The sequence below is a fragment of the Bradyrhizobium sp. BLXBL-03 genome, from assembly GCF_051853015.1.
Taxonomy (GTDB): domain Bacteria; phylum Pseudomonadota; class Alphaproteobacteria; order Rhizobiales; family Xanthobacteraceae; genus Bradyrhizobium; species Bradyrhizobium manausense.
Genome location: NZ_CP182470.1, coordinates 224494 through 335656, shown reverse-complemented (window position 1 = coordinate 335656; position 111163 = coordinate 224494). Strand labels below are relative to the sequence as shown.

Annotated in this window: 109 protein-coding genes, 2 tRNA genes, 2 pseudogenes and 1 riboswitch (2 of these 114 running past the window's edge); of the genes and pseudogenes, 62 read left to right on the top strand and 51 right to left on the bottom strand. The window is 64.7% G+C overall.

Annotation, left to right across the window (positions count from 1 at the left end; all coding sequences use genetic code 11):
* Nucleotides 1–505, top strand: partial view of an MFS transporter gene (locus tag ACNJX9_RS01615; RefSeq protein ID WP_439407616.1) — the end only. Its footprint begins 884 nt before the window's first position; only the last 505 of its 1389 coding nucleotides appear in the window; its start codon lies off the left edge, out of view; the stop codon is at nt 503–505.
* A gap of 111 nt (nt 506–616) precedes the next feature.
* Here ACNJX9_RS01615 and purH read toward each other — a convergent pair whose 3' ends face one another.
* From purH to ACNJX9_RS01600, 3 genes are all read right to left on the bottom strand, one after another.
* Entirely contained in the window at nt 617–2209 is a 1593-nt protein-coding gene (gene purH, locus ACNJX9_RS01610) for a bifunctional phosphoribosylaminoimidazolecarboxamide formyltransferase/IMP cyclohydrolase (RefSeq protein ID WP_439407615.1), read from the bottom strand.
* A 24-nt stretch (nt 2210–2233) separates the two neighbouring features.
* A riboswitch (ZMP/ZTP riboswitch) is annotated at nt 2234–2315 on the bottom strand.
* 59 nt (nt 2316–2374) lie between these two features.
* Entirely contained in the window at nt 2375–4093 is a 1719-nt protein-coding gene (locus tag ACNJX9_RS01605) for a heparinase II/III family protein (protein ID WP_439407614.1), read from the bottom strand.
* 156 nt (nt 4094–4249) lie between these two features.
* Nucleotides 4250–5596, bottom strand: coding sequence for an RsmB/NOP family class I SAM-dependent RNA methyltransferase (locus tag ACNJX9_RS01600; protein ID WP_057740640.1), 1347 nt, complete (start codon nt 5594–5596; stop codon nt 4250–4252).
* Between the two features lie 188 nt (nt 5597–5784).
* On the opposite strand from ACNJX9_RS01600, the gene ACNJX9_RS01595 reads away from it, so the two are divergent.
* Together ACNJX9_RS01595 and ACNJX9_RS01590 are read left to right on the top strand one after the other, a co-directional pair.
* Nucleotides 5785–5982, top strand: a complete 198-nt coding sequence (locus tag ACNJX9_RS01595; protein ID WP_057740638.1) for a DUF1674 domain-containing protein — start codon at nt 5785–5787, stop codon at nt 5980–5982.
* 58 nt (nt 5983–6040) lie between these two features.
* Nucleotides 6041–6631, top strand: a complete 591-nt coding sequence (locus ACNJX9_RS01590) for a thermonuclease family protein (RefSeq protein ID WP_271599558.1) — start codon at nt 6041–6043, stop codon at nt 6629–6631.
* Between the two features lie 55 nt (nt 6632–6686).
* On the opposite strand, the gene ACNJX9_RS01585 is transcribed toward ACNJX9_RS01590, so the two are convergent.
* Both ACNJX9_RS01585 and acs read right to left on the bottom strand, forming a co-directional pair.
* The gene (locus ACNJX9_RS01585; protein ID WP_439407613.1) at nt 6687–7202 is read right to left on the bottom strand and encodes a L,D-transpeptidase; all 516 of its coding nucleotides are present in this window, start codon (nt 7200–7202) and stop codon (nt 6687–6689) included.
* A 356-nt stretch (nt 7203–7558) separates the two neighbouring features.
* Nucleotides 7559–9505 (bottom strand): acetate--CoA ligase, encoded by a 1947-nt coding sequence (gene acs / locus ACNJX9_RS01580; protein ID WP_057740635.1) that lies wholly within the window; start codon nt 9503–9505, stop codon nt 7559–7561.
* A 413-nt stretch (nt 9506–9918) separates the two neighbouring features.
* Here acs and ACNJX9_RS01575 point away from each other — a divergent pair, with 413 nt between their 5' ends.
* Nucleotides 9919–11088, top strand: a complete 1170-nt coding sequence (locus tag ACNJX9_RS01575; RefSeq protein WP_439407612.1) for a DNA topoisomerase IB — start codon at nt 9919–9921, stop codon at nt 11086–11088.
* Between the two features lie 104 nt (nt 11089–11192).
* Here the strand turns inward: ACNJX9_RS01575 and ACNJX9_RS01570 are convergent, their stop codons facing one another.
* The gene (locus ACNJX9_RS01570) at nt 11193–11648 is read right to left on the bottom strand and encodes an SRPBCC family protein (RefSeq protein WP_271599556.1); all 456 of its coding nucleotides are present in this window, start codon (nt 11646–11648) and stop codon (nt 11193–11195) included.
* Between the two features lie 101 nt (nt 11649–11749).
* Between ACNJX9_RS01570 and ACNJX9_RS01565 the strand changes: the two genes are divergently transcribed.
* Nucleotides 11750–12850, top strand: coding sequence for an adenylate/guanylate cyclase domain-containing protein (locus ACNJX9_RS01565; protein ID WP_439410233.1), 1101 nt, complete (start codon nt 11750–11752; stop codon nt 12848–12850).
* A gap of 91 nt (nt 12851–12941) precedes the next feature.
* On the opposite strand, the gene ACNJX9_RS01560 is transcribed toward ACNJX9_RS01565, so the two are convergent.
* The 6 genes from ACNJX9_RS01560 to tsaD all read right to left on the bottom strand — a co-directional run bounded on the left by ACNJX9_RS01560 (nt 12942) and on the right by tsaD (nt 18241).
* Nucleotides 12942–13892, bottom strand: a complete 951-nt coding sequence (locus ACNJX9_RS01560; RefSeq protein ID WP_057740632.1) for a tetratricopeptide repeat protein — start codon at nt 13890–13892, stop codon at nt 12942–12944.
* Nucleotides 13893–13894: 2 nt separating this feature from the next.
* Entirely contained in the window at nt 13895–15019 is a 1125-nt protein-coding gene (locus tag ACNJX9_RS01555) for an AAA family ATPase (RefSeq protein WP_245316595.1), read from the bottom strand.
* Nucleotides 15020–15070: 51 nt separating this feature from the next.
* The gene (locus ACNJX9_RS01550) at nt 15071–15637 is read right to left on the bottom strand and encodes a hypothetical protein (protein ID WP_057740630.1); all 567 of its coding nucleotides are present in this window, start codon (nt 15635–15637) and stop codon (nt 15071–15073) included.
* A 131-nt stretch (nt 15638–15768) separates the two neighbouring features.
* Nucleotides 15769–16182, bottom strand: coding sequence for an EVE domain-containing protein (locus ACNJX9_RS01545; RefSeq protein ID WP_057740629.1), 414 nt, complete (start codon nt 16180–16182; stop codon nt 15769–15771).
* Between the two features lie 2 nt (nt 16183–16184).
* Nucleotides 16185–17165: an NAD(P)H-dependent glycerol-3-phosphate dehydrogenase gene (locus ACNJX9_RS01540; RefSeq protein WP_057740628.1), complete on the bottom strand. Its 981-nt coding sequence runs from the start codon at nt 17163–17165 to the stop codon at nt 16185–16187.
* Nucleotides 17166–17167: 2 nt separating this feature from the next.
* Nucleotides 17168–18241, bottom strand: a complete 1074-nt coding sequence (gene tsaD, locus ACNJX9_RS01535; RefSeq protein ID WP_439407611.1) for a tRNA (adenosine(37)-N6)-threonylcarbamoyltransferase complex transferase subunit TsaD — start codon at nt 18239–18241, stop codon at nt 17168–17170.
* 150 nt (nt 18242–18391) lie between these two features.
* Between tsaD and ACNJX9_RS01530 the strand changes: the two genes are divergently transcribed.
* The 5 genes from ACNJX9_RS01530 to ACNJX9_RS01510 all read left to right on the top strand — a co-directional run bounded on the left by ACNJX9_RS01530 (nt 18392) and on the right by ACNJX9_RS01510 (nt 22972).
* Nucleotides 18392–19153 carry a uroporphyrinogen-III synthase gene (locus ACNJX9_RS01530; RefSeq protein WP_439407610.1) on the top strand — a complete coding sequence of 254 codons (762 nt, stop codon included), beginning with the start codon at nt 18392–18394 and terminating at the stop codon, nt 19151–19153.
* 66 nt (nt 19154–19219) lie between these two features.
* The gene (locus tag ACNJX9_RS01525; protein WP_439407609.1) at nt 19220–20488 is read left to right on the top strand and encodes a COG4223 family protein; all 1269 of its coding nucleotides are present in this window, start codon (nt 19220–19222) and stop codon (nt 20486–20488) included.
* A gap of 35 nt (nt 20489–20523) precedes the next feature.
* A complete protein-coding gene (locus ACNJX9_RS01520; RefSeq protein WP_439407608.1) occupies nt 20524–22293 on the top strand; it encodes a heme biosynthesis protein HemY in 1770 nt (589 codons plus the stop codon).
* Between the two features lie 101 nt (nt 22294–22394).
* Nucleotides 22395–22470 (top strand) — tRNA-Thr (locus tag ACNJX9_RS01515).
* Between the two features lie 124 nt (nt 22471–22594).
* Entirely contained in the window at nt 22595–22972 is a 378-nt protein-coding gene (locus tag ACNJX9_RS01510; RefSeq protein WP_439407607.1) for a hypothetical protein, read from the top strand.
* A gap of 72 nt (nt 22973–23044) precedes the next feature.
* On the opposite strand, the gene ACNJX9_RS01505 is transcribed toward ACNJX9_RS01510, so the two are convergent.
* On the bottom strand, nt 23045–24109 hold the full coding sequence (locus ACNJX9_RS01505) for a polysaccharide deacetylase family protein (RefSeq protein WP_439407606.1): 1065 nt from the start codon (nt 24107–24109) through the stop codon (nt 23045–23047).
* A 485-nt stretch (nt 24110–24594) separates the two neighbouring features.
* Between ACNJX9_RS01505 and ACNJX9_RS01500 the strand changes: the two genes are divergently transcribed.
* Nucleotides 24595–24810 carry a hypothetical protein gene (locus tag ACNJX9_RS01500; protein WP_439407605.1) on the top strand — a complete coding sequence of 72 codons (216 nt, stop codon included), beginning with the start codon at nt 24595–24597 and terminating at the stop codon, nt 24808–24810.
* Nucleotides 24811–24824: 14 nt separating this feature from the next.
* Here the strand turns inward: ACNJX9_RS01500 and ACNJX9_RS01495 are convergent, their stop codons facing one another.
* The gene (locus tag ACNJX9_RS01495) at nt 24825–26519 is read right to left on the bottom strand and encodes an MFS transporter (RefSeq protein ID WP_057740611.1); all 1695 of its coding nucleotides are present in this window, start codon (nt 26517–26519) and stop codon (nt 24825–24827) included.
* Between the two features lie 155 nt (nt 26520–26674).
* Between ACNJX9_RS01495 and ACNJX9_RS01490 the strand changes: the two genes are divergently transcribed.
* The 7 genes from ACNJX9_RS01490 (at nt 26675) to ACNJX9_RS01460 (ending at nt 34505) form a co-directional block, all read left to right on the top strand.
* Nucleotides 26675–28045, top strand: coding sequence for a hydrolase (locus tag ACNJX9_RS01490; RefSeq protein ID WP_439407604.1), 1371 nt, complete (start codon nt 26675–26677; stop codon nt 28043–28045).
* A gap of 34 nt (nt 28046–28079) precedes the next feature.
* Nucleotides 28080–29447, top strand: a complete 1368-nt coding sequence (locus ACNJX9_RS01485; protein WP_057740607.1) for a cytochrome P450 — start codon at nt 28080–28082, stop codon at nt 29445–29447.
* 50 nt (nt 29448–29497) lie between these two features.
* Complete coding sequence (locus tag ACNJX9_RS01480; RefSeq protein ID WP_057740605.1) at nt 29498–30907, top strand: adenylate/guanylate cyclase domain-containing protein; 1410 nt, start codon at nt 29498–29500, stop codon at nt 30905–30907.
* A 233-nt stretch (nt 30908–31140) separates the two neighbouring features.
* On the top strand, nt 31141–31629 hold the full coding sequence (locus tag ACNJX9_RS01475) for a TerB family tellurite resistance protein (RefSeq protein ID WP_057740602.1): 489 nt from the start codon (nt 31141–31143) through the stop codon (nt 31627–31629).
* 231 nt (nt 31630–31860) lie between these two features.
* Entirely contained in the window at nt 31861–32640 is a 780-nt protein-coding gene (locus tag ACNJX9_RS01470) for an SDR family NAD(P)-dependent oxidoreductase (protein WP_057740600.1), read from the top strand.
* Nucleotides 32641–32798: 158 nt separating this feature from the next.
* Nucleotides 32799–33593, top strand: a complete 795-nt coding sequence (locus ACNJX9_RS01465) for a glutamine amidotransferase (RefSeq protein ID WP_439407603.1) — start codon at nt 32799–32801, stop codon at nt 33591–33593.
* Between the two features lie 99 nt (nt 33594–33692).
* Nucleotides 33693–34505 carry an enoyl-CoA hydratase gene (locus tag ACNJX9_RS01460; protein WP_057740596.1) on the top strand — a complete coding sequence of 271 codons (813 nt, stop codon included), beginning with the start codon at nt 33693–33695 and terminating at the stop codon, nt 34503–34505.
* A gap of 85 nt (nt 34506–34590) precedes the next feature.
* Here the strand turns inward: ACNJX9_RS01460 and ACNJX9_RS01455 are convergent.
* A tRNA-Ala gene (locus ACNJX9_RS01455) sits at nt 34591–34666 on the bottom strand.
* Between the two features lie 184 nt (nt 34667–34850).
* Here ACNJX9_RS01455 and ACNJX9_RS01450 point away from each other — a divergent pair.
* Genes ACNJX9_RS01450 through folD form a run of 3 tightly spaced genes read left to right on the top strand, consistent with a single transcriptional unit; the run spans nt 34851 to nt 36394 of the window.
* Nucleotides 34851–35141, top strand: coding sequence for a YggT family protein (locus ACNJX9_RS01450; RefSeq protein ID WP_057740594.1), 291 nt, complete (start codon nt 34851–34853; stop codon nt 35139–35141).
* A gap of 22 nt (nt 35142–35163) precedes the next feature.
* Nucleotides 35164–35508 (top strand): DUF167 domain-containing protein, encoded by a 345-nt coding sequence (locus tag ACNJX9_RS01445; RefSeq protein ID WP_057740591.1) that lies wholly within the window; start codon nt 35164–35166, stop codon nt 35506–35508.
* 1 nt (nt 35509) lies between these two features.
* Entirely contained in the window at nt 35510–36394 is an 885-nt protein-coding gene (folD, locus tag ACNJX9_RS01440; protein ID WP_439407602.1) for a bifunctional methylenetetrahydrofolate dehydrogenase/methenyltetrahydrofolate cyclohydrolase FolD, read from the top strand.
* 109 nt (nt 36395–36503) lie between these two features.
* Here folD and ppa read toward each other — a convergent pair whose 3' ends face one another.
* Both ppa and ACNJX9_RS01430 read right to left on the bottom strand, forming a co-directional pair.
* Complete coding sequence (ppa, locus tag ACNJX9_RS01435) at nt 36504–37040, bottom strand: inorganic diphosphatase (RefSeq protein ID WP_220003554.1); 537 nt, start codon at nt 37038–37040, stop codon at nt 36504–36506.
* Between the two features lie 211 nt (nt 37041–37251).
* Entirely contained in the window at nt 37252–37761 is a 510-nt protein-coding gene (locus ACNJX9_RS01430; protein ID WP_027555342.1) for a GNAT family N-acetyltransferase, read from the bottom strand.
* Nucleotides 37762–38033: 272 nt separating this feature from the next.
* On the opposite strand from ACNJX9_RS01430, the gene ACNJX9_RS01425 reads away from it, so the two are divergent.
* From ACNJX9_RS01425 to ACNJX9_RS01410, 4 genes are read left to right on the top strand one after another with little or no spacing between them, the layout of a single operon-like run.
* Complete coding sequence (locus ACNJX9_RS01425; RefSeq protein WP_439407601.1) at nt 38034–38921, top strand: dienelactone hydrolase family protein; 888 nt, start codon at nt 38034–38036, stop codon at nt 38919–38921.
* The gene (locus tag ACNJX9_RS01420) at nt 38918–39385 is read left to right on the top strand and encodes a DUF2269 family protein (protein WP_439407600.1); all 468 of its coding nucleotides are present in this window, start codon (nt 38918–38920) and stop codon (nt 39383–39385) included. The genes ACNJX9_RS01425 and ACNJX9_RS01420 overlap by 4 nt, the downstream gene beginning before the upstream one ends.
* Nucleotides 39386–39393: 8 nt before the next feature.
* Nucleotides 39394–40713 carry an SDR family oxidoreductase gene (locus ACNJX9_RS01415; protein ID WP_439407599.1) on the top strand — a complete coding sequence of 440 codons (1320 nt, stop codon included), beginning with the start codon at nt 39394–39396 and terminating at the stop codon, nt 40711–40713.
* Nucleotides 40713–41120 (top strand): thiol-disulfide oxidoreductase DCC family protein, encoded by a 408-nt coding sequence (locus ACNJX9_RS01410; RefSeq protein ID WP_439407598.1) that lies wholly within the window; start codon nt 40713–40715, stop codon nt 41118–41120. The genes ACNJX9_RS01415 and ACNJX9_RS01410 overlap by 1 nt, the downstream gene beginning before the upstream one ends.
* 92 nt (nt 41121–41212) lie before the next feature.
* Here the strand turns inward: ACNJX9_RS01410 and ACNJX9_RS01405 are convergent, their stop codons facing one another.
* From ACNJX9_RS01405 to ACNJX9_RS01375, 7 genes are all read right to left on the bottom strand, one after another.
* A complete protein-coding gene (locus ACNJX9_RS01405) occupies nt 41213–42457 on the bottom strand; it encodes a flavin monoamine oxidase family protein (RefSeq protein WP_439407597.1) in 1245 nt (414 codons plus the stop codon).
* A gap of 156 nt (nt 42458–42613) precedes the next feature.
* The gene (gene typA / locus ACNJX9_RS01400; protein ID WP_057740577.1) at nt 42614–44440 is read right to left on the bottom strand and encodes a translational GTPase TypA; all 1827 of its coding nucleotides are present in this window, start codon (nt 44438–44440) and stop codon (nt 42614–42616) included.
* Nucleotides 44441–44682: 242 nt separating this feature from the next.
* Entirely contained in the window at nt 44683–44964 is a 282-nt protein-coding gene (locus ACNJX9_RS01395; protein ID WP_057740575.1) for a hypothetical protein, read from the bottom strand.
* Between the two features lie 9 nt (nt 44965–44973).
* On the bottom strand, nt 44974–45225 hold the full coding sequence (locus ACNJX9_RS01390; RefSeq protein ID WP_439407596.1) for a hypothetical protein: 252 nt from the start codon (nt 45223–45225) through the stop codon (nt 44974–44976).
* On the bottom strand, nt 45222–46667 hold the full coding sequence (locus ACNJX9_RS01385; protein WP_439407595.1) for a radical SAM protein: 1446 nt from the start codon (nt 46665–46667) through the stop codon (nt 45222–45224). The genes ACNJX9_RS01390 and ACNJX9_RS01385 overlap by 4 nt, the downstream gene beginning before the upstream one ends.
* Nucleotides 46648–47364 carry a prolipoprotein diacylglyceryl transferase family protein gene (locus tag ACNJX9_RS01380; protein WP_057740568.1) on the bottom strand — a complete coding sequence of 239 codons (717 nt, stop codon included), beginning with the start codon at nt 47362–47364 and terminating at the stop codon, nt 46648–46650. Before ACNJX9_RS01380 ends, ACNJX9_RS01385 begins: the two co-directional genes overlap by 20 nt.
* Before the next feature lie 82 nt (nt 47365–47446).
* Entirely contained in the window at nt 47447–48214 is a 768-nt protein-coding gene (locus ACNJX9_RS01375) for a Crp/Fnr family transcriptional regulator (RefSeq protein ID WP_057740567.1), read from the bottom strand.
* 185 nt (nt 48215–48399) lie between these two features.
* On the opposite strand from ACNJX9_RS01375, the gene ACNJX9_RS01370 reads away from it, so the two are divergent.
* On the top strand, nt 48400–48774 hold the full coding sequence (locus ACNJX9_RS01370; protein WP_439407594.1) for a response regulator: 375 nt from the start codon (nt 48400–48402) through the stop codon (nt 48772–48774).
* A gap of 7 nt (nt 48775–48781) precedes the next feature.
* On the opposite strand, the gene ACNJX9_RS01365 is transcribed toward ACNJX9_RS01370, so the two are convergent.
* Together ACNJX9_RS01365 and ACNJX9_RS01360 are read right to left on the bottom strand one after the other, a co-directional pair.
* Nucleotides 48782–50329 carry an alkaline phosphatase D family protein gene (locus ACNJX9_RS01365; protein WP_439407593.1) on the bottom strand — a complete coding sequence of 516 codons (1548 nt, stop codon included), beginning with the start codon at nt 50327–50329 and terminating at the stop codon, nt 48782–48784.
* Nucleotides 50330–50504: 175 nt separating this feature from the next.
* Nucleotides 50505–51950, bottom strand: a complete 1446-nt coding sequence (locus ACNJX9_RS01360; RefSeq protein WP_439407592.1) for a TAXI family TRAP transporter solute-binding subunit — start codon at nt 51948–51950, stop codon at nt 50505–50507.
* A 163-nt stretch (nt 51951–52113) separates the two neighbouring features.
* On the opposite strand from ACNJX9_RS01360, the gene ACNJX9_RS01355 reads away from it, so the two are divergent.
* Together ACNJX9_RS01355 and ACNJX9_RS01350 are read left to right on the top strand one after the other, a co-directional pair.
* On the top strand, nt 52114–52416 hold the full coding sequence (locus tag ACNJX9_RS01355) for a 4a-hydroxytetrahydrobiopterin dehydratase (RefSeq protein ID WP_057740564.1): 303 nt from the start codon (nt 52114–52116) through the stop codon (nt 52414–52416).
* Between the two features lie 91 nt (nt 52417–52507).
* Nucleotides 52508–52888, top strand: a complete 381-nt coding sequence (locus ACNJX9_RS01350) for a YkvA family protein (protein ID WP_220003569.1) — start codon at nt 52508–52510, stop codon at nt 52886–52888.
* A gap of 62 nt (nt 52889–52950) precedes the next feature.
* On the opposite strand, the gene ACNJX9_RS01345 is transcribed toward ACNJX9_RS01350, so the two are convergent.
* The 3 genes from ACNJX9_RS01345 to ACNJX9_RS01335 form a co-directional block, all read right to left on the bottom strand.
* Complete coding sequence (locus tag ACNJX9_RS01345) at nt 52951–54105, bottom strand: TAXI family TRAP transporter solute-binding subunit (RefSeq protein WP_271599525.1); 1155 nt, start codon at nt 54103–54105, stop codon at nt 52951–52953.
* An 18-nt stretch (nt 54106–54123) separates the two neighbouring features.
* Entirely contained in the window at nt 54124–54948 is an 825-nt protein-coding gene (locus ACNJX9_RS01340) for a hypothetical protein (protein WP_057740851.1), read from the bottom strand.
* Between the two features lie 345 nt (nt 54949–55293).
* A complete protein-coding gene (locus ACNJX9_RS01335; RefSeq protein WP_057740561.1) occupies nt 55294–56268 on the bottom strand; it encodes an NADPH:quinone oxidoreductase family protein in 975 nt (324 codons plus the stop codon).
* A 238-nt stretch (nt 56269–56506) separates the two neighbouring features.
* Between ACNJX9_RS01335 and ACNJX9_RS01330 the strand changes: the two genes are divergently transcribed.
* The 7 genes from ACNJX9_RS01330 (at nt 56507) to ACNJX9_RS01300 (ending at nt 63746) form a co-directional block, all read left to right on the top strand.
* Nucleotides 56507–57346 carry an SDR family oxidoreductase gene (locus ACNJX9_RS01330; RefSeq protein WP_439407591.1) on the top strand — a complete coding sequence of 280 codons (840 nt, stop codon included), beginning with the start codon at nt 56507–56509 and terminating at the stop codon, nt 57344–57346.
* 114 nt (nt 57347–57460) lie between these two features.
* Nucleotides 57461–58144, top strand: coding sequence for an invasion associated locus B family protein (locus tag ACNJX9_RS01325; protein ID WP_439407590.1), 684 nt, complete (start codon nt 57461–57463; stop codon nt 58142–58144).
* Nucleotides 58145–58313: 169 nt separating this feature from the next.
* Nucleotides 58314–59516, top strand: coding sequence for a 23S rRNA (adenine(2503)-C(2))-methyltransferase RlmN (gene rlmN / locus ACNJX9_RS01320; protein ID WP_057740555.1), 1203 nt, complete (start codon nt 58314–58316; stop codon nt 59514–59516).
* Between the two features lie 166 nt (nt 59517–59682).
* Nucleotides 59683–60177, top strand: a complete 495-nt coding sequence (locus tag ACNJX9_RS01315) for a hypothetical protein (protein WP_057740554.1) — start codon at nt 59683–59685, stop codon at nt 60175–60177.
* A 135-nt stretch (nt 60178–60312) separates the two neighbouring features.
* Complete coding sequence (locus ACNJX9_RS01310; protein WP_439407589.1) at nt 60313–61089, top strand: phosphatase PAP2 family protein; 777 nt, start codon at nt 60313–60315, stop codon at nt 61087–61089.
* Nucleotides 61090–61185: 96 nt separating this feature from the next.
* Nucleotides 61186–62523, top strand: coding sequence for an argininosuccinate synthase (gene argG, locus ACNJX9_RS01305; protein WP_057740551.1), 1338 nt, complete (start codon nt 61186–61188; stop codon nt 62521–62523).
* A gap of 182 nt (nt 62524–62705) precedes the next feature.
* Nucleotides 62706–63746, top strand: a complete 1041-nt coding sequence (locus ACNJX9_RS01300) for an IS110 family transposase (protein WP_439405246.1) — start codon at nt 62706–62708, stop codon at nt 63744–63746.
* A 445-nt stretch (nt 63747–64191) separates the two neighbouring features.
* Here the strand turns inward: ACNJX9_RS01300 and ACNJX9_RS01295 are convergent, their stop codons facing one another.
* The 11 genes and pseudogenes from ACNJX9_RS01295 to ACNJX9_RS01245 form a co-directional block, all read right to left on the bottom strand.
* A complete protein-coding gene (locus ACNJX9_RS01295) occupies nt 64192–66384 on the bottom strand; it encodes an OmpA family protein (protein WP_439407588.1) in 2193 nt (730 codons plus the stop codon).
* 218 nt (nt 66385–66602) lie between these two features.
* A pseudogene (locus ACNJX9_RS01290) lies at nt 66603–66821 on the bottom strand (hypothetical protein); the annotation flags it as partial.
* Between the two features lie 72 nt (nt 66822–66893).
* Nucleotides 66894–67280 carry a VOC family protein gene (locus tag ACNJX9_RS01285; protein ID WP_439407587.1) on the bottom strand — a complete coding sequence of 129 codons (387 nt, stop codon included), beginning with the start codon at nt 67278–67280 and terminating at the stop codon, nt 66894–66896.
* A 22-nt stretch (nt 67281–67302) separates the two neighbouring features.
* Nucleotides 67303–68160 (bottom strand): FkbM family methyltransferase, encoded by an 858-nt coding sequence (locus ACNJX9_RS01280; RefSeq protein ID WP_439407586.1) that lies wholly within the window; start codon nt 68158–68160, stop codon nt 67303–67305.
* A gap of 126 nt (nt 68161–68286) precedes the next feature.
* The gene (locus ACNJX9_RS01275; protein ID WP_439407585.1) at nt 68287–70242 is read right to left on the bottom strand and encodes an ABC transporter ATP-binding protein/permease; all 1956 of its coding nucleotides are present in this window, start codon (nt 70240–70242) and stop codon (nt 68287–68289) included.
* A gap of 39 nt (nt 70243–70281) precedes the next feature.
* Nucleotides 70282–72435, bottom strand: a complete 2154-nt coding sequence (locus ACNJX9_RS01270) for an ATP-binding protein (protein ID WP_439407584.1) — start codon at nt 72433–72435, stop codon at nt 70282–70284.
* Nucleotides 72436–72629: 194 nt separating this feature from the next.
* A complete protein-coding gene (locus ACNJX9_RS01265; protein ID WP_057752396.1) occupies nt 72630–73412 on the bottom strand; it encodes a succinate dehydrogenase iron-sulfur subunit in 783 nt (260 codons plus the stop codon).
* Nucleotides 73413–73479: 67 nt separating this feature from the next.
* Nucleotides 73480–75315, bottom strand: coding sequence for a succinate dehydrogenase flavoprotein subunit (gene sdhA / locus ACNJX9_RS01260; RefSeq protein ID WP_271597322.1), 1836 nt, complete (start codon nt 75313–75315; stop codon nt 73480–73482).
* A 3-nt stretch (nt 75316–75318) separates the two neighbouring features.
* Nucleotides 75319–75723: a succinate dehydrogenase, hydrophobic membrane anchor protein gene (gene sdhD, locus ACNJX9_RS01255; protein ID WP_057752399.1), complete on the bottom strand. Its 405-nt coding sequence runs from the start codon at nt 75721–75723 to the stop codon at nt 75319–75321.
* The gene (gene sdhC / locus ACNJX9_RS01250) at nt 75720–76121 is read right to left on the bottom strand and encodes a succinate dehydrogenase, cytochrome b556 subunit (protein WP_057752402.1); all 402 of its coding nucleotides are present in this window, start codon (nt 76119–76121) and stop codon (nt 75720–75722) included. The genes sdhD and sdhC overlap by 4 nt, the downstream gene beginning before the upstream one ends.
* Before the next feature lie 507 nt (nt 76122–76628).
* Nucleotides 76629–78158 carry a malonate--CoA ligase gene (locus ACNJX9_RS01245; RefSeq protein ID WP_439407583.1) on the bottom strand — a complete coding sequence of 510 codons (1530 nt, stop codon included), beginning with the start codon at nt 78156–78158 and terminating at the stop codon, nt 76629–76631.
* Between the two features lie 95 nt (nt 78159–78253).
* Here ACNJX9_RS01245 and ACNJX9_RS01240 point away from each other — a divergent pair, with 95 nt between their 5' ends.
* From ACNJX9_RS01240 to ACNJX9_RS01225, 4 genes are all read left to right on the top strand, one after another.
* A complete protein-coding gene (locus ACNJX9_RS01240; RefSeq protein ID WP_439407582.1) occupies nt 78254–79015 on the top strand; it encodes an SDR family oxidoreductase in 762 nt (253 codons plus the stop codon).
* 343 nt (nt 79016–79358) lie between these two features.
* Entirely contained in the window at nt 79359–79913 is a 555-nt protein-coding gene (locus ACNJX9_RS01235; RefSeq protein ID WP_439407581.1) for a fasciclin domain-containing protein, read from the top strand.
* A 181-nt stretch (nt 79914–80094) separates the two neighbouring features.
* Nucleotides 80095–80724 (top strand): cytochrome b/b6 domain-containing protein, encoded by a 630-nt coding sequence (locus ACNJX9_RS01230; protein WP_057752413.1) that lies wholly within the window; start codon nt 80095–80097, stop codon nt 80722–80724.
* A 10-nt stretch (nt 80725–80734) separates the two neighbouring features.
* The gene (locus tag ACNJX9_RS01225; RefSeq protein WP_439407580.1) at nt 80735–81517 is read left to right on the top strand and encodes a molybdopterin-binding protein; all 783 of its coding nucleotides are present in this window, start codon (nt 80735–80737) and stop codon (nt 81515–81517) included.
* A 104-nt stretch (nt 81518–81621) separates the two neighbouring features.
* Here the strand turns inward: ACNJX9_RS01225 and ACNJX9_RS01220 are convergent, their stop codons facing one another.
* Nucleotides 81622–82821 carry a YbfB/YjiJ family MFS transporter gene (locus tag ACNJX9_RS01220; RefSeq protein ID WP_439407579.1) on the bottom strand — a complete coding sequence of 400 codons (1200 nt, stop codon included), beginning with the start codon at nt 82819–82821 and terminating at the stop codon, nt 81622–81624.
* A gap of 43 nt (nt 82822–82864) precedes the next feature.
* Here ACNJX9_RS01220 and ACNJX9_RS01215 point away from each other — a divergent pair, with 43 nt between their 5' ends.
* The 3 genes from ACNJX9_RS01215 (at nt 82865) to ACNJX9_RS01205 (ending at nt 84963) form a co-directional block, all read left to right on the top strand.
* A complete protein-coding gene (locus ACNJX9_RS01215) occupies nt 82865–83029 on the top strand; it encodes a hypothetical protein (protein WP_439407578.1) in 165 nt (54 codons plus the stop codon).
* A 12-nt stretch (nt 83030–83041) separates the two neighbouring features.
* Nucleotides 83042–84154: a 3-isopropylmalate dehydrogenase gene (gene leuB, locus ACNJX9_RS01210; protein WP_439407577.1), complete on the top strand. Its 1113-nt coding sequence runs from the start codon at nt 83042–83044 to the stop codon at nt 84152–84154.
* A gap of 167 nt (nt 84155–84321) precedes the next feature.
* Entirely contained in the window at nt 84322–84963 is a 642-nt protein-coding gene (locus tag ACNJX9_RS01205; protein ID WP_439407576.1) for a DapH/DapD/GlmU-related protein, read from the top strand.
* A 208-nt stretch (nt 84964–85171) separates the two neighbouring features.
* On the opposite strand, the gene ACNJX9_RS01200 is transcribed toward ACNJX9_RS01205, so the two are convergent.
* Both ACNJX9_RS01200 and ACNJX9_RS01195 read right to left on the bottom strand, forming a co-directional pair.
* The gene (locus ACNJX9_RS01200) at nt 85172–85552 is read right to left on the bottom strand and encodes a hypothetical protein (protein WP_057752426.1); all 381 of its coding nucleotides are present in this window, start codon (nt 85550–85552) and stop codon (nt 85172–85174) included.
* Nucleotides 85553–85708: 156 nt separating this feature from the next.
* The gene (locus tag ACNJX9_RS01195; protein WP_439407575.1) at nt 85709–86509 is read right to left on the bottom strand and encodes a hypothetical protein; all 801 of its coding nucleotides are present in this window, start codon (nt 86507–86509) and stop codon (nt 85709–85711) included.
* Between the two features lie 116 nt (nt 86510–86625).
* On the opposite strand from ACNJX9_RS01195, the gene ACNJX9_RS01190 reads away from it, so the two are divergent.
* Complete coding sequence (locus ACNJX9_RS01190; protein WP_057752433.1) at nt 86626–87660, top strand: aspartate-semialdehyde dehydrogenase; 1035 nt, start codon at nt 86626–86628, stop codon at nt 87658–87660.
* A gap of 179 nt (nt 87661–87839) precedes the next feature.
* Nucleotides 87840–88880, top strand: coding sequence for an IS110 family transposase (locus ACNJX9_RS01185; RefSeq protein ID WP_439405246.1), 1041 nt, complete (start codon nt 87840–87842; stop codon nt 88878–88880).
* A gap of 394 nt (nt 88881–89274) precedes the next feature.
* Here the strand turns inward: ACNJX9_RS01185 and ACNJX9_RS01180 are convergent, their stop codons facing one another.
* On the bottom strand, nt 89275–89919 hold the full coding sequence (locus ACNJX9_RS01180; RefSeq protein WP_439407574.1) for a carbonic anhydrase: 645 nt from the start codon (nt 89917–89919) through the stop codon (nt 89275–89277).
* A gap of 111 nt (nt 89920–90030) precedes the next feature.
* On the opposite strand from ACNJX9_RS01180, the gene ACNJX9_RS01175 reads away from it, so the two are divergent.
* Complete coding sequence (locus ACNJX9_RS01175) at nt 90031–90912, top strand: HpcH/HpaI aldolase/citrate lyase family protein (RefSeq protein WP_439407573.1); 882 nt, start codon at nt 90031–90033, stop codon at nt 90910–90912.
* Nucleotides 90913–91133: 221 nt separating this feature from the next.
* A complete protein-coding gene (locus tag ACNJX9_RS01170; RefSeq protein WP_057752442.1) occupies nt 91134–91886 on the top strand; it encodes a hypothetical protein in 753 nt (250 codons plus the stop codon).
* Nucleotides 91887–91944: 58 nt separating this feature from the next.
* Here the strand turns inward: ACNJX9_RS01170 and ACNJX9_RS01165 are convergent, their stop codons facing one another.
* Nucleotides 91945–92700 (bottom strand): SDR family NAD(P)-dependent oxidoreductase, encoded by a 756-nt coding sequence (locus tag ACNJX9_RS01165; protein ID WP_439407572.1) that lies wholly within the window; start codon nt 92698–92700, stop codon nt 91945–91947.
* Nucleotides 92701–92890: 190 nt separating this feature from the next.
* On the opposite strand from ACNJX9_RS01165, the gene ACNJX9_RS01160 reads away from it, so the two are divergent.
* Both ACNJX9_RS01160 and ACNJX9_RS01155 read left to right on the top strand, forming a co-directional pair.
* Nucleotides 92891–93784, top strand: coding sequence for an AraC family transcriptional regulator N-terminal domain-containing protein (locus ACNJX9_RS01160; RefSeq protein WP_439407571.1), 894 nt, complete (start codon nt 92891–92893; stop codon nt 93782–93784).
* Between the two features lie 10 nt (nt 93785–93794).
* Nucleotides 93795–94568: an N-acyl homoserine lactonase family protein gene (locus ACNJX9_RS01155; protein ID WP_439407570.1), complete on the top strand. Its 774-nt coding sequence runs from the start codon at nt 93795–93797 to the stop codon at nt 94566–94568.
* A gap of 11 nt (nt 94569–94579) precedes the next feature.
* Here the strand turns inward: ACNJX9_RS01155 and ACNJX9_RS01150 are convergent, their stop codons facing one another.
* From ACNJX9_RS01150 to ACNJX9_RS01135, 4 genes are all read right to left on the bottom strand, one after another.
* Entirely contained in the window at nt 94580–94999 is a 420-nt protein-coding gene (locus ACNJX9_RS01150; RefSeq protein ID WP_439407569.1) for a hypothetical protein, read from the bottom strand.
* A gap of 178 nt (nt 95000–95177) precedes the next feature.
* On the bottom strand, nt 95178–95792 hold the full coding sequence (locus ACNJX9_RS01145) for a cytochrome b/b6 domain-containing protein (RefSeq protein WP_439407568.1): 615 nt from the start codon (nt 95790–95792) through the stop codon (nt 95178–95180).
* Between the two features lie 66 nt (nt 95793–95858).
* The gene (locus ACNJX9_RS01140; RefSeq protein WP_057752522.1) at nt 95859–96137 is read right to left on the bottom strand and encodes a PepSY domain-containing protein; all 279 of its coding nucleotides are present in this window, start codon (nt 96135–96137) and stop codon (nt 95859–95861) included.
* Nucleotides 96138–96288: 151 nt separating this feature from the next.
* A complete protein-coding gene (locus ACNJX9_RS01135) occupies nt 96289–96639 on the bottom strand; it encodes a hypothetical protein (RefSeq protein WP_271600196.1) in 351 nt (116 codons plus the stop codon).
* Nucleotides 96640–96729: 90 nt separating this feature from the next.
* On the opposite strand from ACNJX9_RS01135, the gene ACNJX9_RS01130 reads away from it, so the two are divergent.
* Nucleotides 96730–97260 carry a TetR/AcrR family transcriptional regulator gene (locus tag ACNJX9_RS01130; RefSeq protein WP_439407567.1) on the top strand — a complete coding sequence of 177 codons (531 nt, stop codon included), beginning with the start codon at nt 96730–96732 and terminating at the stop codon, nt 97258–97260.
* A 115-nt stretch (nt 97261–97375) separates the two neighbouring features.
* Nucleotides 97376–97573 (top strand): Trm112 family protein, encoded by a 198-nt coding sequence (locus ACNJX9_RS01125; protein WP_057752463.1) that lies wholly within the window; start codon nt 97376–97378, stop codon nt 97571–97573.
* A 65-nt stretch (nt 97574–97638) separates the two neighbouring features.
* Here ACNJX9_RS01125 and ACNJX9_RS01120 read toward each other — a convergent pair whose 3' ends face one another.
* On the bottom strand, nt 97639–98859 hold the full coding sequence (locus ACNJX9_RS01120; RefSeq protein WP_439407566.1) for a ubiquinone biosynthesis hydroxylase: 1221 nt from the start codon (nt 98857–98859) through the stop codon (nt 97639–97641).
* A gap of 217 nt (nt 98860–99076) precedes the next feature.
* Here ACNJX9_RS01120 and tesB point away from each other — a divergent pair, with 217 nt between their 5' ends.
* On the top strand, nt 99077–99940 hold the full coding sequence (gene tesB, locus ACNJX9_RS01115) for an acyl-CoA thioesterase II (RefSeq protein WP_439407565.1): 864 nt from the start codon (nt 99077–99079) through the stop codon (nt 99938–99940).
* 46 nt (nt 99941–99986) lie between these two features.
* Here tesB and ACNJX9_RS01110 read toward each other — a convergent pair whose 3' ends face one another.
* Entirely contained in the window at nt 99987–100877 is an 891-nt protein-coding gene (locus tag ACNJX9_RS01110; RefSeq protein ID WP_057752472.1) for a DUF4339 domain-containing protein, read from the bottom strand.
* Between the two features lie 244 nt (nt 100878–101121).
* Between ACNJX9_RS01110 and ACNJX9_RS01105 the strand changes: the two genes are divergently transcribed.
* The 11 genes and pseudogenes from ACNJX9_RS01105 to ACNJX9_RS01055 all read left to right on the top strand — a co-directional run.
* The gene (locus ACNJX9_RS01105; protein ID WP_057752475.1) at nt 101122–101460 is read left to right on the top strand and encodes a P-II family nitrogen regulator; all 339 of its coding nucleotides are present in this window, start codon (nt 101122–101124) and stop codon (nt 101458–101460) included.
* Nucleotides 101461–101538: 78 nt separating this feature from the next.
* On the top strand, nt 101539–102840 hold the full coding sequence (locus ACNJX9_RS01100) for an ammonium transporter (protein ID WP_057752478.1): 1302 nt from the start codon (nt 101539–101541) through the stop codon (nt 102838–102840).
* Between the two features lie 40 nt (nt 102841–102880).
* A complete protein-coding gene (locus tag ACNJX9_RS01095) occupies nt 102881–103195 on the top strand; it encodes an ArsR/SmtB family transcription factor (RefSeq protein WP_439407564.1) in 315 nt (104 codons plus the stop codon).
* Complete coding sequence (locus tag ACNJX9_RS01090) at nt 103192–103551, top strand: SRPBCC family protein (protein ID WP_057752484.1); 360 nt, start codon at nt 103192–103194, stop codon at nt 103549–103551. The genes ACNJX9_RS01095 and ACNJX9_RS01090 overlap by 4 nt, the downstream gene beginning before the upstream one ends.
* A 41-nt stretch (nt 103552–103592) precedes the next feature.
* Nucleotides 103593–104192, top strand: a pseudogene (locus ACNJX9_RS01085) (ATP-dependent Clp protease proteolytic subunit); the annotation flags it as partial.
* A gap of 397 nt (nt 104193–104589) precedes the next feature.
* Nucleotides 104590–104928 carry a P-II family nitrogen regulator gene (locus tag ACNJX9_RS01080; protein WP_027535364.1) on the top strand — a complete coding sequence of 113 codons (339 nt, stop codon included), beginning with the start codon at nt 104590–104592 and terminating at the stop codon, nt 104926–104928.
* A 38-nt stretch (nt 104929–104966) separates the two neighbouring features.
* Nucleotides 104967–106415 carry an ammonium transporter gene (locus ACNJX9_RS01075; protein WP_057752493.1) on the top strand — a complete coding sequence of 483 codons (1449 nt, stop codon included), beginning with the start codon at nt 104967–104969 and terminating at the stop codon, nt 106413–106415.
* A gap of 219 nt (nt 106416–106634) precedes the next feature.
* Nucleotides 106635–107039, top strand: a complete 405-nt coding sequence (locus ACNJX9_RS01070; RefSeq protein ID WP_439407563.1) for a GFA family protein — start codon at nt 106635–106637, stop codon at nt 107037–107039.
* A gap of 217 nt (nt 107040–107256) precedes the next feature.
* Nucleotides 107257–108471 carry an aminotransferase class I/II-fold pyridoxal phosphate-dependent enzyme gene (locus tag ACNJX9_RS01065; protein WP_439407562.1) on the top strand — a complete coding sequence of 405 codons (1215 nt, stop codon included), beginning with the start codon at nt 107257–107259 and terminating at the stop codon, nt 108469–108471.
* Between the two features lie 9 nt (nt 108472–108480).
* The gene (locus ACNJX9_RS01060; RefSeq protein WP_439407561.1) at nt 108481–110964 is read left to right on the top strand and encodes a DNA translocase FtsK; all 2484 of its coding nucleotides are present in this window, start codon (nt 108481–108483) and stop codon (nt 110962–110964) included.
* A gap of 164 nt (nt 110965–111128) precedes the next feature.
* A protein-coding gene (locus tag ACNJX9_RS01055) for an outer membrane lipoprotein carrier protein LolA (protein ID WP_057752503.1) crosses the window boundary here: on the top strand, nt 111129–111163 show its beginning. The gene runs 724 nt beyond the window's last position; 35 of the gene's 759 nt are visible here — the first part of the coding sequence; it begins with the start codon at nt 111129–111131; its stop codon lies beyond the right edge, outside the window.

Genomic DNA, 111163 nt, shown 5'->3' with positions numbered 1-111163 from the left:
GCACACGATCCAGATCGGCACGTTCGGCATCATCCTCGCCATCGCCGGCACCTTTGGTGCCTGGCTCGGCGGCAAGCTCGATGACTACCTTGGTCCGAAGCGCGTCATCGCCGGCAGCATGTTGATCCTGCTGCTTTCGGTCGCGGCGATCCTGCTGGTGGACAAGGACAGCGTGTTGTTCGTCAGGGTCGCGCCGCCGGTGCCCGGCGGGCCATTGTTCGGCGCCGCCGCCGAGCGTGCCTATATCGTGCTCGGCTGCCTGATCGGCGCGGCCGGCGGTCCGCTTCAGGCGGCCTCGCGCACGCTGCTGATCCGTCTCGCGCCGAAGGATCGCATCGCCCAGTATTTTGGCCTGTTCGCGCTGACCGGGAAGGTAACGTCCTTCATCGGCCCGCTGCTGATCGGCGTGATCACCGCGGCCACCGCCAGCCAGAAGGCCGGCATGGCCGTGCTGGTCGTGTTTTTCGTGACGGGATTCGCGTTGTTGATGCGGGTGCGGGAGTAGCCTCTCCATCGTCATTCCGGGGCATCGCGGAGCGATGAACCCGGAATTAAGAGGTTGTTGCGTGAGATTCCGGGTTCGCGCTGCGCGCGCCCCGGAATGACGGCGGTGAGATCAGTGCCGGAAGTGCCTTGTCCCCGTGAACACCATGGCGATGCCATGCTCGTCGGCGGCCTTGATCACCTCGTCATCGCGCATGGAGCCGCCGGGCTGCACCACCGCGGTGGCGCCGGCCTCGATACAGGCGAGCATGCCGTCGGCAAACGGGAAGAACGCGTCCGACGCCACCACCGAGCCCTTGGTCAGCGGCTCCGCCAGCTTCAGCTCGTTGGCCGCATCCAGCGCCTTGCGTGCCGCGATCCGGGCTGAATCGACACGGCTCATCTGGCCCGCGCCGATGCCGACGGTGGCGAGATCCTTGGCGTAGATGATGGTGTTGGACTTGACGTGCTTTGCCACCCGGAACGCGAACTTCAGGTCGCGCATTTCGGTTTCGGTCGGCGCGCGCTTGGTGACGACCTTGAACGTCATGTCGTCGACCACGGCGTTGTCGCGGCTCTGCACCAGAAGCCCGCCGGCCACCGTCTTCGCCGTGAGGCCCGGCGCGCGGGGATCGGGCAGGCTGCCTGCGAGCAGCAGGCGCAGGTTTTTCTTGCCGCCGATGATGGCGATCGCCTCTTCGCTGGCGTCAGGCGCGATGATGACCTCGGTGAAGATCTTCGTGATCTCGCGCGCGGTGTCGGCATCGAGCGGCCGGTTCATCGCGATGATGCCGCCGAAGGCGGAGGTGGAATCGCAGGCCAGCGCCTTGCGATAGGCCTCGACGAGGTTCGCGCCTTCAGCGACGCCGCAAGGGTTGGCGTGCTTGACGATGACGCAGGCGGCAGTGCGCTTGGTGTCGAACTCGCCGATGCACTCATAGGCCGCGTCGGTGTCGTTGATGTTGTTGTAGGAGAGCTCCTTGCCCTGGAGCTGCCGCGCGGTCGAAACGCCCGGGCGCTTGTCGGGCGTCGCGTAAAACGCCGCGGTCTGGTGCGGGTTCTCGCCGTAGCGCAGCGACTGGATCAGTCTGCCGCCAAAGGCGCGGAAGTCGGGTGCGTCAATCCCGAGCTGCCGGTTGAACCAGTTGGAAATGGCGGCGTCATAGGCCGCGGTGCGGGCATAGGCCTTTGCCGCAAGCCGCCGGCGCAGCTTCAGCGTGGTCGCGCCGTTGTTGGCAGCGAGCTCGTCGAGCACGGCCTTGTAGTCGTCCGCCTCGACCACGACCGCGACGTCGTCATGGTTCTTCGCGGCGGCGCGGATCATCGCGGGACCGCCGATGTCGATATTCTCGATGCAATCCTCGAAGCCGGCGCCTTTGTCGACGGTGGCCTCGAACGGATAGAGGTTGACGACGAGGAGATCGATCGGCGCGATGCCGTGCGCCTTCATCGCCTCGGCATGTTCCTTGTTGTCGCGAATTGCGAGCAGGCCGCCATGCACCTTCGGATGCAGCGTCTTGACGCGGCCATCCATCATCTCGGGGAAGCCGGTGAGGTCCGAGACATCCTTCACCTTGAGGCCGGCCGCGGCGATCGCCTTTGCGGTGCCGCCAGTCGAGACCAGCTCGACGTCATGCGCGGCAAGCGCCTTGGCGAACTCGGTCAGGCCCGATTTGTCGGAGACGGAGAGCAGGGCGCGGGTGACGCGGCGGGGATGGTCAGTCATGAGCAAGATCCTCTGTTCAGGGAGTGTCTATGCCCAGGCGCGCGGCGGATACGTGTCGCGCTTCCCGATGGTGCTCCATCCAAGGTCGCCAGTCGCGCGAACGAGCGCTCGATAGCAGCTTTTGACCGTTTTCACAACGACGAGATGGGACCGAATCGAGTGCGTCTACAGCGGAAGTTCCGGCTCCCGCCGCGCGTTGCGGCGGGCATTGGTGACCGCGGGCGAGGCGGTGGAGCGCACAAAGCTCCAGCGGATCGTAGGCGCCTGGCGGGCATCCTGGCGGATCACGATCTGGGCGGTGCGACGCGGGCCGTCATTGCCGGCCAGGAACACGCTGTCCTCGAGCTCGACCTTGTCGTCCATGGCCTCGAAGGTCCAGACGTCGCGGTTCGGCAGCACCAGCATGACGCCGCGCGCATCCGACAGCCGGCTCGCTTTCACCGCGGGATGCAGATGAAAGCGCAGCGCGAAATCGGCGTCAGCGCCCTTGAGCCGCGCGCCTTGCGGCGGCGACAGCGTGTCCTCGCCGTCGATCCGCGTGCCGTCATTGGCGACCATCAGCACGCGCCGATGGATCACGCCGAACTTGGCGAGATAGCCATTGTGCGAGGTCGTCAGCAGCGTGCCGCCCTCGACGACCTCGCGATAGCTCTCGACCTCATGAGGGCCGCTGATGACAGGCGCGCCGTGCAGCAGCCGCTTCATCGCCGACATCTCGACGAATTGGCAGGACGAGGTGTCGTGATAAGTCAGCGTCGAATGCGCCGCGGTGCCGCGCGCAAACGGCCGCCAATTGTCGCGGCCTGTGGTCGGCATGCCGCAATTGGTGACGATGCGGCTGATGCCGGAGGACAGTTCGAACGACAGGCAACCGGCATGCGCGTCGTGGCTGACGCCGGGCGGCGGCGGCGCGCCGGTGTCGACGATGACAGTGGTGGGGCCGGCATCGAGGCGCTGGAAGCCGGTGTGCGGCATGTTCGCCATCGGCGCGCCATGGGTATCATCATAGGCGAGCAACGTCGCGAGCAGATCCGATGGCGTCGCGCTCATGCCGTTGAACAAAGCGAAATTGCCGTCGCCGTGCCGGAAGAAGCGCAGCATCGGCATCATGCGGTCGATCGCATTGAGCAGCGCCGGCGGCGGCGCGATGTTGCGCGCGGCAAAGGTCTGCCGCAGCGGCAACAGATCGATCAGGAGCTCGATCAGCGCACCCGGATTGCGCGAGATGTGGCCGCCGTCGGGGAGGATCTGCCGCTGCAACTCGTCGGAGAGCTTTTTCGATGCGCTGCGGATATGGCGGGCCTGATTGGCGAGACAAAGCGTGGTGTAGCACAGCGCGATCTGCACCTGGAGTTTCGGCACCCCGTCGGGGATGTTGACCATGGTGTAACGCAGGAAGCGGATCTCGCGCGCCAGTGCGCGCAAGTAACGGCGGTAGAATTTGTTGTCGGTGTCGTTGAGCACCAGCGGCGCCTGCGACAGCAGCGAGATCACGCGCCGCGCCAGCACGTCGGCGCGGCGCGCTAAGGGCCGGCGCTTGTTGGCGGGGTTGCTGATCCAGTCCTCGACCAGCGCGCGAGCATTGGCGCGGGTCAGCGCGGTATCGGCGGCGCGCAGATGCCGCAGCCAGCCGAAACCGAGCAGCGCGACCTCCCAATCCTCCGACGGCGGATCGAGGTCGAAGATCGAGCGGCCATGGCAATTGACGATCTTGCCGGCGAAGACGAAGCGGCCGGCATAGATCTCGGCCGCGCGCGTCGCATCCGCAGTGCGCAAATCATGCGGCGCGATGATCAGCCGATCGGTCCGGCCCGGCCAGACCCGCGACAGCGCAACGGAACCGCCGCTCGCGCGCGCGAGCATGTGCCGCGCGAAGCGGTTCATGACCAGCGTCGAGATACGTCTGCGTTGAGCGACCGACACGCCTTGCCTTGAAGGGGGAGAGGATTCCGACGAATCCTTATTAATCCCAAAATCGAACGGCCGACACCACCTTGAAGGCCCCGAATCAGGGTGGTGGTAGCAAAATCCGGTGCAAAATCAGGATTTAACCAGCCGGGCCGCGAAAAATCCGTCGAGCCCGCCGAGCTTCGGGTCGGCATGCGGCAGGTGGCTCGGCAAGGTCCGGAGATCGCCCTCGGCCGTGATGGTCTCGCTGAGGCCGGAGACCTCGCTGGCTTCGATCGGCACACGGCGCAGCGCAGGCTCCGCAGCCAGCAGCGTGGCGATGGCCTGCTCGCCTTCCTCGGGTTCCAGCGAACAGGTGCAATAGACCAGCGTCCCGCCTGATTTGAGCAACGAGACCGATTTCCTCAGCAGCCGCTGCTGGAGAACGGTCATTGCGGCGACGTCGGACTCCTGCCGCAGCCACGCAACGTCGGGATGCCGGCGGATCGTTCCGGTCGAGGTGCAGGGCGCATCGATCAGGATTCCATCGAAGCCGTCCGCTGGCCCCGTCCATTCTACGGCGTCAGCAACGACAGTCTCGGCCTGAAGCGACAGGCGGTTCAGATTTTCGCGCAGGCGCGCCACCCGGGCGGGCGAACGGTCGAGCGCGGTGACTTTCGCGCCTGCCAAAACCAGCTGCGCGGTCTTGCCGCCGGGCGCGGCGCACAGGTCGGCGATGGATTTGCCCTTGATGTCGCCGAACAGCCGGACCGGCAGCGCGGCAGCGGCGTCCTGCACCCACCATTGTCCTTCGGCGAAGCCGGGCAGCATGGTCACCGAGCCGTGCAGCAGCGTGCGCACCGAGCCGGTCGGCAGCACTTCGCCATGCAGCCGGCTCGCCCATTGCGCGGCATCGGACTTCACCGTCAGGTCGAGCGACGGTTCGTGGCCGAGCGCCAGCGCCATGTCCCGCGCGGTCGCCTCGCCGTAATGCGCGCTCCAGCGGGCCAGCAACCAGGGCGGCAGGTCGAGCGATTGCGATGCGACCTCGTCGACCAGCGCCTGACCCTCACGCGCGCAGCGGCGCAGCACGGCGTTGACGAGACCGGCATAGCGCGCGGCGCGCCGATCGGATTGCACCAGGCGAACCGAGAGATCGACCGCGGCGTGGTCGGGCACGTCCATCCAGAGAATCTGGGCGGCGCCGATCAAGAGCGCGCTCTGCGCGCGCGGCGCGTCGGACGGAATGCCTTTGTCGAGCAGGCGCGACAGCACATGGCCGAGCGTGCCGAGACGGCGCAGAATAGTTGCGACCAGGCGCCGCATCAGCGCGCGGTCGCGGTCGGCGAGCGTCTTCAGTCCGGGATGGGCACCGGAGCCATCGAGCTGGTCATCAAGCGTGCGGTGCTTGTGCAGGACGCCGTCGACGATATCGGCAGCGATCCGTCGCGCCGCAAGACCGGGCACTTCGGACGGAGGGGCAAAACGTTGAGATGGCATGCGGACGTAAGGTTCTGAACGAGGCGGCAGTTCCGCCTTATGGCGCATGCCTTGAGAACACCTTGTGTGGCATGCGAATATGCCAAATGTAAGAATGGTCTCTGGCGATTTCAGCCCGCCGGAGCCATTTCAGCAATGCGTTATTGGACGTCGCGCAGGTCGAGATCCTGCGCTAGGACCCATGGATCATGAACGACCAACCTCCCGCTCCTGATCGCAAGCCCTTGTCCCCCGCCGCGCAGCGCGCGCTGGCCGAAGCCGAGGAACGTCGGCGGGCCGCGGCGGCGCGTGCCAAGACCGTGCCGAAGGAGTTGCAGGGTCCGAAGGGACCTGAGCCCACGCGCTACGGCGATTGGGAGCGCAAGGGCATCGCCTCGGATTTTTGAGACGCAGCTCTTTTGCGGTCGCTTGTCTGTGCAGCCGACTCAGCCTTAGCGTGCGCGGATGTCGCGCTTCGATCCGGATCGTTCCTATCGACCTTCTTACGGCGGCTCACCGTTCGGCCGCCGCTTCTCCGGACTTGTGCCGTGGATGTTCGTGGTCGGCGTCGTGGTGGCGGTCGTGCTGGCTTTTCGGCATGGCACCGAGTGGCGACTTCCGCTTCCGGCCGATGAACGCGCGCAGGATGCCGGGATCATTCTTCAGCAGTCCGGCAATCCCGACAGCCGTTTGCCGATCGATGTCATCCGCACGATCGACGGCGACACGTTTCTCGCGCGCGTGCATCAAGGCGACGGACGCGATCTCGTGGCGCGGGTTCGCCTGCGCGGCATCGATGCGCCCGAGATGAAGGCGTCCTGCCGGGACGAGTTGGACAAGGCGGAAGCGGCCACCGATGCTTTGCGCAACCTGCTCGCCCAGGGCGGCGTCACCATCTACAATCTCGGCTCGGAAAAATACGGACGCGTGCTCGCCGATGTTGCGACCAGACGAACCGCAAACGTTTCGGCGGCGATGCTCGCGGGCGGGTACGCACGCAGCTACAATGGCGGTCATCGCGACGGCTGGTGCAGACGCGGCTGGCGCTTCTGGTAGTGAAAAAGCCGCGTCGGACGACGCGGCTTTTCAAATCCTGGCTTGATCGCAATGATCAGCGCGTCACGACCACCGTCGTTCCGACCGAGACGCGGCTGTAGAGATCGGTGATGTCGTCGTTGAGCATGCGGATGCAGCCATAAGAGACGAAGCCGCCGACCGAGCCCGGCACATTGGTGCCGTGGATGGCATATTCGCCGCCGGCCAGCGTCATCGCCGCGACGCCCATCGGGTTGCGCGGCGAGCCGCCGGGGATCACGTCGGGAAGCTGCGGCTTGTCGCGCTTGACTTCGGCGGGCGGCGCCCAGGCCGGGTTGCGATACTTGCCGTCGATGCGGGTGGTGCCGGCCCATTGCTTGCCTGATTTACCGACGCCGACGGGATATCGCACGGCGTGGCCGTCATCGAGGATCAGATAGAGCCGGCGTTCGTTGGTTTTGACCACGATGGTGCCGGGCGAATAGTTTTCCAGGTGGGTTCCAACGATCTCCGGCCGCGCCTCGGCCGCCGTCGACATCAAGGCCGCTGCCCCGATGGTGGCAGCCAGCGCCAATACAATCTTCATCGACATCGATTTTCCCCTCAGCCCGAAAAGGATCGTCCAAATTCACGCAAAACCGGCAATTGCCCGCCTGCCCAGACATTCTTAACCGCGCTTGTTAACCGGACGGTTTCCACGCGCGGCCGCCAGGGGCGAGCCAGGACGGGAAAGAAAGGAAATGTTCGAAATAAAGTAAATGACCTGAAAACAACACTCGGCCGGAAAGATGCGGGTGAGGGCGCCCGCGCGCTGACAAGCGCGTGAGGGTGCGACAGGCAGTCATTCCGGGGCGATGCGAAGCATCGAACTATGGTGCGCAATTGCGCACCTGAGAATCTCGAGATTCCGGGTCGCGCTGTCGCGCGCCCGGAATGACGGTGCCTGGCCTACGCCGACTTCTTGTTCTGCCGGTTCTTGACGAGATCATCGACCACGGCGGGATCGGCCAAGGTCGAGGTGTCCCCCAGGCTGCCTGGCTCGTCCTCGGCGATCTTGCGCAGGATGCGGCGCATGATCTTGCCGGAGCGGGTTTTTGGCAGGCTAGGGGCGAACTGGATCTGGTCGGGCGATGCAATCGGTCCGATCTCCTTGCGCACCCAGGTGACGAGTTCCTTGCGCAGATCCTCGGTCGGCTCGATGCCGGCCATCAGCGTCACATAGGCGTAGATGCCCTGGCCCTTGATGTCGTGAGGGAAGCCGACGACGGCGGCTTCCGACACCTTCTCATGCGCCACCAGCGCGCTTTCGACCTCGGCGGTGCCCATGCGGTGGCCGGAGACGTTGATGACGTCGTCGACGCGACCGGTGATCCAGTAGTAGCCGTCGGCATCGCGCCGGCAGCCGTCGCCGGTGAAGTACTTGCCCTTGTAGGTCGAGAAATAAGTCTGCTCGAAGCGGGCATGATCGCCATAGACGGTGCGCATCTGGCCCGGCCAGGAGCGCGTCAGGCAGAGATTGCCTGTTGTCTCACCCTCCAGCACCTTGCCGTCGGCGTCGACGATTTCGGGCGCGACGCCGAAGAACGGTTGCGTGGCTGACCCCGGCTTCAGCTTGGTCGCGCCCGGCAACGGTGTGATCAGGATGCCGCCGGTCTCGGTCTGCCACCAGGTGTCGACGATCGGGCAGCGGTCCTCGCCGACGACGCGGTGATACCATTCCCAGGCTTCCGGATTGATGGGCTCGCCGACCGAGCCGAGCAGGCGCAGCGAGGCGCGTGATGTCTTCTTCACCGGCTCGTCGCCCGACTGCATCAAGGCGCGGATCGCGGTCGGCGCGGTGTAGAAGATGTTGACCTTGTGCTTGTCGATGACGTTCCAGAAACGGGAATTGTCCGGGTAATTCGGCACGCCTTCGAACATCAGCGTGGTCGCGCCATTGGCGAGCGGTCCGTAGAGAATGTAGCTGTGGCCGGTGACCCAGCCGACGTCGGCGGTGCACCAGTAGATGTCGCCGTCGTGATAGTCGAACACGTATTGATGCGTCATCGAGGCGAACACGAGATAGCCGCCCGAGGTGTGCAGCACGCCCTTGGGCTGGCCGGTCGAGCCCGACGTGTAGAGGATGAACAGCGGATCCTCGGCATGCATATGCTCGACCGGGCATTCCGTCGTCACCATCTTGGCGGCGTCGTGATACCAGAGATCGCGCGACGGATTCATCTCGACCTGACCGCCGGTGCGCTTGACCACGACGACCCAGTCGACGCCATCGGCCTTGGCGAGCGCCGCGTCGACATTGGCCTTCAGCGGCACCTTCTTGCCGCCGCGCAGGCCTTCATCCGCGGTGATGATGACCTTGGACTGGCAGTCGTTGATGCGTTGCGCGAGGCTGTCAGGCGAGAAGCCGGCGAACACCACCGAATGGATCGCGCCGATCCGCGCGCAGGCCAGCATCGCGTAGGCCGCTTCCGGAATCATCGGCAGATAGATGGTGACGCGATCGCCCTTCTTGACGTTGCGGGTGCGCAGGATGTTGGCCATCCGGCACACCTCGTCGTGCAGTTGCCTGTAGGTGATATGCTTCGATTGCGAGGGATCGTCGCCTTCCCAGATGATCGCGGTCTGGTTGCCGCGCTTGGCGAGATGGCGGTCGATGCAATTATAGGCGACGTTGAGGATGCCGTCCTCGAACCATTTGATCGAGATGTTGCCGGGCGCGAAGGAGACGTTCTCGATTCTGGTCGGCGCGTGCATCCAGTCGATGCGCTTGGCCTGCTCGGCCCAGAAGCCGTTCGGGTCCGCGATCGAGCGGGCGTACATGTCCTTGTACTTGGCCTGGTCGACCCAGGCGCGCTTGGCCCATTCCGCGGGGACGTCGTAGATCTTCTCGGACATGCTTCCCTCCACATACGGCAAGCCGAGCACAGCTGACTGGCGAGCCGACTTCATCATCGTTTAGCGATTATGCGTCGGGCTAACCGCCCCCGACAAGGATCACAAGCTGGACCTTCGGTGAGCGGCGGGCCATGCGGAAGATCAAGCGGGACAGGCCTGATGTCGCAAATCTGAAACAGGCTGGAGCGCGGCTTTCGGGCTCTTTACCCAAATCGCCGAAAAAGGGGCCGCGCAGGGCGCCCATGCGCGCAGGAGGTATTTAGAAACCTCTTTCACTGATTCGGGACTCGCAATGCCGTTCGGAACACCCTAAGTGGCTAACCCGGGTCCCAAGAGACCCTCCGGCTCAGGCTTGGAACAAAAATCAGAACAGCGGCATTGAACGGCAGCACACAGGGCCAAGGCGTAACACTATGATGGATCAGCAGAATCTCGGGACGATGCGGCCTGCCTCGGCCGATCCTGCTGCCATTGCGCTGGCCAAAGCCCTGGGACAGTGGCCGAAACCATCGGGTTCCACCCGTCCCAGCCCCAAGAAAGTGTTCGATTCGGCCTCCCCGGCGACGGTTGAGGCCCTTGCCAAGGAGCTGGGCCTGCGGCTCGGCGACCAGAACGAGCTGACCATCCGCCGCATCAAGCGCGGCAAAGGCTATGCCTTCGTTCGCCCCAATGGCGCCCATATCCGCGACGCCCGCACCATTCGCCGGCTGCACGCCATGGCGGTACCGCCGGCCTATCGCGAGGTGCGCTACTCCGCCGATCCGAGCTCGCATCTTCAGGCGGTGGGTCGCGATGCCGCCGGCCGGCTGCAATATCGCTATCACGCCGACTGGGAGAAGGTCCGCGAGCACCGCAAGGCGCATCGCCTGGAAAAGCTGGTCGGTGCCCTGCCCAAGATCCGGCGCAAGGTGTCGGCGTTCCTGTCGGGCGACGAGCCGACGCGCGAGTTTGCACTTTCCGCGGTGATCGAGCTGATCGCGCGCACCGCGATCCGTCCTGGCAATGAATCCTATGCCCGTCTCAACGGCACTCGCGGCGCCACCACGCTGCTGAAGTCCAACGTGACGCTGGAGGACGATTGCTTCGTGCTGACCTTCAAGGCGAAGGGCGGCAAGGCGGTGCGCAAGGAGTGCGATGCGGCCAAGCTGGTGCGCGCCATCTGCATTTTGCAGGGCGTCCCCGGCAAGCGCATGTTCCAGTATCGCGATGCCCAAGGCATCGTGCGCGCGGTCAGCACCACGCAGGTGAACGCGTTCCTGCGCGAGATCGCCGGCATCAAGATTTCGCTGAAGGATTTCCGCACGCTGATGGCCTCCGCCGTCGTCGTGGAATCGCTGTCGCGGATCACGCCGGCGACCAGCCAGCGCGGCCGCAAGAAGCAGGTGCTGGACGCGATCCGCGCCGCCGCCGACAAGCTCTCCAACACCCCGGCGATCTGCCGCAAGAGCTACGTCCACGACACCATCGTCACCGCGTTTGAAGAGGGCATCCTCGAGCGCTTCGCTGCGACCATGAAGGGCCAGCGCTCGCAAGCAAGGCGCGAGCAGCTCTTGGCGCAGGTGGTGGCGACCGCAGCCGTCTAATGCCGTGCTGCAGGGTGGGCAAAGCGAAGCGTGCCCACGAATTGCTGGTGGTGAAAGGTGGCGGGCGCGGCGCGAAGAGCGCGCCTTTGCCCACCCTACAAGAGCTACATATTGTCTGAGACGCCTTTGTCCGGACCGGGATCGCGGCCGGCGGCGACGCTGGTGAGCCGCTCCAGATAATGCGCCCAGCCCTTGGCGTGCGCGGCCACCTGCTCCTCGGTCGGCAGCCCGCTATGCGTCATGCGCAGCAACGTGCCGCCATCGCGCTCGATCAGGTCGATCTCGATCAGGCTCGAACCGGGCGGCACTTCCTGACCGCCCTCCCAGCCGAACGTGTAGGCGAGACGATGCACCGGCACCACCTCGCGGAAGGCGCCGCGGGCGACGCTGGCACGCGGGCCAATGCCCTTGAGCAGGTAAAGCCCGCCGGGATGCGGCTCGGTGGTCGCATCGGAGCCCATCCAGCTCAGGATTTTCTCGGGATCGGTCAAATAGGCGAAGACGGTGGCGCGCGGGGCGGCGATCTGGGTCTCGCGTCGCAAGACGAACGGCTCGGTCATCGGCGATCATCCCTGAGGTGATACTGGCACATGGCGGCGCCAAAGCAGCCCGTCAAGGATTGCCCGTGACAAAGGCGGTCCTCCTTCGCCATCATCGGGTCATGCAGCTCTCCCCGACCCTCGCATGGCTTGTCGATTTCGCTTCCGAGTGTCCCGGCGCCGATCGCCTGCTTGCGGAACTCGGCGCGCATCTGCTCGCCGATGGCGTGCCGCTTGCGGCAGGCGCCCTGACGCTGGAGGTGCCGCATCCTCTGATCGCGAAGCGGACATGGCTGTGGCGGGCGGACAATGGCCGGGTGATCGAGGCCCTCGGCTTTGCGCCGGGCGGGCTCGCGCCCGATTTGCCTGACGATGCCGGCCGCCGCTGGCTGCGCGGCATCGCTGATGGCGACGTGCACGAAGATGTTGTCGGGCGTGACGGGCCGTTGCTCGGCTGGATCGGGCCGCGTCCGTTCACATCAGACGACACCGAGCAGCTGCGCCAGGCCGCACGCTTTGCCGCAACGCCGCTCGCGGCGCTCGCAGCGCGCGCCACGTTGCGGGCGACGCTGGAAGCCTATCTCGGCAAGCGCAGCGCCGAGCGGGTGCTGGCGGCACCCCTGCGGCGCGACCTCGGCGAGACCATCCAGGCCGCGCTGCTCTATGCCGATCTGCGCGGCTTCACCACCTTGTCGGAAACCACTCCGCCCGTTGAAATCGTCGCCGCGCTTGATGCCTGGTTCGATCGCATTGCCGGTGCCGTCCATGCCTTCGGCGGCGAGGTGCTGAAATTCATCGGTGACGGCGTGCTGGCGATCTTTCCGGTGGTCGAGGCGTCGCCACGCAGAGCCTGCGAGGCCGCTCTGCGCGCCGCAGGCGCCGCCGAGGCCGGGATGGCGTATCTCAACGCCGAGCGCGGCGCGCAAGGTCTGCCGCCGCTTGCGTTCGGCGCTGCCCTTCATCTCGGCGAGATGCTCTGGGGCAATATCGGTGCCGCCAATCGGCTGGACTTCACGGCGATCGGCCCCGCCGTGAATCTCGCCAGTCGACTCGAGGGCCTGTGCAAGCCGCTCGGCCGGACCGTGCTGGTGTCGGGCGCGCTCGCGGCCGAGACGGACATGCCCCTGATTGCGCTCGGCCTGCACAAGCTGCGCGGCATTGCCTCGCCCTGCGAGGTCCTCGCGCTGCCGGAAGAGCAGTCTTCGACGTCGCGGCCTGCATGAGCGCAGCCAACCGCCGCCCATCCTGCAAACCAGCCTTCCATGTCTCGGCTTGCGCGAACTGCGTCTGGCGCAGGTGCGGCGACCACGGTGGTCAGGTCGGGGGCGGTTCGGCAGGACGGCTCTTCGCAGGAGCATCATCCTTTACTTGTTCGCGAAGACGGTCGCGTTCCGACCTGGCGAAATCGCTGTCGGGCGCCAGCGTGACCGCGGCGTCCAGTGCCGTCAGGGCCTCGCGCGGCCGTCCCGTGGTTTCGAAGATCGCGGCACGCGCCAGCAGACCGCGCGGATCCTTCGGCGCGCGCTTGCTGAACTCGTCGAAGTCGCCCAAGGCGGCGTCATAGCTTTCCTGACCCTGCAGGGCCTCGCCGCGCGCCAGGTAATAGTCGGCATTGTTGGGCAGCCGCCTGATCGCTTCGTTCAGATCGGCGACCGCCTTCGCGTAGTCTTTCAGCCGCAAATAGGCGAAACCGCGGTAATAGTAAGCGACGGCTGCAATTGCCCAGGGCGTGCTCTGGCTGGCCGTCTTGTTGAGGTCCTGGAGCGCGGTGTCGTAATCTCCGCGCGTCATGTAGATCCAGGCGCGGTCGTTGAGGGCTGCCGGATAGTCGGGCTGTATCTTCAGCGCGGCGTTGAAATCTGCCATCGCGCTATCGGGGTCCCTGTCGCGTCGCATAAATCCTCGTTGCGTATAGACAGATGCCAGCCTCGAGCCGGATATCTTGCCGCCCTCGATCAGCTTGGTGCAAACCGCCTCCGAGCCGACGGTGCTGTTGGCAAAGCAGCTGAGGACCTCGAGGTCCAGCGCATTGGCCGTGGTCGTCTTGATGGGGGTTGCGGTCGATGTAGCCGCCTTCTGCACGATCGGCTTGGCCCAGCTCCCGGTGTTGCCCCAAGCGTCGCCGTTGACCGGCTTGCTGAGGAGAATCCAGCCCGCGATCAGCACGGCCATCGCGGCGGGCCATGCGTACCACGACCACCGATACCAGGGATCGATGTTCCACAATGCTCCGTGGAAGGCGACGATACGCACTGCGGGCGTCATGATCAGCTGTCCCGGATGGCCGATTGAATATCACTGAGCTCGAACTCGGCGACGCTCGCATTGGGATCTCGCGACGTGCGCAGGGCATGCGCCTCGCGGGTCTTTTCCAGCAAGGTCCGCATCGAGCGCGCATTGCCCCATTGCGGATCATCGCGTTGCGATTCGATCCATGGCGCCAGCGCGGCCTCGAAGCCGATCGGCAGCAGATATTGCTGCTCGGAAGCCATGGCACGGAAGATTTCGCAAAGCTCAACTGCGTCGTAGGCCGGGAAGTCGATCGTCTTTGTGAAGCGGCTGGCAAGCCCTGGATTGCTGGCGATGAAGCGGTGCATCTCGGCGGGATAGCCGGCGACGATCACGACCAGGCGATCGCGATGGTCTTCCATGTATTTCAGCAGTGCCTCGATGGCCTCGCGACCGAAATCGCCCTTCCACTCCGCAGCGCTCAGGCTGTAGGCCTCGTCGATGAACAGGACGCCGTCGAGCGCGGTGCGGCAGACGTCGAGCGTCTTCGGCGCGGTCTGACCGACATAGCTCGCGACGAGCTGGCTGCGGTCGGCTTCGATCAAATGGCCTTTCCGCAGCACGCCGAGGGAGCGATAGATGTCGCCGATAGCACGTGCCACCACGGTCTTGCCGACTCCCGGAGGTCCGGTGAACACCATGTGCCGGCTCGTTGCGAACACCGGCAAGCCCTGCTCGCGCCGCCGATGCTCGACCTCCAGGCTCGCGAGCAGCTTGTTGATCTCTGTTTTGACCGAGGCGAGCCCGACCATCATGTCGAGGTCGTCGAGTGCATCGTCCGCGGTGCGCGTCACCATCCGGGTCTCGCCGGTCCCGGGATCGGTGGTCAGCCTGCGGCCATAGGTATAGCCGCTTCCGATCGGGACGAAGCCCGATGCCGTGGGGTCGGCCCCGAGACGAGAGGCGATGTAGCCGACGCTGGTCGCAGCGACGGTCGTCAGCGCGATGCCGACGAATCGCAGCGCCGTCATCTCCGAGAACAGCGACCCGATCCAGCCGAAAAAGCCGATCTGCGGATTGAACAGCAAGGCGCTAACCCCTGCCGTCACCACGCCGATCAGGATAAAGGCGAGGATGAAGCGCGCGTTCAGAAAATTCTGCATTCAAGTCTCACTTGGAAAAGGTCACTTGCAACACTCACTTGCGCGCAAATCTCACTTGCAGGGAGGACGCGCAGGCCATCGCACCGTGACGGTGGTGGAGCCGGTGGCCGGCTCCATCCGTGCCGTTGGATAAAGCGATACGAGCAAGCCCTTGGCGTTGCCCTCTGCGGTCAGCGGGTCCAGCCCGCCGCTGTCAGGCAGCGGGTTTGGCAGAGCAATTCTCTGCGGCTGGTCGGTGACGTGGAACGAAGGCGATCGATATTTGCTGGTGCGAAACGTGACGGTCCCTCCGGCAGGATTGCCGGGAGTCGACACCGTGATGAACGCGACGGGATAGCGGCACTGCCGGCTGTCGGATTGCGCGATCCGCTGGTTATCCGGCGTCAGGGTCGGGATGGCATCGGCAATTTGCTCCTGGGGCACCAGCGCGATGATCGGCGCGTCGGGCTCCGCGCGCATTGTCAGAAACCATCCGATGAAGGCTCCCAGGATGGCGACGCCGGCCAGCAGCATCGCCGAAATCGATGAGGCATCTTTTCCAGGACGGAATGGAAAGGCCCCCAGGCCATCGGTGGACCCTGGCGATTGCTCGCCGCCGTCCCTTTCCTGCATCGCCATGACGCGAGAAGACCCGTTGAACGTCCATTCCTGTGCCGAATCTAGGAATTCTGTCGGCAGATATCAATGGTTGTAACGGCGCCCTCCCACTATCACAAACTTGTCACAGGTCGGCCTTCAATTGGGGCGAATTATACCCCGCCCATCTTGCAGACGAGCTTCCACTCCTCCGCGGTCACCGGCTGCACCGAGAGGCGCGAATATTTCACCAGCGCCATGTCTGCGAGTTTCTTCTCGGCCTTGATCGCGGCCATCGTCACCGGCGTCTTCAGCGGCTTGTCGGCCTTGATGTCGACGCAGACGAATTTTTCGGTCTTGTCGGTCGGATCGGGGTAGGCCTCCTTGATGACCTCAGCGATGCCGACGATCTCCTTGCCTTCGTTGGAATGATAGAAGAACGCCTTGTCGCCCTTCTTCATGTTCACGAGGTTCTGGCGCGCAGTAAAGTTGCGCACGCCGGTCCAGGCTTCGCCCTTGGCGCCTTTCGCGACCTGCTGGTCCCAGGACCACACCGACGGTTCGGATTTCACCAGCCAGTACGCCATGCTTATTCCTCTGCCTTGAAGGGTCGGGTCAAGAGCCCTGATATCGCTGCGTCGATCGTGCTTCGGCCGCCCAGGATCGACGCGACCGCTTCCGATACCGGCATCTCGATGCCCTGCGAAGCTGCAAGTTCGATCAGGACCGGTGCGGTGAACTCGCCCTCGGCCAGCTTGCCGGCGGGTGGCTGCTCACCTCGGCCCAGCGCGAGCCCGAGCGCGAAATTGCGTGATTGCGGGCTCGCGCAGGTCAGGATCAAATCGCCAAGACCGGACAGGCCGGTGAGCGTTTCGCTGCGCGCGCCGAGAGCGCGGCCGAGGCGCGTCAGCTCGGCGAAGCCGCGGGTCGTGAGCGCAGCCTGCGCGGACGCGCCGAGCTTGCGCCCGACCGCAATCCCGACCGCAATCGCCAGCACGTTCTTGGCCGCGCCGCCGATCTCGACGCCGCGGATGTCGGTGGAATGATAGGGACGGAATGTCGGTGAGCCCAGCGCCTGCACCAGGCTGCTTGCGAGCGCATCGTCCCTGGCCGCGAGCGTCACGGCCGTCGGCAAGCCGCGCGCGACGTCGTCGGCAAAGCTCGGGCCCGACAGGATCGCAGGCTGCGCATGGGGCGCGGCTTCCGCGATCACGTCGGTCATGAATTTATGGGTGCCGTGCTCGATGCCCTTGGCGCAGGCGATGATCGGGACAGGTTTTGTGAGATACGAGGCCAGCATGTTGACCGCGCCGCGCAGATGCTGCGCCGGCGTCGCGATCAGCAGCATCTCCGCGCGCGATGCCGCCGCAAGATCGCTTGTCACCACGATGTCTGGTGCCAGCCGCACGCCCGGCAGCCGCGGATTGTCGCGGCTCGATTGGATGCGCGCGGCATGCTCGGCGTTGCGCGCCCACAGCGTCACGTTCCGTCCGGCCCGCGCGGCCATTGTCGCCAGCGCCGTGCCCCAGGCCCCGGCACCGATCACCGCGACGGAGCGGAATGCGGTCATGGCTAGTATCCCGCCCGCGTCTTGCCGTAGCCATCAGGCGCCGTGGCGTTGGCGTCGAGCAGCCAGCGCGCGCGCGGCTGGGCTTCCATCGTGTCGGTGATGCCGAGGGCAAGGCGCTCGGCGCCGGCCCAGGCGATCATCGCGCCATTGTCGGTGCAGAGCGCCGGCGGCGGCATGATCAGCTGCGTCCCCGCTTGCCGTGCGACATCATCAAGCGCGCCGCGGATCGCCTGATTGGCGGCGACACCGCCGGCGGCGACCAGGGCGCGCGGCGCGCCGAACCGCTCGCGGAACAGTTTCAGGCCAACGCTCAAGCGGTCGGCCGTTGAGTCCAGCACTGCAGCCTGGAAACTGGCGCAGAGATCGCTGATGTCCTGCGGCGTGATTTCAGTGAGCCGGCTCGCTTCGGTACGCACCGCCGTCTTCAATCCCGACAGCGAGAAATTGGCATCGGGACGATGCTGCATCGGCCTTGGAAACGCAAAGCGCGTGGCATCGCCATTCGCGGCCGCGCGCTCGACCTCGGGGCCGCCGGGATAGGGCAGGCCCAGCATCTTTGCGACCTTGTCGAAAGCCTCGCCGATGGCGTCATCCACGGTGGTGCCGAGCCGCACATATTGACCGACGCCGGTGACCGCGACGATCTGGGTGTGGCCGCCGGAGGCGAGGAACAGGCAATACGGAAATTCGATGCCGTCGGTGAGACGCGGCGTCAGCGCGTGCGCCTCGAGATGATTGACTGCGACCAGCGGCGTGTCATGCACCATCGCGATTGCCTTCGCGGTGGTGAGTCCGACGATGACGCCGCCGATCAGGCCCGGCCCTGCAGCGGCCGCGACACCGTCGAGCTGGGCGAAGCCGATCCCGGCATCGCTCATGGCGCGATCGATGATGCCGTCGAGCAGGTCGACATGGGCGCGCGCAGCGATCTCCGGCACGACGCCGCCGAAGCGGGCATGCTCCTCGACTTGCGATCGCACGACATTGGACAGAATCCTGCCGCTACCGTCGGGCGCGCGCTCGATCACGGCCGCCGCGGTCTCATCGCAGGTGGTCTCGATGCCCAGTACCAGCATTGGCGAATTGTTATCCAATTTGCGCCCTTGCGCTCATCCGTAAAGCAGAGTTCTGCTAACGCGGTAGCATTCCGGGGTTGGCTTAGGCAATCGTCACGCGCCGCCATCCCGCGCGAATGCTCCACCGCCACGTCTTTCGGGAACAGCGCGATGTCCATTCTTGTCACACGGCCGCATCCCGACAACGCGGCAACGGCGGAAAATCTGCGCGCGCGGGGACATGTGGTGCTGCTCGCGCCGGTGCTCAAGTTCGAGCCGGTCGCTTTCCATGACGAGAGCGAGGCCGGTTACGGCGCCATCATCGTCACATCGGCCAATGCAATCCGCGCCGTCGCGCCGCAATTGCAAGATCGTGGCCTAAAGAACCTTGGCCTCATGGGGTTGCCGCTGTTCGCGGTCGGCGAGCACACGGCTTCCGTGGCGCGCGAATTCGGCTTTACGGACGTGGTCGTCGCCGGCGGCGATGCCGCATCCTTGCGCGACAGGGTGATGCAGGCTGTGCGTGACAAGCGCGTCAGCAAGAAAAGCACGCTGCTCTATCTTGCGGGGGCGGATCTGTCGCGGGATCTCGGCGGCGAGCTCGGCGCCGAGGGGTTTAGCGTGATCACGCAGACGACCTATCGCATGGCCCCGGTCAAGATTCTGCCGCGCGAGGTCTGCAAAGGCTTCGCCGCCCATGGCATCGAGGCGGTGCTGCATTACTCCAGGCGCAGCGCGCGGGCCTTCCTGGACGCGGCCCGGGACGAGGGTGTCGAAATCTCGGCACTGGCAGTCCCGCAATGCTGCCTGTCCGAGACGGTCGCAAGCGTGCTGCGCGATGCCGGTGCATCGCAGGTCCTGGTCGCCGCGACCCCGGACGAAAATGCCCTGTTCGACGCCTTGGAGCGTGCTTTGCGGACCCGTTTGGCGTAAGAGGACGGGCCGAATCCGACGCAATCGGGCTCGTCTCTGGTAATGCAAGTGTGAGGAACCGTCACGATGGCCGACGACAAGCCTGAAGACGCAGGCAAGCCTGAAGACGCCGGAATGCCCCCTGAGTCCGGCCGTGCCAAGCGCACCCCACCGACCATCGACCTCGAGGCGACCGAAGTCACCACCCGGCCCCACGACGTGGTGGTCGAGCCGGAGGCCGGGCCCTCGGCCGAGCAGGCCAATGCCGGGCAGGCCAGTGCCGAGGACGCCGAGGTCGAAACCGCCAAGGTCGAAACCGCCAAGGCCGAAACCGCCAAGGCGGAGCCGGAGCGCGATGAGGCTCAGGCCGCCGCTGCGCCTACAGCCATTTCACCCTGGGTCATCGCGCCATTTTCAGGCGCCGTTGCAGCTGCGGTTGTGATTGCGGTCGGCTGGATGCTGGGCTGGCCCGCGGTGCAGGCGCCGCCGGCCGCGCCACAGGTGACGAGTGCAGCCGTCGATGCGCTGAGCGGGCGTGTCGCCGCAGTCGAAGCCAAAGCGGGCAAGCCCGCCGCCGATCCGGCTGTTGTCGCACGGCTCGATGCGCTGGAGAAATCCGTCGGCACCTTGCGCGGCGATATCGCCAATCTGCGCGCGCAGTCCGACAAGACGGCGAGCGCATTGAACGATGCCAGATCCACGCCGCCCGACACCGTGGCTTCGTCCAGCCTCGCCGCCCTCGACGCGCGTATCTCCCAGCTCGAGCGCGCCAGCACGACCGCCCGCGCCGAGCTCGCGCAGCAGGGCGAAAAGATCGCCGACGCGAAAGCGATGGATGACAGGCCGTTGCGCCATGTGGTTGCCGCCACGCTACTCGACGTCGCCGTTCGCCATAACGATCCCTATGAGGCACAGCTCGCCGCCGCCCGTTCGTTTGCAGCGAAGCCCGAGGTCTTGAAACCGCTCGATGCGTTCGCCGCATCAGGCATTCCGACGCCGGTTGCCCTGACCCGCGAGCTCCTCAACATCGTTCCGAAACTGTCGCCGCCGCCGGAAGCGCCGAGCAGCAATGCCGGCATCGTCGAGCGGCTTCAGGCCGGGGCATCGAAGCTTGTCCGCATCGAGCGCACCGACGGGGCGGGCAACGACCGCGGCGCCGTCGTCGCGCGGGTCACGGCGGCGGCGCTGCGCAATGATTTCGCCGAGGCGCGCCGCGAACTGAAGGCGCTGCCCGAAGCTGATCGCGCGCCGGCGCAGGCCTGGCTCGACAAGGCCGATGCCCGCGACGCCGCGCTCGCGGCCTCCCGCAAATTCGCCGACGACGCTCTGGCTGGTCTCACCAAGCCTGCTCAATAAGACTCGCGCAACACTCCGCGCGTATGGGGATCACCATGCTTCGCATCGTCCTCTTCCTCGTTCTGATTGCGCTTGCAGGCGCCGGCGCGGCCTGGGTCGCCGATCAGCCCGGCAATGTGGTGCTGACCTGGGGCGGCTGGCGCGCTTCGCCGAGCATCCCGGTGTTCGTGCTCTGCCTCGGTATCTTCGCGGTGCTGGTGGTGTTGCTGTGGAGCATCCTGACCGTCATCTGGAGAATGCCGGGACGGGTGCGCCGACGCCGACGCGAGAAGCGTCATGCGCGGGGACGCCACGCCATCACCCATGGTCTGCTCGCGATCGGTCATGGCGATACCGCGCTCGCCCGCCGTCATGCTGACGCGGCGCGGCGGCACACGCCGGACGATCCGCTCGCGCTGCTCCTGCACGCGCAATCGGCCCAGCTCGACGGCAATCGCGACGAGGCCCAGCACGCCTTCCGCGCCATGGCCGAGCGTGAGGATACGCGGCTGCTCGGCCTGCGCGGCCTGTTCATCGAGGCGCAGCGCGCCGACGATGCGGTCGGTGCCGTGATGATCGCGGAGGAAGCGCTCAAGCTGTCACCATCATCGACCTGGGCCTCGCATGCCGTGCTCGGCTTCCGCTGCGCGCGCGGCGACTGGGGCGGCGCGCTCGCGATCCTCGATTCGAATTTGTCCGCCGGGCTGATCGACAAGCAAGCCTACCGCCGCCAGCGCGGCGTGCTGCTCACGGCGCGCGCGCTGGAACTGGAGACCATGGACCGCGACGTCGCGCGCGAGAGCGTGATGGAGGCGGTCAAGCTCGCGCCGACGCTGGTGCCGGCCGCGGTGCTCGCCGCGAAATTCGAGAGCGAGGCGCATCAGGTGCGCCGCGCCATGAAGCTGGTCGAGGCCGCCTGGCTTGCCAATCCGCATCCCGATCTCGCCGATGCCTACGCGCATGTGAAGCTCGGCGATTCCGCGCGGCAGCGCCTGCAGCGGGTCGAGACGCTCGCGGCCAAGACGCCCGCCGACAAGCCCGGCCATGTCGAGGGCCAGCTCGCGATCGCGCGCGCCGCGATCGACGCCTCCGAATTCGCCCGTGCGCGCGAGGTGTTGTCGCCTTATGTCAACAATCCGACCCAGCGCGTGGCGCTGCTGATGGCTGAGCTCGAGCGCGCCGAACACGGCGACAGCGGCCGTGCCCGCGTCTGGACCTTGCGCGCGGTCCGCGCCCGTCACGACCCGGCCTGGACTGCGGACGGCTATGTCAGCGACCGCTGGCGTCCGGTCTCCCCCGTCACCGGCCGCCTCGACGCCTTCCAGTGGCAGACGCCGGTGGCGAGCCTGCCCTCGGACAAGGGGACGACGATCGAATCCTCGGCCTTCGAGGAAGCCATGCTTGCCGCCCCGCCACCGAAGCGGGTAACGATGGCCAATGAGGCGCCTACGGAACCGGTCGTGATCGCGTCGGCGTCGGCTGCAGCCCCCGAGCCGGCCGCACAGGACAACGCGCCGCCGGTGGCCAAGGAAACCGCCAAGGAAGAGCCGGCGGAGGTGCCTCCCGAGCCGGTCAAGCCGGCCCCTGAAGCCGCCGAATCATCGCCGGTGGCGGAGACCCCGGTGTTCCGCACCCGCGCCGACCTCGGCAAGCCGGCACAGACGCCGATCCAGACGGTGATTCCGATCGTCCGTGCGCCTGACGATCCCGGCATCGATGACGATGGTCCGAGCGATGAATTTACGGAACAAATCGGCACGCCCAGGGACCATGCGAAGGCCCAGGCCGGCGGCTGGCGCGGATTCTGGTCCCGCTGGGGCGCTTGATCCCGCATTTCGCCTACCGCTTGTCCTTGCCAATTCGGGCCATGCCCGATATCAGGAGCGCGCGTATCGGGGCCGGCTTTGTTCAGGCTCCGGCAGGGTTCGCCGCAATAGCTCAGTCGGTAGAGCACGTCATTCGTAATGACGGGGTCGGGGGTTCGAATCCCTCTTGCGGCACCAGCCTTCGCAGGCTGCGCCTGCTTCGGCTCGGCAAGCCGCTGCCTGCGCTTGCGTGATTTATTTCACATAAGCTCCCGCGTCTCTTCCCTAGTGTCCGCCTCACGCAAACACGGGGAGATTTCACATGCGCAAGATCATTCTGGTTGCCGCCATGGTTCTGGTCTCTGCATCGGCCCAGGCCGGCGGCTCACGCAGCCTCTCGCTGGCCGCGGCCAACGACCAGGCTCCGGCACCGCAAGCCACAGTGCCGCCGACCGCCACCGCCACGCAGGTGAGCGAAGCCGCTCCGGCGGCTGCGGCTCCTGCTTATGTCGATCGTCCGCCAGCGGTTACGACCACCGCGCCAGCCGCGACCCCATCAGCGACCGCACCGGTGTCAGCGCCTGCTGCGGCTCAGCCTGCGCCCAAGACGACGGCGAAGGCGGACAAGCCCAGGCATCACAGGACCTGGACCGAAGGCCGGATCATCAGCGAACTGCATCGCCACGGCATCTACTGGTGAGGCCGCTCTTCTTCCAAAACAAAATGGCCGGGCTGAGCCCGGCCATCGCATTCTTGTCGAACCTCAAAACGCCTAGCGCTGCGAGACCGTCTGCACCACGCTCGAGACTGGACGCCCGTTCGTCGCACTCGACGCCGGCACCTTCAACTCCCTGAGCACCGCTTCATCATACTCGGGCAGCGAGTCGAATGTCGTCTTCGCCTTGATCTGCACGACCTTGTAGCCGCCGGCCTTGAGGCGCGCGAGCAGCGTCGGCAGCGCTTCGCCGGTACGTTTCTGGAAGTCGTGCATCAGGATGATGCCCTTGCCGAGCTTGTCGAGCTTGGTCATCACGTTGCTGACGATCTTGTCCGGCGTGCTCTCTTTGCGGAAGTCGAAGGAGTCGAGGTCGGTCGAGAAGATCCCGAGGTTGCGGCTGCCGAGATAGCTCACGAGCGCCGGGCTCTGCGACAGTTGCGGGAAGCGGAAGAACGGCGACGGATTGGTGCCGAGCGCCCATTTCACGGCACTGAAGCCCTTCTCGATCTCGTCCTTGGCCTGCTGCTCCGTCATCTTCTTGCCGGCGAGGTTGACATGCGACCAGGTGTGCGCGCCGACCGTATGGCCCTGCGCGAGCACCTGGCGCAGGATTTCCGGATGGTAGGTCGCATGCTTGCCGACCGAGAAGAACAGGCCCTTGGTGCACTCATCCGCGAGTGCCTTGAGCACCGCCGGGGTGTTGACCGGCCACGGACCGTCGTCGAAGGTCAGCACGACCTCCTTGTCGGTGAGGAAATCGAACTGCTTGTACTGCTCGAAGCCGAAGCCCGGACCGCCGGTCGTGTCGATCTCGACCACACGCGAGACGCCAAGGGCATTCGGATTGCTGCAGTTCGCCGGCTGAACCGGTGCCACTGCGGGCGCGGGTGCGGAGCTGGCTCCCGCAGCGGGAGCGGCCGGCTTGCCCGCGATCGCCGCGGTGGTCTCGACGTCATCCTTGGCGGCGAGCTTGGCCTGCGCCGGCAGAGCATCGGCGGCACGGGCGGCTGTTGTCTTGGGGGCGCCCTGGTCGGCGCGGGCGGAATAAAAATACCAACCTCCGGCGATCACGATCGCCGCAACCACACTGGCCAGCATCAGGCCCAACGCATTACGCATCGCTACTCTTTCCAATCACGCAACCAAACCAGCGGAATTTCCCGCGTCGCAAGCCATTAATGCGAAGGAACAGTTAACGTGACACCAACGCGGCAGCGGTTCTGGAGGAATTTCAGGTGGGTGCGCCAAAGTGACCGAAGTCACAGAGGCGCGCTCGCCCGTGACCGTCATCACAGTGGAAACTGTTTTGCTGGAGCATCGTAGTTCCCATCAACAACGGGCCCCGCTGCGGCGGTGCCAATGGGAGCTGCAAATGACCAAGTCGTTCACTTCGCCAAGGGCGCGTCACGCAAGGTTGCTGACGCTCAGGACGGCCAGTAAGGGCCCGAGCCGTTCGGTCGCTTCGAGCTCCCCTCGCGATGCGCTTCGGCTCAACGCCGGAGCCATCCCGCCGCGCCAGCCTGTCTGGCAACAAAGCCGTTGCGGGTGCGGCATCACCGCTCTAGCTTCGCCCGCATAGCTTTCCGGGTACGAGGCATTATGCGATGAGCCGAGTTTTTTTCATTGTCCCTTTGATCCTGTGCGCCTCAGGCGCCCTCGCGCAGCAGCAGCCCGGCCATGATGCCTGCGCGCGCGACGTCACACGTCATTGCCGCGCCGTGATGAGCAACGGCGATAGCGCCGTGCTCGCCTGCCTGAAGGAGCATCGCGCGCGCCTCAGCAAGGCCTGCGACAAGGTGCTGACCGAACACGGGCAGTGATCATTTTACCGTAGCTAGCGACTGATGCTGCTCCCCGCCGCAGTCGCCACCACCGGCAGCACCTCGGCGCTCGCGCGATCCGGCGTCTCTTCCTTCCAGCGTACCGAGCCGAACGGCCGCTCCAGCATGCGGCGGATCCGCACCGGATCGGGGCCGATGTGGAAATCGATCGCCTGCTGATGCAGCGCACGTTCGGACTGGGTCGAACGGTTGCGCTGGCGCAAGTAGTCGAACCAGGTCGGGCAGTGATAGCGCTCGGTCCACAATTCCGGATCGGCAATGTCGCGCGCGATCGACCAGCCATAGGCGCCGTTGCGCTGCCGGGAGAGCTGCACGTCCTGCATTACATTGTGGAAGGCGCGCGCATTCTCCTGGGCGACGCGATATTCGATCTCGACCACCAGCGGTCCGCTGCGCCCCGTCAGCGGCAGCTTGACTTCAGGATCGGCCAGCACCTCGGCATCCTCGTTGCGGGCGCCGACGCGCGGCATTGCAAGCCAGATCCCCAGCAGCGGTGAGATCAGCATCAGGCCGGCGGCCGTGAGCAGCGCGACCTCGACGCCGGCGTAGTCGGTGAGATGGCCCCAGCCCCAGGCGCCGATCGCAATCCCGCCGGAAATCGAGGCCTGGAACGCGGCGAGCGATCGACCGGCGACCCAGCGCGGCGCGGAGAGCTGCACGCCGATGTTGAACAGCGCCACCGCCGCCATCCAGACCGCGCCGGCCAGCACCAGCGCGGCCGCGGTCAGCACCGGCTCGGTGCTGAGGGCGATCGCGGCCATCGCAAACGCCATTGAGATGGTGCAGGCGCGGATCGCAGCTTCGCCGCTCATGCGCTTGCGCAGCTCGTGGATGTTCAGTGCGCCGACCACCGCGCCCATGCCGAACGCACCCAGCATGATGCCGTAGGTCTGCGCACCACCATGCAGCAAGTCGCGGGCGACCAGCGGCATCAGCGCCATGATCGCGCCGCCGATCAGGCCCATCACCAGCGTGCGCAACAGCACGATCTTGATCGGCGGCGAGTTGGTGATGTAGCGGAAGCCCGAGACCATGGCGCGGTTGAGCTTCTCCCGCGGCAGGCGCGAGGGCTCGACCACGCGCCGCCAAAGCAGCAGCACCACCAGCAACGGCAGATAGAGGATCGCGTTGCAGGCGAATGCCGCGACCGCGCCGGCGGCGGCAACGATGACGCCGCCGACCGCGGGGCCGAAGCTGCGCGCGATGTTGTAGCTGATGCCGTTCAGCGCCACTGCCGACGGCAGTGCGTCCGGCGGCACCTGCTCGCTGACTGAGGACTGCCAGGCCGGACCGAACAGCGCATTGCCGCTGCCGACCACGAAGCAGAAGGCGAGCAGCGATTCCGGGGCGATGAGCTTGAGCCCGGCCAGGATCGTGAGGGCCGACGCGCCGGTCAGGGCGATCATGAGGGCCACCAGCGTCACGATGCGGCGGTCGTACATGTCGGCGATGGCGCCGGCCGGCATCGAGATCAGCATGATCGGCAGCATCAGGGCGGTCTGCACCAGCGCCACCTTGTCGGCGGAGGCCGCCATCTGCGTCATTGCCCAGGCCGCACCCACGCCCTGGATCAGGAGGCCGAGATTGGAGAGCAGGCTGGCGAGCCAGATGCGCCGGAACACGGTGTACCGCAGCGGCGCGGTGATGCCGTCGGCGGAACGTCTCTGACGGTTCGTCTGCTCGGTCATATACCCTTCCAAGAGGTATGGCAGGAATGGCCTGAATAATTCCGGCAGACCCAGTGATGCCCGCGAAAGTCCTTCGCTGTCCAGTGGTTGGGCCGCTATAAGCAGTGCAAAGATATAAGCGGTGCAAAGATATCGGTTTTACCGGGGAGGATGGAATGAAGCTGTCACGACGGACAATCCTGCAAGGCGCAGCCAGCCTGCCTTTCGCGGTTGCGAGCTTGCAGATGGAGGCGCTGGCGCAGACATCGTTGACGGCCAGCAGTTCCGAGGTGCCGCCGATCCTGTTCGTCCATGGCAATGGCGATTACGACGCCCTCTGGATCACGACGCTGTGGCGGATGGAATCCAACGGCATCGCGCGCGACCGTATGATGGCCATCAATTTCACCAATCCCAGGGCGCGTGACGACGATGCGGTCGAGCAGCCCAACCGGTCCTCGACCGAAGAGCAGCGCCGCGAGCTTGCCGCGGCCATCGCTGAACTGAAACGTCTTACCGGCGCGGCGCGCGTGGCGCTGGTCGGCAATTCGCGCGGCGGCAACTCGATCCGCAACGTCATCAAGAATGGCGGCGCCGGCGATGTCAGCCACGCGGTGCTGTGCGGCACGCCCAATCATGGCGTGTTTGCGCTCGACGCTTTGCTCGGCAGCGAGTTCAACGGGCGCGGGGCCTTCCTGCGCGGTCTGAACGAAGGCGAGAGCGAGGTGACGCCTGATGTCGCCTTCCTTACCCTGCGCAGCGACGGCATGGACAAATATGCGCAGCCCGACGGCCGCTTCATGGGCAAGCCGGGCGTGCCGACCAATGTCACCGCAGAAGGGCCGGAGCTGAAGGGCGCGACCAATCTCGTGCTCGGCGCGATCGATCATCGCGAGACGGCGTATCATCCGCGGGCGTTCCGCGAGATCTACAAATTCATCGCCGGTCGCGAGCCCGCGCGCATCGCGATCACGCCGGAGCGGACGGTCCATATCGGTGGACTGGTCACTGGCGCCGCGGATGGCGCGCCGACCAATCGCCCCGTGGCCGGCGCAACCGTCGAGATCTACCATGTCGACCGCGAGAGCGGGGAGCGCAAAGGCGAATTGGTTTACCGCTTGACCACGGGCGCCGATGGACGCTGGGGGCCGGCCGAGGTCGATCCCGCCTCGCCGCTCGAGATCGTCCTGACCTCGCCGGACGCCCCGATCACGCACTTCTACCGCTCGCCTTTCCCGCGTTCCTCCGATGTCGTGCATCTGCGCGCCGCGCGGCCCTTCCTTCCGCAAGAGAAGGATGCCGGCGCGGTCGTGATCATGTCGCGCCCGCGCGGTTATTTCGGGCTGCCGCGCGATACCGTTCTGCTCGATGGCCGCGAGCCCGCGGACGTCACGCCGGGCGTGCCTACGGATGCGACAGCAACCCTGCGCCTTCCGGCCAGCGAGGTCGGGCGTAACATCGTGGCCCAGTTCAACGAAGAACGAATTGTGGCGCGCGCCTGGCCGGCCTCCGAGAACAGGATTGCGGTTGCGGAGCTGACTTACTAGCTATTTGCTTGCGTCAGGTCTGCGGGAGGGAGCCATGAACATCGCCAGCATGCGCCGGCCTATCATCCCGCCGACGCCGCCGCGTGCGCCCGACAACATGTCGTTCTTCGGCCGTATCGCGGTGATCAAGCGGAACATGATCGCGACCTGGGGGCAGCGCGCCTATGAGGAAGAGGTCATCCAGGGCCGCTTCTTCCTGCACAAGAGCTTCATCCTGAACCAGCCGGATGCGATCCGGCACGTCCTGCTCAGCAACTACCAGAATTACACGCGGACGCCGGCGGGCATCCGCATGCTGCGTCCGGTGCTCGGCGAGGGTCTCCTGCTCGCCGAGGGCCACGCCTGGACATTTCAACGGCGCACCCTGTCGCCGGCGTTTACGCCGCGCGCTACCGCCAATCTCGTCCCGCACATGACGGCGGTGCTCGACGAGACCATTGCCAAGCTCGAGACCCGAACCAACGAGCCGGTCGATCTGCGCGAGATCATGCAGCGCATGACGCTCGAGATTGCCGGACGCACGATGTTCTCGTTCGGGATGGACCAGCACGGTCCGACCCTGCGCAACTTCGTCATGGAATATGGCGAGCGGCTCGGGCGGGCCCATTTCCTCGACATGGCGCTACCGGTGTCGTGGCCGACCCCGATGGACCGGGCCCGCGCCCGCTTCCGCAAGCGCTGGACCCAATTTGTCGCGATGCTGATCGCCGAACGGCGTGCGGTGGGAAAGAAGCACGGCGCGCCTCCGCGCGATCTGTTCGATCTCATGGACGAGGCGCGCGACCCCGAGACGGGCAAGGGCTTTTCCGACGAGCAGCTCGTTGACGAGGTCGCGACCATGATCCTGGCAGGCCATGAGACCACCGCGACCGCACTGTTCTGGGCGCTCTATCTGCTGGCGCTCGACCCCGACACGCAGGAAGAGGTCGCTTCCGAGACGCGCGGCGAGCATCTCGACAGCATGGTCGATATCGACCGGCAGAAATTCACCCGCGCGGTGATCGACGAGACCATGCGGCTCTATCCGCCGGCGTTCCTTGTTGCGCGCGCCGCGCGCGGCAAGGACATCGTGGCCGGAGCCGAGGTCAACAAGGGCGACATCATCATGATCGCCCCCTGGCTGCTGCACCGGCACGAGAAGCTCTGGGATCAGCCCAATGCTTTCATCCCGAAACGCTTCATGTCGAAGGAGCCGCCCGATCGCTTCGCCTATCTGCCGTTCGGTGCCGGCCCGCGCGTCTGCATCGGTGCGCCGTTCGCGCAAGCCGAATCCGTGCTGGCGCTGGCACGACTGATCGGCGCGTTCCGCGTCGAGCTGGTGGATGCAGCGCCGGTCATTCCGTTTGGCGTCGTCACGACCCAGCCGGACCACTCACCCATGTTCCGCATCACGCGGCGGTGATAGACCGTCGTCTGGCCGCCGGCGTGATCCACCCCAGATAGAGTTGCACCATGACCGACATCCAGGCCCAGATTTCCGTTCTGAAGCAGACCGCGGATCGTGCCGTCGTCGAGGCCATCGCGCAGCTGATCGCCAATGGTCACGACCGCGAGCTCAACCGCATCAACGCATTGGATTTTGCCGATCGGACCGGGCTCGATCAGGAGAAGGTCATTTCCGGATTCCTGCATGCCTCGCGTCTCGGCCTGTTCGACATCGGCTGGAACGTGCTGTGTCCCGGTTGCGGAGGGGTTCTGGGCGCGCACACGACGTTGAAATCACTGAAGCACGATGATTACAATTGTGCGCTCTGCGCGGCCGGATACGAGGCGTCGGTCGACGAGATGGTCGAGGTGGCCTTCACCGTCAGCCCGCAGGTCCGCCGCATCGCCGCTCACGATCCCGATACGCTGCCGATCTGGGAATATGTGCGGCAGATGTTCTGGAGCTCGGGCGTCGACATCAACGAAGAATCCTTTTCGCGCCTGATCAACGAAGTGACACTGGAAGCGTTGGAATTGCCTGCCGGCGAAAAGGCGATCCTCTCGCTGAATCTGCCGAGCCAGTTCATCATCGTGTTCGAGCCGGTCACCCATTCCGCGCATTTCCTGGACGTCCAGGGCGAGCCGACCAGCGAACGCCAGCAGCTTTCGATCATGTTCAACAAGCTGGAGGCGCCGACGGGGACTACCGTGATGCGTCCCGGGCCGCTGCGCCTCACGCTCGAAAATCAATCGGGCGGTCGCGTTCTGCCCTCGGTCTGGATTGCCGCCGACGCGATGCACGAGATGATCGGCAAGCGCAAGCCGATCCTGACCGCCAAGAGGATGCTGTCGAACCAGACGTTCCGCGACGTCTTCAAGGCCGACAATCTCAATGTCGATCAGCGATTGAAGATCACCTCGCTGACATTCCTGTTCACCGACCTGAAGGGCTCGACGGCGCTGTACGAGCGCGTCGGCGACCTCAGCGCCTTCGATCTCGTGCGCGCGCATTTCCGGGCGCTGCTGGAGATCATCGCCGCCGAGAAGGGCGCCGTCGTGAAGACGATCGGCGATGCCGTCATGGCGACCTTCGTCAGGCCCGAGCACGCGATCACGGCGGGGCTGCGCATGCGCGCGGCGATGGATGATCTGAACAAGCAGCGCGGCGCCAACGATCTGATTCTCAAGATCGGCATCCATGAAGGCCCGTGCCTTGCGGTGATGCTCAACGAGCGGCAGGATTATTTCGGCCAGACCGTCAACATCGCCGCGCGCGTGCAGAGCCTGTCGACAGCGCAGGAGATCCACATCACCGGTCCGGTGCTCGACGCGCCGGCGGTGGCCGAGATCCTGCAGCGGCGCGAGATCAAGCCGATCCAGAAGCAGGCGGCCCTGCGCGGCATCGCCGACAAGATGGTGGTGTACGAGATACCGTGAGGGACGGGGGTCATCGCCACATTCTCCGTCGTCATGCCCGGGCTTGACCCGGGCATCCACGTCTTTCGTTGCGGACATGGCCGGGACAAGCCCGGCCATGACGGAGAGAACAGATTGCCGAAACGTAATGCAGCGCGCGGAACTGACGCACGTTGCGCCGGTTGAGTTTCCCGCTCATATAAGGCTTGTAGCGGCCGCGCTTGCTGCGGCGTCATCGATTTCGGTAGGACCTTATGCTCGACGGCTTGCGCCAATTCATCGCCGACATTGTTGCCCCCCATGGTCAGGACCGCGCCTTTGGCGACAGCGACTACCGCCTGGCGGCAACCGCGCTGCTGGTCCACGTGGTTTCCCTGGACGGCCAGCCGACGCCGGCCGAGCAGCGCAAGCTGCACAATCTGATCGAAAGCCATTTCAAGCTGGACCGCGGCACCGCCGACCGGCTGATCGCGGATGCGACAGAGGTCGAGGGCGAGGCGGTCGATCTCTATCACTTCACCAGCGTCATCATGCGCTCGCTCGATGAAGAGGGGCGCAAGCGCATCGTCCAGATGATGTGGGAGCTGGTCTATGCCGACGGCCAGGTCACCGAGTTCGAGGACAACGTCGTCTGGCGCGCCTCGGACCTGCTCGGGGTTTCCCAGCGCGACCGGATCGATCTCAAGCACGCCGTCGCCGGGCGTGCCGGCGGGCAGGTCACGGACCGCGCTCTCGGAAGCTGAGCGACCGCAAGCCCGGCGTGATTGCTAGTTGTATCGATCACATGACGAAACTTTAATGTAGCCGCCGGAACGTCCCGGTTCCGTATGTCCCTGTAAATTCGGGCTTTTTCTCGCATTCCCGACGGTCGCTCAGACCGCCATGCCGCCAGCACCGCTTGCCTGTCGCGCGTGGCCTATGCTCCAGTTCCCGCTGTTTCGGGGCCCAAAAAATTACATCAAGAGACTGCGATCGTGACTGAGCGGGTAACGTTGATCACCGGTGCGTCGGCGGGCATCGGCGCGGAGCTGGCGCGCGTGTTTGCCGCGAATGGACATCGTCTCGCGCTGACGGCGCGGCGCGCGGACCGGCTCGAAGCGCTCGCGAACGAGCTCGCTGCGACATGCGGCAAGAGGCCGATCGTGATCGCCTGCGATCTCCAGCAAGCCGACGCCGGCGAGCGGATCGCCGCTGCGCTCGCTGCCGAAGAGGTCGAGCTCGACAATCTCGTCAACAATGCCGGTTTCGGCGTGTTCGGTGATGCGATCGAGCGCGACCGCGACGAGCAGGTCGGCATCGTCGATGTCAACGTCCGGGCGCTGACCGATCTGTCGCTGCGCTTTGCCGATCAGCTCGTCAGGAACAAGGGCGGCCTTCTCAATGTCGGCTCGGTCGCGGGCTTCCTGCCCGGTCCCGGCATGGCCGTGTATTACGCCTCGAAGGCCTATGTGATTTCGCTGACCGAGGCGTTGCGAGCGGAGCTCGCGCCGCGCGGCGTGCGCGTCACCGTGCTGTGTCCGGGACCGGTGCAAACCGAATTCCAGGGGCGTGCCGGGGTCGGGTCCGGGCATGATACGGCGATTCTCAACGTTCCCGCCGCGGACGTTGCGCGGCAGGCCTATCGTGGCTTGATGGCGAACAAACGGGCCGTGCTGCCGGGTCTCGGCATCAAGATTGTGCCGTTCGCGCTGCGCTTCTTCCCGCGCGGCTTCATCCTGTCCGCCACCAGCCGGTTTCAACGGCAGCGGAGCTGAAGCAGCCCGAAGCACCCGTGGTGGCCCGGAGCTTGCTTCTACATCAAGCAGGACTGCATCGAGCAGGAGTATGGGCTGCGTGTGTGCGCAAACTCACGCGATGTTAACCTTCGCTTAGCTATGCTGACGACTTGAACCGATAGCACTCGCAAAAGGCCATGTCGTTTCGGACGGACAGGTTTGGTGGCGCAGAAGTGGTGTCCTTCCGAGGGAGGACGCCGAGCGCGGCCGCCGCCGATCCCTGCCTGCCGGTCCTGATCGTTCTCCATCAGGAATCCTCCACGCCTGGCCGCGTCGGCAATGTGCTGCGCGCGCTCGGCCATCGCCTCGACATCCGCCGTCCGCGATTCGGCGATCCCCTCCCCGATACGCTCGATCAGCATGCCGGAGCGGTGGTGTTCGGCGGGCCGATGAGCGCGAATGATTCGGATGATTACATCCGCCGCGAGATCGACTGGATCGAGATTCCGCTCCGCGAACAGCGGCCGTTCCTCGGCATCTGCCTGGGCGCGCAGATGCTGGCGATGCAGCTTGGCGCGCGCGTCGCACCGCATGCAGAGGCGCTGACCCAGATCGGCTATTACCCGATCCGCCCGACCGCGGCAGGTCGCGCGCTCTGTCCGGATTGGCCGGCGCAGGTCTATCATTGGCATCGCGAAGGCTTCGAGCTGCCTGATGGCACCGAGCTGCTTGCGGAGGGTGATGACTTTCCCAACCAGGCATTCCGTGCCGGCAACGCCTTCGGCGTGCAGTTTCATCCTGACGTGACCTACGCCATGATGCATTGCTGGACCACCCGTGGCTATGACGGTCTCGGCGCGCCCGGCGCCCGCGAGCGGCATCATCATTTCGCGGACCGCGCGGTCTACGATGCCGCGGAACGCGCCTGGCTCGATCATTTCATCGATGGCTGGCTGGCGCGCCGGCCGGTGCTGGCGCAAGCCGCCGAGTGATCGCGCCTTCACGCAAGCCCTCGCCTCATTCCTGACTATGCTAGGCTCGCTGCCGTTGAGCGCGCGCGAACGCGCGCCGGCCGACAAAGGGAGAGCGCCATGGCCTATGAGCACATTCTCTACGAGGTGAGCGATCGAATCGCGACCATCACGCTCAATCGCCCTGATCGCATGAATGCGTGGACTCCGACCATGGAGCGCGACGTCCGCCATGCGATGGAGGCATCGAGCGCCGATGACAATATCCGCGTCATCGTGCTGACCGGCGCTGGCCGCGCCTTCTGCGCCGGCGCCGACATGGATGCGCTGAAAGGGCTCGACCCCAACGATGTCAGGCGCGCTTCGAGCCTGCCGCCGTTCGACATGAACCGCCGGCCGGATTGGCAGACGCGCTACGGCTTCTATCCCTCGATCGGCAAGCCTGTCATCGCGATGCTCAATGGCGCGACCGCCGGAATCGGCCTCGTCCATGCGCTCTATTGCGACCTGCGCTTTGCCGCGGACAATACGGTGTTCACGACGGCCTTTGCGCGGCGCGGCCTGATTGCCGAGCACGGCATCAGCTGGATGCTGCCGCGCATCGTCGGCCACGCCAATGCGATGGATCTCTTGCTCTCGGCGCGCCGCGTCTCGAGCGACGAGGCGCTGCGAATCGGTTTGGTCAACCGGCTCTGCGCGCCTGACAGGCTGCGCGAAGAAACCTACGCCTATGCCCGCGATCTCGCCGATTTCGTCTCGCCGAGCGCGATGGCCGTGATCAAGCGGCAGCTCTACGAGGTGCCGTTCCAGACGCTGGCCGAGGCCACGATCGAGGCCAACAGGGAGATGATGGTGGCGCTGAACGGCAGCGATTTCCGGGAGGGGGTGGCGAGCTTCATGGAGAAGCGGCCGCCAAGGTTTACGGGGAAGTAGGGGGTGCCGAACTCGGAGGATCAAGTCCGTCTTCGTCCTTCGGGCTCCGCGCGGCTGCGCCACGCGGAGCCCGAAGGGCGAAGCGTGGTGGAGCCAGGCGGGATCGAACCGCCGACCTCGTCATTGCGAACGACGCGCTCTCCCAGCTGAGCTATGGCCCCTTTGCTGGCCGCTCTGGTGAACGCGGCCGACAACCGGGCGCCATTTAAGTCCCCGCCAAGGTCAAGTCAAGGACAGGTGTAAGGGGGTTTTAGCCATCCGGATGCCGACTTCCCTTGTTTGGGTCGGGGGGAACCGATATTTAGCCAAGATCACCCCGCGGCAGGCCCAGAGAGTGTTTCGCTGATGCGTCCGATAGTCTTCATTCTGATCCAGATCATCAATCTCTACATCTATCTACTGATCGCATCGGCAATCCTGTCCTGGTTGATCGCGTTCAACGTCGTGAATACTCGCAACCAGTTCGTTGGCGCGATCGCGGAATTTCTCTATCGGATTACCGAACCGGTCCTGGGGCCTATCAGGCGCCGGCTGCCCAGCATGGGCGGGCTCGATATCTCTCCGATCGTCGCCTTCTTCATCCTCTGGTTGATCCAGCTCTATCTCGCCGAATACGTTTATCCGAACGTACCCTAGGCGGTGGAACCGTGATGGAGCCCTGAGCGCCTTGACGGAACCCTGGCGCATCTCCACCACGGGCGTCAGCATCGCGCTGCGGGTGACGCCGCGCGGCGGACGTGATGGCGTCGACGGGATCGAGCAGCTTACCGACGGCCGCAGCGTGCTGAAGGTGCGCGTGCGGGCCGTCGCCGATGGCGGCGAGGCCAATCGCGCCGTTCTGGCGCTGCTGGCGAAATCGCTTCGTGTGCCCAAGGCCAGCGTCAGTCTCGTGTCGGGAGCGACGGCGCGGCTGAAGCAAGTCGCCATCGAAGGCGATCCGGCAAGGCTTGTCCAAGCGTTGCGCGAGCTCGCGCCAGTCAAATCGACAGACAAGGGGAACTGACATGACCGCCAAGATCATCGATGGAAAGATCATCGCTGCGGACCTTCGCGCCCGCGTCGCCAACGAGGTCGCCCGCGTCAGGCGCGAGCACAATCTGGTGCCTGGCCTTGCCGTGGTCCTGGTCGGCAACGATCCCGCCAGCGAAGTCTATGTCCGCTCCAAGCATACGCAGACTCAAGCCGCGGGCATGGCCTCATTCGAGCACAAGCTGCCGGCAGATGTTTCGCAGGCGGACCTGCTGACCGTCGTCGCAAAGCTCAATCGCGATCCCGCCGTGCATGGCATCCTCGTGCAATTGCCGCTGCCCAAGGGCCTCGACACCGAGGCCGTGATCAATGCCATCGATCCCGCCAAGGATGTCGACGGCCTGCATCCGAACAATGCGGGTCGGCTCGCCGGCGGATTCCAGGCCCTGTCGCCCTGCACGCCGCTCGGCTGCATCATCCTGACCAAGAGCGTGCACGCCTCGCTCGAAGGCCTGAACGCCGTCGTGATCGGCCGCTCCAATCTGGTCGGCCGCCCGCTGGTGCAATTGCTGCTGAACGAGAACGCCACGGTGACGATCGCGCATTCGCGCTCGCGCGATCTGCCCGGCATCGTGAAGCGGGCCGACCTCGTCTATGCCGCGGTCGGCCGGCCCGAGATGGTGCGCGGCGATTGGCTGAAGCCGGGCGCGACCGTGATCGACATCGGCATCAACCGCATTCCGAAAGACGACGGCAAAACCCGTCTCGTCGGCGATGTCGCCTATCAGGAAGCGCTTGGCGTTGCCGGTGCGGTGACGCCGGTGCCGGGAGGCGTCGGCCAGATGACCGTCGCCTGCCTGCTCGTGAACACGCTGCGCGCAGCTTGCGCGATCGCAGGTTTGCCGAAGCCGGCGGTGTAGGAAACGCCGTCATTCCGGGGCGCACGAAGTGCGAACTATGGTGCGCAATTGCGCACCTGAGAATCTCGAGATTCCGGGCTCGATGCTGCGCATCGCCCCGGAATGACGATCAGCCCTTCTTCTTCTTCTCGCGCTCGATGCCCTCGAGGATCAGCTTCGCGGCTTCCTCGGGACCGCCCCAGCGCAGGATCTTCACCCACTTGCCCTTCTCGAGATCCTTGTAGTGCTCGAAGAAGTGCTGGATCTGCTGCAGCGTGATGTCGGGCAGGTCGGAATACGACTTCACCTTGTCGTAGCGCTGCGTCAGCTTCGACGACGGCACCGCCAGAATCTTCTCATCGCCGCCGGCCTCGTCTTCCATGAACAGCACGCCGACCGGGCGTACGCTCATGACGGCGCCGGGAATGATGGCGCGGGTGTTGATGATCAAGACGTCGCAGGGGTCGCCGTCGTCGGACAGTGTGTGCGGGATGAAGCCGTAGTTACCGGGGTAACGCATCGGCGTGTACAGGAAGCGATCGACCACGAGCGTGCCGGCTTCCTTGTCCATCTCGTATTTGATCGGTTCGCCGCCCACCGGGACTTCGATGACGACGTTGACGTCGTGGGGTACGTTTTTTCCGATCGAGATAGCATCGATACGCATAAGGCAGGCTCCGTTGTCGCCGAGGTTAGATCGCGCCCGGCAGCGATTTTGGCGCTGTCATACGCGGGCTTGGCCCCTCGATCCATCGTGTTTTTGCGAAATAATGAATCCCGCGATCACCTGCGCAAACGCGGGCGGTATCGGCGGGTGGAAAGGCTGCCGGCCAAGATCTCAGCAGCTCAATTGGTCCAAACCTTGATTGGTCCGGATCTTAATTGGTCCAGGCGAAGGCGACCTTGTCGAGCGACTTCGGCCCGAACCGCTCCGAGGAGCGTGCCACCATGCGGCCGCCCAGGGCCCGGTAGAACTCGGTCGCCGGATCATTGTCCGACAACGCCCACACCACCATGCTCTTCAGATTGCTCTGCATGAGATCGCGCCGGGCGGCGGCGAACAAACGGCGGCCGAAGCCGAGGCCCTGAAACTCCGGACGCAGGTACAGCTCATAGATCTCGCCGTCGAAATGCAGGCTGCGGGCGCGGTTACGGCCGTAGTTCGCATAGCCCGCGATCTTGTCGCCGAACACCAGCACGCTGACGCGGCTGCCCTTGCGGATTGCGCTGTCCCACCATTGCGGACCGCGGCGGTTGATCAGCTTCTCGAGCTCGGCACCGGGAATGATGCCCTGATAGGCGGAACGCCAGGCTTCGTCATGGGTGGACGCCACCGCAGTCGCATCTGCAGCTTTGGCCGGCCGAACCTCGATCAGGGTTGTGCTCATGAACGCAATCAAACCAAGTCGCCGCGCCGGCGGCAAGGCCTATCGTTAATTATCGGTTAACCTGTGGACTTTCTGCATCAGTATTTTAACCATGTTGTGCCGAAAAAAGACAAGACGCCACTTCGAACGGCACCGGCGTGCCATCAGTCGGTGCAAAACTGCCTTGCGGCAACGAATGAACGGCAACGGCAACGGCAGCGCAGAAAGTCCGCCCCAAATGATTCGTTCCTACTAGTGTGGCGGTCGCCGTCCGTGCTCGCTCCCGGCAACCCATGCGACTATTCAACATCCTTGCGCGCCTGCCTCTGCTGGTTCTGCTGACTGCGTCGCCTGTGTGCGCGCAGGTCACGTTCGGGGCATCGGGCCCGGAGGGCGGGCCGCTTCGCCGACAAGAATGGCGCGTGCCGTCACCGGATACCGATTTTGCCGCGCGCGCGCTGCTGTTTCGCCCCGCGGGCGCCGGCCCGTTCCGGCTTGCCGTGATCGCACATGCGTCAACGCAGAACGTGCTCCGTCGTGCGCAAACGCCGCAGCCGGAATATCGCGCCCTGGCAGCGTTTCTCGTCGCGCGCGGCTTTGCCGTGCTGGTGCCGGAGCGCCTCGGGCATGGCGCGACCGGTGGCCGCTATGTCGAAGATCAAGGCGGCTGCGACGAAGCGGATTACGCCCGCGCCGGCCGCGCCACCGCGGCGGAAATTTCGCTCGCGCTGGACTATCTGCAAAAGCAGGATTTTATTCGTAAGGATGCCGCGGTCGTGATTGGGCATTCCGCCGGCGGCTGGGGCGCGCTGGCGCTTGCGCATGCCGATCCGAAAGCGATTGCCGCGATCATCGCCTTTGCACCCGGGCGCGGCGGTCATGCCAATGACGAACCCAACAAGATCTGTGCGCCGCATACGCTGCTCGCTGCTGCGGCGGAATTCGGCAAGACGGCGCGCATTCCCGTGATATCGCTGGTTGCAGCCAATGACAGCTATTTTGCGCCGGCATTTTCGGAGGCACTGGCGGATGCGTTTCGCAGCGGCGGCGGCAAGGATGATGTTCGCACGCTGCCATCCGTGGGTAGCGAAGGCCATTGGATGATCGAGACCGAGGCCGGCGTCAAAGCTGCAAGCGGCGAGCTCGATCGCGTGCTAAGGCCGGTGGCGAAGAAGCCATGATGCTGTATTTCCTGGTCAAATATCTGCACGTGATCGGCGCCATCATCATCCTCGGCACCGGAACCGGCATCGCCTTCTTCATGCTGATGGCCCATCGCACCGACAATGCCGAGTTCATTGCACGCACGGCATCCGTGGTGGTGATTGCGGATGCGATCTTCACGCTATCGGCGGTGATGCTGCAGCCGGTCACCGGCGGCCTGCTGATGATGCTCTCGTCCACGTCGATCATGGAGCGTTGGATCCTCGCCTCGCTCGTGCTCTATGCCGTTGCAGGCCTGTTCTGGATTCCTGTCGTTTTCATGCAGATCGAGATGCGCGATCTCGCGCGCAAGGCCGCCGAGCAGAAAGCCGCGCTGCCGGAGCGTTACTTCGTCCTGTTTCGCCGCTGGTTCGCGTTCGGCTTTCCCGGCTTCGGCGCGACGATGGTGATCCTCTGGCTGATGATCGCAAAGCCGTTCTGAGGAATCCGATGAACCAGCGAACCATTTTGGTGCTCGGCGCCTCCGGCCTGATCGGCCGTTTCGTCACCGACGATCTGCGCGCGAGAGGTTTTCGCGTTGTCGGCGTCGCACGCAAGCTGTCGCCGGCGCAGACGATGAGCGCGCTCGATATCGAGTTGCCGATCCTGTCGCTCGATCCGCCCGCGCTGACACGCCTGCTGAGCGAGCACGAGGTCGACGTCGTCGTGAACTGCCTCGGCGTGCTTCAGGACGGCCCCGGCAGCGACACCAATGCCGTGCATCGCGATTTTGTCGGGCGTCTGCTTCAAGCCATTGCCGATCGCGGTCGTGCGATCCGGCTGGTGCACATCTCGATTCCCGGCAACGCGGATGCCGATCGCACCGCCTTCGCCATGACCAAGCGCGAGGCCGAGCGGCTGATCGCAGCATCCGGCATTCCCCACGCCATCCTGCGGCCCGGCTTCGTCGTGGCGCCTTCAGCCTATGGTGGCAGCGCGATGCTGCGCGCGCTCGCCGCGTTTCCGCTGGATCTTCCGGCCAAGGAGATGGCGACGCCCTTTCAGCCCGTTGCGGTCGAGGATATCTCCGCGACCATCGCCTGGCTCGCCGCGCGTGAGATCGATGATGCCTCCGTGAAGGCCGTGAGCTGGGATCTGATGCAATCCGAGCCTGTTACGATGGCCGGCGTCGTCAAGCAGTTCCGCCGCGCATTCGGCACGGCCGCCTGGCCTCACATCGCGATGCCGCCCTTCATGCTCGATCTCGGCGCGAGACTGGGCGATCTCGCCAGCGCGCTCGGCTGGATGCCGCCGCTGCGCTCCACCGCGATCGCCGAGCTTCGCCGCGGCGTGCGAGGCGATCCCTCGGCATGGATCGCCGCGACCGGCATCGCGCCGAAGACGTTGGCGGATGCAATCGGGCGCCATCCCGCCACCATCCAGGACGTCTGGTTCGCGCGGCTGTTCCCGATCAAGGCGCTGATCATTGCGAGCCTGGTCGGGTTCTGGCTCGTCTCCGGCTTCATCGCGCTGTTCGTCTCCTACCGCGCGGCGGCCGGCATCCTGACCGCGCACAACTTCCCGCCCGCGCTGGCCGATCCCGTCACGACAGGCACCAGCCTGATGGACATGAGCATCGGCGCGCTGATCGCCTTCCGCCGCACCGCTGCGATCGGCCTGGTTGCAGGCATCGTCGCCTCGCTCGGCTACATGTTCGGCGCCGCGATCCTGACGCCCGATCTCTGGATCGAGCCGCTCGGCGCGCTGGTGAAGACCGGGCCGGCGATCGTGCTGATGCTGGTCGCGCTGCTCATGCTGGATAATCGCTAATGTCAAAATGGCCCGATGACGACGTGATCCTGTATGACGGCGTCTGCATCTTCTGCTCGCGCTGGGTGCGCTTCGTCGCGCAGCGCGACACAGCGAAACGATTTCGCTTCACGCCGATCCAATCGGTGTATGGCGCCGGGCTCGCCCGCACCTTCGGCATCGATCCTGAAGATCCCGATACGAACGCCGTCGTTCACGGCGGCAAAGCGTTCTTGAAGTCCGACGCCGCGCTGACTGTGCTGTCGCATCTGCCGGGCTGGAGCTGGGTGCGCGCACTCTTCGCCGTCCCAAAGCCGTTGCGCGACCCCATCTACAGCCTCATCGCGCGCAATCGCTATCGCATCTTCGGCAAGTATGATGCGTGCTTCGTGCCGGATGCTGATCTGCGCACGCGGGTGATCGAGTGACTCGTCATTGCGAGCGCAGCCAAGCAATCCAGAATCTTGTCGCGGCGGCAGTCTGGATTGCTTCGCTGCGCTCGCAATGACGGCGTGTGAGGCTATCGTTTGCTCCGAGCCGCCAGCACCTCCTTCGCCGCCCGCTCCCCGCTATCCCGCGCCCCATGCGCCGTCGTGAAGAAATTTGGCGACGTTGCTTCGCCCGCAAAGAACAGCCGTCCATCCACCGGCGCCGCGAGCACGGCGCGATCGCCGGCATGCCCGGGCAGCGCGTGCGAATACGACCCCCGCGCAAACGGATCGCGCCCCCAGCGCGACTCATACAGCGGCTTCAGCTTGCGGCGGATGTCGTTGCCGAGAAAACCTGCGATCTCGTCGATGCTGTGCGCCGCGACAGCGCCGTCGCCGGCATCTTCCAGCGCGCGGGCAAAGCTGCCGCCGAAAAAGCCTTCGATGCAGGGTTGGCCGAACGGGCGGATGTGATAGGTGCCCATCTCGGTGCGCATGGTGGCGCCGCGCAAGTTTCCTTCTTTCGGAAAGGCTTCGGCGCCGTCGAGCGCGAGCGTGACCTTGTCATCGACGCCGAGCGGCAGGCCGGCTGCGGCATCGACCTTGGCGGGCAGAGGTGGCGAGAAGCGGATCGCCTCGTCAGCGATCAAATTGGTCGGCACGGTGACGATCACCTTGTCGGCGGTCAGCGTGCCCTGTGATGTCTCGATGCGGACGCGCCTGTTCGAGTGATCGATCAGCGTGACATTGCAGTTCAGCGCCACCGGGCGGGGCGCGCCATAGGCCGCGATCAGCGCGCCATAGCCGCGGCGGACGCGCCAGTTGAGCTCGCTGTCCTCGTAGGCGTCCCAGTCGAGCGTCGACATGTCCTTGAGTTCGCAGCCGTTGATATAGGTCGAGATCGCATCGATCATCGGGTTCCAGCGATTGCCGGGCTCGAGGCTCAGGCTCGCCGGCTCGTCCTTGCCCTTTTGCGCGGCCTGCCAAAGCCGGTCGTAGAACGCGTCCATCGCGCGCATGAAATCGTCCCGCAGGCTTTGCGGAAACGCATTGCCATAGGCGCGCTCGCGCCAGGGCGGCAGGTCCTTGTTGAGCTCGAAACCGAGTGTTCGCGCGATCGGCACGAAGGAGTTCTTGTCGGCCGAATGCAGCCAGCCGCAGCCGACGTCGAAGGTCACGTCAGGCGAGGCTTGCACGGTCCAGGCGCGGCCGCCGAGCCGGTTGCGCGCCTCCAGCACGATCACGGAGAGGCCGGAGCCACCGAGCGCATGCGCCGCGCCGAGGCCGGCTGCACCGGCTCCGATGATGGCGACATCGACGGAGGAGGGGAAGGACATGGGTGGGCTCTAGCACGTCTCTAATACGCACTAAAGGCACCACAAAGTGAGTGAGGTAGGGTGGGCAAAGGCGCTCTTACGCCGTGCCCACGTTCTTAGAATTGGTGGGCACGCTTGCGCTTTGCCCACCCTTACGCACTGCGGCGTGCGGCGGCCTTACGCCACCGCTTCCTTGGCCTTTTCCGCGCGCTTGCGCTCGTTCGGGTCGAGATGCTTCTTGCGCAGGCGGATCGACTTCGGGGTGACCTCGACGAGCTCGTCGTCCTCGATATAGGCGAGTGCCTTTTCCAGGGTCATACGGATCGGCGGGGTCAGGCGCACGGCTTCGTCCTTCGAGGTCGTGCGGATATTGGTGAGCTGCTTGCCCTTGAGCACGTTGATCTCGAGATCGTTGTCGCGGGTGTGCTCGCCGACGATCATGCCCTTGTAGACCTTCCAGCCCGGCTCGATCATCATCGGGCCGCGGTCTTCCAGCTTGAACATGGCATAGGCCACCGCCTCGCCCTGGTCGTTGGAGATCAGGACGCCGTTGCGGCGGCCCTGGATCTCGCCCTTGTACGGGGCGTAGCCGTGGAACAGGCGGTTCATGATCGCGGTGCCGCGGGTGTCGGTGAGCAATTCGCCCTGGTAGCCGATCAGGCCGCGGGTCGGCGCGTAGAACACCAGGCGCTGACGGTTGCCGCCTGATGGCTTCATCTCGATCAGCTCGGATTTGCGCTCGCTCATCTTCTGCACGACGACGCCGGAATGCTCCTCGTCGACGTCGATCACGACTTCCTCGATCGGCTCCAGGGCGCCGCCGGTGGCTTCGTCCTTCTGGAACACGACGCGCGGACGCGACACCGAGAGCTCAAAGCCCTCGCGGCGCATGGTCTCGATCAGGATCGCGAGCTGCAATTCGCCGCGGCCCGAGACTTCCATCGCATCCTTGTCGGCGGATTCGACGACGCGGAGTGCGACATTGCCTTCGGCTTCACGCAGCAGACGGTCGCGGATCATGCGGCTCGTCACCTTGTCGCCCTCGGTGCCGGCGAGCGGGGAGTTGTTGACGATGAACGACATCGACACGGTCGGCGGATCGATCGGCTGGGCCGGCAGCGGCACCTCGACGGTGGGATCGCAGAAGGTGTCGGCGACGGTGCCCTTGGTCAGGCCCGCAATCGCGACGATGTCGCCGGCTTCGGCTTCCTCGAGCGGGGTGCGCTCGAGGCCGCGGAACGCCAGGATCTTGGTGATGCGGCCGGTCTCGACCAGCTTGCCGTCGGCGTGAAGCACCTTGACCTGCTGGTTCGGCTTGAGCACGCCCGACGAGATGCGGCCGGTGATGATGCGGCCGAGATAGGGGTTGGCCTCGAGGATGGTGCCGATCATGCGGAACGGGCCCTCCTCGACCTTCGGCGGCGCGACATGGCGCAGCACCAGGTCGAACAGCGGCTCCATGCCCTTGTCCTGCGGACCCTCGGGGCTCTCGGCCATCCAGCCCTGCTTGGCCGATCCATAAAGGATCGGGAAGTCGAGCTGCTCCTCGCTGGCGTCGAGCGCCGCGAACAGGTCGAACACCTCGTTGATGACCTCGGTCGGGCGCGCGTCGGGACGGTCGACCTTGTTGATGACGACGATCGGCTTGAGGCCGACCTTGAGCGCCTTGGAGACCACGAACTTGGTCTGCGGCAGCGGACCTTCGGCGGCGTCGACCAGCACCAGGGCGCCGTCCACCATGTTCAGGATGCGCTCGACTTCACCGCCGAAATCGGCGTGGCCGGGCGTGTCGACGATGTTGATGCGGGTGTCCTTCCACTGCACCGAGGCGGCCTTGGCCAGAATGGTGATGCCGCGCTCGCGCTCCAGATCGTTGGAGTCCATGGCGCGATCCGTCACCTTCTGGTTCTCGCGGAACGTGCCGGACTGCTGGAGGAGCTTGTCGACCAGGGTCGTCTTGCCGTGGTCGACGTGGGCGATGATGGCGACGTTACGAAGATTCATGAGTGAGCTTCTTTGCGGTCGGACAATGGGTTAAGCGCGATCTCGCCGGTCAGACCGGGACCTCTTCGCGGGAACAACGCTGGAAACGTGGAAAACGGGGCCTGCTTCGCCCAAAAAAGGAAACCCGGCCATGTCGATCGGGCGCCCCGTGCGTTTGCGGCGCAATATATGCAAAAACCGCCAAAAAACAATGCGTTCTTTGCCGGTTGGTTGACTGAATTTTGTCCGGGAATTCCCGGGACTTAAGGTCGGGTTGCGGGATCGGTGGGGGCTTTTCGCCCCTTGATGGCCAGCCCGATCAGCGCGGCTCCTCCGATGGCGATGAGTAGTCCCAAAGAGACCAGCGGTGCGACGTCCGAGTCGATCTTTCCGCCTTCCACCAGGGACATCCCGCCGAACAGCAGCGCGCAGAGCCCCGGTAGCAGCATGATGACGCCGAGGACCGCCATGAACGCGGTCAGGCAGCCGCTGCGCTGCGGCGGGGCGGCCGGAGGAGGCGGGGACGGGGGGTCGATGGTGCTCATCGTGCCACGCTACTGACGGGGCTTCGGTGGGGTCGCCACGCGAATGAAGAGGAAGATCGCAGTTCCGATCAGGACCAATCCAATCAGGACAAATGCGCCGCCTTGGCCGGCGAATGCGATGAAGCATAGGCCAGGGAAAAGCAGCACGATGCCGGTGACCACCATGAAAGCGGTCAGGCAACCGTCGCGCCGTGGCGGCGTCGTCGAAGGTGTGTCCTCTTGAGGGGGCAGTGTCGGAGGAGTCGTGCCGGTATCGCTCATCGCGGCACCTCCTCGCCTTGGCGTGCCTCGCGATAGGTCTGGCCGGCCAGCGCGGCGCGGATGCCGGCGATCTTGCCGTTCCGGTAGAACAGGTTGTAGGTGTCGAACGGGACAATCGCGCCGCTTTCAGTGACGAAATGGATGCAACTGCGCTTGACGTTGCCGACGCAGAAATTGAAGCGATCGAGAAACTGCACGATGGTGACGCGGAATACGTTCTCGTAGGTCAGCCCTTGCGGCACCTCGAAGCTGGGCAGACAGCACAGCAATTCGCAGACGCGCTCGGAGGTGTTGAGCGGACCTGACGACAGCGAGAACAGATCGACGAACTTCTCCCGCAGCATCGGATATTTTTCCGGGCTGATGGTGTTGGGCATCACCGCAACGAGCTGCTCCTGCGGAATCAGCGACGTCAGGGGAAGCACCTTCTCGCCGTTGCGCAAGCCGTAGCCGATCGAGATGCTTTCGGGGTTGCAGGGCAGCGGGATCATATCGCTGTCGCCGAACACGCCGGTCTCGATGACGCGCTGGCGTATCTCCGACAGCATGATGCGGTCGGCCTTCTTGTCGAAATTTTCGTTGCGACCGGCATCCTGCACCGGCTGCAGCGTGACACCCCGAACGCACTTCCAGCTCAGCGCATGGCGAACGATATCGCCGATCTCGGCATCGTTGATGCCGCGTTTGATGGTCGCGACCAGCGTGGTCGAAACACCGAAATGCTCGAGATTTTCCAGAGCCTGCTGGCGGATCTTGCGCAAATCCGCGCCACGCAGATTGACCAGCGCATCGCGTTGAAGCGAATCGAACTGGAGATAGACCTCCAGCCCGCGCTTGTTCTCGGCGAGCCGTGCCACGAAATCCTTTTCGCGGGCGATGCGCAGGCCATTGGTGTTGATCATGACATGGCGGATCGGGCGGGCGCGCACGGCGTCGAGGATCTCGAAGAAATCCGGGTGCAATGTCGGTTCGCCGCCGGAAATCTGCACGAGGTCGGGTTCGCCCTCGCTGGCAACCAGCGCGTCGAGCATCTTCTCGACCGTCGCAAGCGGGGTGAATCTGGTTCGCGCGGGCGCCGATTCGGCGAAGCAGACCGGACAGGTGAGATTGCAATGCTCGGTGATCTCGATCAGCGCCAGGCAGGAATGCTGCTCGTGGTCGGAGCAGAGGCCGCAATCATAGGGACAGCCGAATTCGGTGCGGTGCTGGAATTGCAGTGGCCGGTCGCCCGGCTTGATGAAATCCTTGCACAGGCGCCAGTAGGTTGCGTCGGTGGAAACGAGCGTCGACTGGACGCCATGCTCCCTGCAGCGCTTTTCGTACCAGACCTCGTTGTCCTGGATCTGGATCTTGGTCGGCACCAGCTTCAGGCAGACCTCGCAAAGGGACTGGGTCTGGCCCCAGAAGATATAAGGGCGCGACTTACGCAACGGCGCGTTCATGTACAGGTCTCGCTTGGGGCGCCGTCGCCAGCATGATTGCGGCGTAGAGCAGGATGGACAGCGACAGCAGGTGAAACAGTGTGAGGGGGCCGATCAGCGTGCCATAGGGCTTGAGGAATTCCCAGAGAAAGCGCTGCGCTCCATAGAAGAGCAGAACCAGGTAGAAACCATTGGTGATCGCGTACGCGTTCCGGTTCAAGACCGCCAGCACATAGACCAGCGCGAACACGCCCATCGCGGCGCTCTCATAGAGCTGCACGGGATGGCGGAGAATGCCGTCGCCGAAATCGTGGCCCCAGGGCAATGCCGTCGGCGTGCCGTAGGTGAAATCGTCGAGGCCTGCAAAATAGCAGCCGAGCCGCCCGATTGCGATGCCGAGAGCCAGCGGCAGTGCAAACCGTGCGCCGGTGCGCACGCCGATCCCCGTGGACCATTTGTAGAGCTCGACGGCCGCGATGCCGCCGGCGAGCGCGCCCTCGACGGATCGCGCAATGCCGCTCACGCCCGACAGCCACAGATTAGCGGACCCGAACAGATAGGCGCCGAGGCCGGCGCCGAACATCAGCGCGGCGATATAAGGCAGCGCGAAGGATTGCGCCGGAAACCGCAAGCCTTGTCGCGACAGCCAGTAGACTGCTGCGCCCGCCGCCAACCACGCCGCAACATCGAAGACAGTGTGAAGAAGGGCCCCGCTCATGCAGGGTTAGTATAACACGGCGAACGTACAGCGTCGCGCACCGGCATCCTCGCCCGGAGCAGGAGAGGCAAGGAGGCGAGCGTCACCCCGTGCTGCTCGCTTCCTCGGTCGGATAAACCCCGCGCAGCACCTCCTCGAAATGCAGCTTCACGGCGTCGTTGCAGAGGCAGGCGCGCAGCCGCAAGCCGTCATGATTGCGGACCAGGATCGCGCCGCGCCTGGTGTCGAGCACGCCTTCCGCCTTGAACGATTGCAGCACGCGGCTGGCATAGCTTCGCCCCACGCCGAGCAAGGTGGCGAGCTGCTCATGCGTCAAGGGCACGCTGTGTTCGTCCCCGGTCCGCTCCATCGCCGCGACGATCCATTTCGCCGTGCGCTGCTCGATCGAATGGATCGCGTTGCAGGCGGTCGACTGGAAGATCTGCGCCAGCATGCAGTCGGCATAGCGGGCGAAGATGTTGCGCAGCGACGGCGAGTGCGCCTTGGCCGCGTCCAGCTTGCCGACGTGAATATGCGCGAACGGGCCGCCGAATTTCACGCAGATGCGGGTATAGGCCGGCAGAAATCCCTCGCTGACGATGCCGCCCACCGCGCCTTCGCGGCCGACCAGGATGGTCTCGACGTCGCGGCCGTCTTCGTTCGGGACGAGAAACGTCGCGAGCGACGGCCCGCAGGGAAAGTGCACGATCTGGACATCGTCGCCGGGATTGTAGAGCAGCTGGCTCGCACCGACGTCGCCAACGGTGATATGCGGTGCGAGCAGCGCATAGTCCGCCGCATTCAATCGCCGCAGCAGATTGTTGGCCGGGCGGCTGTCGATCTCGCTCGTCTTGCTGATACGCGCATCCATCGCAAACTCCCCCATCCTCCTCTCCACATTAGCGAGTTCCGGCCACGGCTTGTGTGCACATGTGGACAGACGTCAAAACTGTTCTGTGGTGAGTTTCGTTCCGGGAACCCTCCGATGCGCTGAGCGCAGGTATCGCGTGAGGTTGTCCTGACGGTGACAACATGCAGCCCTCGATAGCCAACATCATGATACCTGCCTCCCCGGCCGACATCCCTGCCGATGTGCTGATCGTCGAGGACGATCCGATCATCGCGATCGATTTCGAGGATCGCCTGCTCGGATTTGGCGTGAGCAGCGTGCGCACCGTGGGGTCGGTGGCGCAGGCGCTGGATGCGATCGCAAGGCGTGCGCCCGACTTCGCGCTGCTCGATGTCGAGCTGATCCGCGAGAAGAGCTTTGCGATCGCCGAGCGGCTGGCAGCGCTGGAGATACCGTTCGTCTTCGTCACGGGCTATGGTGCGGAGACCAGCATTCCCGCGCAGTTCGCCTCGCGTCCCCGGCTGCAAAAGCCGTGCTCCAGCGATGCGCTGGAGGCGGCTTTGCAGGCGCGCGGCGGCTAAATCAGCTTCAGGCGAATTTCGGATCGAGCGTGGTCGACCACAACGCGACGTCGGCGCGGTCGCGCAAGGTCACCGTCATCTGGCCGGAGGCGCCGTCAATCTTGACGTGGCCGAAGAACTGCATGCCCGCGGACGGCGGCAGGTTCTGCTTGTCCAGGCCGGGCGCCTTGACGAAACGCACCTCGGGGCCAAACGTGTTGTCCATCTCGCCGGGCCCGAACGTTCCCGCATGCAGCGGACCCGACACGAACTCCCAGAACGGCTCGAACTCCTGGAATTGCGCCTTGTCCGGATTGTAATAGTGCGCGGCGGTGTAATGCACGTCGGCGGTCAGCCACACCGTATTTTTGACCGGCGCCAGCTTGATGAAGCGTAGCAGGTCGGCGATCTCGAACTCCCTCCCGCGCACCGGGCCGTCGCCCTGCGCGAAGGCTTCCGACCCCTTCTTGTTCGGCGCATCGTCGTAAACCAGGATGCTGAGCGGCATGTCGGAGGCGATCACCTTCCATGTCGCACGCGAATTGAGCAGGCCGCGCTTCAGCCAGGCCATCTGCTCGGGCCCGAGGAAGTAGCTTGCCGGGCCGTATTCAGTCTCGAGATTGGCGCCGTTAGGGCCGCGATAGCTGCGCTCGTCGAGCACGAACACGTCGAGATGCGGGCCGTAGGAGATCTGGCGATAGACCCGGCCCGGCTCAATGATGCTCTCGCGCATCGGATACATTTCGTGGAAGGCGCGTCCGGCGCGCGCGGCGAGCAGGGAGATGTCGCGCACCTTGTAGCTCGCCGGCAGATCCTTCGACAGCGACCAATTGTTGGTCACCTCGTGATCGTCCCATTGCACGAAGATCGGCACCTCGGCATTGAAGGCGCGGACATTGTCGTCGGTGAAATTGTATTTGTGCGCGGCACGAAACTCGTCCAGCGTCTCCGCAACCTTGGCCTTCTCGGGGATGGTGACGTTCTTCCAGGTCTTGCCGTCGGCAAGCTTGACCTCGGAGGGGATCAGGCCGTCGGCATAGATCGTGTCGCCGGAATGAAGGAAGAAGTCCGGGCGATGCTTGCGCATCGCCGAGAAGGTGAACATGCCGCCGTCATCTGGGTTGATGCCCCAGCCTTGGCCGGCAACGTCGCCGCCCCAGACGAAGCTGACGTCGCGACGGTCGGCCGGCGCGGTGCGGAAGCGGCCGACCACCGGCTCGCCTTCGATCGCGGTGTGGGAGAGGTCGCGGAAGCGGACGCGATAGAAGATGTCCTGTCCGCCGGGCAGATTGTCCACCAGCATCTTGGCGGTGAAGTCGCTCTCCGGCAGCGCCGCGATCGGCGGCAGCGCCCGGGCGCCCTTGAAGGTATCAGTCGTCGCCACCTCGACCAGCATCTGCGCCGGCCGGTCGGTGCGGGCCCAGACCACGCCGCCGTCGACGGTGACGTCGCCGGACTGCACGCCATGGGTGACCGCGGGCCGGTCGGCCGCGCGCGACAGATGCGGCATCGCGATCGCGCCGAGTGCGCCGGCGCTGGTGGTGAGGAATTTGCGGCGGGAGAATTTGATCTTCATGGGATGGCTCGCGGGCTGGCGCATCTTAGGCTGTCATTCCGGAGCGCGCGAAGCGCGAATCCGGAATCTCGAGATTCCCCGGTGCGCAATTGCGCACCTGAGGTCTGGTCCTTCGGACCATGACGGTGGAACCTATATTGAGCCAATGTGACGCTGCAATTACGCGCGCAAACGTCTATGCGTTGCCGGCGGCCCGGAATTGCGCGCCGGCGCGTTGCAGGTTTTGCGGCAGGCTTGATAGCACCGCCTTGCGGTCGGCGACCGCGGCGTGGAATTGGTCGAGCGCGATGTTGAAGGCGGTCAGCGCGCCTTCCTCGATGGCGCCGTGGTCGTAGCAGCGCAGCGTGTCGCGCAGGATATCGTCGGCTTCGGTCTGCATCTGGTCGAGTTCGTCGGCCGTCTCGCTCTTGCGGGCGGCGGTGAGCATGTCGAGCAGGCGTTCGCGCAAGTGGCTGTTATTGTCGCGCTCGTCCTTCTTCAGATAGCCCGCGAACCAGGCGCCCAGCGAGCCCATGGCCGAAAGCGCCATCAGGCTCCACCAGATATAGTCGCTGTATTTGTCGAGGAAGGTCTTCTCCTCGCCGTCGACGAAGGCGGCGGCGCCCGGATGCGCGGGGATCACCGCGTCCTTGTCGGTGTCGGGCGTCTCGATCTTGGCGGCCTGCGGGAAGTCGGTCAGCAATTGCTGGCGCACGGCGAAGAGCTGCCGGGTGAAGGCCGCAACCGTGGTCTCGGACAGGCCTTTGCGCGCCACGATGTGGTGCGAGAAGCTGATGGTCTTGACCTCCTCCTCCGGGCGATCGGGCGAGCCGCCATAGGTCCCGGCGGGAATTTCCGAGGCTTCATAGACCGGATGGTTCTGCGCGATGGCATCGGCCGAATCGATCGCGAGAAAGATCGGCGTGCCGCCATCCTTGGCGGAGGCGGCGATCGCCTCCGCAGTGATCTTGCTGCTGACGGGGCCGGCCGCGAGATAGACGTCGGCCTTCTGCGCCTTGATTGCCTCGGCGACCTCGCTCGCAGGAAATTGCACGATATCGACCTTGGCCGGATCGACGCCGTATTGCTGCAGGATCACCTTGAGCAGATTGACGTTGGCCTGCGTCTTGCCGACCACGCCGACGCGATGGCCGGCGAGCTGCGCGATCTTGGTGATCTTCGCGCCCTTCTTCTTGCCCTTGCCGGGCACCGACCACAGCACCACGACGTTCTTGCGCAGCGTTGCGACGGCTTGCGCGTTCTTGGGCACCTCGAGATCACCGCGAACGATGGCAAGATCAGCCTTGCCTTCGGCGAGCTGCTCGGCGCTGGCGGAGGCACCGTCGGTCTGGATCGGGCGCAGCCGCACAAAACCCTTGCTCTGCGCAAAGGCCTGCGTCAGCGTCTGGACCACCTTGACGTCGTCGCTGTTGGCGGGACCGACCGCGATCTTCAAGGTCACCGGCCGCATTGCGAAATAGTAGCCGCCGGCGAGCGCGCCGATGATGGCGAGCACCAGCGCCAGAGACACGAGCGCGGTCTTCCGCGCCGCGGATCGCGGCGAAGGCGGAGAGGGCGCTTCAGCCAGGTTTGAATCCCCGGTCATCGATCTCCCAAACAGGCGCTTCAGGCTCAGTTTCATCTTGGCCGGCGATTTACGCCCGCAATTGTAGCAAATTTCTTGTCCGCCGGGGTTACATCTCCGTCATGGTTAGCGGATCGGCCAAATCCCAAGCGAATCTCCCAACTGAACCCGGACCGGAAGCACGGTGTTAGGGTAAAGTTCCCCTGAAACGGAGGTCATCATGGCAGAACGTCTATCGGCGGACGCCCGCAAGCAGGCGCTGGGCACCCTCCCCGGCTGGGCCGAGGTCCAGGACGGCAAAGGGATCGGGAAGACCTTTGTCTTCAGGGATTTCAACGAGGCCTTCGGCTTCATGACCCGGGCGGCGCTAACAGCCGAAAAAATGGATCACCACCCGGAATGGCGCAATGTCTACAAGACGGTAGAGGTGGTGCTGTCGACCCATGATGCCGGCGGTCTCACCAAGCTCGACATCGAGCTTGCCACGGCGATGAACGCGATTGCCAAGCTGACGCAGGGCTGACGTCTTGCGGGTCCGAGCCGCATCCCCATCTTGTGATCGTCACCGGATGCGGCCTTCGGTCGCGCCGCCTTAAGCGGGAGTTTTGGGAAAGATGGCTGCCGAACACAGCGTCGGCTTCGAGCCGGCGGATCGGCTCGCGGAAGATCGTGACAGCGTGCGCCGCCGCTTCTGGCGCAAGCTGAAGCGCGTCGCCGCGCATCTGCCGTTCACGGAAGATCTGCTCGCGGCCTATTACTGCGCGTTCGACCGGCAGACGCCACGCCACGTCCAGGCGTCGCTCTTGGGTGCGATCGCCTATTTCATCCTGCCGTTCGACTTCATCCCCGACGTGATGCCGGTGCTCGGCTTCACCGATGACGCCGCCATTCTCGCAACCGCCATTCGCATGGTCGCGAGCCACATCACGCCAGAGCACCGCGAAGCGGCGCGCGCTGCATTGAAGCGTGGGGTGGATGAGGGGGAGGCCGCCTAGCCGTCCCTATGTCGTCCTGGCGATAGCCAGGACGACTCTGAAAGAGATTCCACCACCCACCGCTACTTCTTCTCCGCCCGCGCCTTCTCCGCGTCCCACGCCTGGAATTGCCTGAACAGCGTTTCCCTCTCTGCGTCGGTCACTTTCGCGGCCGCGGGGGTTTGCTTCAGGAATGCCTCGAAGCGCTGCCGCGTCACCGGCTCGATGCCATGTTTGTCGAGCCATTGCTGTGCCACCGGCAATCTGTTCCAGCCGGACAGGGGGGCCGCCAGCGAGACCTCCTTCCACTTCGGATGGAAGGGCGGGTTCTGGAGCGCGGGGAATTTCGTGAAGAAGGCGTCCACGAACAGCGCGAGCTTGCGATAGCGCTCGGTGTTCGGGGCCCAATTATACGCGGCAAGCACCGCGGGCACCGCGATCGTGTCCACGGTCTCGCCCTCCTTAATCAGGTTCGGATAGTCCTTGGCGTTCAGCGTCGCCGGCAGATAGTCGCTCTGGAGCGGCTTTGCATAATCGACCCCCGCAAGATGGAAGCGTCCGTCATTGGCGAAGTTCGAGACCGATTTGTAAGGCTTGCCCCCGACCACGATGACGGCGTCGATCTCGCCGGCTTTCAGCTTCTCCATCGCGATGCGCTGCTCGACATAGACGAACTTGGCCTTGATCCCGAGCCGCTCGAACACGGTCAGCGCGGTGACGAAGGTGCCGCCGTTCGGCAGGTCCACGCTGACGGTCTTGCCCTCGAGATCCTTGAGCGTCGCGACTGACTTCGGCGCGATCACCTGCATCTCTTCATTGTAGAGCTTGGTCACATAGGTGAACTGCTTCTTGATATCCTTGGCAAAGCCCCTGCGTTCGAGATAGTCGAGCGTGTCGGCACGCACGACGCCGAGATCGACGCCCTGCAGGAACAGAATGTCGGCGACGCTCTGCACCGAGCCGCGGCCGACGATCGGCAGCACGCGGATCTTGTTGCCGTCGTCGAGCACGGAGGCGAGGTCGGCGCCGAACTGCACATAGGTGCCGCCGATCGTGCCGGTGATCAGTGTGACAGTGTTGGCGTTCAACGACTGCTTGGTCGAGGTCGAGCCGAACTGGAAGATGGCCTTCAGTCCGTCCGAGACCTTGGCCGGATCGTATTCGGTCTGCTCGGCGCGTGCCGCGAAGGCACAGATGGTCATGATGGCGGCAACCGCCATTTTCAAAGCGTTACGCATGATGCCCTCTAAAAAGCTCTAGTTGCGAAGCTGGGCGAGGCGCTGACCCGCCTCCGCCGATCCGAGTGCCGCGGCCTTCTGGTACCAGTCGCGCGCGGCGGCCGCGTCGCCGGCGATGCTCCGCGCGTCGCTGGTGCCCAGCACGGCCGGATCATAGGTCTGTCCCAGCAGGAACGCGGCCGTTGCATCCTGCGCATTGGCCGCGCGTTCGAGCAGCAGACGGGCTGCAACGATATCGCCGATGCTCAACAGGCTCTTCGCGCGCGTCATCAGCCCGGCCAGCGTGTCGGCGTCGAGCGTCTTGACGGGCGCAGGCGGCGCAGCGACGGGTGCGGGTGCCTGGGCTTGCAGCGCCGACTGATAGGCGGTCGCGATCGCTTCGCGGCTCGGCGTTGACGGTGGAGGGAGGTCTTGGGTGTCGGCGCTCGCCAGCTTGGTGTCGGTCACGCGGACCGGATCTTTGAGCGGGATCTGCCGTACGGCCGGCGGGCTGGTCGACGCCATGGCCTGCTCCGCGATGCCCACCCAGCGACCGGCATTGGCGGCCAAGAGGCCGCGAAAGTCGGACTGAAACAGTGTGACCAGAGCCGCCAGGGTGGATGCCGCCAGAACGGCCGCGAGAACACGCGGGACAAATCTGGAGCGCAACTCCACCGGCGCATATTCGCGTGGGTCCGGCACACCGAGCGGATCGGACAAGAAGAGTGGAATTGGATCGTCTTGTGAAAGATCAGCCCGCGCGGCGCGAGCACGGATAAAGGACGCGGTTGGCGGATGTGATGCGACTCGATTGGAGTCGAGCGCCCTCGACTCCTTCGACGGGCGATGCGCCGTCGTCTCCATGGTGATGCTCCCCATTACTACGCAACGCAGGGGCATTCCCGGCTTCAGTCTTCTTGCTTTTGTCCAGAAGTGTCCCGCAAATGGAACCGGTAAAACGCAGCTTGAATCAGCCCAAAAAACGACGGCGGTTTGCGCGAATCGGGAAAAAGTTGGGTTTGATTGGGGCGGCGCGGGGGAATGCACCGCAATTTCGGCGGTGATGGTTGAGGGAGGTTCAACCACACGGCGCCGCGCTCGAGCACAGCGTAGAGAGAGAGAGAGAGAGAGGACGCGCGATAACACACGCCAATGTCATCCCGGCTTTCGCCAGGACGACTTGGGGGCAGTCTTCGCTATTGCGTCACCTCACGGATGCAAGATCACCTTGCCCATGGCCTGGCGTCCCGCCAGCACCTTCAGTGCGTCGGCGGTCTGCGCCAGCGGGAAGGTGCGGTCGACATGCGATGAGATCTTTCCTTCCGCCGTCCATTTCACCAGCTTCTCGAGATTGGCGCGGTTCTTTTCCGGATTCTGCCGGGTCCAGGCGCCCCAGAACACGCCTCTGATATCGCAGCCCTTCAAGAGCGCGAGGTTCAGCGGCATCTTCGGAATGTCGCCGGCGGCAAAGCCGATGACGAGGAAGCGGCCTTCCCAGGCGATCGAGCGCAACGCCTGTTCGGCATACGCACCGCCCACCGGATCGAAGATGATGTCGACGCCCTTGCCGCCGGTGAGCTTGCGCAGGCCTTCCTTCAGATCTTCCTTGGCGTAGTTCAGCGTCAGCTCGGCGCCGTGCGCTTTGGCGAATTCGAGCTTCTCTTCGGACGAGGCGCAGGCGATCACCTTCAGGCCCATCAGCTTGCCGAGCTCGCACGCGGCAAGGCCGGTGCCACCGGCAGCGCCGAGCACGGCAAGCGTCTCGCCCGGCTTCGGGCTGGCGCGATCCTCCAGCGCATGCAGTGCGGTGCCGTAGATGATGATGATGCCGGCCGCGCGGTCGTAATCGAGATTGTCGGGGATCTTCACGATCCCGGCTGCCGGCAGCGCGATCTTTTCGCGCGCGCCGTTGTGACCACACGAGGCGACCACGCGATCGCCGACTTTGAGATCAGTCACGCCGGATCCCACGCTCTCGATCACGCCGGCGACCTCGGCGGCGGGCGAGAACGGGAACGGCGGCTTGATCTGGTACTTGCCCTGGATCATCAGGATGTCGAAGAAATTCAGCGCCGCCGCCTTGATCGCGATCACGGCCTCGCCGGGCCCAGCCACCGGATCCGGCACATCGGCGAGCACGAGATCGTCAGGCTGGCAATATTGCGAGCAGAGGATGGCTTTCATGGCGGCACCTTCTTGAGAAGTAAGTACTGGGGCGTTTCGCGTGGAATTATAGTTGGGCCGGTTTTGCCGGATTTGGCGCGACCGGACAATCCGGATTCTTTGTCTGAGGCTATGTTCGGCCTATCCTCGTCATTGCGAGCAAAGCGAAGCAATCCAGAGTCCGTGCGGCGGAAATAGTCTGGATTGCTTCGCTCCGCTCGCAATGACGGAGCAAGCAGAAACAGCGAGGATTCAAACGATGTTTGAAACAGGTCTGCTTAGGGACAAGCGCATCCTCGTCACCGGCGGCGGCTCGGGCCTCGGTGCTGCGATGGGGCGCCGCTTCCTCAGCCTCGGCGCCGAGCTCGTGATCTGCGGCCGCAAGCTCGACCGTCTCGAAGCGACCGCGAGCGAGATGCGCGCAGAGACCGGCGGCAAGGTCACGACCATCGCATGCGACGTTCGCGATGGTGCCGCGGTCGACGCGATGATGGACGCGATCTGGCGCGAGGCGCCACTCGACATCCTCGTCAACAACGCTGCCGCGACCTTCATCGCGCAGAGCGAGCATCTGTCGTTCCGCGCGGCCGATGCGATCCTGGCACCGACGCTGCATGGTGCGATGTACTGCACGCTCGCTGCCGGCAAGCGCTGGATCGATGGTGCGCACAATGGTGTCGTGCTCTCGATCCTCTCGACCTCGACCATCACCGGCCGTGCCTTCACGGTCCCGTCCGCGATGGCGAAGTCGGCGGTGCTGGCGATGACCAAGAGCCTCGCGGTGGAATGGGGCCCGAAGGGCATCCGCACCGTCGCGATCGCGCCGGGGCCATTCCCGACGCCGGGCGCATCGGGGCAGCTCCGCCCCGAGGGCCGCGACGAGGGGTGGACCACCCGCAACCCGCTGGGACGCGTCGGCCAGCATAGCGAGCTTGCCGACCTCGCCAGCTTCCTGGTCTCGGATCGCGCCGGATACATCAACGGTGAGATGGTGGTGATCGACGGCGGCGCGCATTTGCGCAGTTCCGGGGCCGAGGACCTGTTGCGATGGACTGAGGCGCATTGGGCGGAACAGCGCGCCGCGCGGTCCAAAAGCTAACCGTGGTTTCCCGCTAACTGCCTTCCCAAACTGGACTTTCCCGGTTATCCCTGCGCGGGGACAAATCGCCGCCGGGCCATCTTCCAGTCACAATATTGAGGGAACCACTCCAGCATGTGGCGGGCGCTCTTTTTTGCTTTGATGACTGGCGTGGCGGCGTGGGGGTTGGGTGAATCCGCGCGCGCCCAAACCGCGCAACCGGCGCCGAAGGCGGCGGCCAAGCCAGCGGCACCAGCCGCCAAGACTGAAGCCAAGTCCGAAGCCAAGTCCGAAGCCAAGACTGAAGCAAAGACGGCCGCCAAGCCCGAGAGCAAGCCGGCCGGCCCTGCCGCGGCAGTCGCGGGTGGCGCTGAGCCGACGCTGATCGGCCAATTCGGCACCTGGGGAGCCTATGCGGCGACACCCAACGGCAAGAAGGTCTGCTTTGCGCTGGCAAAGCCTTCTTCGTCGAAGACAAATCCGCCGAACCGACCGCGCGACCCCGCCTATGCCTTCGTCTCGACCCGGCCGGCCGAGAAGGTGAACAACGAAGTTTCCGTAATGATCGGCTACGCGCTGAAGCCGGGCTCGGAATCGACCGTCGAGGTCGGCGGCGCCTCCTTCGCGATGTACACGCAGGGCGACGGCCTCTGGATCAAGAACGCGGCCGAGGAGGAACGGATGGTGGAGGCCATGCGCAAATCCGCCGATCTCGTGGTCAAGGGCGTCTCGGCCAAGGGAACGGAGACGACCGATACGTTCTCGCTGAAGGGTCTCGCCCAGGCCCTCGACAAGATCGCGCAGGATTGCCGGCGGTAAGGCTAAGTAATTGCCACGGTCGCAATCGGCGGTTCCGGTTGCTATATAAAGCCAGTTCCAGATCTCTTCCGTCATTCCGGGGCGATGCGCAGCATCGAACCCCGAATCTCGAGGTTCCAGGTTCAGCTCTTCGAGCTGCCCCGGAACGACCAACCCATTAGGCCCATCAATGCAACCGACGACCGAGCCGCACAACGCAATCCTGGTGGAGAAGACTCCGCTCGAAACCTATGTGCCGCCGGCAAAGCCGTCGCTGATCGGCCTGTCGCGCACTGAACTTGCCGACCGTCTCGGCGAGATCGGCGTCGCGCCGGCACAGCGCAAGATGCGCGTGCAGCAGCTCTGGCACTGGCTCTATTTCCGCGGCGCCCAGAGCTTCGACGATATGACCTCGATCTCGAAGGGCATTCGCGCCGAGCTGGCGCAGCATTTCACCGTCGACCGGCCCGAAGTCGTGGCCGAGCAGATCTCCAACGACGGCACCCGCAAATGGCTGCTGCGCCTGCCGAGCGGCGACGTCGTTCAGAAGGCGCATGAAGTCGAATGCGTCTACATCCCCGAGACCGATCGCGGCACGCTCTGCGTCTCCTCGCAGGTCGGCTGCACGCTGAATTGCTCGTTCTGCCACACCGGCACGCAGCGCCTGGTGCGCAACCTCACCGCCGGCGAGATCGTCGGCCAGATCATGGTCGCGCGCGACCGTCTGAATGATTGGGCTGACCGCGAGGACGGCACGCGCCGCGTCACCAATATCGTGATGATGGGCATGGGCGAGCCGCTCTACAATTTCGACGCGGTGCGCGACGCGCTTTTGATCGTCGGCGACAATGAAGGCATCGGCATCTCTCGCCGCCGCATCACGCTGTCGACCTCGGGCGTGGTGCCGAACATCGTCCGCGCGGGCGAGGAGATCGGCGTCATGCTCGCGATCTCCTTGCATGCGGTGCGCGACGAGCTGCGCAACGAGCTGGTGCCGCTCAACCGCAAATATCCGATCAAGGAGCTCTTGCAGGCCTGCCGCGATTATCCCGGCGCCTCGAACGCCCGCCGCATCACCTTCGAATATGTGATGCTCAAGGGCGTCAACGATTCGCTCGACGATGCAAAGCTGCTGGTGAAGCTGCTCAAGGGCATTCACGCCAAAATCAACCTGATCCCGTTCAATCCCTGGCCTGGCACCGCCTATGAATGCTCGGACTGGGACCAGATCGAAAAATTCTCCGAATACATCTTCAACGCCGGCTATTCCTCGCCGGTGCGCACCCCGCGCGGCCGCGACATCCTCGCCGCCTGCGGCCAGCTCAAGTCGGAGACGGAAAAGCTCTCGGCCCGCGAGCGCCAGGCGCTGCGCGCCATGGCGATGACGGATTGAGGATGACGGCGCTCTCAACGCTCGTCATGGCCGGGCTTGATCCGGCCATTTATGTTTTGAGCCCGTCATTCCGGGGTGCGCGAAGCGCGAACCCGGAATCTCGAGATTCCGGGTTCGACGCTGCGCATCGCCCCGGAATGACGGTGATACTCAAGGGGGCTCTCAGATGTCCCTGATCGGCCGCCTCATCGTCATCTTCATCGGCTTTCTCGCCGCCTGCTTCGTCGGCGGCATGATCGTCGTCGGCGCGCTGCTGTTTCCTGAGTTCTCCGATCTCGGCGCCGGTCCCGTCGATCAGGGCGCGATCGACATCCTGCTCGGCTTCGGCTTCATCTTCGTCTCCGGTTTTGCACTGGTGCCGGCGGCGGTGATCGTGGCGATCACGGAAGCGCTCTATATCCGCAGCGCGCTCGCCTATGCCGTCGGCGGCGGTCTCGTCGGCCTCGCCTGCTATCTCGGCCTCATCCCGTTCCATCCCGATACGTTCCAGTTCGAAGGCATCGTGCGCCGGCATCTGGAGATCATGACCGGCGCGGGCATCGTCGCCGGCGTCGTCTACTGGCTGATCGCCGGTCGCAATGCCGGCGCCTGGCGCATCCCGCCGGCCCCGCGCCGGCCGCCTCCGCCGCTGCCGTCGAATTCGCGGCTGGATGGGCGGTAGTTCATTCCGTCATTCCGGGGCGATGCGAAGCATCGAGCCCGGAATCTCGGGATTCCGGGTCTGGTCCTTCGGACCATCCCGGAATGACCATGGCAAGGGTTTCCATCCCGGCCCCACTCCGCTAAACCGCGCGCCATGAACCGGACTGGACTCTTCATCGCCCTGGCGCTGTGGCTCGTGATCGGCGTCGTTTTCGGCCTTTATCCCGAGCTCGATCTCAAGCTCGCCGCGCTGTTCTTCGATCCCCAAACCAAATCCTTTCCGCTCAAGCTGAATGAATGGGCCGCCCTCGCGCGCGATGCTGCGATGTGGGTCTCCTGGGTGTTCGTGCTGCCGTCGCTGGTCGCGCTCGTGGTCAAGATGGTCAGGCCCGACCGCCCGCTGATGGTATCGGGACGCGCGATCGTGTTCCTGCTGGTCACGATCATCATGTCGGCCGTGATTCTCTCCAACCTCACCTTCAAGACCTATTGGGGCCGGCCGCGGCCGGTGGTGGTGACCGAGTTCGCCGGCGATCAGCAATTCGTGGCGTGGTGGGATCCGCGCGGCGATTGCGAACGCAATTGCTCTTTTTTCTCGGGCGAGGGTGCGACGGCATTCTGGACGCTGGCCCCCGCCGCGCTGGCGCCTCCGGCCTGGCGGCCGCTCGCCTATGCCGGCGCGGTGGTGTTCGGCGCCGTAACCAGCGCCCTCCGCATGGCCTTTGGCGGCCACTTCTTCACCGATGTCGCAACCGCCGGCCTCGTGACTTTCATCGTGATCTGGTTCGCTTTCGCGTTGATCTACCGCTGGCCGCGGACCCGGTTCTCGGACAAGGCCGTCGATGCCGCCCTGACCCGGCTGAACATGCCCGCTTACCGGCTCCGCAAGCGCCTGTTCGGCCGCAAGACGGGTCCCGCACCCTCGATCTGAGGCCATTAAATGGGTGCCGAGACGTGCGAAATTTGATATTCGCGCGGTCACGTTCACCCTCACGTCAGCCCCTTGAAACCCCGAATTGGAAGCCCCATGACCACGATCCTGAAAAGCCTGCCCAAGGGTGAGAAAGTCGGCATCGCTTTTTCGGGCGGCCTCGACACCTCTGCGGCGCTGCTCTGGATGAAGCAGAAGGGCGCGCGCTGCTACGCCTATACCGCCAATCTTGGCCAGCCCGACGAAGCCGACTACAACGAGATCCCGCGCAAGGCGGAAGCGTTCGGTGCCGAGAAGGCCGTGCTGGTCGATTGCCGCACGCAGCTGGTACACGAGGGCATCGCCGCGATTCAATCAGGCGCCTTCCACATCTCGACCGGCGGCATCACCTATTTCAACACCACGCCGCTCGGCCGCGCCGTGACCGGCACGATGCTGGTCGCGGCGATGAAGGAGGACGGCGTCAACATCTGGGGCGACGGCTCGACCTTCAAGGGCAACGACATCGAGCGCTTCTATCGCTACGGCCTGCTGACCAATCCATCCTTGCGCATCTACAAGCCCTGGCTCGACCAGCAATTCATCGACGAGCTTGGCGGCCGCGCCGAGATGTCGGCATTCATGACCGCGCAGGGCTTTGCCTACAAGATGAGCGCCGAGAAAGCGTACTCCACCGACAGCAATCTGCTCGGCGCCACGCACGAAGCGAAAGATCTCGAAAGCCTCGACCGCGGCATCAAGATCGTCAACCCGATCATGGGCGTGCCGTTCTGGCGCGACGATTGCGTCGTCAAGGCCGAGAAGGTCGTGGTGCGTTTCGAGGAAGGCCAGCCGACCGCGCTGAACGGCAAGACCTTCTCTGATCCGGTCGCGCTGTTCCTCGAAGCCAATGCCATCGGCGGCCGCCACGGCCTCGGCATGAGCGACCAGATCGAGAACCGCATCATCGAAGCCAAGAGCCGCGGCATCTACGAGGCGCCCGGCATGGCGCTCTTGCATATTGCTTATGAGCGCCTCGTCACCGGCATCCACAACGAGGACACGATCGAGCAGTACCGCATCAGCGGCATGCGCCTCGGACGTCTGCTCTATCAGGGCCGCTGGTTCGATTCGCAGGCGTTGATGCTGCGCGAGACCGCGCAGCGCTGGGTTGCCCGCGCCGTCACCGGCGAGGTCACGCTCGAGCTGCGCCGCGGCAACGACTATTCGATCCTCAACACCGAGAGTCCCAACCTGACCTATGCGCCTGAAAGGCTCAGCATGGAGAAGGTCGAGGACGCCGCGTTTACGCCGGCCGATCGCATCGGTCAGCTCACCATGCGTAACCTCGACATCGCCGACACGCGCACCAAGCTCGGTCTCTATTCGAAGACCGGCCTGCTGTCCGGCAGCGAAGGCTCGCAGATTTTCCGGCTCGAGAGCGACAAGGGCTGACAGTCTCGTAGGCTGTTGTAGATGGGGTAACGGGCACGGAGGCCTCCCAAGCCAGCCGCGCTAGCTACGGCGCTATTTGAAGGCGCGCGTCGCGCGGCTGGCTTGGGAGGCGGTCGTCCCTCAGACTGATGGTATCAAACGGAGTCGGGCAAGCCCGCTCCAAGCATCATTGAGGAACGACCATGCACCACTATGCCGGAATCGACGTATCATTGGAATGCTCAAGCGTGTGTGTTGTTGACGCCAGCGGCAAGATTTTGCGGGAGGCCAAGGTGACGAGCGAGCCGGAGGCACTGATCGCCTGGTTCCACGGTTTGGGTTTGGGCCTCGAGCGGATCGGGCTGGAAGCCGGACCGCTGTCACAATGGCTGTTTGCGGCGATGAAGGCTGCCGGTCTTGCAGTGGAGCTACTGGAGACGCGGCACGTCCGCAAAGCCTTTGAGGCGATGCCGGTGAAGTCTGACCGCAACGATGCGCGCGGCATCGCCCAGTTGATGCGGCTCGGCTGGTTCCGCCCGGTGCATTGCAAGTCGATGGACGCGCAGGAGACGCGCACGGTGTTGACCGCCCGCAAGCTGGTGCAGTCGAAGTTGCGCGATGTCGAGAACAGCCTGCGCGGGATCTTGCGCGGGTTTGGGCTCAAGGTCGGACCGACGACAGAACGAAGTTTTTGCGGACGGATCCGTGAGCTGGTGGCAGGTCACCCGAACCTGGAGACCGTCGCAGAGGCCTTGCTGGCGGTACACGCTGTGCTGCTGCGCGAGTTCAACGGTTTTGAGAAGCAGGTTCGTCGGATGGCGCGTTCCGATGCCAAAGCCAAGCTGCTGATGTCGACCCCGAGCGTCGGACCGGTTGTGTCGCTCACCTATGCTTCGGCAATTGACGATCCAGCCCGATTCAAATCGTCCAAGCAAGTGGGGGCGCATTTCGGGATAACCCCGAAGAAGTATCAGTCCGGCGAGACCGACTATACCGGTCGGATCAGCAAGATCGGTGACGCTTCGGTGCGCACCGCGCTCTACGAGGCCGCACACATCATGCTGACCAAGCCGCTCAAAGGCTGCACCGAGCTGAAGAGCTGGGCGATGCGGATCGCCAAGCGAGCCGGCATGAGCAAGGCGAAGGTCGCGCTGGCGCGCAGATTAGCTGTGATCATGCATCGGATGCTGGTCGATGGGACGCCGTTCAATCCAGCCCACAAGAAAATCGCTGCTGCAGCTTAAACAAGGAGGCAAAAGGTTTTCGAGCGGGTCACGACACCTCCCTCTCGAAGCGAAGTCCCCTCGCCGGGACGATGGATCAGGTCAGACCGCAACCCATCCAGTGGCCCTTGCGACCACGCGAACGTAGATTGGTCGGCCTATCCTCTTCAAACCCCATCAGGTGGCGGCCTTGCGCCGACCCCGTACAGAAGCAAGACCCCGGCGAACGGTACGACGCAAAAAAGGGATTGACCTTTGAAAGCCCGTTACAGAAGGGTGGGTTAGCTCCCGGCTGCGCGAAGCGCAGTCCGAGGGCGTAACCCACCTCTTCTGTTGCCGCGGATACCGACAGCGGTGGGTTACGCCAAGGGACTGCGCTTCGCGCAGCCCCGGGGCGAACCCACCCTACCAGAAAAACAAAAATGGCCGGGATCGCTCCCGGCCATTTTGCTTTGTGGCGATCGTCTCAGCGCGGCGGCGTGACGCCGGGCGGGGGCGGCGGCAGCGAGGCCGTGCCGCCATTGAGCAGCGGCGTGATGCGACGGATGGTGACGCGCCGGTTGATGCGGCTCGGACCGTCGGTCTGCTCCTTCAGGTACTGCTTGCCGTAACCCTGCGACGTCAGATTCTCGGCGGGCACGCCGAACTGCTGCGTCAGCAATTCGGCCGCGGCCTGCGCGCGGCGATCCGACAGCGACAGATTGTCGACGTCGTTGCCGACCGCATCGGTGTGTCCCTCGATCAGGAACACCTCGCGCGGGTTGCGCTGGATCGCACGATTGAGGCCGTCGGCGATCACCTGCAGCCGCGCCGCCTGATCCGGCGGAATGGTCCACGATCCGGTCTCGAAATTGATCGTGTTGACATCGATGCTCGGCATCGCCATGCGGACGTTCGGCGAGTAGCGGATCTCGTCGAGCGAATAACGCCGCTCGATCCGCTGCACCGGCGGCGCTTCCATGGTCTCGTAGATCACATCGGGCGTAGCCTCCTGAGCGTCGACGATATAGCGATCGTAGGGAATGTTGACGACCGGCGGCGGCACGTCGACATAGAAGCCGCCCACCGACCGCGGATCGCGGTAGCTGTTGTCGATGATGACGAGCTCGCGCCCGCCGGGGTCCCTGCGGATCCGGCGCAGCAGCGAACCATCAGGGCCGACCACGGTGATCACCTCGCTGCCATCGGGACGGATCACGACGGTGCGGGTTTCGCCGCCGACGGTCTCGGTGCGGATGTCACGGGCACCGTAGCGGAAGCGGTAGAGATCGTTGCCGCGAACATATTCCTGACCGCTGGGATCGCGGATGATGATGCGATCCGGTTCGGTGTAGACGGTGCGGCCGCCTTCCACGACCTCCTGCCGCTGGTTGCGGTAGTCGGCGATGGTGGCGCCGATCACGGCACCGGCGACGACGCCCGCGCCGAAGGCGAGCGGCGTCAGGTCACGCTGCGGCGGGCGCGGCGGCGGCGGCAGCGGAGCGGCCACTGCCGGCGCTGCACGGAACGCCGGCGTTACCGTCGGCGGTGCGTATTGAGCCTTGTCGGGCGGCGGAGCCGCGGCCGGCGAAGCAGGGACGACTGTCGGAGCTGCGACGCCGGGCGGAGGAGCCGGGGGACGCGGCGCCGCGCCGGCCTGCGGTGCCGCAGGCGGTGCTCCGGCAGCGGGCGCCGTTCCAGCAGCAGGCGGCGTTCCACCTTGGCGTCCTGGCGTTGCGCCACCGGGCGCCGGCGTCGCCGTTGGAGCCGGGGCTGGAGTCGTTGTTCCCCCGGCCGGCGGCGCGCCGGGACGTCCTGGCGGCGTCGTGCCAGGCGCTGGCGTTGCTGACGGTGTCGGTGTGGCTGTCGGGGTTGGAGCCGGCGTCGGCCGGCCTGCCGGCGCTGCGGGCGTCGGTGTGGCCGTCGGGGTTGGAGTCGGCGTCGGCCGACCTGCCGGCGCTGCGGGCGTCGGTGTGGCCGTCGGGGTTGGGGTCGGCGCCGGCCGGCCTGCCGGCGCTGCGGGCGTCGGTGTGGCCGTCGGGGTTGGGGTCGGCGTCGGCCGACCTGCCGGCGCTGGAGGTGTCGGCGTGGGCGTCGGGGTTGGCGTTGCCGTGGGCGCCGGCCGAGCCGCAGGGGCCGCGGGCGGCGGAGGTGTTGGCGTTGCGGCCGGACGAGCCGGTGTCGCGGCCGGCGCCGGGAGCGGTGCAGCGGGAGCGTGCTGCTGCGGAGGCGGTGTCGGCGCATGCTGCTGCGGAGCCGCAGCCGGAGGCGGCGTCGGCGGCTTGGGTGCAGCAGGCGGCGGCGGGGGCGGCGGGGCCTGATGGGTCGCGGGCGGCGGAGGCGGCGGCGTCGGGCGTGCCGGTGCGGCAGCCGGTGGGGGTGGAGCAGGCGGATGCGGCGGTGCAGCCGCGGGGGGCGGTGCGGCCGGGGGCTTGGGCGCAGCAGGCGGTGCAGCGGGAGGCGCGGGAGGCGGCGTCGCCGGGCGGGCGGCAGGCGCACCGGGCGGCGGTCCCTTTGGCGCTTCCTTCGGAGGCTGCTTCGGTTTTCCGTCAGGGCCCGTCTCCGGCTGGGCCTGCGCGACCACGAGCGGCGGCGCGCTTTGCGCATGAGCTGCGGAGCCGGCAAATTGCATCGCGGTCAGGGCCGTCGTGGCGAGCAGCACGAAACGAAGGTTGGTCATGTGGTTGAACTTCCCCGGAAGGTTCTTTGACGATGTGAAGTCGGGTGATGAACAGCTAGGCGTTAGGCTGGATTGTGGCAGGCCAAGACGTTGCGTCGCGATTTATTTCTGCATGCAATTCATGTCACGAGGACAACGTTCATTGCGCATTCAGGCGTGAGTCGCAATCGCCTCAGATGTGATCGCTCTCGTCTCACATGTGACACAAGCGACGAATTGGCATCCGTCGCGGGATTGGGTGCGAGCGGACCGTTCGGTCCGCGCGATGGAATCTCTTCAGGCATGCGGCCTGGCAATTCATCAGGTCGCGGCGATTGCCCGGGCTCGTGGACCGGCGGCGTGATTTCAGGCTGCGGATTGCCCGGCGGGATGCCGGGCGGCGGCTCGGTCGGCGTGCCGGGTGTCGATGGCGGTATCTCGGGCGGTTCGATCGGCATCGGCAGCACGGGGATCAGTTGTCAGGAGAACGACAACGATGATGCGGCGCCGATGTTCCGCCTCACCCTGCCCTATTCCGGCGCGTGGCAGACGGCCTCGATGTTGTGGCCGTCAGGGTCGAGCACGAAGGCGCCGTAATAGTTCGCGTGATAATGCGGGCGCAGGCCGGGCGGCCCGTTGTCGCGGCCGCCTGCCGCCATCGCAGCCTTGTAGAACGCGTCAACCGTGGCGCGGTCTTTCGCAGATATCGCGACATGCACCGGCTTGTTCATCGCGCCCTTTCCCTCGATCCAGAAATCGGGCTTGCCGTTCGCGCCGAAGCCGGCGGCCGTGGCGTGACCGGTCTGCTCCGCCGTCACTTCCATGATCATGCTGTAATCGAGCGGCGCCAGCGCCTTCGCATAGAACGCCTTCGCGGCCTCATAGTCGGAGACGGAGAGGCCCAAATGATCGATCATCGTATCCTCCTTGGGTTCGGCGTCAGCGCGACAGGAACGTATTGCTGCGCGTCTTGCGCGCGACGGTAAAGCCCCGCGCAACCATGTCAGCGATACAATCCTGCTGCCATTCGTTTTGTGACAGATGCTCGATCACAACGGCGCGGGGCCACACCGATGGGGGCGCGTCGCGGAAGAATCCGATCAGCACGCGGTCCTCGAATCCCTCGACGTCGATCTTGAGCGAATCGACTTGGGTCACGCCGGCCTCGTCCAGAATGCGTGTGAGCCGCAGCGACGGCACCTTGATGGCCTCCGTGCTGGCCGCGCCGGTCACGACATGCGTGGCGCCGAGATTGCCGCCGCCGCTCTCGATCATCAGCTCGCCGTCGGCAGCTCCCGCGGCCGCCTGCACCAGGCGAACCTGCGTCGCTTTCGAAGCGGAATGGTTGAACGAGAGCCGGCTGAAGGTGAGGGGATGCGGCTCGATCGCGACAACCTTGCCATCGGGCCCCACCTGCCGCGCCATCACCAACGCAAACGTGCCGACATTGGCGCCGACGTCGACGAACGTGCCGCCGAAAGGTGTGTGCTGGCGCAGGAAGTCGAGCTCGTCGATGTTGTAATCGGGATTGAACAGCGCGCCGCGCTCGGTGGCGCTGCCCTGATGGTAGAAGCGGAACGAAGCGCCCTGATATTGCACGTCGACCGGGCCGCTGCGCAGCAGATCGACCAGCCGCGACATCCAGGGCCGGAACGCGCCGCGCTTCAGCCCCGATCCCTGCACGAGCCTGATAATCGCGGCCTGCGCCGGGTTGGGCGCAAACGCGCCGAATGGCGCAGTCGAAAGGGAATTGTCGGGCGTCAAGCAGGCGGTCCTCGTTGCAGGCGGCGCATGCATAGCCGGTTTTGTTGGGGACTCCAATCGAGGGTTTTGTAGCCCGGATGGAGCGCAGCGAAATCCGGGATTCCCGCCCAGCGAACAGGCCTTCCCGGATTGCGCTGCGCTCCATCCGGGCTACTGACCTCACGCCGCCTTCTTCACCGCCTTCCGCTGGCGCAGGAATCGCCCGAGCAGCCTGCGCCGGCCCTTGCGGGGAATCAGGTCGATATCGCTGACGAGCTTGGCGCCGCCCTTGTGGCGCTCCAGCACGATCTTGCGGCTGTGGAAGGCCTCCAGCTCGACACGATGCGCGACGCTGACGATGGTCGCCTTCGGCAGTTCGTCGGTGACCATCTGCATCATCTTGTCCTGGCTCTTCTCGTCGAGCGCCGAGGTCGCTTCGTCAAGCACGACGATATCGGGGGTGTGGAGCAAGAGCCGCGCGAAGGCGAGGCGCTGCTTCTCGCCGCCTGAGAGGGTCTGATCCCACGGCCCTTCTTCGGCGATCTTCTCCTTGAGATGATCGAGGCCGACCTTGTGCAGGGCCTCGCCGATCTCCTCGACAGTCCAGTCCTCCTCGGCGCCGGGATAGGCGACCGCGCGGCGCAGACTGCCTGAGGGCACGTAGGGCCGCTGCGGCAGCATGAACAGTCGCCGATCGGGATGGAAGTTGACGCTGCCGCCGCCCCATGGCCACAGGCCTGCGATGGCGCGCACCAGCGTGCTCTTGCCGGTGCCGGATTCGCCGGCGACCAGGAGCCGCTCGCCGGACTCGATCACCACCTCGGTCTCGCCGACCACGGCGGTGCCGTCGTCCAGCGTGACGGAAAGGTCGTGCAGCTCCAGCATCGCATCGTTGCTGGTTTCGCCGCGCTTGATGCGGCCAAGGCCGTCGCCCTGCTCGGCACGCTCGAGGCCGTCGAGCGACATCATCAGCGAGGCGATGCGGCGCGCGCAGGCGTTCCAGTCGGCGAGCCTGGGATAATTGTCGACCAGCCAGCCGAATGCGCTCTGCACGATGGTGAAGGCCGAGGCCGCCTGCATCACTTGTCCGAGGCTCATGCTGCCGTCGAGGAATTTTGGCGCGCACAGCAGCAGCGGCACGACCGGCGCAACCAGGCTCGAGCCCTGGGACACCAGCGTGGTCCGCATGTGTTGTCCCGCGAGCCGCGCCCATTGCCTGAGCACGTTGGAAAAATTGCGATCGATGCCGCCGCGTTCTTCCTCTTCGCCGCCGAGCAGCGCGATGCTCTCGCCGTTCTCGCGCACGCGTGTCAGCGTGTAGCGGAAATCGGCTTCCGCCTGGTTCTTGTCCTCGGAGACCTGCACGAATTGGCGGCCGATCACCATGATCGAGCCCGAGGCGATCGCGGCATAGAGCACCGCGGCGATCACGAGGAAGCCCGGTATGGTGATGGCGGAGCCGCCAAGCGTGACGGTCAGCGCGCCGCCTATGGTCCAGAGCACGACGATGAAGGTTGCCGCGGACAGCAGGGCCGAGGTCACCCCGGCGATAAAATCGACCGGCGAGTCGGTCGCAATGCGCAAATCCTCGGCGATCCGGTATTCCGGATTGTTGTGGTCGCCGACGACGAGGTTGAGCTGGTAGTAGCGCCCGTTCGCGAGCCAGCGTGTCAGCACGCTATTGGTGAGCCAGGCGCGCCAGCGCCGCTGGATGCCCATCCGCGCAAACACCTGGACGACGGCGAGCACGATACTGCCGATGGCGAGCGGGAAGAACACAGCGCTGAGGTGGAAGACGGTGGTCGCGTCGCGCTTCTCGATGGCGTCGAAGATCGCCCGATTCCAGACATTGATGCCGTATTGGAAGCCGACGGTGAGAACGATCAGTACGACGAGGCCGATCGAGAACGGCCAGGCCAGGCGGTCGCCCTTGCGGCTCCAGAAGCCGCGCGCACTGATCCAGAAGCGGGTGAGGAGATAATCCTTGCGCGCCTGCTCGACCTCCTCGGGCGTAAGCTCGGAATCGGGCTCGAGCACTTCCGGCGGCGGCGGGGCGACCTCATCGCCATTCTCGCCGGTAATCTTCACGATGGGCGGTGTCTTGCCCGGCTCACTGTTTCGGACCGGCTTCTGCATGAGCCGACAACGCGAGCCGGTTCCCTCGGGTTCCTGATCTCACTCGGCGGCGCCGTCGCGCACCCGCTTCACGCGCGCCGCGCGGTGCAGGACCCCCGACAGCTCTTCGATCGAATAGGGCTTTTGCACCAGCTCGAAGCCGGCGATGCCGTCCTGGGACAGAGCCTGGCTATAGCCGGTGGTCAGCACGATAGGTACGCTGATGCAGCGATCGCACATCGCCTGCGCCAGATCGAGCCCGGTCATCCCCGGCATGACGACGTCGGAGAAGACCACGTCGAAGCGATCGGCGTGGCTGACAAGTTCGGTGAGCGCGTCGGTGGCGTTGTCGACCAGCGTGATGCTGTAGCCGAGCTCGGTCAGCCCGTCGGCGGCGAAATTGCCGAGCTCGATATTGTCTTCGACGACCAGCACCGACATGCCGCTGCCGGCGACAGCCGGGGCCGTGGTCGGCGCCGGGCTCCGGGGCAACAGATCGGCCGGCGCGCGCGGCAGATAGAGCGAGAAGGTGCTGCCCTGGCCGACCTCGCTGACGACGGTCACTTCGCCGCCGGATTGCCGGGCGAAGCCGAACACCTGCGACAGGCCGAGGCCGGTGCCCTGGCCGACCTGCTTGGTGGTGAAGAACGGCTCGAAGATTCGGCCCAATTGGCCTGCGGGAATGCCGACGCCGCTGTCGCTGACGGTGACGCAGATGAAACCAGGATTTTTCAGGGTCTGGCTGCCGGAGAGATGCGCGAGTGTATCCGGAACTGATGTCGCCGCGTGCACCGTGAAGACGATCCGGCCCTTGCCCTGCATGGCGTCGCGCGCGTTGGTCGCCATGTTGATCATGGCCGTCTCGAACTGGCCGGCATCGGCGCTGACGAGGCAGGGCTCGGCCGGCAGCTGCGTGACGATCTCGATCGCAGGCCCAAGCAGCGTGGAGAGCATGTCGCGCAGCGATCGCATCCGCTCGCCGACGTCGAACACTTCGGGCTTCAAGGTCTGGCGCCGCGCAAAGGCCAGCAGCTGCGAGGTCAGCTTGGCCGCGCGCGCGACGGCCTCCCCGATCGCCGTGATGTAGCGCTTGCGCCGCTCCTCGCTCAGTTGCGGGCGGTTCAACAGATCGACCGATGCGCGGATCACGGTCAGCAGGTTGTTGAAATCATGCGCGACGCCGCCGGTGAGCTGGCCCAGCGCCTCCAGCCGCTGGCTGTGCTTGAGCGCCTCCTCGGCCTCGCGCCGCTTGGCAGCTTCGAGCTGCAGATGCTGGGTGCGGCGGAAGGCGAAGGCCAGCAGGATGAACAGCAGCGCGGTGGCCGGCAGGCCGAACACCAGATGCTGGCTGATGGTCGTGAGCCAGCGGCCGCGGATCGCCGAGGTCTCGAGGCCGGCGCTGACATAGATCGGATATCCGGCGACGCGCCGGTAGCCGATGCGCCGCTCCAGACCGTCGGTCGGCCAGGCGATGGTCATCAGCCCATGGACGGGATGGGCTGCGATGCTGCGGCCGACCTGACCGTTCGGATCGAGCCGGAAATCGCGATCGAGCCGCGGCAGCTGTGCCAGCAGCACGCCATCAGTGCGGCCCATCGCAAAGAAGGAGCCCGGATCGCTGCCGATCCTGGCGTAAAAGCTCTCGAAATATTCAGGCAGGACGGATGCCTGGATCACGCCGATGAAGCTGCCGTCGTCGGACGAGCGCCGGCGGCTGACGCCGAAGAAGCGCGCGCCCTGGTAGGGCGGGCGCGGCGTCAAGACGGTGCCGATGAAGGTTCCGATGCTCTGGTCGACATGGGAATAGAAATAGTCGCGGTCGGCAAAGCTCTGATTCGGCGGCGGCGAGGCCAGGCTGTTGACCAGCGACTTTCCGTTGGCATCGAAGATCCAGGCGGATTTGAGCTGCGGCAGCGCGTCGGCGAGCTGCTTCAGGCGCTTGTGCAGGGCGGGTTCCCGCGACCGGATCGTGTCGTCGGAGAGGTCGCGCACGACCTCGTTGAGCTCGGCCAGGCTCCGGTCGATGGTCTCGAACACCTTGAGCGCGTGCTCATGCGCGACATCGAGCGTCCGCTCGATCTCACGGTCGGCGATATCAAGCGTCGAATTGTAGGAAATCGTCGAGGCAATGGCGAACAGCGCAATGGGCAGCGCCAGGGATGCCGCCATCATCCACTGCAGCAGTCTCAGCGAGTTGCGTTGTGCGCCCTGCACGGTCGCTCCGGTCCCCCGACCGGAGAGCTTACTTGAATCTCGCGTCAGGAAGGAAGCGGCTTGTGATGGGAACCGGAGGTTGTAGGCCGTTGAATCGCCCGCGACACGAGATCGAGCGAATTTTATCCGAATTGTTTCAATCGCAGATTGCCCCCGGCCGCCCGGGGCCGGGGCAGAGCCAGCGTCGATGCGGCCTAGATCTGGCGTTCGACCATCTTGAGCTTGAGCTCGGCGATGGCCTCGGCCGGGTTCAGGCCCTTCGGGCAGGCCTTGGCGCAGTTCATGATGGTGTGGCAGCGGTACAGGCGGAACGGATCCTCGAGATTGTCCAGCCGCTCGCCGGTCGCCTCATCGCGTGAGTCGGACACCCAGCGGTTGGCCTGGAGCAGCGCGGCCGGGCCGAGATAGCGGTCGCTGTTCCACCAATAGCTCGGGCAGGAGGTCGAGCAGCAGGCGCACAGGATGCACTCGTAGAGGCCGTCGAGCTTCTCGCGGTCCTCGTGGCTCTGGCGCCATTCCTTCTGCGGCGTCGGCGAGGTCGTCTTCAGCCACGGCTCGACGGAAGCGTATTGCGCGTAGAAATTGGTGAGGTCCGGAACCAGGTCCTTGACCACCGGCTGGTGCGGCAGCGGGTTGATCTTCACCGCGCCGTCCTTCACGTCGTGCATCGAGCGGGTGCAGGCCAGCGTGTTCTGACCGTCGATGTTCATGGCGCAGGAGCCGCAGACGCCTTCGCGGCAGGAGCGGCGGAAGGTCAGCGACGGATCGATGTGGTTCTTGATCCAGATCAGGCCGTCCAGCACCATCGGACCGCAATCATTGACGTCGACGTAATAGGTGTCGACGCTCGGATTCTTGCCGTCGTCTGGATTCCAGCGATAGACGCGAAACTCGCGCGTCTCGGTCGCGCCTGCGGGCTTCGGCCAGGTCTTGCCGCCGGTGATTTTCGAGTTCTTGGGAAGTGCGAATTCAACCATTGCTCTAACCTTTCGTCATTCCGGGTCCGGTCCTTCGGACCATCCCGGAATGACGGCTACTGTTGGATCAATACACGCGCGCTTTCGGCGGGATGTACTGCACGTCGTTGGTCATGGTGTAGTCATGAACCGGGCGGTACTCGATCTTGACCTTGCCCTTGTCGTCGAGCCAGGCCAGCGTGTGCTTCATCCAGTTCTGGTCGTCGCGCGCGGAAAAGTCCTCGCGCGCATGCGCGCCGCGGCTCTCGGTGCGGTTGGCGGCCGAGTTCATCGTCACCACCGCCTGCGAGATCAGATTGTCGAATTCCAGCGTCTCGACGAGATCCGAATTCCACACCAGCGAGCGGTCGGACACGGCGATGTCGGTGATGCCGCTGTGGACCTTCGCGATCAGGTTCTGGCCTTCGCTCAGCACTTCGCCGGTGCGGAACACGGCGCAATTGTTCTGCATCACGTGCTGCATGCCTTCGCGCAGCTTTGCGGTCGGCGTGCCGCCGGAGGCATAGCGATAATGGTCGAGGCGGCCGAGCGCGAGATCGGCCGAGTTCGCCGGCAGCTCGGGCTGCTTGCCGTTCGGCGTCAGCTTCTCGGCCAGGCGCAGCGCCGCGGCGCGGCCGAACACGACGAGGTCGATCAGCGAGTTCGAGCCGAGGCGGTTGGCGCCGTGCACGGAAACGCAGGCCGCTTCGCCGATCGCCATCAGGCCGGGGATGACGGCGTTGTCGTCGCCGTCCTTCTTGGTCAGCACTTCGCCGTGATAGTTCGTGGGGATGCCGCCCATGTTGTAGTGCACGGTCGGCACGATCGGGATCGGCTCGCGCGTCACGTCGACATTGGCGAAGATCTTGGCGGATTCGGAGATGCCCGGCAGGCGCTCGGCGAGCACGGCGGGATCGAGATGGTCGAGATGCAGGAAGATGTGGTCCTTCTTCTTGCCGACGCCGCGCCCTTCGCGGATCTCGATGGTCATCGCGCGCGAGACGACGTCGCGTGACGCCAGGTCCTTCGCCGAGGGCGCGTAGCGCTCCATGAAGCGCTCGCCTTCGGAGTTGACGAGGTAGCCGCCTTCGCCGCGGGCACCCTCGGTGACCAGGCAGCCCGAGCCGTAGATGCCGGTCGGGTGGAACTGCACGAACTCCATGTCCTGGAGCGGCAGGCCGGCGCGCAGCACCATGCCGCCGCCGTCGCCGGTGCAGGTGTGCGCCGAGGTGCAGGAGGCATAGGCGCGGCCATAGCCGCCGGTGGCGAGGATCACGGTCTGGGCGCGGAAGCGGTGCAGCGTGCCGTCGTCGAGCTTGAGCGCGATGACGCCGCGGCAGGTGCCCTGGTCGTCCATGATCAAATCGATGGCGAAGAACTCGATGAAGAACTCGGCCGCATGGCGCAGCGACTGGCCATACATCGTGTGCAGCATGGCGTGGCCGGTGCGGTCGGCGGCGGCGCAGGTGCGCTGCGCCTGGCCCTTGCCGTAGTCCATGGTCATGCCGCCGAACGGACGCTGGTAGATCTTGCCGTCCTCGGTGCGCGAGAACGGCACGCCCCAGTGCTCGAGCTCGTAGACCGCCTCGGGCGCGTTGCGCACCATGTATTCGATCGCGTCCTGATCCCCGAGCCAGTCCGACCCCTTCACGGTGTCGTACATGTGCCAGCGCCAGTCGTCCTTGTGCATGTTGCCGAGCGAAGCGGAGATGCCGCCCTGGGCCGCGACCGTGTGCGAGCGGGTCGGAAACACCTTGGTGATGCAGGCCGTCTTCAGGCCGGCCTCGCTGCAACCGACCACGGCGCGCAAGCCCGCGCCGCCGGCGCCGACCACGACGACGTCATAGGTGTGGTCCTCGATCGGATAGGCTTTGCCGTTGGTGGCGGGAGCGCCGTTGGCCTTGCCATTCGTCTCGTTGGCCATGGCTTACACTCCGGATGACAGTTTGATGATCGCGTAGGTCGAGGCGAGCGCGACGGCGATCGAGAAGAAATTATTGAGCATGATCGAGATGAGCTTCAGCTTCTCGTTGTGAACGTAGTCCTCGATCACGACCTGCATGCCGATCTTCATGTGCCAGGCGCTGGCGATGATGAAGAGCAGCATGATCACCGCGATCGGCAGCGAGCCGAGGATCACCTTGGCGCCGGCCTGGTTGCTGCCGAGCGTCATCATGACGACGATGATCACCGGCAGCATCAGCAGGGTCATCGCAACGCCGGTGAGGCGCTGGCGCCAGAAGTCAGAGGTTCCCGAATGCGCGGCGCCGAGATTGCGGACGCGGCCAAGCGGGGTGCGCATGCTGCGCTTCGGCGTATCGCTGGCGCTCATCGTATACCTCCGATCGCGTAGGCGATGATCCAGATCAGAACCGTCAGCACGATGCCGCCGATCAGGGCCGCCCAGGTCAGCGCCTCGCGCTCATTGGCCTTGAAGCCGAAGCCGAGGTCCCACACGAAGTGCCTGACACCGCTCAGCATGTGGTGCATCAGCGCCCAGGTATAGCCGAACACGACGAGCCGGCCGATGATGCTGCCGGTGAAAGCCTGCACATTGGAATAGGCGGCGGCGGAGCCGGACGCCGCTGCGATCAGCCACCAGGCCAGCAGCAGGGTTCCGACGTAAAGGGCGATACCAGTGGCGCGATGGACGATGGACAGCGCCATCGTCAGCGTCCAGCGGTAGACTTGCATGTGTGGTGAAAGCGGTCGTTCGATCCGTGCGGTCATGGGCTTTTGATGTTTATGGCGGCCCAGCCGGGCGCGCGCGGGGATCGCGAAAGGTCGGCTCTATTTACGGAGTCGATTTCGCCTGCGCAATCACCAAATCGCCATAAATCGAACCTGGGTTCAGCTCTACGGCGTTGATGCATCAAGCCAATCAGGGCCTTGGTATACCAGAGCAATGGTGCACCGATGAAGAACGGAACACAAGTTCATCCTTTGTGGCGGCCTTTGAGGCGCATTGAAATTACTATTGGAACGGCTCCAAGCTGCCGACCGGCTGTCGAGGTTCGAACCAGTCAGTTCATGGCGCGTCGACCGCTTCGCAAGCGTGCGTGCCATTGCCACTTTCCGCGAGACGCATCGATTTTCCGCAAGGCGGCGGATATGCGCCGTCTGCAATCCACCCCAGACGGCCGCCGCGGCATGTCTCGTACCGGTGTTTTTTACGAATGCTCGGGCATCGGCGGCGTGCCTCTCGACATCCGCATGCCGCGCGACGAGACGCCACCCTCACTTCTTCGCGTAAATATCCTTGTACGTATCGCGCAGCACGTTCTTCTGCACCTTGCCCATCGTATTGCGCGGCAATTCATCGACGACGAACACCCGCTTCGGCATCTTGAACTTGGCGAGCCGTCCGTCGAGCGCCTTCAACACGGCAGCCTCGGTGACCTCGGCGCCCTTGTTGCAGACCAGCACCGCCGTCACCCCTTCGCCGAAATCGGCATGCGGCACGCCGATCACGGCGGACTCGATCACGCCGGGCATGGCATCGATCTCGCTCTCGATTTCCTTGGGATAGACGTTGAAGCCGCCTGATATGACGAGATCCTTGCCGCGGCCGAGGATGTGGACGTAGCCCTTGTTGTCGATCTTGCCGAGGTCGCCGGTGATGAAGAAGCCGTCGGGCCGGAATTCCGACTTGGTCTTCTCAGGCATGCGCCAATAGCCCTTGAACACGTTCGGGCCCTTGACCTCGATCATGCCGATCTCCTCGCGCGGCAATTCCTTGCCGGTCTCGGGCTCGGTGACGCGGACGGAGACGCCGGGCAGGGGGAAGCCGACGGCGCCGGGCACACGCTCGCCGTCATAGGGGTTCGACGTGTTCATGTTGGTTTCGGTCATGCCGTAGCGCTCGAGCACGGCGTGACCGGTGCGTGCGGACCATTCGCGATGGGTCTCGGCCAGCAGTGGCGCCGAGCCCGAGATGAACAGCCGCATGTGCTTCGTTGTCTCCTTCGACAGCGCAGGATTCTGCAGCAAGCGCGTGTAGAAGGTCGGCACGCCCATCAGCACGGTGGCGCGCGCCATCAGCTTGATGATCAGATCCGGATCGAGCTTGGGCAGGAAGATCATCGAGGCCCGCGCGAACAGCGTGACGTTGGTCGCCACGAACAGGCCGTGGGTGTGATAGATCGGCAGCGCGTGGATCAGCACGTCCTTGTCGGTGAAGCGCCAATAGTCGACGAGCGACAGCGAGTTCGAGGCCAGATTGTCGTGGCTGAGCATCGCGCCCTTGGAGCGGCCGGTCGTGCCCGAGGTGTAGAGGATCGCAGCGAGGTCGTCGTTGGCCCGTGCGACCGTCGCGAATTCGCCGCTGGCCTTGTCAGCGGCGTCGGTCAGGGAGCCCTTGCCGTCAGCTCCGAGCGTCTCGATCCTGGCCTTCACCTTGGCGGCGATCGGGGCGAGGCCTTCCGCCTTGGAGGGATCGCAGACCACCAGCGCCGGCTCGGCATCGCCGATGAAGTAATCGAGCTCGTTCAGTGTATAGGCGGTGTTCAGCGGCAGATAGACCGCGCCGGCCCGCACGGTCGCCAGATACAGCACGATGTTGGCGACCGATTTTTCGACTTGCACCGCGACGCGATCGCCGGGCTTGACGCCGCGCGCGACCAGCACATTCGCCATTTGGCCTGCCCGCGCCACCAGATCGCCATAGCTGATCCGGGCACCGTCCTGTGTCTCGATCGCGAGGCGTTTGGGATCGTCGAGGCCGTCGAACAGGCGGGAAAACAGGTTGGCGTTGGCTGCGTGGTTCATGCAAGATTTCCTCGACCGCAGGACTGACAAGGCCGGTCAAAACCGAGGGCTGGATTAGCAAAAACCGCCCCAATGAAGCAACGGAGACAGTTTGCATGACAAAAAATGGGAAACGCGTGGCCTGGGTCACCGGCGGCGGCAGCGGGATCGGGGAGGCCGGCGCCGAGGCGTTAGCCGCCGACGGCTGGACGGTGGTGGTTTCGGGGCGCCGCAAGGACGCTTTGGAGACCGTGGTCGCGAAGATCACTAAGGCGGGCGGCTTGGCCGAAGCCATCGCGCTGGACGTGGCCAATGCGGACCAGGCGCAGACGGCGGCCGACGGAATCGTCGCGAAGCATGGCCGCATCGATCTGCTCGTGAACAATGCCGGCATCAATGTCCCCAAGCGCAGCTGGAAGGATATGGAACTGGAGGGCTGGGACAGGCTGGTCCAGGTCAATCTCAACGGCGTGCTCTATTGCATGCGCGCAGTGCTGCCGACGATGCGCAAGCAGCAGGACGGCTCGATCATCAACGTCTCGTCCTGGGCCGGCCGCCACGTCTCCAAGATGCCGGGCCCGGCCTACACCACCACCAAGCATGCGGTGCTGGCGCTGACCCATTCCTTCAACATGGACGAATGCGTCAATGGCCTGCGCGCCTGCTGCCTGATGCCGGGCGAAGTGGCGACCCCAATCCTGAAGCTGCGCCCGGTGGTGCCGAGCGAGGAGGAGCAGGCCAAGATGCTGCAGCCCGAAGATCTCGGCCGCACCATCGCATTCATCGCCTCGATGCCGCCGCGCGTCTGCATCAACGAGCTCCTGATCAGCCCGACCCATAATCGCGGCTTTATTCAGACGCCGAACAATAGAGACTGAGGCGGGCACCCTGCCGTAGGGTGGGCAAAGCGACTTGTCCGCCGTAGCTCGCAGAGCGAAGGCGGAAGCGTGCCCACGCATTTTCCGTGATCGAGAGAGATGGTGGGCACGGCGCTTCAAGCCTTTGCCCACCCTACGGCACCGTGGGATTGCGCACCCACCCCACACGGACACGCCGCTCCATAGTTTCACGCATCACAATAAATTATTCCCCGAAACCGCCGCGCGAACCCTCCCGTAGTTCGGCCAACGACGCGCTGCTGCTTCACGTCAACTGTCGCAGACGCCGTTGTTGCCCCAACGCAAACGCCGGCGATCGCCGGTCACAATCGGGAGTCTCTCCATGTCGAAGCGCATTGCCTATCTCACCGCTGCTGCCTTCAGCGCGCTGGCCATCACCGCAACAATCATCGCGCCCGCCCGCGCCGAGGAAAAGACCGTCATGGTCGGCGGCGCCGCGATGTTCCCCTCCAAGAATATCGTCCAGAACGCGGTCAATTCGAAAGATCACACCACGCTGGTGGCGGCGGTGAAGGCGGCAGGTCTCGTCCCGACGCTGGAAGGCAAGGGCCCGTTCACGGTGTTCGCGCCGACCAATGCCGCCTTCGGCAAGCTGCCGGCCGGCGCCGTCGACAACCTGGTCAAGCCCGAGAACAAGGCGACCCTGACCAAGATCCTCACCTACCATGTCGTGCCCGGCAAGCTCGAGGCTTCCGACCTCAGCGATGGCAAGAAGCTGAAGACGGCCGAGGGCGAGGAACTCACCGTCAAGAAGCAGGACGGCAAGGTCTGGATCATCGATGCCAAGGGCGGCACCTCGATGGTGACGATCTCCAACGTCAACCAGTCCAACGGCGTGATCCATGTGGTCGACACCGTGCTGATGCCGGCAACGTAACACCGCACCCTCCTGTTTCATCCCCGACAGGATGCGGACGAATTAGCGAGCCGGGGACACCCGGCTCGCATTATTTTGACCACCATAGCCTGACGGTATCGATTCGATTTGCCGCGTGGCGTAACGAAAGCGGCCGGACCGGCGTATAATCACCGACACCGACGTTCAGGACGGAACCACCATGTCGAGCCTTACCGCGACCGACGAGCAAATCAGCGCCACCAAGGCCAAGGTGATCCAGCCGGCCTGGGTCCGCGTCATGCACTGGACCAACGCCGTCGCCATGATCCTGATGATCATGTCGGGCTGGCAGATCTACAACGCCTCGCCGCTGTTCGACTTCCGCTTCTCCCATGACATCACGCTGGGCGGCTGGCTCGGCGGCGCGCTGCTCTGGCATTTTGCGGCGATGTGGCTGCTGATGGTCAACGGCCTCGCCTATCTCATCACCGGTTTCGCCACCGGCCGCTTCCGGAAAAAGCTGCTGCCGATCACGCCCTCAGGCGTGATCCACGACGTCCAGGCGGCCTTGTCGTTCAAGCTCGCCCATGACGATCTCACCGTCTACAATTACGTGCAGCGGCTGCTCTATGCCGGCATCATCGTGGTCGGCGTGCTGATCGTGCTGTCGGGCCTGTCGATGTGGAAGCCGGTGCAATTGCACTGGCTGGTGACGTTGTTCGGCGACTATCCGACCGCGCGCTACGTCCATTTCTTCTGCATGGCCGCGATCTGCGCCTTCCTCGTCATTCACGTGCTGCTCGCGCTCTTGGTGCCGAAGAGCCTGCGCGCGATGATCATCGGCCGCTGAGGAGGAGACCATGGCCAAGCGCTCATTCCTGATCCCCGGCGTCGACAAGCGGCTGCTGATCAAGGACTCCCTCAAGGTGATGCCCGATCTCACCCGCCGCCGCATCATCGCCGGCGGCGCCAGCCTCGGGGCGCTGACGCTGCTCACCGGCTGCGACGTGATCGATTCGTCCTCGGCCGAGGAGATGCTGAAGTCCGTCTCGAAGTTCAACGACGCGGTGCAGGATTTCATCTTCAATCCCGACGCGCTGGCGCCGACCTTTCCCGAGAGCGCGATTACGAAGCCGTTCCCGTTCAACGCCTATTACGATCTCGACGACGCGCCTGAGGTCTCGGCCGCGGATTGGAAACTCGAGGTGCGCGGCCTGGTCGATAACAAGAAATCCTGGACGCTGGACGAGCTCTATAAGCTGCCGCAGTTCACGCAAATCACGCGTCACATTTGCGTCGAAGGCTGGAGCGCGATCGGCAGCTGGACCGGCACGCCCTTGCGCGATTTCCTCAAGCTTGTCGGCGCCGACACCCGCGCGAAATACGTCTGGTTCCAGTGCGCCGACAAGGACGGATACAACTCGCCCCTGGACATGCGCACCGCGCTGCATCCGCAGACGCAGATGACATTCAAATATGCGGGCGAGATCCTGCCGCGCGCCTACGGTTTTCCGATGAAGATTCGCGTGCCGACAAAGCTCGGCTTCAAGAACCCGAAATACGTCGTCTCGATGGAAGTCACCAACGACTACAAGGGCGGCTATTGGGAAGACCAGGGCTATAATTCGTTCAGTGGGAGCTAGCGGCGAACTCCCCTGCCGTAGGGTGGGCAAAGGCGCGCAGCGCCGTGCCCACCGTCTCTCTCTCGATCGCGAAAAATGCGTGGGCACGCTTCGCTTTGCCCACCCTACGGCACCGGTTGCTTTGCCGGCCCCACCTTCCGTTGCAGCAGCGCAAGCACCGCGCCCAACGCCAGCAGCGCCGCCGATACATTGAGCGCGTAGCTCAAGCTCCCCAGCGCGTCCGTGATCGCGCCGACCACGATCGGGCCGAGCGTCTGGCCGATGCCGAACGAGATCGTCATCGCCGCGATTGCGGTCGGCCACATCGGCGGCGGATAGTTGAAGCGCACGAAGGCAGTGGTCGAGCCGACGACCGCGAAGAAGGCGACGCCGAACACCAGCGCCGAGATTGCGAGCCATGCGGGCGAGTGCCCGAGGATCGGCAAGGCCGCGCCAACAGCGTTGGTGCCGAGGATGATCGCGGTGGCGAGACCGCCGCGATCGAGCGCGAGCACACCCCGCCAGGCCCAGGGCGTGACGAACGCACTCATGCCGATCAGGCCCCAGAATGCCGCCTGCGCCGCGGCCCCGCCGCCGCCGTCGCGCACATAGGCGATCATGAAGGTCATGTAGGCGATGTAACCGGCGCCGAACAGGAAATAGGCGGCGAGATAGATCAGCACCGGGAGAACTGCGAAGGCGCCGTTTCTGCCTTCGGAAAAGCCCGCGCCGCTCTCGATCCGCACCAGAAACAGTGGCACGGTCATCGCGGCCGAGAGCAGCGTCATTGCCCACCACACGATCCACCATGAGCCCGGACCGAAATGCTGCAGCGTGAACGGTGCGATCAGCCCGGAGGCGAGAATGCCGATTCCGGGCCCGGCGTAAAACAGGCTCAGCAGGAAATTGGCCCGTTCAGGGCGCGACTGCGCGATTGAAGCCGCCAGCGCGCCGCCGGCGACGAAGCCGGCCGCGGCCCCGAGGCCGAGCACCAGGCGGGCGAGGCTCAGCGCGATGAAATTCCCCGTCAGTGCACAGGTGGCCAGCGCGGCGAGGCAGGCGAGGGTTCCGCCGCGGATCGCCGCCGACCAGCCAATGCGCTGGATCAGCCGGGACGCGGCCAGCGCCCCCACGAGGTAGCCGACGGCGTTGATGGTGTTCATGAAACCCGCCGCCGAGTAGGACCAGCCGAGGTCCTCCCGCATGTCGGGCAGCACCAGCGCATAGGCAAAGCGGCCGATGCCGAGCCCGACGGTTGCGGCCAGCGACAGGGTCAGGATCAGCCGCGCGGGATGCGCGACAGGTGGGCGGCGAGGTGCGGGCAAGGGGGTACTCCGGCGGGGCGCAGTGTGGCAGGCCCGGTCCGCCTTGCACAGCCGCACCCCGGCAATGGTGTCTTGCCAAGCGCGCAACGCCGCTCTAGCACTCCGGCCGAATTTCATCCTGCTCGTCATGCCCGGGCTTGACCCGGGCATCGATCTTTCAAAAAAGCTGGATTGCCGGGTCAAGCCCGGCAATGCCGAGGAAAACTGAGGAAGAACTGATATGGCGACCCACAAATTGCTGCTGCTCCCCGGCGACGGTATCGGCCCCGAGGTGATGGGCGAGGTGAAGCGGCTGATCGACTGGCTCAATTCATCAGGGATCGCCAAATTCGAGACCGATACGGGCCTGGTCGGCGGCTCCGCCTATGACGCCCACAAGGTGTCGATCTCCGAAGGCGACATGGCCAAGGCCAAGGACGCCGATGCCGTGATCTTCGGCGCGGTCGGCGGTCCGAAATGGGATTCGGTGCCTTATGAGGTCCGCCCGGAAGCCGGCCTCTTGCGCCTGCGCAAGGATCTCGCTCTGTTCGCCAACCTCCGCCCGGCGGTGTGCTATCCGGCGCTGGCCGATGCCTCCAGCCTGAAGCGCGAGGCGGTCGAGGGCCTCGACATCGTCATCGTGCGCGAACTCACCGGCGGCGTCTATTTCGGCGAGCCCAAGACCATCACCGATCTCGGCAACGGCCAGAAGCGCGCCATCGATACCCAGGTCTACGACACCTATGAGATCGAGCGCATCGGCCGCGTCGCCTTCGAGCTTGCCAGGAAGCGCAAGAACAAGGTGACCTCGATGGAGAAGCGCAACGTCATGAAGTCGGGCGTGCTCTGGAACGAGGTCATGACCCAGCTCCACAAGCGCGAATATCCTGACGTCACGCTCGAGCACCAGCTCGCCGATTCCGGCGGCATGATGCTGGTGAAATGGCCGAAGCAGTTCGACGTCATCGTCACCGACAACCTGTTCGGCGACATGCTGTCCGACATCGCCGCGATGCTCACCGGCTCGCTCGGCATGCTGCCCTCGGCCTCGCTCGGCGAGGTCGACGCCAAGACCGGGAAGCGCAAGGCGCTGTACGAGCCGGTGCACGGCTCGGCCCCTGATATCGCCGGCAAGGGTCTCGCCAATCCGATCGCGATGATCTCGTCCTTCGGCATGGCGCTGCGTTATTCCTTCGACATGGGCGATCTCGCCGACAAGGTCGACCAGGCGATCGCCGCAGTGCTCGCCAGCGGTCTTCGCACCGCCGACATCAAGTCGGAAGGCACCACCGCCGCCTCGACCACGCAAATGGGCGAAGCGATTTTGAAGGAATTGCAGAAGCTGCACGCGTAAGAACGCTGTCGTAGGGTGGTTAGCCCTGCGGAATGCGCGAAGCGCAATTCGCTGGGCGTAACCCACCTCTTCTGTGTCCGCGGAAACGAAAGTGGTGGGTTACGCCGCGCGACTACGCTTCGCGCAGCCACGCAGCTAACCCACCCTATGAAGTCAGGAGCCCGTTCATGGACGCACCCCGCCCCAAGATCGCGGAAACCTTCGTCCATGACACGGTGCGCCAGCGCGAGGCGCAGATCGGGCGGCGTTGCGAGATCCTTAGCCATACCCGCATCGAATACGCCGCGCTCGGCGATTACTCCTATCTCGGCGAAAACTGCGACGTCGCCGACGCCGTGATCGGCAAGTTCACCGCCATCGCCAATTCGGTGCGGATCGGCGCGCCCAATCATCCGATGGGGCGGCCGTCGCAGCATCGCTTCACCTATGTCCCCGAATATTACGAGGCGGGCGCAACGCGCGATCGCGACTTCTTCGCCGATCGCCGCGACGACCGCGTCATCGTCGGCAATGATGTCTGGATCGGCCACGCCGCGATCCTGCTGCCGGGCGTCAGCGTCGGCGACGGCGCGGTGATCGGCGCGGGCGCCGTCGTCAGCCGCGATGTCGCGCCCTATACCATCGTCGGCGGCGTGCCTGCGCGCGCCATCCGCAAGCGCTTCGATGATGCTGTCGCGGCAAGCCTGCGCCGCATCGCCTGGTGGGATTGGCCGGACGAGCTGATCTTCGAACGCCTCGCCGATTTCCGCTCCGAGGCAATCGAGGAGTTTTGCCGGCGCTATGATCCGGCTTTTGCGGCTGGCCGCTGAATGGTAGGGTGGGTTAGCCTTGCGATTGCGCGAAGCGCAATTCGCATGGCGTAACCCACCTCTTCTGTCGCTGCGGAAACCAAAGTGGTGGGTTACGCCACGCAGATGCGCTCCGCGCATCTGCAGGGCTAACTCACCCTACGAGATCTCGCAAAAACAAAAATGGCCGGGCGCGAGCCCGGCCTTTTGATTCGAACGATGTGCCCGCTCAGTACAGGGGGAAATTCTGCGGGTAGCCGCCGACATCGGCCGGGGTCGCCAGCGGCTGGCGATCGATCGGGCGGTTGAGGTTTTCGCGGGCGAAGGACGGATAACCGACGGCCGGCGGGAAGGCGTAATCGCTGAACTTGCGGTCGCCTGGATTGACCTCGGTGCCGCCGTCGAGCCAGGAGCGCTTGCTCACGTAAATACGGGTACGGCCCTGCTGGTAGACCGCGTTGGGGCCGCTGGGACCGTAATAGATCCGGCCGCGATCGTCATAGCGCTGCTTGGTCCTGGTGTCGGCCGAAGCCGGCGCCGCAAAGGCCACAGCGACAACAGCGCCAGCCGCAAGCCAGGCCGCCAGTTTGGCAGAGAAATTCAAGCTCATCACGTCCCCTTCAGGCGGCAAGCCGCCAGTCGATTTCACCCCATACTAGCGCGGCCGAGGGCACTGCAACTAGGTCTATTCAGTCACACCAAGACGGAATAATCGGGCCCGCCGGCAAAAGTTGCATGAATACCAGCGACTTGAGCTTGATGCGGGTCAAAGCGCGCCGCGCAATTGCGCATTCGCCGCGCCCAGCAGCCAGTCGGCCGAGCCTGGAGACGAGCCCTGGGGATCACAGGCGCGGCGCTTCAGCTCGGCATGGGCGAACATCTCCGCCAGCTTCGGCTCGTTGCCCGAGGTCAGCAGCGTCAGCCGGTTCAGCGTGCAGCCGATCGCGGCGCGCCGGGCCGGCATGGTGTCGCCCTGGCAGGAGAAGCCGGAGATCTGCAGCGGTGGCTCCTCGTTGCGCTTGAGATAGCCGAGGCACGCCGGCGAGCCGTCCGCTGTGCCCGATGGCCGAAACAGGGCGACAGGGCCGAACTTGGTGTCGATCAGGCCGGCCTGCTCCAGCGCGGTGGTCGCCGCGAGGCCCATTTGGATGGCGAGGCCGGCGGCTGCCGGACGCGTCACGTCGAATTCGTTGCCTTCCCGGTAAATCTCGAGCTCGGCCCAAGGTCTGTCGGCGTTGCCAGCCCAGCGCATGACGTCGCGGCGGCCGCCTTCGGGGTGCCTGAAAATCGTATAAGAGGCTGTTTTCTCTGATGTATCGAGCCGGCTGAGGGCGAAGGCCGGATGCGAACGGTCAGCGATAGCCCAGCCCGGCCTCGCGGCGGGCTGGTCGTCACGCAAATGGGGCAGCTGGCCGAGCCCGGCAAGCGCCAGGATGGCAAACAGGGCCAGCGCCCCCACATAGGCGAACAGGCGCGCCAGCGTGCCGACCACCTCGTCGGCGAAATTGGCGAGCGCCAGATGGATCTGGGTGGGGTTTGCGGCCGTGCTGGCCTCAGGCGACTGCATCCACGGCCTTCAGGCAGGGTCCAACGTTGTCTTGAGGCCGGTTCTCGCATAGAAGCGCTGCTCTTCCTGTTTAAGCGTCAGCTTCAGGAACGGGCTTTTTCATCGGAGAGTGAACGATGGGTTACAAAGTCGCAGTCGTCGGCGCGACCGGCAATGTCGGACGGGAAATGCTCAACATCCTCGATGAGCGCAAATTTCCTGCGGACGAGGTCGTGGCCCTGGCGTCACGCCGCAGCGTCGGCGTCGAGGTCTCCTATGGCGACCGTACCCTGAAGGTCAAAGCGCTCGAGCATTACGATTTCTCCGATGTCGACATCTGCCTGATGTCTGCGGGCGGCTCGGTGTCGAAGGAATGGTCGCCGAAGATCGGCGCCGCCGGCGCCGTCGTGATCGACAATTCATCGGCCTGGCGCATGGACCCGGACGTGCCGCTGATCGTGCCCGAGGTGAACGCGGCCGCGACCGAAGGCTTCAGGAAGAAGAACATCATCGCCAACCCGAACTGCTCGACCGCGCAGCTCGTGGTCGCGCTGAAGCCGCTGCACGACAAGGCCACCATCAAGCGCGTCGTGGTCTCGACCTATCAATCGGTGTCGGGCGCCGGCAAGGATGCCATGGACGAATTGTTCTCGCAGACCAAGGCCGTCTACACCAATGACGAGCTGGTCGCGAAGAAGTTTCCCAAGCGCATCGCTTTCAACGTCATCCCCCACATCGATGTCTTCATGGAGGACGGCTACACCAAGGAAGAGTGGAAGATGATGGCGGAGACCAAGAAGATCCTTGATCCCAAGATCAAGCTCTCCGCGACCTGCGTGCGCGTGCCGGTCTTCGTCGGCCACTCCGAGGCCGTCAACATCGAGTTCGAGAATCCGATCAGCGCCGACGAAGCGCGCAACATCCTGCGCGTGGCGCCCGGCTGTCTCGTCATCGACAAGCAGGAGCCCGGCGGCTACGCCACGCCGTATGAAGCCGCCGGCGAGGACGCCACCTATATCAGCCGCATCCGCGAGGACGCGACGGTGGAGAACGGACTCGTGCTGTGGTGCGTATCGGACAATTTGCGCAAGGGCGCCGCGCTGAACGCGATCCAGATCGCCGAAGTCCTGATCAACCGCAAGCTGATCAGCGCAAAGAAGCAGGCGGCGTAAAGAAGATGTAGAATGTAGATGGGGTAACGGGCACGGAGGCCTCCCAAGCCAGCCGCGCTAGCTACGGCGCTATTTGAAGGCGCGCGTCGCGCGGCTGGCTTGGGAGGCGGTCGTCCCTCAGACTGATGGTATCAAACGGAGTCGGGCAAGCCCGCTCCAAGCATCATTGAGGAACGACCATGCACCACTATGCCGGAATCGACGTATCATTGGAATGCTCAAGCGTGTGTGTTGTTGACGCCAGCGGCAAGATTTTGCGGGAGGCCAAGGTGACGAGCGAGCCGGAGGCACTGATCGCCTGGTTCCACGGTTTGGGTTTGGGCCTCGAGCGGATCGGGCTGGAAGCCGGACCGCTGTCACAATGGCTGTTTGCGGCGATGAAGGCTGCCGGTCTTGCAGTGGAGCTACTGGAGACGCGGCACGTCCGCAAAGCCTTTGAGGCGATGCCGGTGAAGTCTGACCGCAACGATGCGCGCGGCATCGCCCAGTTGATGCGGCTCGGCTGGTTCCGCCCGGTGCATTGCAAGTCGATGGACGCGCAGGAGACGCGCACGGTGTTGACCGCCCGCAAGCTGGTGCAGTCGAAGTTGCGCGATGTCGAGAACAGCCTGCGCGGGATCTTGCGCGGGTTTGGGCTCAAGGTCGGACCGACGACAGAACGAAGTTTTTGCGGACGGATCCGTGAGCTGGTGGCAGGTCACCCGAACCTGGAGACCGTCGCAGAGGCCTTGCTGGCGGTACACGCTGTGCTGCTGCGCGAGTTCAACGGTTTTGAGAAGCAGGTTCGTCGGATGGCGCGTTCCGATGCCAAAGCCAAGCTGCTGATGTCGACCCCGAGCGTCGGACCGGTTGTGTCGCTCACCTATGCTTCGGCAATTGACGATCCAGCCCGATTCAAATCGTCCAAGCAAGTGGGGGCGCATTTCGGGATAACCCCGAAGAAGTATCAGTCCGGCGAGACCGACTATACCGGTCGGATCAGCAAGATCGGTGACGCTTCGGTGCGCACCGCGCTCTACGAGGCCGCACACATCATGCTGACCAAGCCGCTCAAAGGCTGCACCGAGCTGAAGAGCTGGGCGATGCGGATCGCCAAGCGAGCCGGCATGAGCAAGGCGAAGGTCGCGCTGGCGCGCAGATTAGCTGTGATCATGCATCGGATGCTGGTCGATGGGACGCCGTTCAATCCAGCCCACAAGAAAATCGCTGCTGCAGCTTAAACAAGGAGGCAAAAGGTTTTCGAGCGGGTCACGACACCTCCCTCTCGAAGCGAAGTCCCCTCGCCGGGACGATGGATCAGGTCAGACCGCAACCCATCCAGTGGCCCTTGCGACCACGCGAACGTAGATTGGTCGGCCTATCCTCTTCAAACCCCATCAGGTGGCGGCCTTGCGCCGACCCCGTACAGAAGCAAGACCCCGGCGAACGGTACGACGCAAAAAAGGGATTGACCTTTGAAAGCCCGTTACAGAAGGGTGGGTTAGCCGCGCGGCTGCGCGAAGCGCAGGCGCTCGGCGTAACCCACCTCTCTCATTTCCGCGGTGACAGAAGCGGTGGCTTACGCCAAGCGGTTTGCGCTTCGCGCAATCCGCAGGGCCAACCCACCCTACGAATTCACGTCACGCTCCGCGCGCTCCTGAATTCCTTGCTCGCCTGGTCCAGCACGAACAGCGTCCCTTCCGCGACGCCGAAATAGGCGCCGTGCAGCTGCATCTGGCCGCTCTCGACGGCCTTGCGCACGAACGGGAACGTCATCAGGTTTTCGAGGCTGCGGAACACTGCGGCCTTTTCGATGCGCTCGACGAACTGCGCCATGGTCTCGTGGTCGCGCTGCTCCACCACTTCGCCCGGCTTGATGAACATCTGCATCCATTTGCCGATGAAGTCGCCCGGCGTGAGCGGCTCGATCTTGTCGACGAAGGCGCGGATGCCGCCGCATTGCGCGTGGCCGAGCACCACGATGTGCTTCACCTTCAGCACCGTCACCGCATATTCCAGCGCGGCCGAGACGCCGTGCGCGTTGGCGTCGGGCTGATAGGTCGGCACCAGATTGGCGATGTTGCGGACCACGAACAATTCGCCGGGCCCGACATCGAAAATCGCCTCGGGCGCGACGCGGCTGTCGCAGCAGCCGATCACCATCACTTCGGGCGACTGTCCCTTCACCGACAGCTCGCGATAGCGGTGCTGCTCGGCCGGCAACCGGTTGGTGGCGAAGGCGTTGTAGCCGTCCAGCAAATGCTTCGGGAATGTGATCATGGCCTATGCCTAATCATAGACCGCCACGGCGAACAAGCCTTTCGAATGGGCAGGCCAGATGCTATCGCCTCCAACCTGGAACATGTCCGAGCCATCAGGAAGGAACGCAGCATGACCCGCCCGCGCCGCAGCCATCTGTTCATGCCCGGCTCCAATCCTCGCGCCCTTGAAAAGGCAAGGAATCTCGCCGCCGACGGCCTGATCCTGGACCTCGAGGATTCCGTCGCTCCTGACGCCAAGTCCGCGGCGCGCGACGGCATAGCCGCCGCGATCGCTGCAAAGGGCTTCGGCAAGCGCGAGGTCCTGATCCGGACCAACGGTCTCGAGACGCAGTGGTGGGCCGAAGACGTCGCCATGGCCGCCAAGGCTTCGCCTGACGGCATCCTGGTTCCAAAAGTTTCAAGCATCGAGGATCTCCGGAGCATCGGCCGCGACCTCGCCCATCTCGGCGCCGCGCCATCAGTGAAGGTCTGGGCGATGATCGAGACCGCGCGCGGTGTGCTGCATGCCGAGGAGCTGGCCGTGGCCGGGCGCGATCCATCGTGCCGCCTCGCCGGCTTTGTGTTCGGCCCCAACGACATCTCGCGCGAGACGCGGATCAGGATGCTGCCCGGCCGCACCGCGATGATCCCGATGATCACGCATTGCATCCTGGCGACGCGCGCCGCCGGCCTCGAGATCCTCGATGGTCCCTATAGCGACATCGCCAACCCCGACGGCTTCGCCACCGAATGCGCGCAAGCGCGCGATCTCGGCTTCGACGGCAAGACGCTGATTCATCCCTCGCAAATCGAAGCCTGCAACGCGATCTTCACGCCTCCGGAAGAGGAAGTCGCGCGCGCGCGAAAAATCATCGCGGCGTTCGAGTTGCCGGAAAACGTCTCGCGCGGCGCGATCCGCCTCGACGGCGCGATGGTGGAGCGCCTGCACGCCGACATGGCGCGCCGCACCATCGCGATCGCGGACGCGATTGCCGCGATGAGCAAGGGCTGAGGTGTGAGCCAGTCCGCTTTGTCAACCTGGACTGCATCGGAACGCGGGTCGTTTTGAGGCTTTAAACGCCGCGAATGCATTGATTTGCCGCGCAGGTTTCTGATCACGACCGCGCGAAAATCGGCCGCGGTTGCTGCCGTTGACTTGCATAAGGCCCACGTCGCAAGGTAATGCCGGAAAGAATTGAAAATACTGGGTCCAACCTGGTGTGAGGTATCCTCATGACGGCTCTTGCGGAAGTGGCTGCTCCGGCCAATCTCGTCGACGAACTCACTGCACATGCGGTGCGCAGCATCGAGGCCGCTGATCATTCCGCGTCTCCGTTTCCCCACATCGTGTTCCGCGATTTCTTCCCCGCGGATTTCTACCGGGACATGATCCGGAGCGTGCCGACCCAAGGCTACGATCCGATCACCGGTACGGGGACACGGATGGCGCTGCGCCTCTACGGTGAAAATGTCGACAAGATCGAGCCGTCATTGCGCCCCGCATGGGCGGCCGTGTCGGCCATGCTGACCTCGAAGCCTGTCGAGCAGGCGATCCGGAACCGGCTGCATGACGGGCTCGAGATTCGCGCCCGCGGCGACAAGGTGGCCAAGGCTGAGGATCTGACGCTGGTGGCAAAGCCGGTCGTCTATGTCGACAGGGACGGCTATCAGATCAAGCCGCATCCGGACACGCGCAAGAAGGTCGTGACGATGCAGCTGTATTGCCCGGCCGACGACAGCCAGGAAGCGCTGGGAACGACGCTCTACCAGGCTTCGCTCAAGGGCCTGTTTCACGTCGGCTCCTATTGTCTCGAGCCCGTGAAGACGATCCCGTTCCTGCCCAATGTCGGCTACGCCTTCGTGGTCCTGAAGGCCTATCACACCCTGACCCGGATGAGCTGGCACGGCCGTCCGCAGATCCATACCGATCGTGACCGGGTCACCATTCTCAACACGTTCTATGTGAACGAGACCGTCGGCTTCTGATCGTTGGGTCTGGACCGCGACCGGTTCGTCGCCAGTCGCGAGTACCACCGCCGCCTCGTCAGATCGTCTGGCCCCCGGACACCTCGACGCGCTGGGCCGTGATCCAGCGGTTGTCAGGACCGAGCAGGCTCGCGACCATCGGCCCGATGTCGTCTGGCAGGCCGACGCGGCCGAGCGCGGTCATTTGTGCAAATTGCTTGTTCAGATCAGGCATGTCCCGGACGGCTCCGCCGAGGAAGTCGGTTTCGATCGCACCCGGCGCGACGACGTTGGCTGTGATGCCGCGTCCGCCGAACTCCTTGGCCATATAGACCGTCAAGACCTCGATCGCGCCCTTCGCGGCTGCATAGGCGGAGAAGCCGGGGAAGGACACGCGCGTCAGCCCGCTGGAGAAGTTGATGATCCGGCCGTTGTCGGCAAGCAGCGGTAGCAAGGCCTGTGTCAGAAAGAATGGCCCTTTGACATGCGTGTCGAACAGGGCGTCGAATTGCAGCTCTGTCGTCTCGGCGATGGAAGCCATCTCGCCCTGGCCGGCATTGTTGACGAGATGATCGAACGTGGTCGCGCCCCAATGCATAGTCAGCGTCGATCGAACCTCTGCGACGAACGCGGGAAATGACGAGACGGAGGTAACGTCGAGTTCGAGCGCGACGGCCTTCCGGCCGAGCGCCTCGATCTCGGTGACGACCTCGCGGGCGGCGGAGGCGCCGCTGCGATACGTCACGATCACATCGCCGCCGTGACGCGCGATGGCGATCGCGGTGTTGCGGCCAAGACCCCGGCTGGCGCCAGTGACGAGCGAAATGGTGGGCATCGGAAGTTCCTGGTGGAGTTGCGGTGAGTTGCTTCTGCCCGCGATCGATCGTCCGATGTTGCCGGATCCTCGGATCCTCTTGCCCAACACTCCAGAATGCGGCGGCGGCGGACTTGCCCAAAACTCCTGCTTTTCTGCCTGATTGCCCGGCGTTGTTGCTTGCGCGCCGGGCTCGGCCTAAAATTGGCGCGTGACCGAAACGCTGCTCCAGATCGCCAGTCGTTATTCCGCGGCTCACGCCGACGACAAAGGCATCGCCTCCACCCCCTTCGCCGGTGTCTCGATCATCCGCGAGACCGCGCCGAGCGCGCTCCTGTACGCGATCTCCAAGCCTCTGGTCGCATTGGTCCTGCAAGGCGCCAAACGTGTCGCGACCGGCCGGACGTCCTTCGACTTTGGTGCAGGCGATTCGCTGTTGATTGCGAGTGATGTGCCGACTGTCAGCCAGATCACGCGCGCGACGGCGGCGGCACCGTATCTTTCGCTCGTCCTCGAGCTCGACCCCACAATCATCGAAGGACTGGTGGTCGAGATGGGTTCGCTCCCGTTCATTCCGTCCCAACCGCTACGGGTCGAGCCTACGGAACAGGAGGTTGCGGATGTGGCGCTCCGCTTGTTGCGCCTGATCGACCGTCCTTCAGCCTTGCCGATCTTGCAGGGCCAGTTGCTGCGCGAGCTGCACTACTGGCTGCTGGCAGGACGGCACGGTGGCGCCATCAGGGCCCTCGGCATTGCCGACAGCCATGCCAAACGGATCGGCCGCGCCGTTGCCATCATCCGTGCCGACTACGCCAAGCCGTTGCACATCGACCGGCTGGCCAGAGCCGCTGGCATGAGCCCGTCGGCGTTTCACGCGCACTTCCGGAGCGTCACGTCGTTGACCCCGCTCAAGTTTCAGAAGCAGCTGCGCCTGATCGAGGCGCGTCGCGCGATGCTGGCGGATGCTGCGAGCATCGCGGCCGCAGCCCATCAGGTCGGCTACGAAAGCGTCACGCAGTTCACGCGCGAATATTGTCGGCTGTTCGGGATGCCGCCCGGGCGCGACATGCGCGAGATGAAACGGCGCGCCGAAACGGCGGCGTGAAAGGTTGCTGATGGCGACGATCGACAAGGTCTACATCCTCGATGGCGGTATTGCAGAGGTCGAGGATGGCTCGATCTACTCTCCCGGCATCAATGTCGGCGTCCCCATGACGCTGAGTTGCAATGCCTATCTCATCAGTCATCATGGCGAATGGCTGATCTGGGATACGGGAATCGAGGATGCGCTGGTGAAATACCCGGAAGGACGGATCATCGCGCATGGCATACGCGGCATCGTGCGTCGTCCCATCGCCGACCAGTTGGATGAAATCGGCGTGCGGCCCCGCGATGTCGGCACGATCGTCCTGTCCCATGCCCATTTCGATCACATCGGAAATGTCGATCTGTTCGAAAACGCAAAATGGATCGCTCAGCGAGCCGAGTTTGAGGCGATGTTCGGACCGGAGCCTGACGAGTTCGGCTACTCGCTGCCGCACTACAAGGTGTTGAAGGAGCGGCCTTACGAGATCGTCGATGGTGACCACGACATCTTCGGAGACGGCGCCGTGCGCATGATCTTCACGCCGGGCCATACTCCAGGGCATTGCTCGCTGATGGTAAGGTTGCCGCGGCGCGGCGCCGTCCTGCTGAGCGGCGACGTCGCGCACAACAGGGAGAACCTCCGGCACATGCGCGTGCCGTCCTTCAATGCGGACCAGCAGGCAACGGTCGCGTCCATGGCCAAAGTCGTCGAATTGCTTCGCGCCGAGAACGCCGAAATCTGGATCAATCACGATACGGCGCAGAGTGAGGGGCTACCTCACGTGCCAGACTGGATCGCGTGAACGCCCGCGCGTCAACGCGGCGCGACCTCAGTGCGATCGAGCGATTCCAGCGTCGCGGCGTTGCCGCAATAGCCGTGATAGTTTTCAGCCGCGGTGCCGTCGGCAAGATCGCGGTCGCACTCGCCCTTATTATGGCAGAGCGAGCAGACCCGCTCCATATCGCGCAGCAGCAGCGGCTGTGCGCGTCCGAGTCCCTCCGCGCTGATGCCAAGCTGCTCCAGCATCTTCGGTAATTCGTCGGCGGCATGCTGGCCGTTGCGGACCAGCTCTTCGAGGTCGTCAGGCGCGATCCTGAGATCGTTCGCGATCCGGTCGAAATCGAAGCGATCAAGCTGCCGCATCTCGGCCATCTCGCGGCGATGCTTCAGCCAACTCGCGAAGGACTCGATGAGGTCCTGGACGATGGGGTAGGGACTGCTTGCGGTGCTCATGGAAGCTCCATTCGAACGTCGGAACTGGAGCAACACTAGGCAAAATGATGCAGGAGCGCGTTGCGCTGGATCAAATCACGAAGATTGTCAGCGAGCTTGCGCCGCCTCTCCCGCTTGCGGGAGAGGTCGGGGAGAAGGGTTTCTCCTCGATCGGACAGTCCCCTGGAGGAGAACGCCCTCACCCGCGTCGCTTCGCTCCGCGGCTCGATGATTCCAAATGACCTCGGATGCGCTTGCGGCCCGTGATCATGGCCCGGATCAGGTTTTCGCGCTGGAGCAGGCTCATCAGCACCACGCCTGCAACGTGCAGCAGGACCAGGATCATGACCGCGTCCGATGCGAAGGCATGCGTGTCCTCGATCCACCAGACGCCGAAGAGGGTGACTGTCACCGACAGCGCGCCTGTGATCGCCGAGACGGCAATTGACAGCAGCAGCGCCACCAGCATCAGCGTCCCGGCGGGATTGAGCCCGATATAGCGGCCGGTGATGCCGCGGCGCAGGTTCCAGAGATAGGAGGGCGCGGCACGAAGGCGGACGCCGATCAAGCGAAAGCGTGAATAGCGGCTGCCCCAGAAGCCCCAGGCCAAACGGAAGACGAGAAGCCCGATCACCGCATAGCCGACGATGCGGTGAAGCCTGTCGTAGACGGTGGGTGTGAACCACGCCACCAGGACGCACGCTGCGAGAGCCCAATGCCAGATCCGGAGCGGAAGGTCCCAGATTGCGACCGTCCGATCCGCGGGGGTCCGTTTCGACCCCCCGCACGTGTCTGATACCGCGTTGCCGCTCAAGCCGGGACCACTTTCAAAGCATAAGCCCTACCTGGCAAACTTACTTGGCAAACCTACTTGGCAAACCTACTTGGCGATCGTGTGCTTCAGGCTGAGATCTTCCGGGCTGTAGAACAGCTCATAGAGCTTGCCTTCCTTGACGCCATAGACCTCATAGCAGGAGCCTTCGATCTTGGAGCGACGCACTTCGTAACCCAGCGCCGTCGCCTTGGCTTCGGCGTCGCTGGCCGGCTTCCACGACGCCTTGTCGAGCTTGGTGCAATTCTTGAAACCGTCGGCCATCGCCGTCGATCCAGCGCCGAGTCCGATCGCCAATGCCATGGCAACAACACGAATGACCTTCACGAACATCTCCTTTCCGTCATCTGCGCACCGCGTTGCGCGAGGCGCGTCCGAAGGAAGCAAAGGCGGGCATGAAGTCAATCGGCTCGGGTAGGGCGTGATTTAGATAAGCTCTAACGTCGGAGAAAATTGACGATGGCAGTCGTTGCGACGATCAGTAACCGGCCGCCGCCATCACCACGACGGCCGTGAGCGCCATCCAGCCGAAGTGGCGACCACGCGTCGCCCAAGCGTTGGCGCAGGCGGAAAGGCCGAACACGCCGATCATGGTGAGGACGATCCAGCGACGCGCCGAGGCTGAATCCATCCAGGGCGCGGCGACCAACAGCACACCGCAGCCGATCCAGGCCACCGTCGAAGCCTGCCAGACCAGGCGGACCAGGGTGCGGAGCCGCGGCGGCTCGATGGTGGCACGGGGAAAGACCTTGGCTTCTCCGAGATAGCCATGGATGAGCGCCACGATGATGGCGCCGACGCCGGCACACTGCAGCAAGAGATCACGCATCAAGGCCTCCATACATCAGTGTACGGTGGGATAAGGGCTGGCCTGCCGGCTGTCAATACACTAGTGTATGGTCTGGGATCGGAACCCGACATGACCGAACAGCTCACCGCCGACGACTGGATCAGCCAGGGCATCAAGGCGCTCACCAGAGGCGGCTTTACCGCGCTGAAGGCCGATCCATTGGCAAGGGCCATGGGCGTCTCGCGCGGCAGCTTCTACTGGCATTTTGCCGATCTCGGCGCGTTCCACGCCGCCGTGCTGAGGCGCTGGCGCGAGATCGCGGCCGAGGAGATCATCGCTCGCGTCGAGGCCGACAGCGACGAGCCGCTCAGAGCGCTGCTGCGCAGGACCTTCGGCGCCCGGCTCGACCTGGAGCGCGCGGTGCGTAACTGGGCGGCGTTCGACGCGGCGGCGCAGGCGGCAGTCCGCGCCATCGACCGCCGCAGGCTCGATTATATCCAGGCCTTGCTGGCGAAACGGGGACTCGATGCCGCGACAGCGCAGGCGCGCGCGCAAATCCTGTACTGGACCTTTCTCGGCTTCGCGCTCTCGGCAGCGCCCGTGCCGAGCGCGCGGCTCCAGGGCCTGCTCGACGAGATCCTGAAGATGGTCTCTGGCTAGCGTTTGACGCGTTTTCTTAACGCGAACCGGCGTCCACTTCGCTTGAAAACGCTACGGCCGGTGATGGGCGACCGCGAATTTCTGTGTTAGAGGCAAGCCAATGCCGGAGACCCCTATGAACGCGCCCACCGAACGCCCCGAAAACAGCGTCGATCCGAAACTGCTGGAGATCCTGGTCTGCCCGCTGACCAAGGGCCCGCTGGAATTCGACGCGGCCAAGCAGGAGCTGGTCTCGCGGTCTGCGAGACTCGCTTATCCGATCCGCGACGGCATTCCGATCATGCTGCCGGAAGAGGCGAGGAAGATCGACTAAGCGAGTAGGGAGTGGCGAGTGGCGAATCGCAAAACTCTACTCGCCACTCTTTATTCGCTACTCGCCTACAACGCCTCGCCCTTTAGCAGGCGAGGGATTTCGCCGGTGAGGCCGGCCGCCTGGCGGATGAAGAGATTCTTCAGAGGCGGGGTGCGGTCGACGATGCCGAGTCCGATGTCGCGGACGGTGCGCAGTAGCGTCGACTTATTCGAGAACAGGAAGTTGAGCGAGTTGGTGGCAACGCCCATCGCCATGGTGTCGAAACGACGCCAGCGCTGGTAGCGTTCGAGCACGTCAGCGCCACCGAGATCCATGCCGAGCCGCGCGGCATCGACCACCACCTCGGCCAGCGCGGCGACATCCTTCAGCCCCATGTTGAGGCCTTGCCCCGCGATCGGGTGAATGACGTGGGCCGCATCGCCGACCAGCGCGAGGCGCTCGGCGACGAAGGAGCGCGCGACGAAATAGGACAGCGGAAACGCGCGCGGCTTGTCCAGCGCCTTGACCTCGCCGAGATGCAAGCCGAAACGCTGCTCGAGCTCGCCGTGAAATTCCTCGTCGCCAAGCCCGATGATGCGTGCGGCCTCGGCGCGACGCTCGGTCCAGACCAGCGAGGAGCGCCTTCCGGTCAGCGGCAAAATCGCAAACGGGCCCGCGGGCAAAAAGTGCTCTTCGGCGCGGCCTTCGTGATCGCGCTCGTGGCCGACGGTGACGACGATGCCGGATTGGTCGTAGTCCCAGCCATGGGTGGCGATGCCGGCGCGCTCGCGCAGCTTCGATTTCGCACCGTCGGCTGCGACCAGGAGACTGGCCGCAATCTTGCTGCCATCGCCAAGCGTGACGTCAATGCCATCGGCGCTGGCGTCGTAGGACGCGACGGTGGTTGCGCGAAGATCGATGCCGGCGGCTTCGGCGCGGCCCACCAGCGCATCGATCAGCCGACGGTTCTCGACCATGTGCGCGAAGGGTTCGCCCGGCGCGACGTCGCCGGCGAAATTCAGGAAGGTCGGACGCGTGGCGTCCTCCAGCTTCGAATCCGTGACGACCATGTCGAGGATCGGCTGCGCCTCGGCTTTCACATCGTCCCAGGCGCCGAGCACCTCGAACAGGCGGCGGCAGGCGGCCACGATCGCGGTTGCGCGGGGATCCCGGCTTGGCCGTGAGCTGAGCGCGGGATCGGCGACGATGACGGCAATCTCGGGGCCGAGCCCCTGACGCAGTGCCAGCGCGAGCGCCAGGCCCGCAAATGCGCCGCCGCCGATGACTATGTGACCTTGTACCGACATGCCAAGTTTTCTCTGCCAAACTTCCCAGTCAATTCTCGGGTCTTGCTAGCAGACTTGAGCTGGGCGAAACAGGGCGGTGAAACAAGGGCGGAACGGCCCGTCTGTGTCATTCCGGGGCGCGACAAAGTCGCGAACCCGGAATCCGGAGGTTATCAGCTCGAGATTCCGGGTTCGCACTGCGTGCGCCCCGGAATGACGACAATGCGAAAGCACCACCATGTCCAAAAGCCTGATCGACCTGATTTCCATCCTCGACCTCGAGCAGCTCGAGGTGAATTTGTTCCGCGGCAACAGCCCGAAGACGAGCTGGCAGCGGGTGTTCGGCGGCCAGGTGATCGGGCAGGCGATGGTCGCGGCCTGCCGCACGGTCGAGGGCCGGCTGCCGCATTCGCTGCATTGCTATTTCATCCTGCCGGGCGATCCGCAGATCCCGATCATCTACCAGGTCGAACGTCTGCGCGACGGCAAGAGCTATTCGACGCGCCGCGTCACCGCAATCCAGCACGGCAACGCGATCTTCTCGATGATGGTATCGTTCCATGCCGAGGAAGAGACCGCGTTCGACCACCAGGACAAGATGCCTGACGTGCCGCCGCCGGACAAGCTCACCGCGGAGGAGGTGGCGAAGCAGCCGATGTTCCGCGAGATGCCGGAGTTCATCCGCCGCTACTACGAATCCGATCGGCCGATCGAGCTGCGCCCGGTCGAGCTCGGCCGTTACTTCGGCCAGAAGATCGAGGACGGCCGCATCCATGTCTGGATCAAGACGGCGGCCAAGCTGCCCGACGATCCGGCGCTGCATATGTGCGCGCTGGCCTATGCCTCGGACTTCTCGCTGCTGGATGCGATCATGGCGCGCTATGGCCGCACGCTGTTCGACAAGCGCATGATGCCGGCAAGCCTCGACCACGCGATGTGGTTTCACCGCCCGTTCCGCGCCGACGAATGGCTGCTTTATTCGCAGGATTCGCCGAGCGCGCAAGGCGGCCGCGGCCTGACCCGCGGCTCGATCTTCAAGCCTGACGGCACGCTGGTCGCCTCGGTCGCGCAGGAGGGCTCCGTGCGTGAGCGCAGGAACTGATGATCCCGAGCGCGAATTCATCGCGCTCGAGATGGCTTGATTGTGGTTACATCGATCCGCGCGGCGCGAGCTCGGTCTGCGATGCGAACCAGTTCATGATCCAGCGATAGACCCACGGAATCGGGATGATGAAGCTGCACAGGATCGCCGCCACGATGCCGCGCCAGAGAATCCCGAGCCCGCTGCCCCTGAAAATGATCTCCCGACGCGTGCCCTCGATATTGCGATAGATCCAGCGCAGCTGGGCGGCCGCGACCCAGGCCCATCCGATGATGGTGATGAGGGAAATCGCGAACAACAGGTTCCAGCCGATATAGCCGAGCACCGAGCCGTTGAAGCTGAGGCCGAGCGGCTGCCCGTTGGATGCGATGTTCGCGATCATCCATTTGAGCAGCATCCAGTAGAGAACGATCTGGACGATGTAGAAAGCGGTGCTCAGGATCTGGCTGCCGATGTAGCCGATCACAATTGCCAGAACGATGAAGCCGAAGAACCAGGGCACCATCGTCATTGCATTGCCGGTGAAGGACAGGTTCGGCCGCCCCGGGACCTTGACGCAGGATACGATCCATTTCGTGTACCAGACGAACACCCACGGCACCGGAATGACGAGGCACGAGAGGATCAGCATCACCAGCGTGCGCCAGGTGAAGTCGACGATCCCGAAATCGACCGACAGCGATCCGCCGGCGGCGCTGCCCGCGCCGGTATAGGCGCCACCACCCATCATCGGCGGCCCCCCGGTCGGAATGATCGGCGGCGAGCCGCCGCCGGAGATCAATCCAGGAATTTCGGCGGCCTTCTGCCAGCCGGCCATGCCCTCGGACCACACCAGCGTATCCGCGCGCACGACGCCTTGCGCGATCAGGTCGCGGAATTGCCCCTCCGGATAGGGTCCCTGCTGCTTGCCCTCGGATGCGTAGAACCAACTCGCCATGACGCGCCCCCCAAAATACTTATGTACCGCTCAGCCGGCGCGGGTTCACCGCATCCATGCCAAAAATGCATTGTGAGCGACGAACGGATGCCCTGTACAGAGGCGGCCGTTCACATGACCGCCCTTGGCCAAGCGTTTTTCCGCTTCAATCTGCAAGTTTTTTGTGCCATTTGCCCGGAAAGATGCCAGATTGACGCATCGCCGGGGACACACGGCGGGCGCATCCCGGGGAACAGGCTGAATCATGAAACTCGTCGTCGCGATCATCAAACCCTTCAAGCTCGATGAAGTCCGTCAGGCCCTGACGGCGATCGGCGTCCACGGCATGACCGTGACCGAGGTGAAGGGCTATGGCCGCCAGAAGGGGCACACCGAGATCTATCGCGGCGCGGAATACGTCGTGAACTTCCTGCCCAAGCTGCGGATCGAGATCGCGGTTGCCTCCGACGTCGCCGAGAAGGCGGTCGCGGTGATCACAGCCACGGCGCGCACCGGGCAAATCGGCGACGGCAAGATCTTCGTCACGCCGATCGACCATGCGCTGCGCATCCGCACCGGCGAGACCGACAGCGACGCGCTCTAGCTCCAAGTTCTTCATCGTCGATCGCATCGGCAACGACGCCACAGCGTGCGACGCCATCACTATGCCGGGGAAAATGACATGGCGGGATTGTTGCGCCGCGTAGCCGCTATGGCTGCGCCGATTGGGTTTGCGTTGTTCAAGGCTGCGCCGGCGCGGGCCGCGACATCAGAGATCAACACCGCCGACACCGCCTGGATGATCGTCGCCACCGCGCTGGTGCTGATGATGACGATCCCAGGACTGGCGCTGTTCTATTCCGGCATGGTGCGCAAGAAGAACGTGCTCGCGACCATGGCGCAGAGCCTTGCCGCGGTGACCCTGATCTCCATTCTCTGGGTGGCGTTCGGCTATTCGCTGTGCTTCGTCGGCGACGGCCCATGGCTCGGCACGCTCGATCGCTGGTTCCTCGCCGGCATGACCATGGACAGCGTCAGCCCGGCAGCGAAGACGATCCCCGAAGCGCTGTTCATGCTGTACCAGATGACGTTTGCGATCATCACGGTGGCGCTGGTCGCGGGCTCGGTCGCCGACCGGATGCGGTTCTCCGCCTACCTGCTGTTCTCGGTCGCCTGGTTCATCTTCGTCTACATTCCGCTGGCGCATTGGATCTGGGGCGGCGGCTTCCTCAACAGCATGGGCGTGCTGGATTTCGCCGGCGGCCTCGTCGTGCATCTGTCGGCCGGCACCGGCGGGCTCGTCGCGGCAAAGGTGATGGGACGGCGGCACGGCTATGGCACCGAAAATCTTTCGCCGTTCGATCTGTCGCTGGCGGTGATGGGCACGGGCCTGTTGTGGGTCGGCTGGTTCGGCTTCAACGGCGGCTCGGCGGGTGCGGCCAATTCGCGCGCGGTGATGGCGATCATCGCAACGCATCTGGCAGCCTGCTCCGGCGCGCTGACCTGGGGCGCGATCGAATGGTCGACGCGACGCAAGCCCTCCGTGCTCGGCATGATCTCGGGCGCGGTCGCCGGCCTTGGCACCATCACGCCGGCCTCGGGCTTTGTCGCACCGTGGCACGGCATCGTCATCGGCATCGCCGCAGGCGCAGTCTGCTACTGGGCCTGCACCTGGCTGAAGCACCGCTTCAACTACGACGACTCGCTCGACGTGTTCGGCGTACACGGCATCGGCGGGCTGACCGGCACGCTGCTCGCCGGCGTCTTCGCCACCAGCGCGATCGGCGGCACCGCCGGCCTGCTCGAAGGGCATCCGCAGCAATTGCTGATCCAGCTCTACGGCGTCGCCGTCACCTTCGCCTGGTCGGCGGGCGTGAGCTTCATCCTGCTCAAGCTGGTCGGCCTGTTCGTGCCGTTGCGCGTCTCGCCGGAGCACGAGCTCGAGGGGCTCGACATTTCACAGCACGGTGAGGCGCTCCAGTAAGGGGCTTGCGCAATACATAAGCGCATGCTTATGTGTTGCCATGATCGAAGCCGACATCTTCAAGGCGCTGGCCGACCCGACCCGCCGCAAGGTCTTTGAGAAGCTCGCCGGCGGCAGCCTCAATGCGAGCGCCTTGCGCGACGGCCTGGAGATCAGCCAGCCGGCGATGTCGCAACATCTTTCAGTGCTGCGCGCGGCAGGTCTCGTGCGCGAACAGCGGCAGGGCCGCTTTGTGAATTACGAAGTCGATCCCGAAGGAATTGTCGCCATCGGGGCCTGGCTTGCGCGCTACCGCGCCTATTGGCCGAAGCGCATGGACGCACTCGCCGACCTCCTGAAGGAGATGGATGAATGAGCGACGCCGCAAAGCCTGATCCCTCCGAAGACAAAGTCGAAGAAGCCTTGGTGCTCGAGTTTGAATTCGATGCACCGCCTGCAAAAGTCTGGCGCGCGGTGACGATTCCCGAATTGCGCGAGCGCTGGCTGCCGGATTGCGACCTGGCCGGCACTGAACCTGAAACATCGATTCCCGGCGCAGAGGTGCGCTACCGGATGCGCGATTCCGAGCCGCCGTTCCGCGAAAGCCAGGTCATCTTCAAGATCGAGCCGAACGTGTCAGGCGGCACGCGCTTTCGCATCATTCAGCAGGCCTGCGCCAAGCTGCCGCAGCCGGCCAACAGCAATTGCTGCGTGATGCGCGCGGCGGCCTAACCACCAACAAACTTCATCACCTCTAGACATGGAGGTCGCCGATGCGCGACATGCTTCAGCTCGTGCCTATGGTCGTCGAACAATCCGCGCGCGGCGAACGATCATTCGACATCTATTCGCGCCTCTTGCGCGAGCGCATCATTTTCCTCAACGGCGAGGTCAACGACGCGATGTCGGGCCTGGTCTGCGCACAGCTGTTGTTTCTGGAAGCAGAGAATCCGAACCGGCCGATCAATCTCTACATCAATTCCTACGGCGGCGTCGTCACCTCCGGGCTGGCGATGTACGACACCATGCAGTTCATCAAGGCGCCGGTGCATACGCTGTGCATGGGCACGGCACGCTCGATGGGCTCATTCCTGCTGATGGCCGGCGAGCCCGGTCACCGCGCCGCGCTGCCCAATGCCAGCCTTCACGTGCATCAGCCGCTCGGCGGCTTCCAGGGTCAGGCGTCCGACATCCTGATCCATGCCAACGAGATGCAGGAAACCAAGCGGCGCATCATCCGGCTCTATGCGCAGCATTGCGGCCGTAGCGAAGCGGAGGTCGAGCGCACCCTGGACCGCGATCACTTCATGACCGCCCAGCAGGGGGTTGAATGGGGCCTGGTCGACCGGGTGTTCACGGAACGCGCCCCGGCCAGATTGTCCTTGGTCGGTTCCGACCATCCTGTAAGCAGCCGAAGATCGCGCTCCATCTTCTGCAGCTCAGCGGCGCCTCCGATGAGCCCCTCCCCGTAATAAAATACCTTTTTGCTGCCCGACGCATGAGCAACATTGTGTCGGCAGCCTGTCGTGCCTGTATTTTGATCAGTCCTGATCACGTTTTGAGCGCGACGTATTGGCGCACTGCACCGCAATACAAGCTGGGCGCGAAAACACCCGTTTTCATAGTCCGTTAGGCAACCCGCCCGATCTGGCACGGCATTTGATTCTACGGCGCGTGGCTGTGCCCGCGTAGTGAAACGTCTCCCTCGTGGCGAACCAGTCGAGAAACGCCCGGCCATGTCCGGACCGGGCCCAAGCGGGGATAGGACCCATGAAAATTGTTATGGCGATTATCAAGCCATTCAAGTTGGAAGAAGTCCGTGACGCCCTGACCGCCATTGGCGTTCACGGTCTCACGGTGACGGAAGTCAAGGGATATGGCCGGCAGAAAGGCCATACGGAAATCTATCGCGGCGCCGAATATGCCGTGAGCTTCCTGCCCAAGATCAAGATCGAAGTCGCTGTCGCCTCCGAGCAGGTCGACAAAACCATCGACGCCATCACGTCCGCTGCGAAAACCGGACAGATTGGCGACGGCAAGATCTTCGTCATCAACCTCGACCATGCGGTCCGCATCCGCACCGGCGAGGCCGACGCCGCGGCCCTTTGATTTCGCGCTCAACCAAAATTCAATCAGGAGTAAATGCAATGACGTTTAAGCGTCCCTATGGCGCGGGATTGGCGGCTCTCGCAGTCGGCCTTTTCGCTGCGACCGCAGCCTATGCCGAGCCAACGGTCAACAAGGGGGATAACGCCTGGATGCTGACATCGACAGTCCTCGTGCTGTTGATGACGATCCCGGGTCTCGCGCTGTTCTACGGCGGCCTCGTTCGTTCCAAGAACATGCTCTCGGTCCTGATGCAGGTGTTCTACACCGTCTGCGTCGTCACCGTGATCTGGGCCGTGTACGGCTACAGCCTCGCCTTCACCGGCGGCTCCGACTTCATCGGCGGCTTCTCCAAGGCCTTCATGATGGGCGTCACCACCGACTCGAAGGCCGCAACCTTCTCGGTCGACGCCAACATCTCGGAGCTCGTCTATGTGTGCTTCCAGATGACCTTCGCGGCGATCACGCCCGCCCTCATCGTCGGCGCCTTCGCCGAGCGCATGAAGTTCGCGGCCGTCGCGCTCTTCATCCCGCTCTGGGTCACGCTGATCTACTTCCCGATCGCGCACATGGTCTGGTACTGGCCCGGCCCGGACGCGATCCAGGACGCGGCCAAGGCTCTGGCGGCTGCGGGTGATGCGGCGGCGAAGACCGCGGCTCAAGCCAAGCTCGACGAGATCAACGCCGACGCCGGCTGGATCTTCAAGGCGGGCGCGATCGACTTCGCGGGCGGCACCGTGGTGCACATCAACGCCGGCATCGCCGGCCTGGTCGGCGCCCTCCTGATCGGCAAGCGCGTCGGTTACGGCAAGGAGCTGATGGCTCCGCACTCGCTGACCATGTCGATGATCGGCGCCTCGCTGCTCTGGGTCGGCTGGTTCGGCTTCAACGCCGGCTCCAACCTGGAGGCCAACGGCGGCGCTGCGCTCGCCATGACCAACTCCTTCGTCGCCACCGCAGCCGCCGCGCTGTCGTGGATGTTCGCGGAGTGGATCGTGAAGGGTCATCCGTCGGTGCTCGGCGTCATCTCCGGCGCTGTCGCGGGCCTCGTGGCCGTCACGCCTGCCGCCGGTTTCGCCGGCGTGATGGGTGCGATCGTCCTCGGTCTCGTGGTCGGCGTGGTCTGCCTGTTCTTCTGCACCGTGGTGAAGAACGCGCTCGGCTACGACGACTCGCTCGACGTGTTCGGCGTGCACTGCATCGGCGGCATCGTCGGCGCCCTCGGCACCGGCATCCTGGTGAACCCGGCTCTCGGCGGCGCCGGCATCATCGACTACACCGCGATCCCGCCGAAGGTTGCCGATTACGACTTCGCTGCGCAGATGCTGTCCCAGCTCAAGGCGGTCGGCACCACGCTGGTGTGGTCGGGCATCGGTTCGGCGATCCTCTACAAGGTCGTCGATGTGATCGTTGGCCTCCGCGCCAATGTCGAGACCGAGCGTGAAGGCCTCGACATCACCGAGCACACCGAGCGCGCCTACAACATGTAACGTCTCCTCCCGGCCGCGATTTCCCTTGAGATCGCGTCCACTCCTACGGTTTGGGCACATACCCGGCAATGCCCCGACCGTTGAGGGGCTCCAGCGCAAGTTGGAGCCCCTTTTTTTGCCAGATTGCTTTTAGGTCCGGCGACCTAAGAAAAGCATTGCCATTCCAGATTGCCGGCGCAGAAATAACGACCACAACGAATAACAACACGGGAGGTCGTGATGCGCTTGGAAGGCGGATGCTATTGCGGCGAGGTGCGCTACGTGGCCGAGGGCGATCCGATGATGCAGGGGCAATGTCACTGCCGCGAGTGCCAGTACATCTCAGGCGGCGCACCCAACACCTTCATCGCGATGCCGGCGAACGGCTTCACCTACATCACTGGCCAGCCCAAGCAGTTCACCCGCAAGGACCTCGAGCGCGCCGTCACGCGCGATTTCTGCCCCGAGTGCGGCACCCATCTCATCACGAAAATACCCGGCCTGCCGGCCGTCGTGGTCAAGGTCGGCACCCTGGACGAGCCGGAACAATTCCAGCCGCAGGTGGCGATCTACACCTGCGACAAGCAGGAGTTCCACGCGATCCCCGCGGGGATGATGACATTCGAGAAGCTGCCGGGGCATTAAGCCACCATGACGGTGCGCTCCCTCCCCCGCGTGCCTTGGGGGAGAGGTGACCACCCCGCCATCCCGTTGTTATCCGGCCTCATTTTTCCGGCTCTGGACGGAGCGGCCCGCCGATGGTTAATCGCGTCTTAACCTCGCCCTATCTATGGTGAACTGAACCGCTTTCCCGCCGGCGCGCAGCGCGCGACCGGCCGTTCCGAGAGTACTGGCGCCCAGAATGGTCATGACCGCTTCATCCCGTGCGCCGCAGGCCAGTGGAAGCTCCGACAACCAACGCTCGCCCTTCGTCCGGCTGAACGAGCTGCTGGCTCCGCATGAGCCCGGCAAGCCCTTGATTTCGCTGGCTGTCGGCGAGCCGCAGCATCCCGTGCCCGACTTCGTCGGCCCGGTGCTGGCCAAGCACATCGCCGATTTCGGCCGTTACCCGATGAACCAGGGCATGGAGCCGTTCCGCAACGCTGCGAGCGCCTGGCTGTCGTCGCGTTTCAAGCTGCCGCGCGCGCTCGACCCCAAAAGCGAGCTTCTCGTGCTCAATGGCAGCCGCGAGGGGCTGTTCCTCGCCGCGATCGCGGCGGCACGCTATGTCGGCCCGAAGCCCGGCAAGCCCGCGATCCTGATGCCGAACCCGTTCTATCCGGTCTACGGCGCCGGCGCCGGTGCAGCGGCTTGCGAGCCGGTCTATCTGCCGACCACGGTCGAAAACGGCTTCCTGCCCGATCTCGATGCCATCGACGAGGCGACGCTGGCGCGCACCGTGGCGTTCTATCTGGCCTCGCCTGCCAACCCGCAGGGCTCGGTCGCCTCGCGCGATTATTTCACCCGCCTGAAAAGCCTCGCCGATCGCCACAACTTCATGATCCTCAGCGACGAGTGCTATTCGGAAATCTACACCCGTCAGGCGCCGGGCAGCGCGCTCGAATGCGCAGGGCCCGATTTCACCCGCGTCGCCGCGTTCCAGTCGCTGTCGAAACGCTCCAACCTGCCGGGCCTGCGCGTCGGCTTCGCCGCCGGCGACAAGACGTTCATCGGCAAGTTCCTGGAGCTGCGCAACATCGCAGCTCCCCAGGTGCCGATGCCGTTGCAGCAGGTCGCGATCGTCGCCTATGGCGACGAGGCGCATGTCGAGGAGAACCGCAGGCTCTACCGGATCAAGTTCGATCTCGCCGACCAGATCATCGGCAATCGTTACGGCTATCGCCGGCCTGATGCCGGCTTCTGCGTCTGGCTCAACACGTCAGAGATCGGCGACGATGTCGCCGTGACTCTGAAGCTCTTCAGGGAGGCCGGCGTGCGCGTGGTGCCCGGCTCCTATCTGGCGCGGCTTCAGCCCGACGGCTTCAATCCCGGTGCCGGCTACATCCGCCTGGCGCTGGTGCAGGACAGTGAGACCACGGCGCAGGCGCTGCACCGGCTGGTCGAAACTCTGGGTTAGGCGGGGCCCATGAGCATGTCGGCAATCGAACGTGTGATTCCCCTGGTCGGCCATCTGCCGCCTTCGATCCGCGAAGCGCTGAGCCGGCGTTTGCGCGAGCTGACCGGCTTTGGCCTGGTCACGCTCTCGGGCGTCGCCTCCGCCGCGTTGATGACCTGGTCGGTGCAGGACCCGAGCCTCAGCCACGCGACCTCACGGCCGATCCACAATGTCCTCGGCTATGCCGGCGCCATCGGCGCCGACCTCGCGATGCAGATCCTCGGCCTCGGCGCCATCATGCTGATCCTGACGGTCGCGGTGTGGGGCTGGCGCATGATGACCCACCGCCCGTTCGACCGCGAGGCGCTGCGGCTCGGCTGCTGGATTCTGTGCACGGTGATCGCGGCGGGCTTCGTCAGCTGCTGGCCGCATGGCGGCGCCTGGCCGCTGCCGACCGGGCTCGGCGGCGTGGTTGGCGATGCGCTGGTGCGCGCCCCAGCGGTGATCTTCGGACCGCCTGGCGCGATCTATCGCATCGTGCTCGGCGCTATCCTGTTCGTGGCGCTCACCGCAACCTTCCTGATCGCCTGCGGCCTCGGCGCGCGCGAGCATGACGAGGAGCTTGCGGAGATCGAGGACGACGACAAGCCGCTCGAAGACGGCGAGGACAGCGATCGCGGTTCGGTGTCGTTGGGCTTTCTGTTCCACGCGCTGATGAGCACCAAGGCACGCCTGATCTGGCTTTGTGGGGCTGCTTATCGCTCGCTGGTTTCAAGCGGCAGCAAGACCAAGCCGGCTTCGTTCAGTCGGCAGGAGCCCAATCTTGGTGGCAGCCGCGCCGCGCCCTCGATCTCGCCGCAGGCCGCAGACGACGACTACGAGGACGAGCACGACGAGCAAGAAGTCGAGGAGGAGGAAGAAGAGGAAGAGGCGCCCGCGCGCACCTCGCGCAAGAAGGCTGCGCCGAAGGCGGCGCCCAAGAAGGGCTCCGACAAGTTCGATCTTCCCTCCGTCTCCATGCTGGCCGCGCCGAAGGCCGGCGATCGCCAGCCGCTCAGCAAGGCCGAGCTCGAGACCAATTCGCGCTCGCTCGAAGGCGTGCTGCAGGACTTTGGCGTCCGCGGCGAGATCGTGAAGGCCAATCCGGGTCCCGTCGTCACGCTGTACGAGCTCGAGCCGGCACCGGGCATCAAATCATCCCGCGTGATCGGCCTTGCCGACGACATCGCCCGCTCGATGAGCGCACTGTCGGCGCGCGTCGCGGTCGTGCCCGGCCGCAACGCCATCGGCATCGAGTTGCCGAACGCGCACCGCGAGAAGGTTTACCTGCGCGAATTGCTGGTGGCGAAGGAAGCCACCGACACGGTCGCGAAGCTGCCGCTCTGCCTTGGTAAGACCATCGGCGGCGACCCCGTCATCATCGATCTCGCACGCACGCCGCACATGCTGATCGCCGGTACCACCGGCTCCGGTAAGTCGGTTGCGATCAACACCATGATCCTCAGCCTGGTCTACCGGCTGCGCCCCGATCAGTGCCGGTTGATCATGGTCGATCCGAAGATGCTCGAACTCTCCGTCTATGACGGCATTCCCCATCTGCTCACGCCCGTCGTGACCGACCCGAAGAAGGCGGTGGTCGCGCTGAAATGGGCCGTGCGCGAGATGGAAGAGCGCTACAAGAACATGGCCAAGCTCGGTGTGCGCAACATCGACGGCTACAACACGCGCCTGCTCGAGTTGAAGGCCAAGGGCGAAGAGCCGACGCGCACGGTGCATACCGGCTTTGACAAGGAAACCGGCAAGGCGATCTACGAGGAAGAGAAGCTCTCGCTCGATCCGCTGCCCTACATCGTCATCATCGTCGACGAAATGGCCGACCTGATGATGGTCGCCGGCAAGGACATCGAAGGCGCGGTGCAGCGCCTCGCGCAGATGGCGCGCGCCGCCGGCCTGCATGTGATCCTCGCGACACAGCGTCCCTCGGTCGACGTCATCACCGGCACCATCAAGGCAAACTTCCCGACCCGCATCGCCTTCCAGGTCACCTCCAAGATCGACAGCCGCACCATTCTGGGCGAGATGGGCGCCGAGCAGCTGCTCGGCCAGGGCGACATGCTCTACATGGCCGGCGGCGGCCGCATCAGCCGCGTGCACGGGCCGTTTGCCTCGGACGAGGAAGTCGAGAAGGTGGTGCGCCATCTCAAGACGCAGGGCCAGCCGGAATATCTGGAAGCAGTCACGGCCGAAGAGCCGACCGAGGACGAAGATGGCGGCGCCGTGTTCGACGCCAGCGGCATGGGTGCGGATGGTGGCGGCGATCTGTTCCAGCAGGCCGTCGCGATCGTCAAGCGCGACCGCAAGGCCTCGACCAGCTACATCCAGCGCCGCCTGCAAATCGGCTACAACCGTGCTGCATCGCTGATGGAGCGCATGGAACTGGAAGGCATTGTCGGACCCGCCAATCACGCCGGCAAACGCGAGATTCTGGTCGAGGAAGAAGACAGTCACATGTGAGGCAACGAGCGACCCACCCGCCTCCGAACGCTATTGTCACGCAAATTCGATCTCTGCTTTTGCCCGAAATCACGCTAAAACGGCGCCAGCCACGTTAGGACGACGCGTTGACCAGACATCCGGACCTTGGATTCGCAGCCTCTCTCGCCGCGCGCAGCGCGCGCGTGGCCGGCGTGCTTCTCGTCACCGCCGCGACGAT

What these genes read in the sequence shown, in the direction of transcription:
- ACNJX9_RS01170 (WP_057752442.1), top strand. Translation starts at nt 91,134, where the DNA reads ATGACGGCTCTTGCGGAAGTGGCTGCTCCGGCCAATCTCGTCGACGAA.
- sdhA (WP_271597322.1), bottom strand. Translation starts at nt 75,315, where the DNA reads ATGGCCAACGAGACGAATGGCAAGGCCAACGGCGCTCCCGCCACCAAC.
- ACNJX9_RS01175 (WP_439407573.1), top strand. Translation starts at nt 90,031, where the DNA reads ATGACCCGCCCGCGCCGCAGCCATCTGTTCATGCCCGGCTCCAATCCT.
- ACNJX9_RS01560 (WP_057740632.1), bottom strand. Translation starts at nt 13,892, where the DNA reads ATGACGCCCGCAGTGCGTATCGTCGCCTTCCACGGAGCATTGTGGAAC.
- ACNJX9_RS01485 (WP_057740607.1), top strand. Translation starts at nt 28,080, where the DNA reads ATGAACATCGCCAGCATGCGCCGGCCTATCATCCCGCCGACGCCGCCG.
- typA (WP_057740577.1), bottom strand. Translation starts at nt 44,440, where the DNA reads ATGAATCTTCGTAACGTCGCCATCATCGCCCACGTCGACCACGGCAAG.
- ACNJX9_RS01245 (WP_439407583.1), bottom strand. Translation starts at nt 78,158, where the DNA reads ATGAACCACGCAGCCAACGCCAACCTGTTTTCCCGCCTGTTCGACGGC.
- ACNJX9_RS01310 (WP_439407589.1), top strand. Translation starts at nt 60,313, where the DNA reads ATGAACCGGACTGGACTCTTCATCGCCCTGGCGCTGTGGCTCGTGATC.
- ACNJX9_RS01135 (WP_271600196.1), bottom strand. Translation starts at nt 96,639, where the DNA reads ATGCGTGATCTCTTGCTGCAGTGTGCCGGCGTCGGCGCCATCATCGTG.
- ACNJX9_RS01080 (WP_027535364.1), top strand. Translation starts at nt 104,590, where the DNA reads ATGAAAATTGTTATGGCGATTATCAAGCCATTCAAGTTGGAAGAAGTC.
- ACNJX9_RS01125 (WP_057752463.1), top strand. Translation starts at nt 97,376, where the DNA reads ATGAACGCGCCCACCGAACGCCCCGAAAACAGCGTCGATCCGAAACTG.
- ACNJX9_RS01120 (WP_439407566.1), bottom strand. Translation starts at nt 98,859, where the DNA reads ATGTCGGTACAAGGTCACATAGTCATCGGCGGCGGCGCATTTGCGGGC.
- tsaD (WP_439407611.1), bottom strand. Translation starts at nt 18,241, where the DNA reads ATGCTGGTACTGGGCATCGAGACCACCTGCGATGAGACCGCGGCGGCC.
- ACNJX9_RS01600 (WP_057740640.1), bottom strand. Translation starts at nt 5,596, where the DNA reads ATGCCATCTCAACGTTTTGCCCCTCCGTCCGAAGTGCCCGGTCTTGCG.
- ACNJX9_RS01570 (WP_271599556.1), bottom strand. Translation starts at nt 11,648, where the DNA reads ATGACCGAGCCGTTCGTCTTGCGACGCGAGACCCAGATCGCCGCCCCG.
- ACNJX9_RS01595 (WP_057740638.1), top strand. Translation starts at nt 5,785, where the DNA reads ATGAACGACCAACCTCCCGCTCCTGATCGCAAGCCCTTGTCCCCCGCC.
- ACNJX9_RS01315 (WP_057740554.1), top strand. Translation starts at nt 59,683, where the DNA reads ATGTCCCTGATCGGCCGCCTCATCGTCATCTTCATCGGCTTTCTCGCC.
- ACNJX9_RS01165 (WP_439407572.1), bottom strand. Translation starts at nt 92,700, where the DNA reads ATGCCCACCATTTCGCTCGTCACTGGCGCCAGCCGGGGTCTTGGCCGC.
- ACNJX9_RS01370 (WP_439407594.1), top strand. Translation starts at nt 48,400, where the DNA reads ATGATACCTGCCTCCCCGGCCGACATCCCTGCCGATGTGCTGATCGTC.
- ACNJX9_RS01365 (WP_439407593.1), bottom strand. Translation starts at nt 50,329, where the DNA reads ATGAAGATCAAATTCTCCCGCCGCAAATTCCTCACCACCAGCGCCGGC.
- ACNJX9_RS01530 (WP_439407610.1), top strand. Translation starts at nt 18,392, where the DNA reads ATGTCCATTCTTGTCACACGGCCGCATCCCGACAACGCGGCAACGGCG.
- ACNJX9_RS01585 (WP_439407613.1), bottom strand. Translation starts at nt 7,202, where the DNA reads ATGTCGATGAAGATTGTATTGGCGCTGGCTGCCACCATCGGGGCAGCG.
- ACNJX9_RS01280 (WP_439407586.1), bottom strand. Translation starts at nt 68,160, where the DNA reads ATGCATGCGCCGCCTGCAACGAGGACCGCCTGCTTGACGCCCGACAAT.
- ACNJX9_RS01520 (WP_439407608.1), top strand. Translation starts at nt 20,524, where the DNA reads ATGCTTCGCATCGTCCTCTTCCTCGTTCTGATTGCGCTTGCAGGCGCC.
- ACNJX9_RS01110 (WP_057752472.1), bottom strand. Translation starts at nt 100,877, where the DNA reads ATGGCGAGTTGGTTCTACGCATCCGAGGGCAAGCAGCAGGGACCCTAT.
- ACNJX9_RS01130 (WP_439407567.1), top strand. Translation starts at nt 96,730, where the DNA reads ATGACCGAACAGCTCACCGCCGACGACTGGATCAGCCAGGGCATCAAG.
- sdhD (WP_057752399.1), bottom strand. Translation starts at nt 75,723, where the DNA reads ATGAGCGCCAGCGATACGCCGAAGCGCAGCATGCGCACCCCGCTTGGC.
- ACNJX9_RS01405 (WP_439407597.1), bottom strand. Translation starts at nt 42,457, where the DNA reads ATGTCCTTCCCCTCCTCCGTCGATGTCGCCATCATCGGAGCCGGTGCA.
- ACNJX9_RS01335 (WP_057740561.1), bottom strand. Translation starts at nt 56,268, where the DNA reads ATGAAAGCCATCCTCTGCTCGCAATATTGCCAGCCTGACGATCTCGTG.
- ACNJX9_RS01395 (WP_057740575.1), bottom strand. Translation starts at nt 44,964, where the DNA reads ATGAGCACCATCGACCCCCCGTCCCCGCCTCCTCCGGCCGCCCCGCCG.
- ACNJX9_RS01065 (WP_439407562.1), top strand. Translation starts at nt 107,257, where the DNA reads ATGGTCATGACCGCTTCATCCCGTGCGCCGCAGGCCAGTGGAAGCTCC.
- rlmN (WP_057740555.1), top strand. Translation starts at nt 58,314, where the DNA reads ATGCAACCGACGACCGAGCCGCACAACGCAATCCTGGTGGAGAAGACT.
- ACNJX9_RS01415 (WP_439407599.1), top strand. Translation starts at nt 39,394, where the DNA reads ATGAACCAGCGAACCATTTTGGTGCTCGGCGCCTCCGGCCTGATCGGC.
- ACNJX9_RS01540 (WP_057740628.1), bottom strand. Translation starts at nt 17,165, where the DNA reads ATGACCGCATTCCGCTCCGTCGCGGTGATCGGTGCCGGGGCCTGGGGC.
- ppa (WP_220003554.1), bottom strand. Translation starts at nt 37,040, where the DNA reads ATGCGTATCGATGCTATCTCGATCGGAAAAAACGTACCCCACGACGTC.
- ACNJX9_RS01185 (WP_439405246.1), top strand. Translation starts at nt 87,840, where the DNA reads ATGCACCACTATGCCGGAATCGACGTATCATTGGAATGCTCAAGCGTG.
- ACNJX9_RS01090 (WP_057752484.1), top strand. Translation starts at nt 103,192, where the DNA reads ATGAGCGACGCCGCAAAGCCTGATCCCTCCGAAGACAAAGTCGAAGAA.
- ACNJX9_RS01355 (WP_057740564.1), top strand. Translation starts at nt 52,114, where the DNA reads ATGGCAGAACGTCTATCGGCGGACGCCCGCAAGCAGGCGCTGGGCACC.
- ACNJX9_RS01195 (WP_439407575.1), bottom strand. Translation starts at nt 86,509, where the DNA reads ATGCAGTCGCCTGAGGCCAGCACGGCCGCAAACCCCACCCAGATCCAT.
- leuB (WP_439407577.1), top strand. Translation starts at nt 83,042, where the DNA reads ATGGCGACCCACAAATTGCTGCTGCTCCCCGGCGACGGTATCGGCCCC.
- ACNJX9_RS01425 (WP_439407601.1), top strand. Translation starts at nt 38,034, where the DNA reads ATGCGACTATTCAACATCCTTGCGCGCCTGCCTCTGCTGGTTCTGCTG.
- ACNJX9_RS01095 (WP_439407564.1), top strand. Translation starts at nt 102,881, where the DNA reads ATGATCGAAGCCGACATCTTCAAGGCGCTGGCCGACCCGACCCGCCGC.
- ACNJX9_RS01590 (WP_271599558.1), top strand. Translation starts at nt 6,041, where the DNA reads ATGTCGCGCTTCGATCCGGATCGTTCCTATCGACCTTCTTACGGCGGC.
- ACNJX9_RS01545 (WP_057740629.1), bottom strand. Translation starts at nt 16,182, where the DNA reads ATGGCGTACTGGCTGGTGAAATCCGAACCGTCGGTGTGGTCCTGGGAC.
- ACNJX9_RS01565 (WP_439410233.1), top strand. Translation starts at nt 11,750, where the DNA reads ATGCAGCTCTCCCCGACCCTCGCATGGCTTGTCGATTTCGCTTCCGAG.
- ACNJX9_RS01380 (WP_057740568.1), bottom strand. Translation starts at nt 47,364, where the DNA reads ATGAGCGGGGCCCTTCTTCACACTGTCTTCGATGTTGCGGCGTGGTTG.
- ACNJX9_RS01460 (WP_057740596.1), top strand. Translation starts at nt 33,693, where the DNA reads ATGGCCTATGAGCACATTCTCTACGAGGTGAGCGATCGAATCGCGACC.
- ACNJX9_RS01190 (WP_057752433.1), top strand. Translation starts at nt 86,626, where the DNA reads ATGGGTTACAAAGTCGCAGTCGTCGGCGCGACCGGCAATGTCGGACGG.
- ACNJX9_RS01350 (WP_220003569.1), top strand. Translation starts at nt 52,508, where the DNA reads ATGGCTGCCGAACACAGCGTCGGCTTCGAGCCGGCGGATCGGCTCGCG.
- ACNJX9_RS01390 (WP_439407596.1), bottom strand. Translation starts at nt 45,225, where the DNA reads ATGAGCGATACCGGCACGACTCCTCCGACACTGCCCCCTCAAGAGGAC.
- ACNJX9_RS01275 (WP_439407585.1), bottom strand. Translation starts at nt 70,242, where the DNA reads ATGCAGAAGCCGGTCCGAAACAGTGAGCCGGGCAAGACACCGCCCATC.
- ACNJX9_RS01430 (WP_027555342.1), bottom strand. Translation starts at nt 37,761, where the DNA reads ATGAGCACAACCCTGATCGAGGTTCGGCCGGCCAAAGCTGCAGATGCG.
- ACNJX9_RS01605 (WP_439407614.1), bottom strand. Translation starts at nt 4,093, where the DNA reads ATGAACCGCTTCGCGCGGCACATGCTCGCGCGCGCGAGCGGCGGTTCC.
- ACNJX9_RS01550 (WP_057740630.1), bottom strand. Translation starts at nt 15,637, where the DNA reads ATGGCGATGCAGGAAAGGGACGGCGGCGAGCAATCGCCAGGGTCCACC.
- ACNJX9_RS01265 (WP_057752396.1), bottom strand. Translation starts at nt 73,412, where the DNA reads ATGGTTGAATTCGCACTTCCCAAGAACTCGAAAATCACCGGCGGCAAG.
- ACNJX9_RS01510 (WP_439407607.1), top strand. Translation starts at nt 22,595, where the DNA reads ATGCGCAAGATCATTCTGGTTGCCGCCATGGTTCTGGTCTCTGCATCG.
- ACNJX9_RS01375 (WP_057740567.1), bottom strand. Translation starts at nt 48,214, where the DNA reads ATGGATGCGCGTATCAGCAAGACGAGCGAGATCGACAGCCGCCCGGCC.
- ACNJX9_RS01420 (WP_439407600.1), top strand. Translation starts at nt 38,918, where the DNA reads ATGATGCTGTATTTCCTGGTCAAATATCTGCACGTGATCGGCGCCATC.
- ACNJX9_RS01105 (WP_057752475.1), top strand. Translation starts at nt 101,122, where the DNA reads ATGAAACTCGTCGTCGCGATCATCAAACCCTTCAAGCTCGATGAAGTC.
- acs (WP_057740635.1), bottom strand. Translation starts at nt 9,505, where the DNA reads ATGTCCGAGAAGATCTACGACGTCCCCGCGGAATGGGCCAAGCGCGCC.
- ACNJX9_RS01450 (WP_057740594.1), top strand. Translation starts at nt 34,851, where the DNA reads ATGCGTCCGATAGTCTTCATTCTGATCCAGATCATCAATCTCTACATC.
- ACNJX9_RS01340 (WP_057740851.1), bottom strand. Translation starts at nt 54,948, where the DNA reads ATGGAGACGACGGCGCATCGCCCGTCGAAGGAGTCGAGGGCGCTCGAC.
- ACNJX9_RS01150 (WP_439407569.1), bottom strand. Translation starts at nt 94,999, where the DNA reads ATGAGCACCGCAAGCAGTCCCTACCCCATCGTCCAGGACCTCATCGAG.
- ACNJX9_RS01200 (WP_057752426.1), bottom strand. Translation starts at nt 85,552, where the DNA reads ATGAGCTTGAATTTCTCTGCCAAACTGGCGGCCTGGCTTGCGGCTGGC.
- ACNJX9_RS01525 (WP_439407609.1), top strand. Translation starts at nt 19,220, where the DNA reads ATGGCCGACGACAAGCCTGAAGACGCAGGCAAGCCTGAAGACGCCGGA.
- ACNJX9_RS01235 (WP_439407581.1), top strand. Translation starts at nt 79,359, where the DNA reads ATGTCGAAGCGCATTGCCTATCTCACCGCTGCTGCCTTCAGCGCGCTG.
- ACNJX9_RS01155 (WP_439407570.1), top strand. Translation starts at nt 93,795, where the DNA reads ATGGCGACGATCGACAAGGTCTACATCCTCGATGGCGGTATTGCAGAG.
- ACNJX9_RS01505 (WP_439407606.1), bottom strand. Translation starts at nt 24,109, where the DNA reads ATGCGTAATGCGTTGGGCCTGATGCTGGCCAGTGTGGTTGCGGCGATC.
- ACNJX9_RS01285 (WP_439407587.1), bottom strand. Translation starts at nt 67,280, where the DNA reads ATGATCGATCATTTGGGCCTCTCCGTCTCCGACTATGAGGCCGCGAAG.
- tesB (WP_439407565.1), top strand. Translation starts at nt 99,077, where the DNA reads ATGTCCAAAAGCCTGATCGACCTGATTTCCATCCTCGACCTCGAGCAG.
- folD (WP_439407602.1), top strand. Translation starts at nt 35,510, where the DNA reads ATGACCGCCAAGATCATCGATGGAAAGATCATCGCTGCGGACCTTCGC.
- ACNJX9_RS01500 (WP_439407605.1), top strand. Translation starts at nt 24,595, where the DNA reads ATGAGCCGAGTTTTTTTCATTGTCCCTTTGATCCTGTGCGCCTCAGGC.
- ACNJX9_RS01205 (WP_439407576.1), top strand. Translation starts at nt 84,322, where the DNA reads ATGGACGCACCCCGCCCCAAGATCGCGGAAACCTTCGTCCATGACACG.
- sdhC (WP_057752402.1), bottom strand. Translation starts at nt 76,121, where the DNA reads ATGACCGCACGGATCGAACGACCGCTTTCACCACACATGCAAGTCTAC.
- ACNJX9_RS01495 (WP_057740611.1), bottom strand. Translation starts at nt 26,519, where the DNA reads ATGACCGAGCAGACGAACCGTCAGAGACGTTCCGCCGACGGCATCACC.
- ACNJX9_RS01490 (WP_439407604.1), top strand. Translation starts at nt 26,675, where the DNA reads ATGAAGCTGTCACGACGGACAATCCTGCAAGGCGCAGCCAGCCTGCCT.
- ACNJX9_RS01575 (WP_439407612.1), top strand. Translation starts at nt 9,919, where the DNA reads ATGATGGATCAGCAGAATCTCGGGACGATGCGGCCTGCCTCGGCCGAT.
- ACNJX9_RS01325 (WP_439407590.1), top strand. Translation starts at nt 57,461, where the DNA reads ATGTGGCGGGCGCTCTTTTTTGCTTTGATGACTGGCGTGGCGGCGTGG.
- ACNJX9_RS01410 (WP_439407598.1), top strand. Translation starts at nt 40,713, where the DNA reads ATGTCAAAATGGCCCGATGACGACGTGATCCTGTATGACGGCGTCTGC.
- ACNJX9_RS01240 (WP_439407582.1), top strand. Translation starts at nt 78,254, where the DNA reads ATGACAAAAAATGGGAAACGCGTGGCCTGGGTCACCGGCGGCGGCAGC.
- ACNJX9_RS01075 (WP_057752493.1), top strand. Translation starts at nt 104,967, where the DNA reads ATGACGTTTAAGCGTCCCTATGGCGCGGGATTGGCGGCTCTCGCAGTC.
- ACNJX9_RS01070 (WP_439407563.1), top strand. Translation starts at nt 106,635, where the DNA reads ATGCGCTTGGAAGGCGGATGCTATTGCGGCGAGGTGCGCTACGTGGCC.
- argG (WP_057740551.1), top strand. Translation starts at nt 61,186, where the DNA reads ATGACCACGATCCTGAAAAGCCTGCCCAAGGGTGAGAAAGTCGGCATC.
- ACNJX9_RS01180 (WP_439407574.1), bottom strand. Translation starts at nt 89,919, where the DNA reads ATGATCACATTCCCGAAGCATTTGCTGGACGGCTACAACGCCTTCGCC.
- ACNJX9_RS01360 (WP_439407592.1), bottom strand. Translation starts at nt 51,950, where the DNA reads ATGAAACTGAGCCTGAAGCGCCTGTTTGGGAGATCGATGACCGGGGAT.
- ACNJX9_RS01480 (WP_057740605.1), top strand. Translation starts at nt 29,498, where the DNA reads ATGACCGACATCCAGGCCCAGATTTCCGTTCTGAAGCAGACCGCGGAT.
- ACNJX9_RS01345 (WP_271599525.1), bottom strand. Translation starts at nt 54,105, where the DNA reads ATGCGTAACGCTTTGAAAATGGCGGTTGCCGCCATCATGACCATCTGT.
- ACNJX9_RS01385 (WP_439407595.1), bottom strand. Translation starts at nt 46,667, where the DNA reads ATGAACGCGCCGTTGCGTAAGTCGCGCCCTTATATCTTCTGGGGCCAG.
- ACNJX9_RS01295 (WP_439407588.1), bottom strand. Translation starts at nt 66,384, where the DNA reads ATGACCAACCTTCGTTTCGTGCTGCTCGCCACGACGGCCCTGACCGCG.
- ACNJX9_RS01465 (WP_439407603.1), top strand. Translation starts at nt 32,799, where the DNA reads ATGTCGTTTCGGACGGACAGGTTTGGTGGCGCAGAAGTGGTGTCCTTC.
- ACNJX9_RS01060 (WP_439407561.1), top strand. Translation starts at nt 108,481, where the DNA reads ATGAGCATGTCGGCAATCGAACGTGTGATTCCCCTGGTCGGCCATCTG.
- ACNJX9_RS01300 (WP_439405246.1), top strand. Translation starts at nt 62,706, where the DNA reads ATGCACCACTATGCCGGAATCGACGTATCATTGGAATGCTCAAGCGTG.
- ACNJX9_RS01475 (WP_057740602.1), top strand. Translation starts at nt 31,141, where the DNA reads ATGCTCGACGGCTTGCGCCAATTCATCGCCGACATTGTTGCCCCCCAT.
- ACNJX9_RS01100 (WP_057752478.1), top strand. Translation starts at nt 101,539, where the DNA reads ATGGCGGGATTGTTGCGCCGCGTAGCCGCTATGGCTGCGCCGATTGGG.
- ACNJX9_RS01330 (WP_439407591.1), top strand. Translation starts at nt 56,507, where the DNA reads ATGTTTGAAACAGGTCTGCTTAGGGACAAGCGCATCCTCGTCACCGGC.
- ACNJX9_RS01555 (WP_245316595.1), bottom strand. Translation starts at nt 15,019, where the DNA reads ATGCAGAATTTTCTGAACGCGCGCTTCATCCTCGCCTTTATCCTGATC.
- purH (WP_439407615.1), bottom strand. Translation starts at nt 2,209, where the DNA reads ATGACTGACCATCCCCGCCGCGTCACCCGCGCCCTGCTCTCCGTCTCC.
- ACNJX9_RS01230 (WP_057752413.1), top strand. Translation starts at nt 80,095, where the DNA reads ATGTCGAGCCTTACCGCGACCGACGAGCAAATCAGCGCCACCAAGGCC.
- ACNJX9_RS01225 (WP_439407580.1), top strand. Translation starts at nt 80,735, where the DNA reads ATGGCCAAGCGCTCATTCCTGATCCCCGGCGTCGACAAGCGGCTGCTG.